The 113,059-nt window shown below is 69.6% G+C and carries 106 protein-coding genes, 1 tRNA gene and 1 pseudogene (1 of these 108 cut by a window edge); 49 read left to right on the top strand and 59 right to left on the bottom strand.

All coding sequences use genetic code 11. The annotated features are described in order from the left end of the window. The 3 genes from AB0B64_RS28310 to AB0B64_RS28300 form a co-directional block, all read left to right on the top strand. Positions 1-1,039, top strand: the final stretch of a protein-coding gene (locus AB0B64_RS28310; RefSeq protein WP_358180846.1) for a polymorphic toxin-type HINT domain-containing protein. The gene continues 5,909 nt to the left of window position 1, outside the view; the window shows 1,039 of its 6,948 coding nt (coding positions 5,910-6,948); its start codon lies beyond the left edge, outside the window; it ends in the stop codon at positions 1,037-1,039. 33 nt (positions 1,040-1,072) lie between these two features. Next, entirely contained in the window at positions 1,073-1,366 is a 294-nt protein-coding gene (locus tag AB0B64_RS28305) for a hypothetical protein (RefSeq protein ID WP_357945804.1), read from the top strand. A 217-nt stretch (positions 1,367-1,583) separates the two neighbouring features. Further along, positions 1,584-2,099, top strand: a complete 516-nt coding sequence (locus AB0B64_RS28300) for an RICIN domain-containing protein (protein ID WP_357945807.1) — start codon at positions 1,584-1,586, stop codon at positions 2,097-2,099. Positions 2,100-2,312: 213 nt separating this feature from the next. Here AB0B64_RS28300 and AB0B64_RS28295 read toward each other — a convergent pair whose 3' ends face one another. The 3 genes from AB0B64_RS28295 to AB0B64_RS28285 all read right to left on the bottom strand — a co-directional run bounded on the left by AB0B64_RS28295 (position 2,313) and on the right by AB0B64_RS28285 (position 7,040). Next, positions 2,313-4,211: a BTAD domain-containing putative transcriptional regulator gene (locus AB0B64_RS28295; protein WP_358180843.1), complete on the bottom strand. Its 1,899-nt coding sequence runs from the start codon at positions 4,209-4,211 to the stop codon at positions 2,313-2,315. Between the two features lie 237 nt (positions 4,212-4,448). Continuing rightward, positions 4,449-6,122, bottom strand: a complete 1,674-nt coding sequence (gene pruA, locus AB0B64_RS28290; protein WP_357945813.1) for an L-glutamate gamma-semialdehyde dehydrogenase — start codon at positions 6,120-6,122, stop codon at positions 4,449-4,451. Then, complete coding sequence (locus tag AB0B64_RS28285) at positions 6,123-7,040, bottom strand: proline dehydrogenase family protein (protein WP_357945815.1); 918 nt, start codon at positions 7,038-7,040, stop codon at positions 6,123-6,125. A gap of 76 nt (positions 7,041-7,116) precedes the next feature. Between AB0B64_RS28285 and AB0B64_RS28280 the strand changes: the two genes are divergently transcribed. After that, positions 7,117-8,175: a helix-turn-helix domain-containing protein gene (locus AB0B64_RS28280; protein WP_357945817.1), complete on the top strand. Its 1,059-nt coding sequence runs from the start codon at positions 7,117-7,119 to the stop codon at positions 8,173-8,175. 10 nt (positions 8,176-8,185) lie between these two features. Here AB0B64_RS28280 and AB0B64_RS28275 read toward each other — a convergent pair whose 3' ends face one another. The 3 genes from AB0B64_RS28275 to AB0B64_RS28265 form a co-directional block, all read right to left on the bottom strand. Further along, complete coding sequence (locus tag AB0B64_RS28275) at positions 8,186-8,776, bottom strand: FMN-binding negative transcriptional regulator (protein WP_357945820.1); 591 nt, start codon at positions 8,774-8,776, stop codon at positions 8,186-8,188. Between the two features lie 10 nt (positions 8,777-8,786). Then, a complete protein-coding gene (locus tag AB0B64_RS28270) occupies positions 8,787-9,890 on the bottom strand; it encodes a glycosyltransferase (protein WP_357945823.1) in 1,104 nt (367 codons plus the stop codon). 117 nt (positions 9,891-10,007) lie between these two features. Then, complete coding sequence (locus AB0B64_RS28265) at positions 10,008-11,840, bottom strand: SpoIIE family protein phosphatase (protein WP_357945825.1); 1,833 nt, start codon at positions 11,838-11,840, stop codon at positions 10,008-10,010. 73 nt (positions 11,841-11,913) lie between these two features. Between AB0B64_RS28265 and AB0B64_RS28260 the strand changes: the two genes are divergently transcribed. Further along, the gene (locus AB0B64_RS28260; protein WP_357945827.1) at positions 11,914-12,615 is read left to right on the top strand and encodes a GAF and ANTAR domain-containing protein; all 702 of its coding nucleotides are present in this window, start codon (positions 11,914-11,916) and stop codon (positions 12,613-12,615) included. Between the two features lie 19 nt (positions 12,616-12,634). On the opposite strand, the gene AB0B64_RS28255 is transcribed toward AB0B64_RS28260, so the two are convergent. Further along, complete coding sequence (locus tag AB0B64_RS28255; RefSeq protein WP_357946367.1) at positions 12,635-12,991, bottom strand: STAS domain-containing protein; 357 nt, start codon at positions 12,989-12,991, stop codon at positions 12,635-12,637. 176 nt (positions 12,992-13,167) lie between these two features. Between AB0B64_RS28255 and AB0B64_RS28250 the strand changes: the two genes are divergently transcribed. Together AB0B64_RS28250 and AB0B64_RS28245 are read left to right on the top strand one after the other, a co-directional pair. Beyond that, the gene (locus tag AB0B64_RS28250; RefSeq protein WP_358180840.1) at positions 13,168-13,938 is read left to right on the top strand and encodes a SigB/SigF/SigG family RNA polymerase sigma factor; all 771 of its coding nucleotides are present in this window, start codon (positions 13,168-13,170) and stop codon (positions 13,936-13,938) included. A gap of 16 nt (positions 13,939-13,954) precedes the next feature. Next, complete coding sequence (locus AB0B64_RS28245) at positions 13,955-14,368, top strand: ATP-binding protein (protein WP_357945833.1); 414 nt, start codon at positions 13,955-13,957, stop codon at positions 14,366-14,368. Between the two features lie 103 nt (positions 14,369-14,471). Here the strand turns inward: AB0B64_RS28245 and AB0B64_RS28240 are convergent, their stop codons facing one another. The 4 genes from AB0B64_RS28240 to AB0B64_RS28225 form a co-directional block, all read right to left on the bottom strand. Continuing rightward, positions 14,472-14,666 (bottom strand): hypothetical protein, encoded by a 195-nt coding sequence (locus AB0B64_RS28240; protein ID WP_219538302.1) that lies wholly within the window; start codon positions 14,664-14,666, stop codon positions 14,472-14,474. 6 nt (positions 14,667-14,672) lie between these two features. Further along, entirely contained in the window at positions 14,673-15,380 is a 708-nt protein-coding gene (locus AB0B64_RS28235; protein ID WP_358180837.1) for a hypothetical protein, read from the bottom strand. A gap of 5 nt (positions 15,381-15,385) precedes the next feature. Further along, positions 15,386-15,931, bottom strand: a complete 546-nt coding sequence (locus AB0B64_RS28230; protein ID WP_357945838.1) for a hypothetical protein — start codon at positions 15,929-15,931, stop codon at positions 15,386-15,388. A gap of 69 nt (positions 15,932-16,000) precedes the next feature. Next, positions 16,001-16,426 carry a hypothetical protein gene (locus tag AB0B64_RS28225; RefSeq protein WP_358180834.1) on the bottom strand — a complete coding sequence of 142 codons (426 nt, stop codon included), beginning with the start codon at positions 16,424-16,426 and terminating at the stop codon, positions 16,001-16,003. Between the two features lie 84 nt (positions 16,427-16,510). Here AB0B64_RS28225 and AB0B64_RS28220 point away from each other — a divergent pair. After that, a tRNA-Pro gene (locus AB0B64_RS28220) sits at positions 16,511-16,587 on the top strand. 1,233 nt (positions 16,588-17,820) lie between these two features. Here the strand turns inward: AB0B64_RS28220 and AB0B64_RS28215 are convergent. Next, positions 17,821-18,147, bottom strand: coding sequence for a hypothetical protein (locus AB0B64_RS28215; RefSeq protein ID WP_357945844.1), 327 nt, complete (start codon positions 18,145-18,147; stop codon positions 17,821-17,823). A 248-nt stretch (positions 18,148-18,395) separates the two neighbouring features. On the opposite strand from AB0B64_RS28215, the gene AB0B64_RS28210 reads away from it, so the two are divergent. After that, complete coding sequence (locus AB0B64_RS28210) at positions 18,396-19,202, top strand: UTRA domain-containing protein (RefSeq protein ID WP_357945846.1); 807 nt, start codon at positions 18,396-18,398, stop codon at positions 19,200-19,202. A 55-nt stretch (positions 19,203-19,257) separates the two neighbouring features. Here AB0B64_RS28210 and AB0B64_RS28205 read toward each other — a convergent pair whose 3' ends face one another. The 6 genes from AB0B64_RS28205 to AB0B64_RS28180 form a co-directional block, all read right to left on the bottom strand. Next, positions 19,258-19,680 (bottom strand): tyrosine-type recombinase/integrase, encoded by a 423-nt coding sequence (locus AB0B64_RS28205; RefSeq protein ID WP_357945849.1) that lies wholly within the window; start codon positions 19,678-19,680, stop codon positions 19,258-19,260. A gap of 72 nt (positions 19,681-19,752) precedes the next feature. Further along, a complete protein-coding gene (locus tag AB0B64_RS28200) occupies positions 19,753-21,135 on the bottom strand; it encodes a GH1 family beta-glucosidase (RefSeq protein ID WP_358180831.1) in 1,383 nt (460 codons plus the stop codon). A gap of 33 nt (positions 21,136-21,168) precedes the next feature. Beyond that, entirely contained in the window at positions 21,169-22,632 is a 1,464-nt protein-coding gene (locus AB0B64_RS28195) for a family 43 glycosylhydrolase (RefSeq protein WP_357945853.1), read from the bottom strand. Between the two features lie 41 nt (positions 22,633-22,673). Next, positions 22,674-23,501, bottom strand: a complete 828-nt coding sequence (locus AB0B64_RS28190; protein WP_357945856.1) for a carbohydrate ABC transporter permease — start codon at positions 23,499-23,501, stop codon at positions 22,674-22,676. Beyond that, complete coding sequence (locus tag AB0B64_RS28185) at positions 23,498-24,439, bottom strand: sugar ABC transporter permease (protein WP_357945858.1); 942 nt, start codon at positions 24,437-24,439, stop codon at positions 23,498-23,500. The genes AB0B64_RS28190 and AB0B64_RS28185 overlap by 4 nt, the downstream gene beginning before the upstream one ends. 8 nt (positions 24,440-24,447) lie before the next feature. Further along, positions 24,448-25,716, bottom strand: coding sequence for a sugar ABC transporter substrate-binding protein (locus AB0B64_RS28180; RefSeq protein ID WP_357945860.1), 1,269 nt, complete (start codon positions 25,714-25,716; stop codon positions 24,448-24,450). A gap of 499 nt (positions 25,717-26,215) precedes the next feature. Between AB0B64_RS28180 and AB0B64_RS28175 the strand changes: the two genes are divergently transcribed. Continuing rightward, positions 26,216-27,286 carry a LacI family DNA-binding transcriptional regulator gene (locus tag AB0B64_RS28175; protein ID WP_358180828.1) on the top strand — a complete coding sequence of 357 codons (1,071 nt, stop codon included), beginning with the start codon at positions 26,216-26,218 and terminating at the stop codon, positions 27,284-27,286. Positions 27,287-27,669: 383 nt separating this feature from the next. Here AB0B64_RS28175 and mca read toward each other — a convergent pair whose 3' ends face one another. Together mca and AB0B64_RS28165 are read right to left on the bottom strand one after the other, a co-directional pair. Beyond that, positions 27,670-28,587, bottom strand: coding sequence for a mycothiol conjugate amidase Mca (gene mca / locus AB0B64_RS28170; protein ID WP_358180825.1), 918 nt, complete (start codon positions 28,585-28,587; stop codon positions 27,670-27,672). Positions 28,588-28,622: 35 nt separating this feature from the next. Beyond that, positions 28,623-29,492: an alpha/beta fold hydrolase gene (locus AB0B64_RS28165; RefSeq protein WP_358180822.1), complete on the bottom strand. Its 870-nt coding sequence runs from the start codon at positions 29,490-29,492 to the stop codon at positions 28,623-28,625. A gap of 101 nt (positions 29,493-29,593) precedes the next feature. Between AB0B64_RS28165 and AB0B64_RS28160 the strand changes: the two genes are divergently transcribed. Continuing rightward, on the top strand, positions 29,594-30,220 hold the full coding sequence (locus AB0B64_RS28160) for a TetR family transcriptional regulator (protein WP_358180819.1): 627 nt from the start codon (positions 29,594-29,596) through the stop codon (positions 30,218-30,220). A gap of 105 nt (positions 30,221-30,325) precedes the next feature. On the opposite strand, the gene AB0B64_RS28155 is transcribed toward AB0B64_RS28160, so the two are convergent. Beyond that, positions 30,326-31,300, bottom strand: a complete 975-nt coding sequence (locus AB0B64_RS28155; protein WP_358180816.1) for an NlpC/P60 family protein — start codon at positions 31,298-31,300, stop codon at positions 30,326-30,328. Positions 31,301-31,535: 235 nt separating this feature from the next. After that, positions 31,536-32,954, bottom strand: a complete 1,419-nt coding sequence (locus AB0B64_RS28150) for an MFS transporter (RefSeq protein ID WP_358180813.1) — start codon at positions 32,952-32,954, stop codon at positions 31,536-31,538. Between the two features lie 268 nt (positions 32,955-33,222). Here AB0B64_RS28150 and AB0B64_RS28145 point away from each other — a divergent pair, with 268 nt between their 5' ends. The 3 genes from AB0B64_RS28145 (at position 33,223) to AB0B64_RS28135 (ending at position 35,142) form a co-directional block, all read left to right on the top strand. Continuing rightward, entirely contained in the window at positions 33,223-33,663 is a 441-nt protein-coding gene (locus AB0B64_RS28145) for a hypothetical protein (protein WP_358180810.1), read from the top strand. A gap of 77 nt (positions 33,664-33,740) precedes the next feature. Next, positions 33,741-34,385, top strand: coding sequence for a DUF305 domain-containing protein (locus AB0B64_RS28140; protein ID WP_358180807.1), 645 nt, complete (start codon positions 33,741-33,743; stop codon positions 34,383-34,385). Positions 34,386-34,524: 139 nt separating this feature from the next. Further along, complete coding sequence (locus AB0B64_RS28135; protein WP_358180804.1) at positions 34,525-35,142, top strand: DUF305 domain-containing protein; 618 nt, start codon at positions 34,525-34,527, stop codon at positions 35,140-35,142. Between the two features lie 135 nt (positions 35,143-35,277). Here the strand turns inward: AB0B64_RS28135 and AB0B64_RS28130 are convergent, their stop codons facing one another. Beyond that, a complete protein-coding gene (locus AB0B64_RS28130; protein WP_357945886.1) occupies positions 35,278-35,859 on the bottom strand; it encodes a TetR family transcriptional regulator in 582 nt (193 codons plus the stop codon). Positions 35,860-35,937: 78 nt separating this feature from the next. Here AB0B64_RS28130 and AB0B64_RS28125 point away from each other — a divergent pair, with 78 nt between their 5' ends. Next, positions 35,938-37,335: an MFS transporter gene (locus tag AB0B64_RS28125; protein ID WP_357945889.1), complete on the top strand. Its 1,398-nt coding sequence runs from the start codon at positions 35,938-35,940 to the stop codon at positions 37,333-37,335. Positions 37,336-37,349: 14 nt separating this feature from the next. Here the strand turns inward: AB0B64_RS28125 and AB0B64_RS28120 are convergent, their stop codons facing one another. The 4 genes from AB0B64_RS28120 to AB0B64_RS28105 all read right to left on the bottom strand — a co-directional run bounded on the left by AB0B64_RS28120 (position 37,350) and on the right by AB0B64_RS28105 (position 39,972). Further along, complete coding sequence (locus AB0B64_RS28120) at positions 37,350-37,865, bottom strand: DUF4396 domain-containing protein (protein WP_357945892.1); 516 nt, start codon at positions 37,863-37,865, stop codon at positions 37,350-37,352. 67 nt (positions 37,866-37,932) lie between these two features. After that, the gene (locus tag AB0B64_RS28115; RefSeq protein ID WP_357945895.1) at positions 37,933-38,883 is read right to left on the bottom strand and encodes a M56 family metallopeptidase; all 951 of its coding nucleotides are present in this window, start codon (positions 38,881-38,883) and stop codon (positions 37,933-37,935) included. Beyond that, on the bottom strand, positions 38,880-39,254 hold the full coding sequence (locus AB0B64_RS28110) for a BlaI/MecI/CopY family transcriptional regulator (RefSeq protein WP_357945898.1): 375 nt from the start codon (positions 39,252-39,254) through the stop codon (positions 38,880-38,882). The genes AB0B64_RS28115 and AB0B64_RS28110 overlap by 4 nt, the downstream gene beginning before the upstream one ends. 43 nt (positions 39,255-39,297) lie before the next feature. Then, the gene (locus AB0B64_RS28105) at positions 39,298-39,972 is read right to left on the bottom strand and encodes a GNAT family N-acetyltransferase (RefSeq protein WP_357945901.1); all 675 of its coding nucleotides are present in this window, start codon (positions 39,970-39,972) and stop codon (positions 39,298-39,300) included. A 57-nt stretch (positions 39,973-40,029) separates the two neighbouring features. Between AB0B64_RS28105 and AB0B64_RS28100 the strand changes: the two genes are divergently transcribed. Both AB0B64_RS28100 and AB0B64_RS28095 read left to right on the top strand, forming a co-directional pair. Continuing rightward, positions 40,030-40,557: a carboxymuconolactone decarboxylase family protein gene (locus AB0B64_RS28100; RefSeq protein ID WP_358180802.1), complete on the top strand. Its 528-nt coding sequence runs from the start codon at positions 40,030-40,032 to the stop codon at positions 40,555-40,557. Positions 40,558-40,628: 71 nt separating this feature from the next. Beyond that, entirely contained in the window at positions 40,629-43,319 is a 2,691-nt protein-coding gene (locus AB0B64_RS28095; protein WP_358180799.1) for a LuxR C-terminal-related transcriptional regulator, read from the top strand. A gap of 20 nt (positions 43,320-43,339) precedes the next feature. On the opposite strand, the gene AB0B64_RS28090 is transcribed toward AB0B64_RS28095, so the two are convergent. From AB0B64_RS28090 to AB0B64_RS28075, 4 genes are all read right to left on the bottom strand, one after another. Next, positions 43,340-43,795, bottom strand: coding sequence for a nuclear transport factor 2 family protein (locus tag AB0B64_RS28090; RefSeq protein ID WP_358180796.1), 456 nt, complete (start codon positions 43,793-43,795; stop codon positions 43,340-43,342). A gap of 69 nt (positions 43,796-43,864) precedes the next feature. Further along, positions 43,865-44,056, bottom strand: coding sequence for a ferredoxin (locus AB0B64_RS28085; protein WP_357945912.1), 192 nt, complete (start codon positions 44,054-44,056; stop codon positions 43,865-43,867). A 24-nt stretch (positions 44,057-44,080) separates the two neighbouring features. Further along, the gene (locus AB0B64_RS28080; RefSeq protein ID WP_358180793.1) at positions 44,081-44,965 is read right to left on the bottom strand and encodes a pyridoxamine 5'-phosphate oxidase family protein; all 885 of its coding nucleotides are present in this window, start codon (positions 44,963-44,965) and stop codon (positions 44,081-44,083) included. A 31-nt stretch (positions 44,966-44,996) separates the two neighbouring features. Then, positions 44,997-45,449 (bottom strand): VOC family protein, encoded by a 453-nt coding sequence (locus AB0B64_RS28075; protein ID WP_358180790.1) that lies wholly within the window; start codon positions 45,447-45,449, stop codon positions 44,997-44,999. A 109-nt stretch (positions 45,450-45,558) separates the two neighbouring features. Between AB0B64_RS28075 and AB0B64_RS28070 the strand changes: the two genes are divergently transcribed. Next, positions 45,559-46,161 carry a CGNR zinc finger domain-containing protein gene (locus AB0B64_RS28070; RefSeq protein WP_358180787.1) on the top strand — a complete coding sequence of 201 codons (603 nt, stop codon included), beginning with the start codon at positions 45,559-45,561 and terminating at the stop codon, positions 46,159-46,161. 170 nt (positions 46,162-46,331) lie between these two features. After that, positions 46,332-47,177, top strand: a complete 846-nt coding sequence (locus tag AB0B64_RS28065) for an alpha/beta hydrolase (protein WP_358180784.1) — start codon at positions 46,332-46,334, stop codon at positions 47,175-47,177. A gap of 39 nt (positions 47,178-47,216) precedes the next feature. Here the strand turns inward: AB0B64_RS28065 and AB0B64_RS28060 are convergent, their stop codons facing one another. After that, positions 47,217-47,432 carry a hypothetical protein gene (locus tag AB0B64_RS28060; protein WP_358180781.1) on the bottom strand — a complete coding sequence of 72 codons (216 nt, stop codon included), beginning with the start codon at positions 47,430-47,432 and terminating at the stop codon, positions 47,217-47,219. Between the two features lie 112 nt (positions 47,433-47,544). Between AB0B64_RS28060 and AB0B64_RS28055 the strand changes: the two genes are divergently transcribed. Beyond that, on the top strand, positions 47,545-48,321 hold the full coding sequence (locus tag AB0B64_RS28055; RefSeq protein ID WP_358180778.1) for a hypothetical protein: 777 nt from the start codon (positions 47,545-47,547) through the stop codon (positions 48,319-48,321). A gap of 68 nt (positions 48,322-48,389) precedes the next feature. On the opposite strand, the gene AB0B64_RS28050 is transcribed toward AB0B64_RS28055, so the two are convergent. Continuing rightward, entirely contained in the window at positions 48,390-49,316 is a 927-nt protein-coding gene (locus tag AB0B64_RS28050; protein ID WP_357945933.1) for a helix-turn-helix transcriptional regulator, read from the bottom strand. 240 nt (positions 49,317-49,556) lie between these two features. Here AB0B64_RS28050 and AB0B64_RS28045 point away from each other — a divergent pair, with 240 nt between their 5' ends. From AB0B64_RS28045 to AB0B64_RS28035, 3 genes are all read left to right on the top strand, one after another. Beyond that, positions 49,557-49,790, top strand: a complete 234-nt coding sequence (locus tag AB0B64_RS28045) for a cation transporter (protein WP_357945936.1) — start codon at positions 49,557-49,559, stop codon at positions 49,788-49,790. Positions 49,791-49,819: 29 nt separating this feature from the next. After that, positions 49,820-49,999: a hypothetical protein gene (locus AB0B64_RS28040; RefSeq protein ID WP_357945939.1), complete on the top strand. Its 180-nt coding sequence runs from the start codon at positions 49,820-49,822 to the stop codon at positions 49,997-49,999. 93 nt (positions 50,000-50,092) lie between these two features. Continuing rightward, on the top strand, positions 50,093-50,248 hold the full coding sequence (locus tag AB0B64_RS28035; protein WP_357945941.1) for a hypothetical protein: 156 nt from the start codon (positions 50,093-50,095) through the stop codon (positions 50,246-50,248). Here AB0B64_RS28035 and AB0B64_RS28030 read toward each other — a convergent pair. The 6 genes and pseudogenes from AB0B64_RS28030 to AB0B64_RS28005 form a co-directional block, all read right to left on the bottom strand. Continuing rightward, positions 50,194-50,808: pseudogene (locus tag AB0B64_RS28030) on the bottom strand (zinc-binding dehydrogenase); the annotation flags it as partial. The gene AB0B64_RS28035 and the pseudogene AB0B64_RS28030 sit on opposite strands and share 55 nt — an antisense overlap. Positions 50,809-50,914: 106 nt before the next feature. Then, the gene (locus AB0B64_RS28025; RefSeq protein WP_357945944.1) at positions 50,915-52,357 is read right to left on the bottom strand and encodes a GH1 family beta-glucosidase; all 1,443 of its coding nucleotides are present in this window, start codon (positions 52,355-52,357) and stop codon (positions 50,915-50,917) included. 25 nt (positions 52,358-52,382) lie between these two features. Further along, positions 52,383-54,614, bottom strand: a complete 2,232-nt coding sequence (yicI, locus tag AB0B64_RS28020; protein ID WP_358180775.1) for an alpha-xylosidase — start codon at positions 54,612-54,614, stop codon at positions 52,383-52,385. Positions 54,615-54,621: 7 nt separating this feature from the next. Next, positions 54,622-55,512 carry a carbohydrate ABC transporter permease gene (locus AB0B64_RS28015; protein WP_358180772.1) on the bottom strand — a complete coding sequence of 297 codons (891 nt, stop codon included), beginning with the start codon at positions 55,510-55,512 and terminating at the stop codon, positions 54,622-54,624. Continuing rightward, on the bottom strand, positions 55,509-56,441 hold the full coding sequence (locus tag AB0B64_RS28010; RefSeq protein ID WP_357945952.1) for a sugar ABC transporter permease: 933 nt from the start codon (positions 56,439-56,441) through the stop codon (positions 55,509-55,511). Before AB0B64_RS28010 ends, AB0B64_RS28015 begins: the two co-directional genes overlap by 4 nt. A 51-nt stretch (positions 56,442-56,492) precedes the next feature. Then, positions 56,493-57,842, bottom strand: coding sequence for an extracellular solute-binding protein (locus AB0B64_RS28005; protein WP_358180769.1), 1,350 nt, complete (start codon positions 57,840-57,842; stop codon positions 56,493-56,495). Positions 57,843-57,978: 136 nt separating this feature from the next. Between AB0B64_RS28005 and AB0B64_RS28000 the strand changes: the two genes are divergently transcribed. Further along, on the top strand, positions 57,979-59,622 hold the full coding sequence (locus AB0B64_RS28000; protein WP_358180766.1) for a glycoside hydrolase family 43 protein: 1,644 nt from the start codon (positions 57,979-57,981) through the stop codon (positions 59,620-59,622). On the opposite strand, the gene AB0B64_RS27995 is transcribed toward AB0B64_RS28000, so the two are convergent. Next, the gene (locus tag AB0B64_RS27995) at positions 59,623-60,642 is read right to left on the bottom strand and encodes a LacI family DNA-binding transcriptional regulator (RefSeq protein WP_357945959.1); all 1,020 of its coding nucleotides are present in this window, start codon (positions 60,640-60,642) and stop codon (positions 59,623-59,625) included. Positions 60,643-60,918: 276 nt separating this feature from the next. Continuing rightward, positions 60,919-61,824, bottom strand: a complete 906-nt coding sequence (locus AB0B64_RS27990) for a helix-turn-helix transcriptional regulator (RefSeq protein WP_357945962.1) — start codon at positions 61,822-61,824, stop codon at positions 60,919-60,921. Between the two features lie 287 nt (positions 61,825-62,111). On the opposite strand from AB0B64_RS27990, the gene AB0B64_RS27985 reads away from it, so the two are divergent. Together AB0B64_RS27985 and AB0B64_RS27980 are read left to right on the top strand one after the other, a co-directional pair. After that, complete coding sequence (locus AB0B64_RS27985) at positions 62,112-62,936, top strand: SAM-dependent methyltransferase (RefSeq protein WP_357945965.1); 825 nt, start codon at positions 62,112-62,114, stop codon at positions 62,934-62,936. Positions 62,937-63,051: 115 nt separating this feature from the next. Further along, complete coding sequence (locus AB0B64_RS27980) at positions 63,052-64,299, top strand: MFS transporter (protein ID WP_357945968.1); 1,248 nt, start codon at positions 63,052-63,054, stop codon at positions 64,297-64,299. Positions 64,300-64,303: 4 nt separating this feature from the next. Here AB0B64_RS27980 and AB0B64_RS27975 read toward each other — a convergent pair whose 3' ends face one another. Together AB0B64_RS27975 and AB0B64_RS27970 are read right to left on the bottom strand one after the other, a co-directional pair. Beyond that, on the bottom strand, positions 64,304-65,530 hold the full coding sequence (locus tag AB0B64_RS27975) for an MFS transporter (protein ID WP_357945971.1): 1,227 nt from the start codon (positions 65,528-65,530) through the stop codon (positions 64,304-64,306). Between the two features lie 70 nt (positions 65,531-65,600). Further along, on the bottom strand, positions 65,601-66,764 hold the full coding sequence (locus tag AB0B64_RS27970; RefSeq protein ID WP_357945974.1) for a YncE family protein: 1,164 nt from the start codon (positions 66,762-66,764) through the stop codon (positions 65,601-65,603). 105 nt (positions 66,765-66,869) lie between these two features. On the opposite strand from AB0B64_RS27970, the gene AB0B64_RS27965 reads away from it, so the two are divergent. Next, positions 66,870-67,295: a nucleoside deaminase gene (locus AB0B64_RS27965; protein ID WP_357945977.1), complete on the top strand. Its 426-nt coding sequence runs from the start codon at positions 66,870-66,872 to the stop codon at positions 67,293-67,295. A 39-nt stretch (positions 67,296-67,334) separates the two neighbouring features. Then, complete coding sequence (locus AB0B64_RS27960; protein ID WP_357945980.1) at positions 67,335-67,874, top strand: hypothetical protein; 540 nt, start codon at positions 67,335-67,337, stop codon at positions 67,872-67,874. 68 nt (positions 67,875-67,942) lie between these two features. On the opposite strand, the gene AB0B64_RS27955 is transcribed toward AB0B64_RS27960, so the two are convergent. Further along, positions 67,943-68,968 (bottom strand): SDR family oxidoreductase, encoded by a 1,026-nt coding sequence (locus tag AB0B64_RS27955; RefSeq protein WP_358180763.1) that lies wholly within the window; start codon positions 68,966-68,968, stop codon positions 67,943-67,945. Between the two features lie 195 nt (positions 68,969-69,163). Between AB0B64_RS27955 and AB0B64_RS27950 the strand changes: the two genes are divergently transcribed. The 4 genes from AB0B64_RS27950 to AB0B64_RS27935 all read left to right on the top strand — a co-directional run bounded on the left by AB0B64_RS27950 (position 69,164) and on the right by AB0B64_RS27935 (position 73,023). Next, positions 69,164-70,327 (top strand): FAD-binding oxidoreductase, encoded by a 1,164-nt coding sequence (locus AB0B64_RS27950; RefSeq protein WP_357945986.1) that lies wholly within the window; start codon positions 69,164-69,166, stop codon positions 70,325-70,327. Between the two features lie 67 nt (positions 70,328-70,394). Continuing rightward, positions 70,395-71,255: an NAD(+)/NADH kinase gene (locus AB0B64_RS27945; RefSeq protein ID WP_357945988.1), complete on the top strand. Its 861-nt coding sequence runs from the start codon at positions 70,395-70,397 to the stop codon at positions 71,253-71,255. Between the two features lie 86 nt (positions 71,256-71,341). Beyond that, complete coding sequence (locus tag AB0B64_RS27940) at positions 71,342-72,055, top strand: DUF72 domain-containing protein (protein WP_357945991.1); 714 nt, start codon at positions 71,342-71,344, stop codon at positions 72,053-72,055. Continuing rightward, entirely contained in the window at positions 72,055-73,023 is a 969-nt protein-coding gene (locus AB0B64_RS27935; RefSeq protein WP_357945994.1) for a magnesium transporter CorA family protein, read from the top strand. Before AB0B64_RS27940 ends, AB0B64_RS27935 begins: the two co-directional genes overlap by 1 nt. On the opposite strand, the gene AB0B64_RS27930 is transcribed toward AB0B64_RS27935, so the two are convergent. From AB0B64_RS27930 to AB0B64_RS27920, 3 genes are read right to left on the bottom strand one after another with little or no spacing between them, the layout of a single operon-like run. Then, the gene (locus AB0B64_RS27930) at positions 72,933-73,445 is read right to left on the bottom strand and encodes a DUF1850 domain-containing protein (protein WP_357945997.1); all 513 of its coding nucleotides are present in this window, start codon (positions 73,443-73,445) and stop codon (positions 72,933-72,935) included. The two genes, AB0B64_RS27935 and AB0B64_RS27930, sit on opposite strands and share 91 nt — an antisense overlap. Before the next feature lie 20 nt (positions 73,446-73,465). Further along, a complete protein-coding gene (locus tag AB0B64_RS27925) occupies positions 73,466-74,413 on the bottom strand; it encodes a TAXI family TRAP transporter solute-binding subunit (protein ID WP_358180760.1) in 948 nt (315 codons plus the stop codon). After that, positions 74,410-76,392 (bottom strand): TRAP transporter fused permease subunit, encoded by a 1,983-nt coding sequence (locus AB0B64_RS27920; RefSeq protein ID WP_358180757.1) that lies wholly within the window; start codon positions 76,390-76,392, stop codon positions 74,410-74,412. Before AB0B64_RS27920 ends, AB0B64_RS27925 begins: the two co-directional genes overlap by 4 nt. Before the next feature lie 228 nt (positions 76,393-76,620). Between AB0B64_RS27920 and AB0B64_RS27915 the strand changes: the two genes are divergently transcribed. Further along, positions 76,621-77,598 carry a LuxR C-terminal-related transcriptional regulator gene (locus AB0B64_RS27915; protein ID WP_357946004.1) on the top strand — a complete coding sequence of 326 codons (978 nt, stop codon included), beginning with the start codon at positions 76,621-76,623 and terminating at the stop codon, positions 77,596-77,598. 4 nt (positions 77,599-77,602) lie between these two features. Here AB0B64_RS27915 and bla read toward each other — a convergent pair whose 3' ends face one another. Together bla and AB0B64_RS27905 are read right to left on the bottom strand one after the other, a co-directional pair. Continuing rightward, on the bottom strand, positions 77,603-78,544 hold the full coding sequence (gene bla, locus AB0B64_RS27910) for a class A beta-lactamase (RefSeq protein ID WP_358180754.1): 942 nt from the start codon (positions 78,542-78,544) through the stop codon (positions 77,603-77,605). A 112-nt stretch (positions 78,545-78,656) separates the two neighbouring features. Next, entirely contained in the window at positions 78,657-79,121 is a 465-nt protein-coding gene (locus AB0B64_RS27905; protein WP_357946008.1) for an ATP-binding protein, read from the bottom strand. Positions 79,122-79,280: 159 nt separating this feature from the next. Between AB0B64_RS27905 and AB0B64_RS27900 the strand changes: the two genes are divergently transcribed. The 5 genes from AB0B64_RS27900 to AB0B64_RS27880 all read left to right on the top strand — a co-directional run bounded on the left by AB0B64_RS27900 (position 79,281) and on the right by AB0B64_RS27880 (position 83,918). Further along, positions 79,281-79,748, top strand: coding sequence for an adenylyltransferase/cytidyltransferase family protein (locus AB0B64_RS27900; protein WP_357946010.1), 468 nt, complete (start codon positions 79,281-79,283; stop codon positions 79,746-79,748). 79 nt (positions 79,749-79,827) lie between these two features. Further along, positions 79,828-80,415, top strand: coding sequence for a hypothetical protein (locus AB0B64_RS27895; protein WP_358180751.1), 588 nt, complete (start codon positions 79,828-79,830; stop codon positions 80,413-80,415). A gap of 49 nt (positions 80,416-80,464) precedes the next feature. After that, the gene (locus tag AB0B64_RS27890; protein ID WP_358180748.1) at positions 80,465-81,208 is read left to right on the top strand and encodes a DUF427 domain-containing protein; all 744 of its coding nucleotides are present in this window, start codon (positions 80,465-80,467) and stop codon (positions 81,206-81,208) included. Between the two features lie 206 nt (positions 81,209-81,414). Continuing rightward, complete coding sequence (locus tag AB0B64_RS27885) at positions 81,415-82,320, top strand: ABC transporter ATP-binding protein (RefSeq protein WP_358181209.1); 906 nt, start codon at positions 81,415-81,417, stop codon at positions 82,318-82,320. Beyond that, positions 82,317-83,918 (top strand): polyketide antibiotic transporter, encoded by a 1,602-nt coding sequence (locus AB0B64_RS27880; RefSeq protein ID WP_357946018.1) that lies wholly within the window; start codon positions 82,317-82,319, stop codon positions 83,916-83,918. Before AB0B64_RS27885 ends, AB0B64_RS27880 begins: the two co-directional genes overlap by 4 nt. 27 nt (positions 83,919-83,945) lie before the next feature. Here AB0B64_RS27880 and AB0B64_RS27875 read toward each other — a convergent pair whose 3' ends face one another. Next, complete coding sequence (locus AB0B64_RS27875; protein ID WP_358180745.1) at positions 83,946-84,542, bottom strand: TIGR03086 family metal-binding protein; 597 nt, start codon at positions 84,540-84,542, stop codon at positions 83,946-83,948. Positions 84,543-84,582: 40 nt separating this feature from the next. Then, on the bottom strand, positions 84,583-85,233 hold the full coding sequence (locus AB0B64_RS27870; RefSeq protein ID WP_357946022.1) for a TetR/AcrR family transcriptional regulator C-terminal domain-containing protein: 651 nt from the start codon (positions 85,231-85,233) through the stop codon (positions 84,583-84,585). A gap of 95 nt (positions 85,234-85,328) precedes the next feature. Here AB0B64_RS27870 and AB0B64_RS27865 point away from each other — a divergent pair, with 95 nt between their 5' ends. Next, positions 85,329-86,831, top strand: a complete 1,503-nt coding sequence (locus AB0B64_RS27865) for an FAD-dependent monooxygenase (RefSeq protein ID WP_358180742.1) — start codon at positions 85,329-85,331, stop codon at positions 86,829-86,831. Here the strand turns inward: AB0B64_RS27865 and AB0B64_RS27860 are convergent. Genes AB0B64_RS27860 through AB0B64_RS27850 form a run of 3 tightly spaced genes read right to left on the bottom strand, consistent with a single transcriptional unit; the run spans position 86,828 to position 91,041 of the window. Continuing rightward, complete coding sequence (locus AB0B64_RS27860) at positions 86,828-88,090, bottom strand: M20/M25/M40 family metallo-hydrolase (protein ID WP_358180739.1); 1,263 nt, start codon at positions 88,088-88,090, stop codon at positions 86,828-86,830. The genes AB0B64_RS27865 and AB0B64_RS27860 overlap by 4 nt on opposite strands. Next, positions 88,087-89,985: a prolyl oligopeptidase family serine peptidase gene (locus tag AB0B64_RS27855; RefSeq protein ID WP_358180736.1), complete on the bottom strand. Its 1,899-nt coding sequence runs from the start codon at positions 89,983-89,985 to the stop codon at positions 88,087-88,089. The genes AB0B64_RS27860 and AB0B64_RS27855 overlap by 4 nt, the downstream gene beginning before the upstream one ends. Before the next feature lie 3 nt (positions 89,986-89,988). Beyond that, positions 89,989-91,041, bottom strand: a complete 1,053-nt coding sequence (locus tag AB0B64_RS27850) for a C39 family peptidase (RefSeq protein WP_358180733.1) — start codon at positions 91,039-91,041, stop codon at positions 89,989-89,991. A gap of 235 nt (positions 91,042-91,276) precedes the next feature. Here AB0B64_RS27850 and AB0B64_RS27845 point away from each other — a divergent pair, with 235 nt between their 5' ends. Further along, complete coding sequence (locus tag AB0B64_RS27845; protein WP_358180730.1) at positions 91,277-93,409, top strand: DUF6493 family protein; 2,133 nt, start codon at positions 91,277-91,279, stop codon at positions 93,407-93,409. A gap of 114 nt (positions 93,410-93,523) precedes the next feature. On the opposite strand, the gene AB0B64_RS27840 is transcribed toward AB0B64_RS27845, so the two are convergent. After that, on the bottom strand, positions 93,524-94,633 hold the full coding sequence (locus AB0B64_RS27840; RefSeq protein WP_357946036.1) for a DUF5925 domain-containing protein: 1,110 nt from the start codon (positions 94,631-94,633) through the stop codon (positions 93,524-93,526). An 80-nt stretch (positions 94,634-94,713) separates the two neighbouring features. Beyond that, positions 94,714-96,225 carry a serine/threonine-protein kinase gene (locus AB0B64_RS27835; protein WP_358180727.1) on the bottom strand — a complete coding sequence of 504 codons (1,512 nt, stop codon included), beginning with the start codon at positions 96,223-96,225 and terminating at the stop codon, positions 94,714-94,716. 108 nt (positions 96,226-96,333) lie between these two features. Between AB0B64_RS27835 and AB0B64_RS27830 the strand changes: the two genes are divergently transcribed. The 5 genes from AB0B64_RS27830 (at position 96,334) to scpA (ending at position 104,004) form a co-directional block, all read left to right on the top strand. Then, entirely contained in the window at positions 96,334-98,199 is a 1,866-nt protein-coding gene (locus AB0B64_RS27830) for a potassium transporter TrkA (protein ID WP_358180724.1), read from the top strand. 45 nt (positions 98,200-98,244) lie between these two features. After that, positions 98,245-99,183: an S-methyl-5-thioribose-1-phosphate isomerase gene (mtnA, locus tag AB0B64_RS27825; RefSeq protein ID WP_358180721.1), complete on the top strand. Its 939-nt coding sequence runs from the start codon at positions 98,245-98,247 to the stop codon at positions 99,181-99,183. Between the two features lie 88 nt (positions 99,184-99,271). Continuing rightward, positions 99,272-100,045, top strand: coding sequence for an N-acetylmuramoyl-L-alanine amidase (locus tag AB0B64_RS27820; RefSeq protein ID WP_357946048.1), 774 nt, complete (start codon positions 99,272-99,274; stop codon positions 100,043-100,045). Between the two features lie 66 nt (positions 100,046-100,111). Next, complete coding sequence (locus AB0B64_RS27815) at positions 100,112-101,839, top strand: methylmalonyl-CoA mutase subunit beta (protein WP_357946051.1); 1,728 nt, start codon at positions 100,112-100,114, stop codon at positions 101,837-101,839. Then, positions 101,836-104,004: a methylmalonyl-CoA mutase gene (gene scpA, locus AB0B64_RS27810; protein WP_358180718.1), complete on the top strand. Its 2,169-nt coding sequence runs from the start codon at positions 101,836-101,838 to the stop codon at positions 104,002-104,004. Before AB0B64_RS27815 ends, scpA begins: the two co-directional genes overlap by 4 nt. Positions 104,005-104,011: 7 nt before the next feature. On the opposite strand, the gene AB0B64_RS27805 is transcribed toward scpA, so the two are convergent. Genes AB0B64_RS27805 through AB0B64_RS27795 form a run of 3 tightly spaced genes read right to left on the bottom strand, consistent with a single transcriptional unit; the run spans position 104,012 to position 107,282 of the window. After that, positions 104,012-104,152 carry a hypothetical protein gene (locus AB0B64_RS27805; RefSeq protein WP_357946057.1) on the bottom strand — a complete coding sequence of 47 codons (141 nt, stop codon included), beginning with the start codon at positions 104,150-104,152 and terminating at the stop codon, positions 104,012-104,014. Then, on the bottom strand, positions 104,152-105,759 hold the full coding sequence (locus AB0B64_RS27800) for a protein kinase (RefSeq protein ID WP_357946060.1): 1,608 nt from the start codon (positions 105,757-105,759) through the stop codon (positions 104,152-104,154). Before AB0B64_RS27800 ends, AB0B64_RS27805 begins: the two co-directional genes overlap by 1 nt. A 2-nt stretch (positions 105,760-105,761) precedes the next feature. Next, a complete protein-coding gene (locus AB0B64_RS27795) occupies positions 105,762-107,282 on the bottom strand; it encodes a protein kinase (RefSeq protein ID WP_358180715.1) in 1,521 nt (506 codons plus the stop codon). Between the two features lie 107 nt (positions 107,283-107,389). Between AB0B64_RS27795 and meaB the strand changes: the two genes are divergently transcribed. The 4 genes from meaB to AB0B64_RS27775 form a co-directional block, all read left to right on the top strand. Next, positions 107,390-108,355 carry a methylmalonyl Co-A mutase-associated GTPase MeaB gene (meaB, locus tag AB0B64_RS27790; protein WP_357946064.1) on the top strand — a complete coding sequence of 322 codons (966 nt, stop codon included), beginning with the start codon at positions 107,390-107,392 and terminating at the stop codon, positions 108,353-108,355. A 135-nt stretch (positions 108,356-108,490) separates the two neighbouring features. Beyond that, positions 108,491-110,749, top strand: a complete 2,259-nt coding sequence (locus tag AB0B64_RS27785; protein ID WP_358180712.1) for a CehA/McbA family metallohydrolase — start codon at positions 108,491-108,493, stop codon at positions 110,747-110,749. Positions 110,750-110,754: 5 nt separating this feature from the next. Continuing rightward, positions 110,755-111,243 carry an acyltransferase domain-containing protein gene (locus AB0B64_RS27780; RefSeq protein ID WP_358180709.1) on the top strand — a complete coding sequence of 163 codons (489 nt, stop codon included), beginning with the start codon at positions 110,755-110,757 and terminating at the stop codon, positions 111,241-111,243. A 267-nt stretch (positions 111,244-111,510) separates the two neighbouring features. Continuing rightward, positions 111,511-113,059, top strand: a 1,549-nt coding sequence (locus tag AB0B64_RS27775; protein ID WP_358180706.1) for a zinc ribbon domain-containing protein, incomplete at its 3' end; no start/stop codon positions are given.

Genomic DNA, 113,059 nt, shown 5'->3' with positions numbered 1-113,059 from the left:
CTGGTACAAGGCCGGCAAACTTGCGCCAGACATCGCCCTTGCCGTGATCAGCGTCGCAAGCCTGGCCAAATCCGCGATAAAGCTCGGGCTTGCCGGGCTGACCAGATACGCCGCGGCGAGGGCAGCGGGCATGGCGGGCCGCGAGATCGCCGGGGAGGTCCTCCGGAAAGGGGCGACCTCCGCCGCTCGCGGCGCGGGCAGGATCCGATCGGGCATAAAAGCCGCCGCCAGGGCGATCGGCCGAGGCTGTAAAGGCAACAGCTTCGTCCCCGGCACGAAGGTATTGATGGCGGACGGATCCGCCAAGCCGATCGAGCGTGTCGAGGTCGGCGATTGGGTCCTCGCCACTGACCCGGGCACCGGCGGTACACAAGCGAAACAGGTCACCGCTTTGATCGTCGGTGAGGGCGTCAAGCACCTCGTCAAGATCACCGTGGACATCGACGGCGACCGAGGCGATCGCACCGGTAGCGTCACCGCGACCGAAGGCCATCCGTTCTGGCTGGACGACCTGCGCGAGTGGCGTGACGCGGACCAGCTGCGGCCGGGCATGTGGCTCCGCACCAGTGCCGGCACCCACGTCCAGATCACCGCCGTCCAGAAGTGGACCGCCACCGAACGCGTTCACAACCTCACCGTCAACGACGCCCACACGTACCATGTGGTAGCTCGGAACACCCCGGTACTGGTACACAATGCGAACGGCTGGGAGGTACCAGACGATTACGTCATCGTTCGTGGCGGACAAAGCCCGATGCCAGGAACGGGAGAAGTGTTCTCAGGTTCGATGGGACAGTCGGTCGAAGAAGCAGGTGCCGGCGTTCCTCATGGAAGCCTTAGGGCAACCACCGCCGGCGACATCCGCGCCGCTGGAGGTACGGTCACCTACGCTCCCGAGCCGACCGCCAGCGGTGCGACGAACTACAATCACGTGAATGTCACGGTCGGTGAGGGAAATCCGTTCGGCGATGTGCAGCAAAATCCGGTTCCCAAGAAGGGCCGCTTGGCTCCTGAGGCCCTTGGGAAGCCTCGTTGCTGAAGGGCGCGGGTGCGATCGGCAACGGTATCCCTCATGACTGAAGGACTTTCCTGGGGGGCGGATGATCTTGTCGGCGGTCCCGTCGACAAGATTTTCGCCGCCCTCAGGAAAGCGTTCGCGGATATCGAGGTTGAGCGGATATCGAAAACCCATGCGGCCGACGACGACAACGTGTGGTTCATCAGGCGACGATCCGGGGCCATCGAACTGCAGCTCGATTCAATGCCTAATGGCGATCCCCCGTTCCTGCTGGAATCCGATTCCGGGCGAGCCGGCACGAGCAGCGTAGAAGAGGCGATCACGCTCTTGATCTCCTGGCTGTGGTAGGTGGTGCGATGAGCGCTAGCTCGAGCTTTCAAGGGCAAGATCTCGTTCGTATGAGGCAATGTGGATAAAGGCCTGTTCCTTCCCGGGGCGACGCCGGAAAATGTCCCGAGGTACGGCGAACCTTTCACCTCGATCAAGGGTCGAACATGATATGACTACCAGGAAGCAAGAAAAGAGCAGGAATCGCACACACGTCCGGCGAGTGCGACCTTCGGTGATGGGCGCCGTCGCCGCAAGAGTCGCGCTGACCGGCGTCGCCGCTATATTAGTGGCGGTCCTTACGTCGTTCTCGGCAACCGCCAGCGCGTCGTCCTCCGGAACAGCCAGTGCTTCCGGCAGCTCCATCAAAAACCGCTTCAGCGCCCTGTGCGTCGGCGTCGGCAGCAAGACCAAGAATTCAACTCCGGTGATCCAGTGGCGCTGTAACAAAGCGTCGGATGAGCTCTGGGACTGGGTATCGACCACGGATAGCCACGGACGCCGGGCGTTCTTCCTGCGGAACAACTACTCGAAGAAATGCATAGGCGTGGCGTCCAGCCTCAAAGACGGTGCCGGCGCCATCCAGTACACCTGCAACGGCGCCGTCGATGAGAAGTGGTGGTACAAAGACGGCGCCATAGTCAACGTCTACTCCGGTAAATGCCTCGGTGTGGCCTCGAGCCGCAACGCCGGCCAGCAGCTCATTCAGTGGCCCTGCTACCGAGACGCCCGCGACGAAAAATGGCGCCGTTGATGGGAAGTGGTGGTACAAAGACGGCGCCATGATCAACCTCTACTCCGGCAAACGCCTCTAGCAGCATTGCCTGCTAGCGACAGCATCCCCGCTAGCAGGCAAAAACCGGCCCTGACCAGGCTGATAGCAGGCAGATCGGAGAAGGGGCGGAAACCCGTTCAGGGGGCGGGTTCGATGCCGCCGACCGGCGGCGAACTGACCGCGCGTCGCGAGTCAGATTCCGCTCACCCGGGAGATGTGGCGGAGAGCCTGCTCCTCGGCGAACAGGCGCAGGAGATCGGGCATCTGGTAGCGACCCGGTTCGGGGGACTCCAGGAGGCGGGCGTCGAGGAGCCTGTCGAGTAGCTTCTCGGCCTGGTCGGGCGCTGTGCCCGAGATCGTGGCGGCGAGGGGGATCGTCACCTGGGGCGGACGGCAAAGGGCGAGGCGGCGGAGCAGACGGGTCAGTTCCTGCCCGCCGGGATCGCCCTCCAGGTCGCGCAGGCTGACGGCGAAGGCGGAGCGAAGGGACAGGTCGTCTATTTGCAGTTCGTCCAGGCGGTGCTGTTCGTTCTCCAGCTTGTCCGCCAGCCAGCCCAGAGGCCAGTGCGGGCGGGACGTCAGGCGGGCGGCGGCGATGCGCACGGCGAGGGGGAGGCCTTGGCAGGAGCCGACGATTCGCCGGGCCCCGTCGGTGTCGGCTCTGACGCGTTCCTCGCCCGCGAGGCTGCCGAGCATGGCCAGTGACTCCTGCTCAGACAGGGCGTTCAGGTGGTGGACGGCGCAGCCCAGGGTCGTCAGGGAGCGGCGGCCGGTCATGAGGACGCCGCAGCGCTCGCCGGGGAGCAGGGGTTCGACCTGGGCCGTGTCCACCGCGTTGTCGAGAAGCACCAGCAGGTCGCGGCCCGACGTGAGCGAACGGAACCGGGTCGCCGCCTCCGCCGGTTCCGCCGGCACATCCGCCGGCGCGACGCCGAGGGCCCGCAACATCCGGGCCAGGGCTTCGGTGGGCTGGAGGGGCGTCGCTTCTTCGCGGGATCCTTGCACGTCGACGTAGAGTTGTCCGCCGGGGAAGTGGTCGCGTAAGCGATGGGCCAGATGAATCGCCAGTGCCGACTTGCCCATGCCGCCGCCCCCGGTGATCACGACGGCACTCGACCCGCCGGGGTCGGTCATGAGTCGTTGCAAAGACGCCAGGTCCTGCTGCCGTCCGGCGAACGCCGGGACGTCCCGGGGCAGTTCCAGGGGCGGTTTCAGGGGCGGTGACGCCGAAGCTGGGCCGTCCTGGGTGGCGCTGGAAATGGCTGCGGGGCGGGCGGAGGCGCTCGCGCCGGGTAAGGATCTGCCCTCAAGGATGGCTTGGTGCAGTTCACGCAGTTCAGGGCCGGGCTCCAGGCCGAGTTCCGTCACGAGCGTCTGGCGTGCTCGGCGGTAGGAGTCCAGCGCGTCGGCGCGCCGGTCAGCCGCGTACAGAGCCCGCACGAGCTGTGCCCACAGGCCCTCCCGCAGCGGATGCTCCCTCGTCAAGCACTGGAGCTCGTGGATGAGCTCGGGCCCCCGGCCCTGCAGCAGGCCGGCCTCGATGCGGGCCTCGGCGGCGGTGAGCCGGCGTTCGCCCAGCCTGCTCACCTCGGCGGTCACCGCAGAGGTGGGCAGGGTGTCGGAGTACGGCTCGCCGCGCCACAGGGCGAGTGCCTGGGAGAGAAGCCGGTGGGCCTCCCCGGCGGCGCCCTTGACCAGCGCGGTGCGCCCCTGCGCGGTCAGGGCGTCGAAGCGGGCGACGTCGGTCTCGTCGGCGGCGCGGCGGATCTCGTAGCCGGAGGCCCGGGTGATGATCGTCTCGCCGCCGTCGTCGCCGAGTGCGCGCCGCAGTTGCAGGATGTAGCCCCGGAGCAGAGTGGCCGCCGTCGGCGGCGGCTTGGCCGGCCAGAGCTCGGCGATCATGCGTTCTGTGGTGATCGGCCGCCCCGCGCCGATCGTCAGCAGGGCCAGCAGGGTTCGGGGGCGCGGGCTGGGGATCGGCGCCCAGTCGCAACCGGTCCAGAACCGCATCGGCCCGAGCACCTGTAATCGCATATGGACCCCCGTCGCCTCCCCGATGCGGGCCCCCGCCGACACCAGGACGATCTCCACCTGCGGAGCGGAACGTGCCCCACACCGTCGTCGAGTTCGTGAAGGACGAACGCTGTCCCCGGTGCCTGGCCAGGTTGCCGCAATACGTCGGCACCATCCAGAGGTTTCCGCCTGAGTGCAAAACTCCAGCTCAAGGGGCCAAGCGACCGGACGTCCCAGGTGCGGGCGGGTGACGGGGCGGCCATAGGTGAGAGGCACCCCGAGTCCGGGGTGCCTCACCTGTTCAGCCGCTGGACCTCAGTAACCCAGCCGCTTCAGGTCGGGCTGCTCGAACGCCATCTGCGGAATGTCACCCCGGTAAGGACCCGTGATGACCGGCGGGACGAAGGTCTCCTTGATCGTACGGGCGTTCACCCAGCGGATCAGGTTGAAGATCGAGCCCGCCTTGTCGTTGGTGCCCGAGGCGCGGGCGCCGCCGAACGGCTGCTGGCCCACGACCGCGCCCGTCGGCTTGTCGTTGATGTAGAAGTTGCCCGCCGCGAAGCGCAGCCGCTCCGAGGCCGAGGCGATCGCGTAGCGGTCCTGGGCGATGATCGACCCGGTCAGCGCGTACGGCGAGACGCTCTCCATCTGGTCGAGCACCGCGTCGAAGTCGCCGTCCTCATACACGTGTACGCCCAGGATCGGCCCGAAGTACTCCTTGACGAAGATCTCGTCCGTGGGGTCGGCGCACTCGAGGATCGTCGGCTTGACGAAATAGCCGGTGGAGTCGTCGTACGAGCCGGTGAGCAGGTCGATGTTCGAGGCGCCGCGCGCTCGGTCGATGGCCGCCTTGTGCTTGGCGAAGGCCCGGTCGTCGATGACCGCGCCCATGAACGTCGACAGGTCGCCCGCCACGTCGCCCACGGTCAGCGACTCGGCCGCGGAGACGAAGTCGTCACGCATGCGCGACCAGACCGAGCGCGGCACGTACGCCCGCGACGCCGCCGAGCACTTCTGGCCCTGGTACTCGAAGGCCCCCCTGACCAGCGCGGTGGCGAGCACGGCCGGGTCGGCCGACGGGTGGGCCAGGACGAAGTCCTTGCCGCCGGTCTCGCCGACGAGACGCGGGTAGCCGCGGTAGGAGGCGATGTTCGCGCCGACGGTGCCCCACAGGTGCTGGAAGGTCGCCGTCGAGCCGGTGAAGTGGATGCCCGCCAGCTGCGGGTGCGTGAGCGCCACCTCGGAGACCGCCTGGCCGTTGCCGGTGACCATGTTGATCACGCCCGGCGGCAGGCCCGCCTCCTCCAGTAGGCGCATCGTGAAGTGCGCCGCGAACTGCTGCGTGGGCGAAGGCTTCCAGACGACGACATTTCCCATCAAAGCCGCCGACGTCGGCAAATTTCCGGCGATGGCGGTGAAGTTGAAGGGAGTGATCGCCAGCACGAAGCCCTCGAGCGCCCGGTACTCCATCCGGTTCCACACCCCGGGCGACGACGCCGGCTGGTCGGCGTACAGCTGCCGCGCGTAGGCCACGTTGAACCGGAGGAAGTCGATCAGCTCACAGGCCGAGTCGATCTCCGCCTGCTGCGCCGACTTCGACTGCCCGAGCATGGTCGCGGCGTTCAGCGTCGCCCGCCACGGCCCGGCCAGCAGGTCGGCCGCCTTGAGGAAGACCGCCGCCCGCTCGTCGAACGACAGCGCCCGCCAGGCCGGAGCCGCGCGCAGCGCGCTGTCGACGGCGTCCTGTACGTCCTGAGCCGTGGCGTCCTGAATGCGGCCGAGGACGGAGGCCTTGTTGTGCGGCTGCACCACGTCGATCGGCGCGCCGCCGCCCAGCCGCCGCTCGCCGTCGATCGTCATGGTCAGGTCGATCGAGGACCCGGACAGCTCCTTGATCCGGTTCTCCAGCGTCGTACGCTCCGGGCTGCCCGGCGCGTAGCCGTACACCCGCTCGTTGGCGGGAACGGGCACGTTGCTGATGGCGTCCATTTACTTACCCCCAAGGGCACGAAGGAAGAAGGCGATGTTGGCGGGCCGCTCGGCCAGGCGGCGCATGAAGTAGCCGTACCAGTCGTCGCCGTAGGGAACGTAGACGCGCACGGTGTGACCGGCCCCGGCGAGGTCCTCCTGCCGGTCGGTGCGGATTCCGTACAGCATCTGATACTCATAGGACCCGAGCCGGCGGCCGAAGCGGTCGGCGAGCAGCTCGGTGATCGAAATGATCCGGTCGTCGTGCGTCGCCACCATGGGGTACCCCTGCCCCGCCATGAGGGTTCGCAGGCATCGCACGTACGCCTTGTCGACCTCGCTTTTGCCCTGGTACGCGACCGAGGCGGGCTCCCGGTAGGCGCCCTTGACCAGGCGTACCCGCGAACCCTCGACCGCCAGCGCGCGGCAGTCGTCCGCGCTGCGGAACAGGTAGGCCTGGATCGCCACGCCGGTCGACGGGAAGTCCGCGCGCAGCTTGCGCAGGATCGCGAGCGTCGAGTCGACGGTCGTGTGATCCTCCATGTCGAGCGTCACGGTCGAGCCGTTGGCGTCGGCCGCGGCGCAGATCTCGCGGGCGTGCTCCAGCGCCATCGCGTCGTCGAGCCGCTGCCCGACGGCCGACAGCTTCACCGACACCTCGCCCCGGGGGCCGAGATCGAGCGGGCGCAGCGCGTCGAGCAGCGTGATGTACGCCTTCGCGGTGGCCGCCGCCGCGCTCGCGTCGCGGGTCTCCTCGCCGAGATGGTCGACGGTGACGGCGAGTTTGGCGTCGCGCAGCCGTTCGATGGCGGTCCGGGCCTCCTGAACGCTCTCACCGGCGACGAACCTGTCGACGACCTTGCGGGTGAGGGGGAAGCCGGATACCGAGCGGCGTACCAGCGCGCTCCGGGAGGTGGCGAGTAGCAGTTGACCCAGCATGTTCTCAGCCTAAAACCGCAGCTCACAACCGGGCCATCGACGCGCGTAACGCCACTTGTGGCAGGCTGTCATACAAATGCACAACTCGGCAGATCTACAGGAGACCGTCGACGAGCTCGCCCGCCTGCTGGGGGCGTCCGCGACGCTGGAGGACCGCTCGTTCCGCCTGCTGGCATATGGTGCGCAGCACGGCGACATCGACACCGTCCGCCAGGAATCGATCCTGCGCAGGCGCGCCACCGGCGAGGTCCGCGACTACTTCGAACGCTACGGCATCGCCCGCGCCCACGGCCCGGTCAGGATCCCCGCGGACGCCGACCTCAAGGTCCTGGCCAGGGTCTGCTGGCCGCTGCGCCACGGCGAGGTCACCTACGGCTACCTGTGGCTGCTCGACTCCGGCAGCCTCACCGAGGCGGCGCTGAGCCGGGCGGCCCCGCTCGTGGCCAGGGCCGCCGCCGCGCTCGCCCAGGAGGCCAGGAGCCGTCACGACCTCGGCCGCGGCCTGCGCGCGCTGCTCTCGGCCGACCCTGAGGAGCGGGCCGGCGCCTCCATCGAGGTACTCGGGCCCGTCACCGCGATCGCCGTGCGCGAGTCGGAGGAGCGTGTCGCCGCCCTCTGGACGCTGCCGCGCGGGGTGCTGGCCCGCGCCGGCTCGCCCGTCGCGCTGCTCGCCCCCGCGCACCTGGCCGCCGAGGTCGCCCAGACCCTGCAGAACGCGTACGGCACGGCGGCCGGCACCGGCGCCCCCCGGGCGGACCCGGCGGACGCCTGGCAGAGCTGGCGTGAGGCGCGGCAGGCGTTGCGCGTCGCCGAGCACTTCCCCCGCTTCGCGCCCGTCGCCCGGTGGGAGGACCTGGGCGTGCACCGGCTGCTGGCCCGGCTCGGCCAGAGCGACCTGCGCGAGCTGGCGGCCGAGACGGCGGCGCTGGACGCCGAGCTGGCGCACACCGTGGAGGTCTACCTGGACCACGGCGGCCACGCCCAGAAGACGGCCGCCGAGCTGGGCATCCACCGCCAGACGCTCTACTACCGGCTGGGCAAGGCCGAGCGGACGCTGCACCGGGACCTGTCGGAGGGAGACGACCGGCTGACCATCCACCTGGGCCTCAAGGCGGCCCGCCTCCTGGCGCCTTAGTCGGCGGGTCTTACAGGTGGCTGAGGGCGGAGGTGTCGCCGGGCCCGCCGCGTTCGGTCAGCCCCTTGGCGACCCGCTGCCGGTGAGCGTCGTCCTTGTGCCCGTCGTACTTGAACTTGCCGCGGATCTCCTCGATCGCTAGCCGGATCCCCTGGATGCCCGACAGCAGCCGCGGCATCCGGGCCGGATCGCCCTGCCCGGGTTCGAGGTCGGCGAGCTGCTCGCGCAGGATCTCCAGCTTGCCCTCGGCCTCCTTGACGATCTCGGCCCGGCAGATCAGCTGGACGGAGGAGTAGAACGTGGTCGGCACGCCCAGCTCCGGCTCGACACCGGGCTCGGCCCGCCACCGGCCCGGGATGTAGGCCCAGGGGCCCGCCACCGACATGACCACCTTGGGGTTCTCGTCGATCGCCGCCCAGATCGGATTCGGCCGGGCCAGGTGGAGGACGATCGTCCGCTCGTCCACGAGCAGGAACTGCGTCGGCACCACGACGGGCACCTCACGGCCGCGGCCCGCGGCTATCAGGTGCCCGAACTGGTTGTCCTTCACGTACGCCAGGGACTGCTCGTCGGTGCCCGCGTCCCAAGGGTGAATCAGCATAAAAGGAACTTTAAGCGCAGGCGAGTTCGTACACCCGCACCAGCTCCTGGCTGACCCGCTCCCACGAGTAACGCGAACGGGCGCGGTCGGCGCCCGCGTAGCCGAGCGCGGTGCGCAGCGTCGGGTCCGTCAGCAGCTCGCGGGCCAGGCGCGCGGTCCGCGCGGGGCGGTCCGGCGGCACCAGCAGGCCGGTGACGCCGTCGATGATCGAGTCGAGGTGCGCGCCCACGGCCGAGGCGATCACGGGTACACCGCAGGCCATGGCCTCCAGCGCGACGATCCCCGTCGTGGCCTCGCGTGGCACCGACACCACGGCGTCGGCACTGCGCATGAGCTTGGGTACCGCGGTCCGCTTGACCTGCCCGAGCAGGGTCACCCGGTCGGCCACGCCGAGCTGCTGGGCCAGGGCGCGCAGGCGGCGTACCTCCCGGTCGCCGTCGAGCAGGTCCGGCTCGGGGCCGCCCGCGAGCACCAGCTCGACGTCCTGGAGGCCCTGCAGCGCGCGGATGATCGTGGGGGCGCCGCGTTCGGGGGTGAGCGGGCCGAGGTGCAGCAGGCGCTTGCGGCTGCCGCGCGTGGCGACCGGGCCCTGGCGGTGGAAGCGCTCGGTGTCGACGCCGTACGGCACGATGGCGATGTTGTGGCGCGGCACGCCGAGCCGGATCAGCGCAGACTCCTCGTCACCGGAGCCGGCGATGACCGCTCTGGCGCTGCGGCCGAGCGCGCGCTCCAGCTTCAGGTGGGCCGCGTCGACGGTGTGGAAGGTCTGGGTGACCGGCACCCCCAGGCCGTTGGCGCCCGTGACGGCGGCGAGGCCGCCGGTCCAGGAGTGGGCGTGGATCACGTCCGGGCGTTCCTGGCTCCAGCGCCGGCTCAGATATTGGCCGACGTCCTTGAGGTACGGCATGACGTCGGCGGGGGCGAGATCGCGGGCCGGGCCCACCTCGATGTGCTCCATCATCACACCCGGGGCCACCCGCGTCCTGGCCTTGCCCTCGGCACTGTCACGACGGGAGTAGATGGTGACGTGGTGCTCGCGTCCCAGTTCACGCGCTACGGAGAGAATGTGGTGACGCTTGTTACCGGTAGCGGAAGCGACGATCGCGATATTCATGGCACACCTCAGCGTGAAAACAGCTTTCAAGGTGTGCCTGCGTCTTAGGCACGTCGTTCTTCCCCCGACCTTACCCAAAGATGGCTCAACCGCAAACCCCCGCAGAGCCGACACCACTTAGACGCCGCGCAGAGCCAGCACCACGATCTCGTCCCAAACCTGTCCGCCGGAGAACGCGTGCCGGTCCGCCTCGACCGCCTTCACGATGGTCGTAGGCGCCTGACCGGCGCATCTGCCCAGCACGTCGGCCAGCCGCTCCTCGCCGTACGGCTCGCCGACCTCGTTCCTGGAGGAGATCAGCCCCTCGGAGTAGAGCAGCAGCGTCTCACCCACCGCGACGGTCAGCTCCTCGGACTCGGTCTCGGCCTCCGGCGAGATGCCCAGCGGCACGCCGCCACCCGAGGCGAACCGGACGCTCCCGTCGGGCAGCAGCAGCGCGGCCGGATGATGCCCCGCGGACGACAGGCGGATCCTGCGGCCCCGTACGAACCCGGCCACGACCATCACGAACATGCCGGTCCCCTGCGTCACCAGGGCCTCGTTCACCTTGCGCAGCACCACGTCGGGATCGGACTCCCAGACGCTGAGCACCCGGACCCCGCCCCTGACCATCGCGCTGACCGACGCCGCCTCCTCGCCCTTGCCCGCGGCGCCGCCGAGGGCGAACGCCCAGCCGTCCGCGACGGGGAAGACGTCGTAGAACTCGGCGCCGACCGACGCGCCGGGATTGTAGATCGCGGCGGCCTCGTACCCGGGCACGTCCGGCAGGTTGCGCGGCGCGACGGTGGCCGACAGCGCGTCGGCGGCCCGCGAACGGCGCTGGAAGCTGCTCTGCGCGCGCACCGCCAGCCCGAGCTGGAGCCCGACCTCCTGCATGACCCCCAGGTCGGCCAGCGTGAACGGCGGCCGGTCGTGCGACCTGACCAGCGTGAGCACGCCGTCGCCCGGGCCGATGGGCACGCACAGCATCGAGCCGGCGCCCATCGCCGTCAGCAGCGGCCCGTCGGAGCAGAAGCCCAGCAGGGTTTCGTCGTCGACCATCTCGTGCACCACACCGGAACCGCGCTCCAGCACCTGGGTCACCACGTGGCTCGCGGCCGGCGGGGCGGACTCGATCTGGCGTACCAGGTCGCCCAGCGGGTGGTCCTTGGGCGCCACGACGGCCGCGCGGCGGGCCAGACCGTCGCGTACCACGTCCGCGATCACCCAGTCGGCCCAGCCGGCCGCCAGCAGCCGCGTCGCCCTGGGCAGCGCCACAGGCTGCCGCAGCGCCTCCTCGTCCAGCAGCAGCGTGGTCATCGTGGCCAGCAGGTCCTGGCGCTTGGCCGCCGCCAGCAGCAGCGCGCCGTCGGACTGCTCGGGCCGCCGCGCGCCCGGCTCGGGCAGCTGTACCTCGGTCGGCAGCGCCACGGCCGCCACCATCTGCTGCGGCTCGCCGGGCATCGTCAGCCTGGTCAGAGCCACCTGGACGGTATGGGTCCGGCCCTGGTGCGCCAGCCGCGACTCGAACGCGGCCGGCTGCCCGGTCTGCAGCACCGACATCAGGTGCGAACGGAACGCCGCCCGCCGCGACACGTCCACCAGCAGCGGGAACGACCGGCCGACCAGATAGCCGTCGGGGCTGCCCAGCATCCGCGAGGTCTCGGGGTTGATCCGCCGGACCACCCCGCCGCCGTCCAGCACGATCACCGGCACGGGGAAGGCCCGGTAGACCTGGCGCAGCAGCTTCAGCTCCCGCTGGCCCCCGTCCTTCTTGCCGCCCTGCCGCTTGGGCGCGTTGCGCAGCGCTTCACGCGCCTCGGCCAGCAACTCGGCGGCGGTGTCGAGCTCGGCGAGTGCCGCGTCTAGAGTCGGCGCAAGGTCGGAGGGGTAGGCCGCCCGCGCCTCGCGCAGGGAGGAAACACGTCCGGACAGAGCGTCCAGGGCGTGTTCGAGGCCGGGCATGGTCATTCTCTGACGCTACGCCACGCTGGATAATGCTAGCTATAAGGGGTAGGGCTTGCTTGCTATGAAATCAACGGCGATGATCACCCCCGGACTTGCCCGTGACCTGGCGACTCTCGGGCGGCTGGGCGAAGACAACTCAACGGAAAGTGTGCTGCGCGGTCTGACCACCGCGCTGGCCGACGGAGTCCCCGGTTGCTCGGGCGGTTCCGCCGAGCACTGGCGGGACCAGCGGGTGCTGGTGTCGGGCTCGCACAGCGAGCTCATCATGCTGGTCGAAGGCGAACGCGACATCGGCGAGGGCCCGTCGACCGACGCCAGGCTGGCCGGCGGCCGGGTGGTCGTGACGGACGTGCTCAGCGACTCGCGCTGGCCGCGCTACGCCCCGCTCGCCGCCCGCTGGGGGGTGCGCTCGGTGCTCACCGTGCCCATCCGGCTCGACCCTGTCCTGCTGGTCATCGGCCTCTATTCGGTACGGCCGGCCGCCTTCTCCCCGCAGGCCGCCCAGGCGCTGGCCGACATGCTGACCGAGCAGGTGGGCGTGGCCATGGCCAACCTGTGGGACTTCGAGGAAGCACGTACGGACGCCGCCCAGCTCCAGGAGGCCCTGGCCGGCCGCTCGGTGATCGACCAGGCCAAGGGCATCATCATGAAGACCAGCGGGTGCTCGTCCGAGGCGGCCTTCGAGGAACTGCGCCGGATCTCACAGCACCACCAGGTCAAGGTGGCGGACCTGGCCAGGCTCCTGGTCGACGAGCACCAGAAAAAGTCCCGCCGCTAGTGGCCCTAGGGGAATGTGCTCAGCCAATGGCGGCCAAGGCGTCGTCGAGCGTGTCGTACAGCGGCAGCCGCTGCGCGAGCCCGGTGATCCACATGACCTTTGACTTTGAATATTCCACGCCGACCAGGGCAAACCTGGCACCCGACGCCAAGCTGGTCTGCCAATGGTGGACGATCAGGCCGAGCGCGCGCGAGTCCATGAACGTCACTCCGGCCAGGTCCAGGATCAGCTCGGAACCCGCCAGAGAGAGGTAGTCGGCGAACTGCTCGCGCGTCGTGGCGTCGAGCACGCCATCGACCTTGATCACCGTGATCTCGTCCACGGTCGACGACGTAAGGCTCAGGGCCGTCACCGCCCCTTCGCCGTTCTCCGGCATTGTCACGGGGCAACCCTACTGTCACCGCACGAAGGAGGAATACTTCTGCGGTGAGGGGGGACACTGGATCCGAAGTCCAGCAGAGGGCTTCCGTCTCGGATGTAGAGCGAGGCATGCCTCTGCATGGGCTTTTTTCGCAGGTGGAGGCGGCCCTGCGATCCATATGAGGAGCAGCCATGGCTGTGCGGGAATTCGTCCTCGAGGAGTTGACCGCCGAAGAGTTGCTGGCCGAAATGGCCGGCGAAGCCACTACCGACAGTCACCGCGAACGCCTGAGGGAGCGCATCGTCGAGATGCACCGCTCGCTCGCCATGGAGATCGCCAGACGCTACCGCTACCGCGGCGAGCCTCTGGAGGATCTTCTGCAGGCCGCGTACGTCGGCCTCATGAAGGCCGTCAACGGCTTCGACCCCACTCTCGGCCATGCCTTCAGGGGCTACGCCGTCGTCACGATGACCGGCGAGGTCAAGCGCCACTTCCGCGACCGTACCTGGGCCATCCGGGTGCCGCGGCTCTACCAGGAACGCCGCTCCGAGCTGAACCGGCTCGTCGCCGACCTCAGCCAGGACCTGGGACGCTCCCCGACCGTGGCCGAACTGGCCGCGAAGATGAACATCAGCGAGGAGGACGTCCTGCTCACGCTCGACGCCTCGGCCGCCTACAGCACGCTGTCGCTCGACGCGCCGCTCGGAACCGAGGACGACGCCGCCTCTCTCGGCGACATCATCCCGGAGGACGACGATACGTTGGGCAAGATGGTCGACCGGCAGGCCGTCAAGCCGCTGATCGACGCACTGCCGTCGCGTGAGAAGCACATCCTGCTGCTTCGCTTCTTTGGGAACATGACTCAAGCCGAAATAGCGGCAGAGTTCGGCATCTCGCAGATGCATGTATCGCGAATCCTCCGTAAAGTGCTGGACCAGCTACGTAGTGAGCTAGTCAGCTGATTAAGGCGGTTACCGGGTGAACGAGGATGTCGATCCTCAGGCGGGCTCCATCAGCCCGCCACCGGGCGCGCCGGTGAAAAAGCTGAGCTTCCGGTTGCCGGACCTCCCGCGGGTGCGCCAGTTCGCCGCGTCCGAGGCCCGCGAGGTGGGCATGGCGGAGGAGGCGGTGGGCGATTTCGTCATCGCCGTCAACGAGGTGGCCACCAACGCCGTCACCCACGGCACGGTCGACGCCCAGCTCCGCACCTGGGTCCACGACGGCGAACTGGTGGTCGAGGTACACGACGAGGGCACCTGGAAGCCCGGCCCGATGCCCGGCTCGGTCGGCGGGATGGGTCTCTGGGTGGCCCGCCTGCTCTCCTCGGACCTGTCGCTGCGGGTGGGCGGCGAGGGCAGCACGGTCACCATGCGCTTCCCCAGCAAGACCTGATTTCACCAGACATGAATCGACATGTGCGCGCGACGCCTCGTGATCATCTCGTGATCATCGAGTGCGCCGCGCGCTGTCGTGCTGTGTCCGCTGTCGGCGTTTGTTATCGGCGGGTACGGCCTCGCCAGCCGCCGTAGCTCTTGACGCTGGCCGTGCCGATGCCCGCCTGGTGCAGCGCCAGCAGGGTGAGGCCGAGCAGCATGAACGTCGTGCCGGAGATCCCTGACCCGATGCTCACATTCAGCAGGTCGAGCAGGAAGCCCAGGCCGAAAATGATCGCCGCGACTATCGCCAGCATGTCCCGTTACCTCGTTCCGTAGGCCGTATCGGTTGCGTGGCTCGTCTCATGGCCGGTTGCGGGACCGGTCGCGTGGCCTGCTTCGTGGCCTGCTTCGTGGCCTGAAAGGGTGAGCAGCCGCTCCAGCACGACCCGGTAGTCGCGCAGGGCCAGCCGCAGCTGCTCGGTGTCGTCAGCGCCCTTCCAGCGGTCGCGCAGCTCGCCCGTACGAGCCGTAAGACCGCTGGTGATCGCCTCGACGACCTCTTCGACCAGTCCTTCGGCCCGCTGGACGGCGTCACTGGGGTCGTCCACGAACGAGGTCTGCAGCTCGCGCCAGCGACCCTGCACTTCGGCCGGGTCCTGGTCGAACAGGACGACGGACTGAGGGGCGGCGTGGGCCGGCGCGCTCTCCACCACCATGGGCTCGCCGGGCACGTCGTCGGTGTACTCGGGCTCGTCGCGCACCGGGTCCGGGCTCAGACCCGGCTCGGGCTCGGCCAGCATGTCGCCGCCCATCGGGGCGTACGGCTCGTGATGGCGAGCCCCATTCCCCTCGTCGTTCTCTTCGTTCTCTTCGTTGACGATCGCCCGCGACCGCTCGTCACGGACGCCGTCTTCCTTGCTGAGGTCGGTAGTGGGGGTGTCGTTCGCGCGGAAGTCGTCCCTGGGGGCGTCATCGTCATCGGTCTGGTCCGCCCGTTGCGACGGCACTTTCAGCTCGTCGCTCGTCATATCGGTCACCGTCCTCGCGTGGTCTCTTGTAGGAGCTCTTCGAAGAGCGCGCGGTAGTGCACCATCGCCTGACGGAGATCCTCGGTAGAGGCCTCCTTCCTGGCGGCGCGCCCGCTGATCTCGTGGGCCGCCCGGTAGTGGTCCAGGGTGGCACCGTGCCCGACGGACAGATCGGACACCCGCTGCTCGAAGTCATCCGTGGGGTAGCCTCGCTCCGCCATGACCGCCGCCACCAGCTGGTCGGCCTCGGATACCGCGAACCCGGGGGCGTCGACGAAGCGCTCCTGCACCTCGTTCCACCGGGTGGCGTAGCTGTCACGTGACTCCTCCGGCAGGGGCCGGATGTCCAGCTCGGAGTGGCGCTGCTCACGGGCGAGCAACTCCTGCTCCGCGTCGCGTCTGCTGTCGTGCTCCGCCATCAGGCGTTCGTACTCGGGGCCGAAACGTGCGCGGAGGCGGCTGCGGCGCTGCTGCTGCAACACCACGTAGCCGACTGCGGCGAGGGCCACCACCGCGACCACGACGACGACCACCCAGATCAAGGTGGACATAATGTTCGCCTCCGGTCTCTAACGTCGAGACCAGCGACTGCCCCCGTAGGAGCGCCCGAAACGCCGGTGTCAGCGGCCTTCCAGAGCTTTCCTGGCCGCTTCCAGCACTGTCGCGACGTGTGAGTCACAAGGGGCGGCGGGGACCTCCCTGAACCCGCTCACGCTGTCGTAGCCGACGTCGAGCCCGGCATCGACAAGCCGCTGCGCCCACCGCAAGGCGGTGTTCAACCGCTCGGCCGCCGGCGGCTTCCCCTGCGCGGCGGCGGACAGGTTCCGCAGGTTCGTGGCGGGCCCGGACTGCGCGTGCTTCCGCTCCAGCTTCCACGGTACGGCCCGGCTGTGATCGAGCATCGGCTTGGCCAGGCCCGCGGCCCGCTTGGCCTGCAGCACCCCGGACTCACTGACTCCGAAGTGCGCGGCCAACTCCTGCACGTTCATTCCCTCGGCGACGAGCCTGGCCAGCTCACTCCGATCGACGGTCGGCCTGCGCCCCACGAGCCCCTCCTGCTGAGTACACGTGCGGTTCTGATGTGCGCTAAGGTTATGACGTCTCGCCCCGCAGGGGGTGATCGACACAACCGGGACGTAGCGCAGCTTGGTAGCGCACTTGACTGGGGGTCAAGGGGTCGCAGGTTCAAATCCTGTCGTCCCGACCAGGTTTTCTACTGGTCGAGCAGGGTGTCACTCTTTAGGGTGGCACCCTTTCGCATTGTTGAGTGACCAACTGAGTGACCAACGGGCGAAGAGATCGTCCATCGCCGCAGCTCCTTGCAGGAGTACGGGGCGGATCTGCTTGCGGTAGACGGCTTCCGTCACAGCCGTGCCGCTGTGGCCGACCAGGCGGGCGATGTCGTCCAGGGGACACCGGAGTCGGAGAGCAGTGAGACGAGGCTGTGGCGCATCTCGCGGCGCGTCCAGTAGTACGCGGGCATCCCGGCGTCCTTGACGATCTTCCGGAACGCTCTGCGTACGTTGTGGGCGTCGAGGGATGTGCCAGCGAAGACGAGACCATGATCCTTCTACTTCTCGACTGCCTCCCTCATGTCCCTGCGCTGCTGCTCCCGGCGAGCCTTTAGCGCTTCCACGCAGTGCTTGGGCAGCGCTAGTGATCTCCGTGAGCCGCCTGGTCTTGGTGTCGCCTCCTTCGCGTACGGACCGCCACATGGCGATCCACGGGGGGTCTTCTGTGGCATCGACTGGTCCAAGGTCGCCAAGCTACGCATCGGCAACACCCCACCCCTTCGGCTTGGCCGTCACCGCGCTGCTACAGACCATCACGGCCATGACCACCGCCATCGCCGGCCTGCAAGCCGAGATGGAACAGGCTCTGGACCATCATCCCGACGCGCCCATCTACCGCAGCCAACCCGGGCTTGACACCATCCTGGCCACCCGCATCCTGGCGGAGTTCGGCGACGATCTGTCAATCCCCTCAAATTCAAATCGTGGAGACGGCCCTATGACGCCTCCACTGCCAAGCGGACACAGGCGGGGCAGGCTTGGGCTGCCCTTGGCGAGAATGGCAACGACCATCCGCAGATCGGCAGCGGATGTGCTGGCTCACCGCAGAGGCTCCTTCCGCTGTCACCTTGTACGGCAGGCTGAACGGCGCCTCGTTCAAGGCCGGATAGCCCGAGCCGGTAGCCCTCTTCGATGTTCACCGGCTCGGACCACGGTGTAAACCAGCAGGTCATCCCAGTGGATGGGCCAGCGTCGTGCTCCGCCGGGCTCGCCGTCGAGCTCCACGAGTGCCAGCGTGCCATTACGTAGGATGCCCACCACCGTGGCACGATGTCCAAGGAGCCATGATGCGAACGCTCGTGTCCTGGCTGGGCTGTGGAGCATGTCCACGATCTTGACTCGGCTGCCGATGGTGCTCCCAGCCGTCGTCATGGCGCGTTCTCTTCCAGGGTGGCGCTGGCGGCGTGTCCCAGGTCGCCGATCGCCTGGGAGAGCGGGTGGTCGGCGCGTAGATCGGCGTACCGGAAGGCGATGCGGCGGGCGGCTCGTCCAGGTTCGATGGCCGGGTGCCAGGCGTAGACGGGGCGCTTGCGTTCGGGATCCCAGCCGGTGCGCCACCAGAACCGGTGACCGTCGCACCACACCACCAGCCCCACCCAGACCGACACCAGGGCGAGGTCGTATCCCACGTGGATGTCTGCTTGTATGCCGTGCTCGGTCTGGAGGGTCTGGCGCAGGAGATCTGCGGACAGCATGGCTTGCGTTTTCTTGCCGTTCCCAGGCCCGGCGATAATCTGGTCCTGCATCGTTGACGCCCCAAGCTCTCGATGCTTTGGACCCCCGTCTGCGGGTGGTGTTGCAGCACCGTTCGTCCCGCAGGCGGGGGTCTATTCAAGGGCCCCGCTTTAGGGGGGCTAAAGTTGAGAGTAGAGCCCTGGCCATGCCCTCGCAATAGGGGGGCTAAAGTGCGCCGAATGTCGGTCGCTGAGGAGGCAACGCCCGGATGGACTTGAAGACGCTGAGAGAAGTCGCGCAGGTCAACGATCCCGTGGAACGAGCCCGCATGCTCAGCCGACTCATGACCGAGGAGCAGGGGTTGGTCACCGAGGCGGCCAAGATGCGGCGGCAGGCCATCGCGGAGGCACGGGAGTCCGGGATGAGCCTGGAGGAGATCGCCGGGCGGCTGGGGGTCTCCCCTGGACGCATCTCGCAGATGAGAAAGGGGCCGACCGCTCGTGCGCCGGAAGGCCCTGCCACGTCGGCCCCTCGGGTGCTGGTGCAGCGGGCGTTGCCGACCGAGCCCGCCGTCAGGGGGTCCAAGTCCCTGTTCCTGGCGGAAGCGGAACGGCAAGGGCTCAAAGCTGATCGCCGGATGCTCTATGTCGGGCTGGAACCCGCCAGTGATCACGTTGCGGCCTGCCTGCGTGTCGAGCCCGGTACGGACATCGTGGCCCGGCGCAAGATGATGACGGCGAACGACGTGCCGGTACGCATCGCGACGAGCTACTTCCGCGCTGACCTGTTCGGCGACACCAGGATCGCCGAGCCGGAGTTCGTCAAGCCGTCGCTTCAGTCCGCGTTGACCGCGCTCGGCTACTCGTTCGGTCACGCGGAGGAGAACCTGACCGCTCGGCCGCCGACCACCTTCGAGCGTGAGACGCTGGAACTCGAGCCCGGAGAGTGGATCGTCCAGGTGCTCCGCGCGAGCTACTCCACTGAGGACACGCCCATCCACGTCTTGGAGACGATCTGCGCCGCCAACCGGCACATCTTCTCCATCGGCCAGGTCTCCGGGTACGACGAATTCTGAGTGACAATCGCGCCGGACGACCTTGGACGCTGAAGGACCGGCAAGGACTATAACCTCAGGTGGGGGCGGGTATCGGCCGTGATCTCGCCCCCTCGTGATGTGCCTGGGGGTCAAGGGGTCGCAGGTTCAAATCCTGTCGTCCCGACCAGGCGAGGTCCTCCAAGGGGACACCGGAGTCGGTGAGCAGCGAGACGAAGCTGTGGCGCATCTCGCGGGGCGTCCAGTAGTAGGCGGGCATCCCGGCGTCCTTGACGATCTTCCGGAACGCTCGTCTGACGTTGTGGGCATCGAGCGGTGTGCCAACGAGCGAGGCGAAGACAAGCCCGTGATCCTGCGGTCTTGGTGTCGCCTCCTTCCCATGCGGAGTGCCACACGGCGATCCACGGCGGAATGTCCCGGTCCGGATCGCCGACGCGATCGACCTCCTGGCCGAGTACGAGCAGGACTGTGCAGCGTGTCCACGATCTCGGCCCGGCATGGTCCGGCGGGATTGGCCCGGCGGCAGCTTCAACGGTCTATCCGGAGTGGAGGGCCATGCGGCTGAGCATGGTCATGAGAGCTCGCGTGAGCGGATGACGTTGGCGTACCAGCGGGCGCTGTCCTTCAGCGTGCGGGCCTGGGTGTCGTAGTCCACGCGGATGATCCCGAAGCGTTTCGAGTATCCGTACGCCCACTCGAAGTTGTCCATGAGCGACCACAAGAAGTAGCCGCGCACATCGACGCCTTTCTCGATGACGTCGAATACTGCCTGAAGGTGCCGCCGGACGTAGTCGATCCGATCCTCGTCGTGAATCATCCCGTTGTCGACGGTGTCCGGGAAGGCGGCGCCGTTCTCGGTGATCATGAGGGGTTGGTTCGGATATCGCTCATGAAGGTCGGTGAGGAGGTCACGGAGGCCGTCTGGATCGATGTTCCAGCCCATCTCGGTCAGCGGACCCCGCTGGTTGAGGAACTCGACGTCTTCGGCGCCGGGCCAAGGAGAAGCGGTCGAGCGGCCATGTCCGTCAGACCGCTCCTGGTCGTCTGACCCGTCCGACATCCGCACCCGGTTGGTGTTGTAGTAGTTGACGCCCAGGACGTCGATGGGCTGGTGAATGGTTTCCAGGTCCCCATCCTGGACGAAGGACCAGTCGGTGATGCCGGCCGTCGTTTCCAGGAGACGGTCGGTGTAACGACCCTCCAGCATCGGCCCCAGGAACGCGTCGTTCGACAGCGCCTCCACTTTTGAGCGCGCGATCTCGCCACTCGGGCCGTCCGGGCGGAACACGTGCAGGTTGAGCGTGACGGAGAACTTCGCGTCGGATTTGACCTCCGAACGCATCGCCTGGATGGCCAGGCCATGCGCGCGATTGAGATGGTGCACGGCCAGCAGCGGCTCCAGCCTGCTCGTGTGTCCGGGCGCGTGCACGCCGCTGCCGTAGCCGAGGTACGCCGAGCACCAGGGTTCGTTGAGCGTGGTCCAGGTGTCGACACGGTCCCCGAGCGCGGCGCTGATGACCCGCGCATACTCGGCGAACGTGTCGGCGGTGGCTCTGCTGGTCCACCCTCCCTCATCCTCCAGGGGTTGGGGGAGGTCCCAGTGATACAACGTCGCCACCGGGCGGATGCCGCGTTCGAGAAGTCCGTCGACCAGGCGCGAATAGAAATCGACGCCCTTGTGGTTGGTCGGGCCCACGCCGGTGGGAATGACCCGCGGCCAGGCGATGGAGAACCGGTAGGCCTCGAGTCCGAGCTCGGCCATCAGGTCGAGGTCGGACTCGAGACGGTGGTAGTGATCGTCGGCGACGTCTCCGGTGTCGCCGTTGAGCGTCCGGCCGGGCGTGTGGCTGAATGTGTCCCAGATCGACGGGCCGCGCCCGTCCTCGGTGGCGGCGCCTTCGATCTGGTACGCGGCTGTCGCGGACCCGAAGACGAACTCGTGGGGAAACCTCACTGGAGCTCCTCGCGAAAGGTTTGAGTCATGGAGTCATGGCCGGGGATCGAGGTAGGCGTCATCCGCCTCGTACCGCACAGAGGCGACTTCCACCGTGCCGCTGATGGCGCGGACGCCGGCGACCCGGCCGGTGAATCCGCCGGCGACCTCGGTGGAGAGGTATCGGCCGTCGAAGCGCGCGAGCATCACGCTGTGGCCGTCACGGATCACCGACAATACGATGTCATCCGGGCCGTCGTGGGTGGCGGGCAGTGACTCGATCCGCACCGTTGGCGTCGGCCCGAGGCCGGTCGTGACCTCGCCGATGGGGGATTCGAGCGGACCGACGCGCAGGACCGCGTGCGCGGAGCCGTCGTTCACCCGCAACTCGCACCAGTGGCGGTCATCGAGTCGGAGCAGGACGCCCGCCGCGCCGTCGGCCGTCCGTAGCGCGACGTCGAAGCGCCAGCGCTCGTCGGTCACCCGGGTCATGAGGGCGCTGACGTTCCCGCTGGCGGAGGCGGCCGGGATCAACGCAATGCCGGGTTCGGCGGGTGAGACGAATTCGCCGAGAGGAGCGCCGGGGGAGACCCAGCGAGGATGGAGTGAGGGGTCGGCGAATCGATCCAGGAAGGAGCGGTCGGGGATCTCGTACACGAAGCGACCCTCGTCGAACTGCGGCCACCCGTCGATCCAGTCGATGCCGGCGAGGAATGTCTCGCGGCCGTTGACGTGGAACATCGGGGTCATCCCGCGCGGGCGGACGCCGAGATACACGGCCGCCCACCGTCCGTCGGGGGCTTCGACGAGGTCCGCGTGCCCCGTGTTCTGCACCGGATGCGTGGTGCTGCGATGCGAGAAGACGGGATTGCCGGGGGCGGGCTCAAAGGGGCCGTCGGGGTTTCGGGATCGGGCGATGGTGATGGCGTGGCCGCGTTCCGTGCCGCCTTCGGCGATCATCAGGTACCACCACCCGTCGCGGCGGTAGAGATGTGGAGCCTCGGGGAAGGCCAGTCCGGTCCCCTGCCAGACGGGCCTTGGCTCCTCCAGCGCCACCCCCTTTTCGAGATCGACTCGGGCTTGGGCGATGCCCTCCAGGCCGGGGCGTGTCGAGCAGTACGTGACGTAGCAGGTGCCATCGTCATCCCAGGCCAGGTCGGGATCGATGCCCGCCAGGCCGTCGATCACCACGGCCGGAGCCCACGGGCCGGCCGGGTCCGTCGTCGACGTCAGCAGTTGGCCGCCGCTGGTGGAGACGTTCGTCGTGATCAGCCAGAAGCGGCCCGCGTGATGGCGGAGTGTCGGAGCGTAGATTCCCTTGCTGGCGCCGGCTTCTCCCGCCTGGAACCCATCGGTGCCGGTCAGGGCGTTGCCGATCTGGGTCCAATGGGTGAGGTCGGTGCTGTGCCAGACCGGGACGCCTGGGGAGTATTCGAAGGAGGAGTTGACCAGGTAGTAGTCGGCGCCGGCGCGGCAGACGCTCGGGTCGGGGTAGAAGCCGCCGATGATGGGATGCACGCCGGCCGCCTCGCGGCGCCTGCCTTTTCGTGTTTCGAAGGTCATTTGATTCCGGTCGCCGTGATTCCTTGAATGAAGTAGCGCTGCAGGGCCACGAAGAGCAGCAGCACGGGGGTGATGACCAGCACGGAGCCGGCCAGCAGGACTCCGTAGTTGGTCGCGTTCTGCCCCACCGAGTACAGGGAGAGCGCGACGGGGAGGGTGTACATGTCCTCGGTCTGCGCGACCACGAGCGGCCACAGGAAGTTGTTCCACGATCCGAGGAAGGTGAGGATGGCGAGTGTCGCCAATGCCGGCCCGCAGAGCGGCAGGATGATGCGCGTGAAGATGCGCACCTCGCCCGCGCCGTCGATGCGGGCGGCTTCGATGAGCGCGTCGGGGATCTCACTGATGAACTGGCGCATGAGGAAGACGCCCATCGGCCCTGCGAGGAACGGAATGATCAGCGCAGGGTAGGTGCTGACCATCCCGAGTTTGCTCACCACGACGAACAGCGGGATGAACGTGACGACGCCGGGAACCATGAGCGTGACCAGCACGAGCAGGAAGAGGGCCCGCTTGCCGGCGAAGTCGAGTTTCGCGAGCGCGTAGCCGACCATGGAGCAGAACAACAGCGTTCCGAGGACCGTGAAGACGGCCACGATGACGCTGTTGAGAAAGAACGTCTGGAAATTCAGCCGGCCGAACCACGTGGCGAAGTTCTCGGACGTGAAGGTCTCGGGCCACCATGTGGGCGGCCGCCTCAGCAGTTCCGACTGGGTCTTCGCCGAACCGAGGTACATCCAGACGAACGGGATGAGCGTGGCCGCAACGGCGATGACGAGCACGATGTACACCAGGGCCCGGCCCGGGATGGTGGGCTTCCTCATGGCGCTTCCTTGGGGCGGAAGGCTCGGAACTGCACGATGCTGAGCAGCGCGATGGCGATGAAGAGCACGTAGCTCGCCGCCGACGCGGTGCCGTAGTTGCCGAAACCGAACTGGTTGTAGGTGAAATAGCTGATCGAGAGCGTGGAGTCCAGCGGGCCGCCCTTCGTCATGACGAACGGTTCCTCGAAGAACTGCAGATAGCCGACCGAGAGGAGCACGGCGCCGAGGAGCAGCGTGGGGCGGAGCATCGGAAGGGTCACCCGGACGAATCGCTGCCAGGCGGTGGCGCCGTCGACGGCGGCCGCTTCCAGCACGCTCGCGGGGATGTTCTGCAGCCCGGCAAGGAAGATGATCATGAGGGTGCCCATGTTGCGCCAGATGGCCATGAGGATCATGGCAGGCATCGACCAGAGCGGGTCATTGAGCCAGTCCGGGCCCTGGATGCCGACGGCGTCGAGCGCGGTGTTCAGCAGGCCGTCCGGTTGGAGGATGAACCGCCACACCACCGCGACCGCCACGATGCTCGTGATCACGGGGGCATAGAAACCGACGCGAAATGCCGTGCGAAATCGCGTGATCCCGTTGTTGAGCGCCACGGCGAGGGCGAGAGCCGCGACCATCGTGAGCGGGATGCCCACCGCGACGAAGTACACGGTGTTCAGCAGCGACCGCACGAACTGCTGGTTCTCGAACAGCCGGAGGTACTGGTCCAGCGCCACGAACTTGACGGCCAGCGGGCTCTCGATGTCGCTGTTCCTGAAGTCGGTGAAGGACATCAGGAACGACGAGACGAGCGGGAACACCATGAAGACGGCGAAGCTCAGGATGAACGGCAGAGCGAAGAGGTAGGCCACCACCGTCATCCGGCGACGACGCGCCCTGGTGGTGCCGTCGCCGCCGGAGCGCGACAACGCTCCGGCGCCGGCGACTCGGGTCACGGCCATGCCTATTCGCCGGTTCCCAGCGAATCGGCGGTCGACTGCAGCTGCTTGACCGCGTCCTGCGGGCTCTTGCCGCCACGGGCGATCCGCTCGATCTCCGTGTCGGCGGCCGCCGACACCTGCGTCCACGAGGTGAGGGCGGGCGCCGTCTTGACGCTCTTGAGCTGCTCACCGAACACCGACACCTTCGGGTCGCTCGTCAGCGCGGTGTCCTTCCACGCTGTCTGCCGCGAGGGAAGGTCGTTGACCGCCTTGAACCACGCGACCTGGACCTCGGGCTGCGTGAGCCACTGGATCAGCTTCCATGCCGCGTCCGGGTTCTTGGAGTTCTTGAACACGGCGAGGTTGGCGCCGGCCGCGAACGAGGTGGACGTCCCGCCCGGCGGGGCCGGGATCGGCGCCACCGCGAACTTTTCCTCGAAACCGGCGCCGCCCGCGGTCTTCAGCCCCGGGATGTCCCACGGGCCGCTGATGAACATCGGGACGGTACCGTCAACGAAGGCCGAGGCCGTGGACGCCGACTCGGAATCGGGATTCTTGTTGGCGATGCCTTCTTTGAAGAAGCTGTTGACGTATTCGAGGGACTCGACCATCTTCGGGGTGTCGAACGTCCACTTCGTCTGGTCGGAGTTCATGACGTCGGCTCCGTTCGACCAGGCGAACGGCAGACTGTTCAAGAAACCGTTCCATCCGCCGGACGGAAGCACGACGCCGTATTTCGCGCCGGCCTTGTCCTGGTACGCCGTGGCGAGCGCCTTGAATCCCGCCCAGTCTTTGGGGAAGCTGTCGAACCCCGCCTTCTTCATCAGGTCGGTACGGTAGTAGATCACTCGAGTTTCGACGTACCACGGCACACCCAGCTGCGCGCCGCCGATGTTCGTCGTCTGCCGCGAAACCGGGAAAATGTCGCTCGTGTCGATCTCGGCGGGCGTCGGACGGAGCGCCGAGGCGAATGTCGGCATCCAGTCGGTCCCCAGCATGCCGACGTCTGGAGTCGTTCCGCCGGCGATCGCCGTCTGATATTTGTTCTGCGCCGAGTCCCACGGGATCGGGGTCACCTTGACCTCGATGCCGGGGTTCTTCTCTTTGAAGGGCTTGAGGAAATCGGCGAGCGCTTCACCCTCTGTGCCCTGCGCCCAGATAGTGACGGTGCCAGTGGCCGGGCCATTCGTCAGGCGACTTGCCGGCACGTCGTTCTGTGGGCGGTCGTTCGAACGCCCACAACCGCTGAGCATGAGTGCAAGCGTCGCGGTGACGGCCGTGGCCGCCGCCATATTCCGTCGGATCATCATCGTTCCCCTTCGTGCATGGGGGGTTGCGGGGTGCGCGAACGGTGCTCCACTGCGAGCACAGGTCGTGCCGGATCGACTCCGTTCCGGCATCTAAGCGCATAACATGGGGTGGCGCAACCATGCTCACTGCTGAACTCTTCGCACGGTGATGCGCGCGCCGCACGCCCGACGCGGATCGCCGTTCTTGATCCATGCGGCGATAAGTCCTGGTAGAAGGGATGGATCTCAAGATCGACGCGGTCTGCTCGCCATCCCGGGCGCGCGGCTTCCGTACGGCGGCCGCGTTTCCCAGGGGCGGCTCTCCTCGTGCGGGACATGATCGTGATGAGCGTCCCGGCTGACCGTGTCCACCGCGCGGTCGCGTGCCAAGGCTGAGCCTTTCCGGTCACCGGGCGACAATCGAAGGGAGCGCCTTGGAGCGCCGTCGAACCGGTACTGTACGAGTGCTCTTGATGGGTTCCTGACGTGAATTGGGGCGGACGTGACGAGGCGACCGACGGTATACGATGTCGCGCAACTTGCCGGAGTGTCGATCGCAACGGTTTCCTTTGCGTTCACCAAGCCGGAGCGGGTGAAGGCGGACACTTTGCAAGCGGTTCTGCGCGCTGCCGACTCCATCGGCTATGTGCCCAGTGCGAATGCCCGTGGACTTGCCAAAGGAAAGACCGGAGCGCTGGGCCTGTATGCGTTCGACTATCTACTCGAGCCGGCCGCGGATTCCCCGGATTCCGCTCCGCTTGATTCGACTCGCGTTCCTGACGGACGGCTTTTCCCGTTGTATTCGGACGAGGTCCAGCGGGGCGTCCAGTTGGAGTGCCGGCGGCACGGTTACGCGCTGATGCTCGGTTCCGGCCATAATCCTGGACATTTGCCGAGCGTGATCGATGTCGCGGGGCGCGTGGACGGCCTCATAGCGTTCGCCGGTGCCGCATCGGGCGCTCTTTTGGAACAGATCTCAGCCCGTATACCCGTCGTCGAACTCGGCGGGGAAATCCGGCGAGAGGGGATGCACACCGTCTTCGTCGACAACCGCGCCGCCATGGCCCGTCTTACCGAGCACTTGCTGATCGATCACGGTTATCGCGACTTCGCCTACCTCGGCGAGTTGGGCACCCCGGAGTTCGTGGCGCGCTATGAGGGCTTCTCCGAAGTCCTGCGGCAGGCGCGCATCGCCCCTCCGCCCCCGGTGAGAAGCCATCCCGGCGACGATCAGTCGACGATCGACGCCGTCCGCGGCCTTCTCGATCGGCCTTCCTTTCCGCAGGCTCTCGTGTGCGCGACCGATCAGGAGGCCATCGTCGCGATCGACGCGCTTCGGGGACAGGGCATGGACGTGCCGGCCCAGGTGGCGGTGACCGGCTTCGACGGAATACTGGCGGGACGGCTGATCACCCCACACTTGACGACGGTGCGACAGCCAATGGAGGACGTCGGGCGGGTCGCGGTGCGGATCCTCCTCGAAGCCCTCGAGGGTAACGAAGACGCGAGCCGTCATGAAACTCTCGCGTGTGTGGTGTGGCGTGGCGAAACCTGCGGTTGCTCCAACGACTGACAGAAACCTGCTGCCGGCTGTTGCGAGATCGAGCGACACGACCTCGAGCCAATGGCGATTCACCCCCCGACGTAGAGACCAGTTCAAGCCGCATAAGGGTCCGGTTGTTTATGGGAATGGGATGGTCTGGAAGTCCTGTCGCGCCAGGGTTTACCGTTCGGCAAGGGATACTCGCAGCTACCCAGGGCTACGAACCCTGCATCCGACATCGCTGAGGTCAGCGTCTCGGGGTCGATGTCCGATGACACCGAGGCGAGGGCGTCGAACGACGATCAGACGAGGTGGTCCCAAATCGCGCGGTGGCGAGCGCGTCCGGTTCCTGCGCGTTGCAGCTCAAGCGGGTTCATAGGGCGGGTGCTCCTCGGTGGGCGGGGACAGCCGGGTCACGTCCTCGTCGGCGCGGGCCAGAATCTTTGGTCTTCGAGGTCCTTCAGCGCGCCGTTCGCCGCGGCGATGGTGAGCGGGGTGTCACTCGCGGCCGGGCGCAGGCCGGCGAACAGGTCGTCTTCGGGAACGGTGCCGTCGACGTGGGACCGAGCGAGGTGATAGTCCTCGACGGGCCATACCTCCCGCTCCACATCACGATCGTGGAGCATGAACCCGGTAGTGGGGTCGATCTGCGTGGCGTGGGCGAGCAATGCCCGGTCCCGGACCTCGAAGTACTCCGCGCAGGCAATGCGGGTAGTGATCTCCAGGGTGGGGGCGTCGTCCGGGAGCTCTGCCAGCACGGCCTCCATTCCCGAGTCGATCCCGCGCGCTGTCAGGGCATCGTGCATGGCTTGGAACCAGGCTCGCGACAGGGTGCCCAGATAGTAGAGCTTGAGCGGCTGCCAGTGTTCGCCGTTTCCCGGATGACGAGTGGCGTCGAAGGCCGCCACGGTCACCTGGTGCGTCTTGATGTGGTCGGGGTGTGGGTATCCGCCGGTCTCGTCGTAGGTCACGATCACGTGCGGGCGGAATTCGCGGATCAACGCCACCAGGCGCCCGGCCGCCTCTTCCAGCGGCTGGACCGCGAAGCAGTCGTCCGGCAGCGGCTCGCCGGCCGTGGGCAGGCCCGAATCGATGAAGCCCAGGAAGTGCTGCCGGACGCCCAGGATCTCCCTGGCCGCCGCCATCTCGGCCCGCCGGATCTCGGTGAGGTTCTCCCGTACGCCGGGCCGGTCCATCGCGGGGTTCAGCACGTCGCCGCGCTCCCCGCCCGTACAGGTGACCACCAGGACGTCCACCCCCTCCGCGGCGTACTTGGCGAGTGTCGCCGCGCCCTTGCTCGACTCGTCGTCAGGGTGGGCGTGCACGCTCATCAGGCGGAGGGGCTCTCCTGGGGTGATCCGCGGACTCATCGCTGCCTTTCTTCGGTCCACTCCGCCAGGCGGCGGAGGAACGTGGTCGTGGTGGGGAGGGGTACGCCCGGCAACATCGCCAGGTGGAAGACATGGGGCATGCCCTCGTAGACATCGAGGGTGACCTCCGTTCCCGCTGCCGAGGCCGCTGCCGCGAAGCGCCGGGCATCGTCGAGCAGCACCTCCGCGGAACCGGCTATCAGCAGAAGGGCCGGCAGACCACGAAGATCGCCGTACAGGGGGGACTGAGGCGCCAGATCCGGTCGCGCTCCTGCCAGGTATTGGGTGGTGACGCCCTTCAGTACCGCCCGATTGATCATGTCTCGTTCGTCGTTGATGTCCAGCGACGGGCTGGACAGGGTCAGATCGGTCAAGGGGGACACCGCGATCACCCCGGCCGGCATTGGGGCCGCGATCTCCTTGAGTGCCAGCAGCGCCGACAGGGCGAGGGTGCCACCTGCCGACTCACCGAACAGGACGATCCGGGACTCCGGTACGCCCTGATCGAGCAGCCTGCTGTAGACGGCTGTCACGTCATCGAGCGCCGCCGGGTAGGGGTGGGCAGGGGCGAGCCGGTAGTCCACCGCGAAGACCGGCCGAGCTGTCGCCTTGGACAGGTGACAGGCCATGAGTCGTTCCATCCGGGGTTCGGTGTGCGCGAAGCCGCCGCCGTGGATGTACAGCGTGATACCGGCCTCCGCCGCCGAACGCCCAGAGGTGTTGACCCACTGCCCGGCGGCCCCCTCCATGCGGGGAAGCGCCGCCGTGAAATCGGCGTCCGCGGGCGGCTCCGGCGTCCCTGCTGCCGGCGCACGCATCTGCGCCATGACCGCTGCGGTCTCGTCGGGACCGGCGGGGATGTTCAAGGGTTCTCTCCCGTATCGCTTGGGTGAGACATAAATTTAGGATGGACATAAAAATGTGTCAAGCATCGATTTATGATCGGCCTATGAGAGGATGTGGTGTCATGGCCACGGGACTTCGCGAGCTCAAGAAGCAGCAGACGAGGCAGGCGATCTCCAACGCCGCGACGAGACTGTTCATCGAGCGCGGCTTCGAGGCGGTGACCATCACCGAGATCGCGGCCGCCGCCCAGGTGGCCAAGATGACCGTCACCAACTACTTCCCCCGCAAGGAAGACCTCGCCCTCGACTATCACGAGACGTTCGCCGCCAGTCTGGCCCGCACCGTCGCCGACCGGCCGGCGGGCGAATCCGCGCTGGCCGCCCTGCGTCGCGAGTTCCTGGCCGGGGTGGAGCGGCACGACGCCGTCATCGGCTTCTCCAGTCAGGGCTTCGCCCGCATGATCAGCGACAGCCCCACCCTTACCGCCCGGCTGCGCGACCTGCACGACCAGCGCGAAGAGGCTCTCGCCCAAGTCCTTGCCACCGATACCGCGTCCGCCCCCGGCGACCTCACGGCCCGCGCGGCGGCCGCCCTGCTCGGTGCCGCCCACCGCACCCTGTTCGAGCACATCATGGATCTCACGAGACAGGGGCAGAGCAACCGCCAGATCGCCGCCACCGTGACCCGCTCGGCCCACCAGGTCTTCGGCCTGCTGGAAGTCTCCCTGGCCGACTATGCGACGCGGTGACAGCACGATCAGAGGCGATCTGTGGGAGCACCACGTCTACCTGCCGACCTTCTCGTACGGAGGTGCCGGGTCTTGTGGGAGTCGATGCCCGTGAGCTGGGCTCTGTCAGGGACGGACTGCTCCGAGCAGGCGGTTGCGCCAGTAGTCGTCGAGATCGACCACCTTGACGACGTCGCCCGTCTGAGGTGCGTGGACCATCTTCCCGTCGCCCGCGTACATGCCCATGTGCCCCAGCCCTTTGCTGAAGAGCAAGTCGCCGGGCTGCAACGCGTCGAGGGGGACGTGGCGGTTGGCGCCCCAGCTCCATTGGGTGTACGTGGTGCGCGGGATCTCGACTCCCGCGCTACGCCAGGCGGCCTGGGTGAGGCTGGAGCAGTCGTAGGAGCCCGGCCCTACCGCGCCGTACTGGTAGGGCTTGCCGATCTGGGCGAAGGCGAACTGGAGCGCCAGGCGGGCGTTGCCGGAGGCCGGTCCGGTGTACGGGATGCCTGTGCTGTTGGGGTCGCCGGTCTTGAAGGCGCCCAGTCGGCGCAGCAGCTTGGTCTGCTCCTTGACGAGCTTTTCCACCTTCTCCTTCTCGCCGCGTACCTTGTCGCGCGCCGCGTCGGCATCAGCCAGGACGCGTTTTGCCGCGGCGCGGCTGTCGCGCAGGTCCTTGGTGGTCGCCTCGAAGGCGAGGACCTTCGCGGCCCTGTCCTGCGCGATCTGGTCCAGAGAGGCCATGCTGCTCAGAGTCGTTTCCGGGCTGTTCTGGAAGGCGAATCGTTGCCAGGTCAACGGGCCGGTCTGGTAGTCGCCGACGGCCGCCGTGACGAGGTCTCTGCGCAGTGTGGCGACTCGATCATCCTTGCGGCCGATTTCGGTGTTGAGGGCGTCGTACTTCTTCTTGGCCGACTTGTACGCCTCCGTGGCCTGGTTGTGCCGCTCGACCAGGTCGTCCGCCTGCTCGTTCAGCTTCACCAGCTTGGCCCTGGCCTTGGCGGGCGACGGAGGCGTGGCGGCGGCACCGCCGGGGTTGGAGAGCAATACGGCCGAGGCCAGTGCCGCCGCCATAGCTGTCTGCCCAAGCCTTGTCGGCACGGCCACTACGATGCCTCCTCGTAAACTCCAAACCTGGGGCGCAATAGTACAGAAGGTGGAGGGCCGGTTGGCCTGTTCGCAGTGATTGCTCTCGCTGGCGGAACATACTATCTCGCCTAGCGGATGTCATCTCATAAGAGATAAGCGTGCTGTCCAGGGACAAGAAGACGCCCGGCTCCCAGAGCATGGGAGCCGGGCGCGGTGTTGGGTGTCACTCTCCTTTGTTCGCGGTAGGTCACCGGCGGGTGGTGGCGGGCTCGGCGTGTACGGACGTACGGGTGCGCAGTGTCAGTGCGGCGAGCAGGGTGCCCGCGGCGGCGATGCCGGCGGCGCCGATGAAGGCGGAGGAGAAGCCGTTGGTCAGGGCGGGCAGGTTGCCGAGTTGTCCGGCGCCGTTGGCGGCGGCGACGGCGGTCATGGCGGCCAGGCCGAGCGCGGAGCCGACCTGGTAGCTGGTGTTGACGATGCCGGAGGCGAGGCCGCCTTCCTCGGGGCGGGCGGAGGAGATGGCGGTGCCGAGTGAGGGGATGAAGGCCAGGGACATGCCGAGGGCGGCGACGAGGCTGGCGGGCAGGACGTCTCCGGCGAAGGTACCGTTCGGGCTGATCAGGGACAGCCAGCCCATGCCGGCGGTGAGCAGGGCCAGGCCGGTGATGGTCGTGGCCTTGGGGCCGAACCGGTTGATGATCCGCGGTGCGAGCACGATCATGCCGATCATGATGAGTACGGTCATCGGGAGCAGGGCGGCGCCGCTGGGGAAGGCGCTGTAGCCGAGGACCTGCTGCAGATAGAGGTTGAGGAAGAACCACATCGGGATCCACGCCCCGCCGAGCAGCAGTTGGGTGAGGTTGGCGGCGGCGAGGTTCGGGGTGCGGAAGATCGACAGCCGCATGAGCGGTTCGCGACGGCGGGCCTGGATGACGACGAACGCGGCCAGCAGAGCCACCGCACCGGCCAGCACGAGCCAGGTCTGCGCGGAACCCCAGCCGATCTCGGGCGCCCGGACGATGGCGTAGACCGCGGCGCCGAGACCGGCGGTGACAGTGAGCGCGCCGGTCACGTCGATGGAGCCGCGCTGGGCCTGGGCGGCGGGCATCAGTGGGCCGGTGGCCAGCAGTGCGACGATCGCGATGGGGATGTTGATGTAGAAGACCCAGGGCCAGCTCAGGTATTCGGTGATGAGGCCGCCGAGGAACACTCCCGCGGTGCCGCCCGCCGGGGCCGCGGCGCCGTACAGGGCCAGGGCCTTGGTGAGCTCCTTGGGGTCTCGGCCGAAGAGCATCATGAGCAGGGTGAGCGCGGAGGGGGCGATCAATGCCGCGCCGATTCCCTGGACGGCGCGGCCGGTCAGCTCGACCCACACCTCGGGGGCGATGCCGGCGACCAGGGAGCCGGCGAGCAGGATCAGCCAGCCGGCGGCGAAGAGCCGGCGGGCGCCGAACAGGTCGGACAGTCGGCCGCCGAGCAGGAGCAGCCCGCCGAAGGCGACGACGTAGGCGTTGAAGACCCAGGACAGGCTCTCCTGGGAGAAGCCGAGGCTTTCCTGGATGCGGGGAAGGGCCACGCCGATGATCGACGTGTCCATGATGACGATGAACTGGGCCATGGCGATCAGGGCCAAGGCGGTCCAGCGCCTGGGGGATGGTGCGGACATGTGCACTCTCCAGACATTCTCTACCGGGGTGGGGTATGTCGCCAGCAGATTTATACCCCCTGGGGGTATGTGTCAAGTGTGGTGCCGTAGCCGCATCGCCGTGGTGGCGGCGTGAAGAGCGGTGCGCTGTCGGCTCGAACGGGAGTACAAGGCATGGGCCTTCCGCTGTCCGGAAGCGCAGTACTATGAGTGATAGTTGCAGCGAGCCGACGCGTGAGCGCACGCTCGGGTCTCAAGTGCTGAGCAGCGTGCGGGGGAGGAGTGGCGCATGGGCGAACCGGCCCGCTGGTCGTCCCTTCCCTGCCTGCGATGGCTGTTGCCGGTGATGCTTGTACTGGGCATCTGGGGCATGCACACGCTCGGGCATCTGGCCTCGCATCACGGTGCGGCCTCCACGCCCCTCAGCTCGTACGCTCCGGCGCACATGGAGCCTTCTGAGAAGGCGATGCCGGAGGGCGGGACCGAGCTCGTCGGTATGCTCAGCGGGCCCTTGGTGGGCTCCGGGAGCTCGGTCTGGCTGGATCCGACCGATGTGTGCCTGGCCGTGCTGCCCTTGATCGCCGCGCTGCTGATCGCCGCGATCTGGGCCAGCATGCGGCCGTGGCCAGGAGCGATGGCCGCCGGGAGGCTATGGGTGGGCGGAGTGGCCAGGTCGCCGCCACGCCGCTTGGCCCCTACCCTGGCCGGGCTCTCAGTGATGCGTACATAGGCCGATCCATCTGCGGACGATCCTCAGGGTCGTCCGGGAGGTGTCAGCCATGCACGTCAATCTTCAGAGAGGCCACCATGTTCATGAATATCGGGAAATTCTCCGCCGTCGTCGCCACCTCGGGTGCCGCGCTGATCCTGCTGACCGCGTGCGGCGGTACGGACAGTGCCTCGATGGACGGGAAGGACATGTCCACCATGTCCAGCGCTCCGGCCGCCACGTCGGCGAGTGCTCAGGCGACTTCTCAGGCGGCGGCGACGTTCAACGACGCGGACGTGATGTTCGCGCAGATGATGATCCCGCACCACCAGCAGGCGGTGGAGATGGCCGAGTTGGCCGAGACGCGGGCCTCCGACAAGGAGGTCAAGGAGCTGGCGGCGAAGATCAAGGCGGCTCAGGATCCGGAGATCCAGACCATGAAGGGCTGGCTCACCGGCTGGGGCAAGCCGCTGCCGTCCGGCGGCATGGACCAGGGGATGGGGCATGACATGCCCGGGATGATGTCCGCGGCGGACATGAAGAAGCTGGAAGACGCCAAGGGGACCGCGTTCGACAAGGGGTTCGCCGAGCTGATGATCGCCCACCACAACGGCGCGATCGACATGGCACGCACCGAGCAGTCCCAGGGTTCCAACCCTGAGGCGAAGGAGCTGGCCAAGGCCATCGAGAACGCCCAGCAGACCGAAGTCGAACAGATGAAGAAGATCCTCGACCGGCTCTAGCGGCGAGTGCCGGCTGCCCGGTCGCCGGGCAGTCGGCCAGGCTTGTCGCCGGGGTGAAACGCCCTGGTGAGAGCCCTTCTGGGCAGGGTAGGAGCCCTCCTCACAGGTTGATGTCCTGCGATCGGGGGGTTCAGCAGTGATGATCACCAAACCAGCCGGCGTTTCCTTGGTGACGGGAGCGCTACTGCTCGCTGCCTGCGGCAGCATGACGGCGGGCCGGAGTGCGTCCGCCCTTCCCAACATCGTGCCGGCGGTCGCGACGCCGACGACGAGCGCACAGCCGGGAGCCGCATTCAACGACACGGACGTGATGTTCGCGCAGATGATGATCCCGCACCACCAGCAGGCGGTGGAGATGGCCGAGTTGGCCGAGACGCGGGCCTCCGACAAGGAGGTCAAGGAGCTGGCGGCGAAGATCAAGGCGGCTCAGGATCCGGAGATCCAGACCATGAAGGGCTGGCTCACCGGCTGGGGCAAGCCGCTGCCGTCCGGCGGCATGGACCAGGGGATGGGGCATGACATGCCCGGGATGATGTCCGCGGCGGACATGAAGAAGCTGGAAGACGCCAAGGGCTCGGCCTTCGACAAGGCATTCCTCCAGATGATGATCGCTCACCACAAGGGTGCGATCACCATGGCCCGCACCGAGCGGGAGCGCGGGAAGAATCAGGAGGCGAAGCAACTCGCCGACACGATCGAGACCGGGCAGCAGGCCGAAGTGGAACAGATGCAGAAGATCCTCGCTCGGCTCCAGTAGCGCGACGGGCCACTGGGTTGCAGCAGGGTGAGGAGCGTGAGACTCCGATAGTGCGACGGGGGCTTCGTCGGGGGAGGAGCGCGTCCGTCAGGCGTGGGTTTTGTCGGGGAGGGGCGCGTCCGTCACGCGTGGGCGTCAGCGGGTGAGGAGGGCGTCCGCCACGCGGCGTATGCGCTCGCGCAGGTCCGGCGCGTCCGGGCCGCGCGTCAGCAGGAGTTGATGCGCCGCCCCGACCAGGGCGAGCGCGATCGAGGCGGTGTCGGCGCCGGCGGGGATGCGGCCGAGTCGTTGCTCGGCCTCCAGGTAGTCGGCGATCACGCGCTCGTTCGCATCCAGCTCCAGCGCGCCCTCGCCGTGCGTGCCCAGCTTGCTCACTATGGACGGCCTGGCCAAGGCGAGCCCGCCCAGCGCGAGCAGGTTGCCGGCGAGCAGCGGCTCGATGGTCGCCATCACGTTGTCCACCACGGTCCCCGATCCGGCGTGGGCGGCCAGTTCTCGGAGGCGTACGTTCGCCGCCTGCGCCCGGTCGACGAAGAGCGCGGCCAGGAAGCTGTCCAGGTCGCCGAAGTGGTTGTGGAGCAGCCCGGCGGCGACCCCGGCCTCCAGGGTGATCGCCCGGCTGGTCATCCCGGAGGGTCCCTCGCGCAGCAGGACCTGCTCGGCGGCGTCGAAGAGCTGCTGCCGTACTTCGGGGATGGTGACGCCGCGCGGTGACATGGCTCCGGAGTTTACCGGCCTTGCCAGAATGAACGCTCGCTCATACTGTATGAGCGAGTGTTCATTCTGGGGAGGGATATGGAGACGCGGGAGTTCGTGTGGACGCGGGGGCATGTGGTGGCCTTGGTCGCGTTGTGCTTGGCACAAGTGCTGGACGCCGTCGACAGCACGGTGGTGAACGTGGCGTTACCCGCCATCAAGGATGAGCTGGCCTTCTCGGCGGCTGATCTGTCCTGGGTGGTGAACGCGTACATGGTGCCTTTTGGAGGTTTTCTGTTGCTCGGCGGGAGGCTGGGCGATCTGCTCGGCCACCGGCGGGTCCTGGTGGGCGGCATCACGCTGTTCACCGGGGCGTCGCTGGTGGCCGGACTGGCGCCGAGCGCCGGCGTGCTGGTCGGGGGCCGGGCCGTTCAGGGGCTGGCGGCCGCGCTGGTCGCGCCGATGACCCTGGCCATGATCACCTTGATCTTCCCCGAGGGGCGGCCGCGCAGCCGCGCCCTGGCGGTGTGGGGGACGGCCACGGCGGTGAGCAGCGCGCTGGGGCTGGTCGCGGGCGGGCTGCTCGCCGACGGGCCGGGCTGGCGGTGGATCTTCTTCATCAACGTGCCGATCGGCGTGCTGCTGGTGGTGGTGGCGGGCCGTGTTCTGCCCACGCGTCGCGAGCCGCAGCCGGGGCGGGGGTTCGATGCCGTGGGGGCGGTGACCGTCACCGTGGGGGTCGGGCTACTGATCTACGCGGTGCTGCGCGCGGAATGGGGGCTCCTGCTCGTCGGGGCGGCGCTGCTGGGCTACTTCGCCGTCCACGAGAACGCCGTCGCGCGGCGGCCGCTCGTCGATTTCGGGTTGTTCCGTATCCGCTCCGTGGCAGGGGCCAACCTGATCCAAGTGGTACGGGCCAGTGCGTTGTTCGGCCTGTTCTACCTGGCCACCTTGTTCATGCAGGAGGTGCTCGGCTTTTCGGCGCTGGTGACGGGTCTGGCGTACGTGCCGCTGACCGTCGTCATGGTCGGTGCCTCGTGGCTCGGCCCGTTGCTGGTCCGTCGCCTGGGCGCGCGGCCGGTCCTGGCGTTCGGCGCGCTGGTCGTCGCCGCTGGCCTGCTGCCGCTGGCCTGGATCTCGCCGGATGCCGGGCTGCTCGTGAGCCTGATCGTGCCCATGGTGGTCGTGGGCGCCGGACACGGGATCATGGTCGTGCCGCTCACCGATGCCGCGCTGTCCGGCGTGCCGTCGTCCGCGAGCGGTGTGGCCGCCGCGGTGCTCAACGTCAGTGCTCAGCTCGGCGGCGCGCTCGGGCTGGCGGTCCTGGCGACCGCGGCCGCCGCCCGTACCGATGATCGGCTCGAGGCGGGTACGCCGCTGAGCACGGCGCTCACCGACGGGTACGGCCTCGCCTTCGTCATGTCCGCTGTCCTGATGGCGCTGTGTGCCGCCCTCGCGATCACGTTCTTCCACGGCGGAAAGGATCCAGCGGTATGAAAGGGGCCGAGCGTTCAGTGGCCGTGGTGGTACTGGTGCATCACCGCATGGCCCTTGCCCCGGCCGATCAGCCACTTGTTCACCGGCGTCGTCAGCAGGAAGGCCACCAGCAATGATCCGGCCAGCGCCACCCAGAACAGCCAATTGGCCAGGCCCGCGTCCATGGCGCCGGGCACGATCAGCATCACCGCGTTGTCCAGGACCTCCATCACCGCGATGGAGACGGTGTCGGCGGCCAGCGCGACCTTCAGCGCCGTTCGGAAGTCGACTCCGGCACGCAGCACGCCGCGCATGGTCAGCGCGTAGCCGAACACGAACGCCAGCGCCACGGACAGCACCACTGTGGTGAGGTTGGACAGGCCGGCGGCGGTGCCGATGACCATGCCCAGCACCTCGCCGATCGCGCAGCCCGTCAGGCAGTGCAGGGTCGCCTGCGCGGCCATGCCCCAAGTGGCGGCGGGCGGGGTGGACGGCTGGTGCTCAGTGTGGGTCTGTTCGGGGCTCTCGTGGTGGTGACTGCTGTGGCTCATGATGATCCTCCGTAGTGGCAACGCGCATTCCTCGCACGGCACAGAGTCTACTAGGGGAGATCGTAGATCAAAGAATGAAGAGCGAATGGCAGTGATGGGCGAGGAAGGAGCTGACGCCGGGCACCAGTGCCACCATCGCGGGCCCGCCCAGCAGTACGGCGACCGCCGCCAGCCCGGCCAGGCGTTCTCGGCGGCGGAGCGGCGCCTCGGGGTTGAGCATGCGGCGTACCCGGGTGAGTGCCGTCTCGCCGCCCGCGCCCAGCGTGAAGGCGGGCGCTCGGCCGGTGGCCAGGCGGACCAGCGCGGCGGCGATCTGCGCGCGGGGGTGGCGGCGGGCGGCGACGTCGTCGGCCAGTAGCTCGATCAGCCGGGTGATCTCCGTCCTGGCCCGCTCGAACAGCGGGACGCCGGGAAACGCCCTGGCCAGGGCTTCGGCGGCGGCCAGCACGAGGTGATGGCGGCCGCGGAGATGCGCACGCTCGTGCTCCAGGACCGCGGTGACCTGCTCGGGCGCCAGGGTGTGCAGCGCACCCGTGGTGATGACCATCTTGGCGCGCCTGCCGGGCACGCAGTACGCCAGTCGCTCGTCGTAGTCGATCACCACCGCGCCCAGGTCATTGTCATGCCGGCCCAGGAGGTCGAGCATGGCCGCGTGCTCACGACGTTCGACATGGGCTCTGAGCAGCACCGCCGCGCCACAGTAGGCGGCCCTGGCCAGGAGCAGGGCGGCCGCCGACAGCCCCACGGCGCTCGTCCACGTCAGGCCGGAACCGTCGCTCAGCATGTCGGCGCAGATCGCGAACAGCTCCGCCAAGCCGTGCCCGACGACGTCCGCGGGCACGGCGAAGGCCAGCGCGGCCAGCACCGCCGAGGCGACCACCGACACGCCGGCCGCCTGCCACAACACGATCGCCAGCCGCGGCGCCCGCTCGGCCCAGCGCGCCGCCCGCCGCCCCAGCTCGGGCAGCCAGATGGCGGCGACGATCGTGTAGAGCACCAGGACGATGGCGGCGATCATGCCGGCCTTCCGCGGGGCGGGAACACCTGCAACGCCGCCTCCAGCGCCGCGGCCTCCTCTGGCGTGAGCTGCTCCAGGAAGTGCACGAGCGTGGCGGCCTGGTTGCCGCTGCCCGCCAGCGCGCTGCGCATCAGGCCGGCGGTATAGGCCTCCTTCGACGCCACCGTCTCGTAGACGTAGGCCCGGCCGACGGGCCGGCGCTTGAGCAGGCCCTTGGTGTGCAGGTTGTCCATCACGGTCATCACCGTGGTGTACGCGATCACCCGCTCCTGACGCAGACCCTCCAGCACGTCGCGTACGGAAGCCGGTCGGCGCCGCGCCCACAACCAATCCATGATCGTGGATTCGAGCTCACCCAGGCCTCGTATCATGCACTGATCCTACCGGCGATCGTAGTCATACCGCTCGCCGGCGCTAGCGAGTCTCGGTCGCGCCGAAGGCGAGCCACCCCAGGTCGCCGAAGCCCGCCGCCTCGGCGACCGCGGCGGAGGCGTGGTTCGCGGGATCATGCATGTAGGTGGGGACCGCGCCTTCGTCCAGCACCCGCCGGGCTGCCTGGGCGACGAGCCTGCGCGCCAGGCCACGGCCGCGTGCTTGGGGGGCGGTCACGACGGCGAGTTCGTGCCCGTGGGCGTCGTGTCGTTTGATCCCCACCCCCGCCAGGTGTTCTCCGGTTGCCGGATCGGTGGCGATCAGGACGTCCCCGCCAAAAGGCCGCAGCCAGTCGGGGGTCTCCGGGGAATCTGCGGGCACCCAGACGCCTGCGTCAGGGAAAGGCGGTGGGTGTGTGGTCCACCGATAGACGGCGGTGAACCAGCCGCGCTCGGGAAAGCCGACCAGGCCGGGGATCCGTGGTCCCAATGCGGTGAGGTCCTTGTCGTCCTTGGCGTACTGCTCGGCCACGGTCGCGGCGTGCTCGGCCGGGACCGACAACACGCCGCCCTCCGGGCTTGCGACTCCCATGACCGGGTGGATCTTGCCGTCCCATCCTGGGCTGGTGCGCTTGGGCGTGCCGATGATGTCCAGCCCGCTCGTGGCAGGCCGGCCGCCAAGCCAGCAGGACAGGTGCTCCATGAGCCGTCGTTCCATCGCCTTCCCCTTCATACATTAGGGGGGTAGGGTATCCGAGAATCTTTAGGAGGACATATGCGACGGTTGGCCCCCCTCGATCCCGCTGAGGCGCCGGAAAAATCCAGAGAGCTGCTGAACGACATCATCAGCAGGAGGGGCGGCGTGGGCGACATGGTCGCCACCATGGCCCACTCACCCGCGCTGCTGCAGGGATACCTGGACCTCTCGCGAGCCATGAAGCGCGTCAAGCTGCCGCGCGCGCTCAGCGAGAAGATCTCGCTCGCCGTACAGGAATGGATCGGCTGCGGCCACTGCCTTCAGGCGCATGCCGAGGGCGGGCGTGCGGCGGGGCTCAGCGAGAGCGACATCGCGCTGGCCCGGCAGGGCACGTCCACCGACGCCAGGGAGGCGGCGCTCATCGCCCTGGCCGTACGCGTGCTGGCCGAGCCGTCGGCCATCACGGATGAGGACGTCGCGGAGGTGCGGGCGCATGGCTGGAGCGATCGGATCGTGGCGGAGATCGTGGGCGTCGTCGCCCTCAATCTCCTGACCGGCGCTTTCAACCTCCTGGTGGGCTTGGAGCCGGCAGAAGAGACCGCGTAGCTCGCCTGACGGTGAGGCCGGGCTCGCAGCCGCTTGGCGGACCGGGGCGGCATGGCGGCCTCCTACAGTGGGTGTTTGTGCTTTATGGAAGATCTGTGGAGATCAGCGCACTCGACGAGGTGATCGCGCGGGCCCGTGATGGCGTCGGGAGTGCGGTGGTGTTGCGCGGCAAGGCGGGGGCGGGCAAGACCGCCCTGCTTGACGCGGCGGCCGCGCGCGGTGGCGGGATGCGGGTGTTGCGGACCACTGGCGTTGAGTCGGAGTCCGACCTCGCGTTCGCGGCGCTGCACCAGGTTCTGTGGCCGGTGACCGGCTCGCTGGACGCGCTGCCCGAGCCGCAGCGCGTGGCTGTGAGCGCGGCTCTGGGGCTTGCCGCGGGCAGTGTCGGCGATCGGTTCCTGGTGGGGGCCGGCGTGCTCTCGCTGCTGGCCGAGGCCGCCGAGCCGGACGGGCTGATCTGCGTGGTCGACGACTTCCAGTGGGTGGACCGGGCGTCGGCCGACGCGCTGCTGTTCGCCGCCAGGCGGTTGGGGACGGAACGGATCGCGATGTTGTTCGCCGTGCGCGGGGACGCCGCTGTCAAGGGTGTGCCGCTGACGATGGACGTGCGCGGCCTGTCCGAGTCCGCCGCGGCCGAGTTGCTGGAGTCCCGCTGTGGTGTGCTGCCCGCCCAGGTGGCACGCGAGCTTGTCACGTTGACCCGCGCGAACCCGCTCGCCCTGGGCGAGGTCGCCGCTCGCCTGACGCGCGCGCAGCTCGCCGGGCGCGAACCGCTGCCCGACCCGCTGCCCGGTGGTGCCCGCCTTTTCGGTGATCAGGTGGCCGCGCTGTCCGCCCCCGCCCGGCTGGTCGCCCTGGCCGCCGCCGTCGAGGCCGACCTCGACCTGGTCCTGCGCGCCACCGACCGGCTGTTCGCCGAGCAGGCGATACGGCCCGGTACGAGCACGCGGGTGGCGTTGGCCGAGCTGGAGGAGTCCGGACTGGCCGGGGTGTCGGGCACGAGCGTGCGTTTCCGTCATCCGCTCATCCGATCCGCCGTGTACGAGGCGGCCGCCCCCGCCGACGTCCGCCGCGTGCACGCCGTTCTCGCGGAGCTGGCCTCGGATGACCGCCGCGCCTGGCACCTGGCCGAAGCGGCCCTGGGCCAGGACGAGCAGGTCGCCGCCGCGCTGGTGGCCGCCGCGGAGCGGGCGCGTGACCGTGGCGGGTACGGCGCCGCCGCCACCGCCCTGGCCAGGGCCGCCGAGTTGACCCCCGAGCCGCGCGCCCGTGCCGTCCGCCTGAAGGACGCCGCCGTCGCGGCCTGGCTCGGCGGCCGCCCGGGACAGGCGGAGTCGCTGCTGGCCGAGGCGCGCGAACGGGCCGACGGGGACGCCATGCTCGCCATGGAGATCGCCCAGCTCCGGGGCCGGTTCGAGCTGAACTCGGGCAACGCCGCCGAAGCCGTACGGATCCTGGCGGCGGGTGAGAGCCTGGACATGCTGGCCGATGCCGTGGAGGCGGCCTCGTACGTCGGCGACACGGCGGCCATCGCCGAGCTCGGCCGGCGGGCCGCGGCGCATCCTGAGGGCTTCCTGCGGGACACGGTGGCCGGGATCGGCCTGACGCTGGACGGCGACGCCGCCGGGCCGGGCCTGCTGCGGCGGGCGCTGGCCCGGGTCGGTGAGCTGGAGGACGCGGCGGAGTACCTGTGGGCGGCGGCCGCGGCCAGCTACCTGGGCGAGGGAGACCTGGCCGCCGAGATGGCCGGTCGGGCCGGGCGGGTGGCCAGAGTGTCGGGGATGAGCGGCCAGCTGCCGGTCGTGCTGGAGTTCGTGGCGACGGCCGAGCGGATCGCGGGGCGGCTGGCGCGCAGCCAGGCCGTCTCCGAGGAGGGCCTGGAGCTGGCTCGTGAGGCCGGGTACGAGAACACGGTGGCCGCGCACCTGGCCAACCTGGCGGTGGTGGCGGCGCTGCGGGGCGAGGAGGAGCCCTGCGAGCGGCAGGCCCGCGAGGCGCTGGCCATCGCTGTTCCGCACCGGGTCGGGTTGCGCGCGGGCGTCGCGTCGTACGCGCTGGCGCTGCTCGACCTGTGCCTGGGCCGGTTCGCGGCGGCGCACGACCGGTTCGCGGCCATCACCGCGGCAGGGCCGGGCGCCGGGCATCCGACCGTGGTGTGGCGGACGGCCCCGGACCGCGTCGAGGCCGCCGTGGGCGCGGGCGACGAGGCGCGCGCCCGGGCGGTGCTGGCCGCGTACGAGCAGTGGTCGACACACGCCGCTACGGCCGAGTCGCACGCCCTGCTGGCCCGTTGCCGGGGCCTGGTCGAGTCGTCCGAGGACGCCTTCGGCGAGGCGCTGCGGCTGCACACCAACCCGTTCGAGGCGGCCAGGACTGCTCTGCTGCTGGGTGAGCGCCTGCGCCGGACGCAGCGGCCGGGCGAGGCGCGGGCGCATCTGCGGACGGCGTGGGAGACCTTCGAACGGGCGGGCGCCCGGCCGTGGGCGCGGCGCGCGCAGGAGGAGTTGCGGGCGGCGGGGGAGAGCGGGCAGGCCCCGCCCGCGGCCGTGTTCGACGCGCTGACCCCGCAGGAGCTGCGTATCGCGGGCCTGGTCGCCGATGGGTTGTCGAGCAAGCAGATCGCCGCCCAGCTCTTCCTGAGCCCGCGCACGGTCGAGTATCACCTGTACAAGATCTATCCGAAGCTGGGCATCGGCTCCCGTACGGATCTGGCGCGGCTGGTAGTTCTGCAGAAGGCGCCCGTAGGCGGCGGCATGCAGTGAGGCAGGCGGCAGTCCTGGGCCTATGCCAGCGGAATGGACCTCCCCTGATCACCGGCCTGGCGTGGGCCGAAGATGCGGCGCTCCTCGGCGGTGATCCGGAGGTCGTTGATGCTCGCCTCGCGCCGTCGCATCAGCCCATCGGCGTCGAACTCCCAGAGCTCGTTGCCATAGCTGCGCCACCATCGCCCGTCGACGTCGTGGCACTCGTACTGGAAACGGACGGCGATCCGGTCGCCGGTGAACGCCCAGAGGTCCTTGCGGAGCGCGTAGTCGAGTTCCTTGGCCCACTTGCGGGTCAGGAACGCGATGATCTCCGCTCGGCCGGTGACGAACTCGTCGCGATTGCGCCAGGTCGAGTCCGGCGTGTAGGCGAGTGCCACGCGCTCCGGATCGCGGGTGTTCCAGGCGTCCTCAGCGGCCTGCACCTTGGCGTGCGCGGTCTCGGCGGTGAAGGGCGGGAAGGGTGGACGGGTCATTTGTGCTCCTTGGTCAGCAGGTCACGGTAGGTGGGTGTTCCAGTGCCCTACCCCGATCAGCTACCCGAGTCAGTTCCCGTCCAGGTAGATCGCCTGTACGGGGCAGGCGCGGGCCGCCTCCTCGATGGCGGGCCCATGGGCGTCGGCGGGCATGGCGTCGTACACCAGCTCGTCATCGTTGCTGAGGGCGAAGACCTCCGGGGCGGCGAACACGCACTGGGCGTGGGTCTGGCACAGGGCCATGTCGACACGGACGCGCATGGGTCTCTTTCAGATGCGGGACGTTCAGGCGGGATTGAACCTGGAGTACTTGTCGAAGGACCATCGCTGGGGGAGGCCCCCGGCGATCTGGATGACTCTTTCGACGTCGAAGTCGATCAGCCGTTGCGCGCCGGGCACCGCGGCCGCCCGCTCCTGGTCCCAGTCGACGCGGGCGCGGCCGGTCAGGTGCAGGGTGTGACCGTTCTCCCAGTCCAGGAACAGCAGCCCGCAGCGCGGCTCGAGCTCAAGGTTGCCCAACGTCATGTACATCGAGTTGCCGACGTAGTCGGGCCAGGTCAGCCGGCGGCTTCCGGTCACTGCGACGAAGCCGGGGTTGCCGCCGCGGTGTGAGGCGTCGGCCCCGAGCCCCGCCGCATAAGTGCCGATGAAGAACGTGTCGGCCGCGGCGATCCACTGCTGTTGACCGGTGGTGAGCTCGCCGGTGACGAATGCTGTCCTGCGTGCGGAGGGTGAGTCGTCGATGTAGGCGCGGGTTTGAAGGTATTTCGGGCAGTTGGAGTACACCTGTTCGGTGCGTACCAGGAGCTGATCTCCGTGCCGGCGGGCGCGGCCGTTGACCCGCATCCGTCTTCGGGTGGCCGGCTCGATCATGAGCATGCCCACCGGCCGCTCGGTGTCGAAGAGGTCCGCCAGCGGATCGCCGGTGCCGGGAAGCCGGTCGGCGATGACGGTACGGTCGTCGGGGGCGGTGGCGAAGCCGGGCGGGCCGGTGAGCACGCCGGCCCAGGCCGCGCCGGTGTCGTCGGCGGCCGCGAGCACCATCAGGCGCTGCCGGCTGAGGAACTCCGCCGCCACTGACGGGATGGTCGCCCGCACGCCGGCTGATCCCAAGCCGTCGGTGCTCAGACCGGCGCGGCGCTGTACTGCGTGTTCGCCTTGGTGAAGCATGAGGGATCCCTTTCCGGCGCGGGCGCCTCTGTTAGAAGAAGCCGCAGGTCGGTGCGCCCGGCGTGGGCGCGGGCGCGGTGTCGGCGCCGCTCAGCGCATAGATCTCCAGGCGGATGCCGTCCGGGTCGGCGAAGAAGACACCTCCGGACGACGAGCCCTCGCCGTGCGGGACGATCCCGTCATAGGCCGGCTGTACGCCGAGCTCCCGCAAGGTGGCCTCGGCGCGACGAACCGCCTCGATGTCGGGCGCCTGGAACGACAGGTGGTGCAGGCCGGGCTGGTCGGTGGCGAACGTACCGCCGCTCTGCTGCCACAACGTGACCAGCAGGGTGCCGTCGCGGCCGAGGAGGGCGAATCTGCGGTCGCCGTCGGTCCGCTCGCTCATGACCTCGAAGTCGAAGACCTGGCGGTAGAAGGCGATGGAACGCGGCAAGTCGGTCACGTTCAGGCCGACGTGCCCGGTTTGCAGGGCCAGTGTGCTCATACGGGATCTCCAGTGTGAAGGTGTCGTTCTCACGGTTCACCGCTCGGCGAACCATTAGAATATGGCGCGTGGTTTGTAACGGTGTCAAGCTGGAGATAGCGTTAGAAGAGTGGAAGTGGCACACCTCGCGGATGGCGGCGCTCCGTTTCTCGGTGGACCGCCGTCCATCGAACTCGGCAACACCACGTACGCGGTGAGAGGCCGCCGCAAGGATGGCCTGCGGAGCGTCGAGCATCTGGCGGCCTGGCTGCGCGACATGCGCCCACGCCTCGCGGTCGCACTCACCGATGCCGACATTCAGGGTGTCACCGACGGTGATCTGCGCCTCGCCAGAGAGCTCCGAGACGCTGTCCGAGCCCTCGCCGCCGCGGCCGTGAACGACCGTGAACCCGAGCCGGACGTCGTCGCGACCCTCAATCGTCACGCGGGGCTGACCCCGCGCTGGCGCGAGTTGCGCACCACCCCTGAGCCGCACACGACGGTGCGCGCCGCGGGCCGTCCCGTAGCGGCTGCCCTCGCCGCACTGGCCGAAGACGCCATCGACCTGTTCGCCGGGCCACTGCGTGAGCAGTTGTCCGCCTGTCATGGTCCGGGCTGCGTGCTGTACTTCGTCCGCGACACCGCACGGCGTGAGTGGTGCTCACCCGGTTGTGGCAACCGGGCGCGAGCCGCCCGTCACTACGCCAAGGTGCGGCAGGGGGCCGAGGGCTGAGGGCTGAGGGTCATGACCCTGGGCGCATAGTCGGCCTGGCGTCGATCGAGAAGCCCAACCCGCCACCTGCCTCGACGTCCCGCCCGTTCTGCGATTAACTTGAACACCGATGTTCGAGTTAGTGGTTTACTGGAGGGGCCGTGTCCGTTGCCGAAAGCAGTGGTCGATCCATGCCGGACGGTGCGGCCGGAGTGGTCGTGGAGACGGCCTTGGCCCGCTTTCACTACGCGCGAGCCGGAAACGGTCCGCCTGTCCTCCTGCTGCCGGGAGCCGGCGGCTGGCGGTTCACCTTCCAGGACCTGATCCCGGTCCTCTCCCAGCGCCACACCGTCTATGCCCTGGACCCGCCCGGGCAGGGCGCCACAGAGATCCTCGACCGCGGTCTCTCCCTGGGGGTGGATGGAGTGGTGCGCCTCATCGGGGACTTTCTCGATGCGGTCGGCCTCGGGCGTACGGCGATCGTCGGTCATTCCTGGGGCGGCGGCTTCGCCCTGCGCTTCGCCGAACTCCACCCGGACACCGTGACCCGCCTGGCCCTGATCGCTCCCGGCGGCCTGGACGTCAAGGACGCGTGGGAATTCCGCCTCGCCCGGCTCCCGGTCGTCGGCGAACTGGTCCTTCGCCGGTTGCTGCGGCCCTCGATCCGGCACATGCTGATCAAATCCTTCGCCCATCGAGACCGTGTTCCCGAAGACCGGATCGACGACCTCGTACGCACGATGCGATCGTCCCGGCTCGACGACGTCCTGCGGGTGGAACGCTCGGTGAGCTGGGCGGCCACCGAAAGGGACCTCCACCTGGTACGAGCTCCCGTCCTGCTGCTGTGGGGCGACCGGGACCGCTACTTCCCGGCGAGCCTTGCCAGGCGGTTCGTCACACGCCTGCCCCAGGCCGAAGTCCGCACCGTGCCGGGCGGCGGACACTCACTCCACGACGACTGCCCCGAGGAGACCCGCGGACTGCTCGTCCGATTCCTGGCGGGTACGACCGCAGACGCCGCTGGGCCGGGCCGTTGAGGTGCTCGTGACGTAGGGAGTGTTCGACGTAGAGAGTGCTCACAGTGCTTGTTCTACGGCGTCCTGCCCCCTCAACTGCTCGGCGAGTTGGGCGATGTCGTCGGCATCGACCGTCTGGTAGAGGCCGTGATCCACCTCGTACGGCGATAGGTGTCGGCCGTTTCGAGTTGCCCAGAGGCGTCCTGCGGAACTGCGCCAAATGCGCCAACCAGGAAAAGTCTCCTGGAGGTCTTCGAGAATTACCGGCGTGAACATGTGGTCAGCGTGCTTACTGAAGAGCGACGAACCAACCGCGTTATTTAGACGTCCAGGACGTTATGGCGTTACGCTCAAAACGTCCCTGGCGTCCTCCACCCCAAGGTGTCCCGTGGCTAACGTCGCCCTACACAGCGCCATGCTGAACGCCCAGGTCACGAACCAGAATTTGGCCGACCGGTGTGGCGTGGACGTCAAGACGGTGGAACGCTGGCTGCAGGACGAGACTCGTGTCCCGCACCTGCGGCACCAGTGGGCCGCCGCAGAGGCACTAGGAGTTGAGACAGCCGTGCTATGGCCAGACGCAATTCGCAATGCGGTTAAAATGGGGCCGGACAAGGAAGTCTTGACCACTTATCCGTATCGTTCGGCATGCCCGACATCAATTTGGCGCGACCTCATCAACTCTGCGCGAAATGAGATCGTGTTCGCCGGTTACACGAACTACTTCCTCTGGCTGGAACACCCGAACCTGGCAAAGGTCCTCAAACGGAAGGCTCAGCAGGGCTGCAAGATCCGGTTTCTCGTCGGCGACCCGGAGAGCGACGTCACGCGCAGCCGTGAGGAAGTGGAGAACGTCCCGTTGACCGTCTCCACGCGTATCCGGATCACGCTGTCGGAGATCAAGCAGCTGCGCGACGTTCCCGGGATCGAGGCGCGGTACGGGGACGCGCACATCGCCATGAGCGTGTTCCGGTTCGACTCGGACATGCTCGTCACGCCTCATCTGGCCAAGCTGGTCGGGCATGACTCGCCCATGCTGCACCTGAGGCGGTGCCAGGACGACGGCCTGTTCGACCGGTTCGCCTACCATGCCGCCGAGCTGTGGAGCAACGGCCGTGACATGTGGCAGCAGCCCCAGCCCACGGCCCAGATTCTGGGCGACTGACGGAGTGACGATCGGCCCGGACGGTGCCTCGCCGCTCCCGTACGGGGCCGCAGGTCGTCGGCGTGCGGTCAGTGGGTGTCGAGCCAGCCGAGCCGGGCCGCTCGGACGCCTGCTTGGAAGCGGCTGCCCGCGCCCAGCAGCACCGTCAGCTCGCCCACCACGCGGGTGACGGTACGGGTGGAGACGCCCATGCTGCGGGCGATGGCGGAGTCCTTCACGCCGGCGGCCAGCATGCGCAGCACCGCCTGCTGCTGTTCGGTGAGTGAGGAGCCGTCGGCGGAGCGGGGCACGTCCTCGGGCTCGGAGGCGGTCGTCCAGCAGTAGTCGTAGATCGCCGCGAGGGATTTCACCACGCCGGCGCCTCGGATCAGGACAGTGCCGGCGTTCAGGTCTGCAGGGTCGGTCTGGACGACGGCGGTCGTACGGTCGTAGATGACCATGCGTGTGGGGATCACCGGGGTGACCCGTATCTCAATGCCCAGCTCCCGCCACCGCACCGTGTACTCGCGGATCAGCGGGTTCGACATGGCGATCTGGGCGTGCAGACTCCGCACCCGTACGCCGTTGCGGATGTTCGCCTCGCTGCGCGCCAGGCCCGCGTCGAGAGATTCACGCGTCCAGACAGCGATCGGGTGCATGCCGAGCACCTCGTGTTCGGCCAGTTCGGACAGCTCGCTGAGCCGGTCGTGGAGTTGCCGGCGGTGGTCGGGCCATGGGAAATACTCAATGTTGGCGTGGTTGTCCGTCCGCTCGGGCAGGCCGAGGTAGTGCTTGGCCAGTTTGGCGATCTTGACGTGCTGCTCGACGAGGTCGTCGAGCATGCGATGGCTGCCTTGCAGGCTGCGATTGAGCGCGGCGGTCAGGTCGGCGGCGGCCTGTGTCTCCGGGTTCAGCAGGTGGAGCCGGGTGAGCTCGTCGCGGGCCCGGTCGATGTCCGCCGCTGTCAGGCTCAGCTTCGCCGCGGCCTCGGAAAGCGACTCGCCTCCCTGGCGCATGCGGGCGTACAGAGAGCGCGCAACGTCGTCGTCCCCGGAAAATGCCCCGCTGCCCACCCGGCTCCCTCCGTGTTGGATCAATCCTGCACATTGGCATATCAGCCCCTTTGTCGGCAAAGAGTTTCTTATTTCCGCCATGTCCTACTTCGGAATCTCTCGCACCCTCCACAAGCACCCTGGTCTGCAGCACGATCGGGGAGTGAGGCGAAACATCATCGCCGCGAACGAGGAGGAATCCCATTGATCACCGTTGCGTACAGCCTTGTCGCCTATCGTGTCGCCGGCCTGACGCCGGAGACGTGCGCGCACTGCCTTGGCGCCGTCAAGGCGGAGCTCATCCAGGTGCCGGGAGTTGTGGGGGTGGACGTCGATCCGGCGCAATCTCGGGTGAGCATCCTGACCGACGGTCCCGTGAACGAGCTGGAGGTGCGGGCCGCCATGGAAGCGGCCGGTTGCGACGTCGTGGCAACGTGATGTGCTGCGTGGATTGTCACCACGCAGACGTGTGGCGGCTCGAGGCCATGCTGCGCGACGCGCTCGCCGCCGCCGGCCGGGCCGGTCAGGTTCGCGACGACGTGCCGACGGACGAGCTGGTCATGTTCTGCCTGTATGCGCTGGAGGCGGCGACCGAACTGCCCTCGGAGGTTGCCGCCCAGCGGCCTTTCGAGATCGGATCCTGGTGAGCGACCGCTCTGTCGCTCCAAGTGGACAAGGTGAATCTGGTATATGCACTATGTATCGCAAAACGCGCAGAGCTGATGAGGAGTCCACAGCGCATGAGCACTCTCGAAGTCCCAGGGGGCCGCCTCTACTACGAGACCCATGGCAGCGGCCCCGTGATGGTCCTGATCACGGGAGCGCCCGGAGTGGCCGACGTCTACCGGGCGTGCAGGAGGACCTTGATGGCGCGGCGTTCGTCCATGGCCTGGTAAGCCTCGGCGGCCTGTTCGAGCGGTAGTTCGAGGTCGAAGACCTTGCCGGGGTCGATCTGGCGGTCCAAGATCAGGTCGACGAACTCGGGCAGATACTGACGGACCGGGGCCGGCCCGCCGTGCAGGTGCACATGGGAGAAGAACAGCTCCTCTCCGGGCAGCGCGACGTCGTGGGCGACGCCCACGTAGCCGACGTGGCCGCCGGGGCGGGTGGAGCGGATGGCCTGCATCATCGACTCCTGGGTGCCGACGGCCTCGATGACCGAGTGGGCGCCGAGGCCGCCGGTGAGTTCCTTGATCATCGCTACGCCCTCGTCGCCGTGTTCGGTGACGATGTCCGTCGCGCCGAAGTCGCGGGCGAGCCGCTGGCGGGACTCGTGGCGGCTCATCGCGATGATCCGCTCCGCGCCGAGCTGCTTGGCGGCCAGCACCGCGAGCAGTCCGACCGCGCCGTCGCCGACGACCACGACCGTCTTGCCAGGGGCGGCCTGCGCGGCGATCGCGCCGAACCAGCCGGTGCCCAGCACATCGGACGCGGCCAGGAGGCTGGCGCTGCGCCTGCTCGCGTCCTGGGCGGCCGCGCAGGAGACGGATTCCCGCCCACGAGCTCTCTCGACCGATTGAACCGGTCGAGCCGATGCCCTCTCGCGGGGGACGGCGGCGAAGTCACGGCAGCGCCGGGATGGTGCGGTCGGTGATGAGGTCGCGGTACCAGTGCGCGCTGTCCTTCGGGGTACGCCGGAGCGTGTCGTAGTCGACGTGCACGATGCCGAACCGCTTGGAGTAGCCGTACCCCCACTCGAAGTTGTCCATGAGGGACCACACGAAATACCCGCGCAGATCGACGCCGCCCTGGAGGGCGCGGTGGGCGGCCACGAAGTGGCGCCGGAGATAATCGGTGCGCAGAGCGTCGTGCACGGCCCGCGTCCCGTCGGCCTCGACGGTGAGCTCGTCCGGGAAGGCCGCGCCGTTCTCGGTGATGATGAGGGCCTGGCCGGGGAATTCGGCGTGCAGGTGGAGAAGGAGCTCCTCCAGGCCGCCCGGATCGATGTTCCAGCCCATGTCGGTGTACGGTCCGGCCTGCGCGACGAACTCCACCTGGTCGGCCCCCGGCCAGGGCGAGCCGCCCATGTCCTTGTGGCCGTCGTTGCTCTGCCGCGGGCTGACGCCGTCCCAGAGACGTACGGTCGTGGTCGAGTAGTAGTTGACGCCGAGCAGGTCGAGCGGCTGGTGGATGACCGCGAGGTCACCCTCGTGGACGAACGACCAGTCGGTGACGCCGGCGGTGTCCTTGAGCAGGTCGGCCGGGTATTCACCGCGTAGCAGCGGCCCGGTGAAGGCGCGGTTGGCCAGGGCGTCGATGCGGCGCACGGCCTCCTCGCCGTCGTCACCCTCGCCCCGCAGGACGTGGAAATTGAGGGTGATCGCGTATTGGGGCGCGTTGGTGACCACCTGCCGCAGCTCCTGGACGGCCAGGCCGTGCGCCAGGTTGAGGTGGTGCACCGCCGCGAGGGCCGCGGCGCCGTCGGTACGGCCAGGGGCGTGCGCGCCCGAGCCGTAGCCGAGGTAGGCCGAGCACCAGGGCTCGTTGAGGGTCGTCCACACGGCGACGCGGTCGCCCAGGGCCTCGCCGACGATACGGGCGTAGTCGGCGAAGGCGTACGCAGTCCGGCGGTCGGTCCAGCCGCCCTCGTCCTCGAGCGCCTGGGGCAGGTCCCAGTGGTAGAGGGTGGCGACGGGGGTGATCCCGCGGGCGAGGAGGCCGTCGACGAGGCGGCTGTAGAAGTCCAGCCCCTTCGGGTTGGCCGGGCCGCGGCCGGTGGGCTGGATGCGCGGCCAGGCGATCGAGAAGCGGTAGGCCTCCAGCCCGAGCTCGCTCATGAGGTCGAGATCCTCTTCGAGGCGGTGGTAGTGGTCGTCGGCCACGTCTCCCGTGTCGCCGTTCCACACCTTGCCGGGCGTGCGGGAGAAGGTGTCCCAGATGGACGGCCCGCGCCCGTCCTCGTCGGCCGCGCCTTCGATCTGGTACGCGGCGGTGGCGGAGCCGAAGAGGAAGCCGGCGGGGAAGGTCAGGCCGGATTCGCGGTAGTCGTCGCGGTTGGGCGTCATGAAGAATCCTCGTTTCGTGGCGCCGTCAGGCGAGTTCGTAGGTCCAGCCGGAGGCGAGGGAAGAAGAGATGGAAACCTGGCCACCGGAGCGGGTGATGGTGAACACCTGGTCGGTGACCGTGAGGGTGGTCTCGCCGTCCGGTCCCGGGTACACGCGGAGGGTCAGGCCGTCGAGGTAGTCGTAGTCCGGCCGGTCGTCCCTGGCCCCGATGGGCAGGACGGCGCCTTCGCGTACGTAGATCGGCATCGAGGTGAAGCCGTGCGTCTCGGTGCGCCAGCGTCCGCCCTCGACGCGCTCGCCCGTCAGATGGTTCGTCCACGTGCCGTCCGGTAGGTAGACCTCGACCGTACCGTCTGGGCTGAAGACCGGCGCGATGAGCAGGTCGGGGCCCAGCATGTACTGGGTGTCGAGGTGGGTGACGTTGCGGTCCTCGGGGAACTCCATCGCCATCGGCCGCATGACGGGCGTCCCGCTCTCGTGGGCCTGGAGGCCCACCTGGAACAGGTACGGCATCAGGCGGAGCTTGAGTTTCGTGAACAGCCGGGTCACCTCGACCGCCTCCTCGTCGAAGGCCCAGGGCACGCGGTAGGAGGAGGAGCCGTGGAGCCGCGAGTGGGAGGACATCAGCCCGAAGGCTACCCAGCGCTTGAAGACGCCGGGATCCGGGGTGCCCTCGAAGCCGCCGATGTCGTGGCTCCAGAAGGAGAAGCCGGAGAAGGCGAGCGACAGGCCGCCGCGCAGGGTCTCCGCCATGGACTCATAGCTCGACCCCGTGTCGCCGCCCCAGTGGACCGGCAGCCGCTGGCCGCCGGCGGTCGCCGATCGCGCGAACAGCACCGCCTCGCCCCGGCCGCGCTGTTCCTCCAGCACCTCGAACACGGCCGTGTTGTAGAGGTGGGTGTAGAGGTTGTGCATCCGTTCGGGCGTGGACCCGTCGAAATAGGCGACGTCGAGCGGGATGCGCTCTCCGAAGTCGGTTTTGAAAGCGTCGACTCCCTGCTTTTGAAGTGCGCGCAGCTTGGACTGGAACCACCGGGTCGCGTCGGGATTGGTGAAGTCGACCAGCCCCATGCCGGGCTGCCACAGGTCCCACTGCCAGACCGACCCGTCGGGACGCTTCAGCAGGAAGCCCCGCTCGGCGGCCTCGGCGAACAGCGGCGAGCGCTGGGCGATGTAGGGGTTGATCCACACGCAGACGCGCAGGTCCTTCGCGCGCAGGCGGGCGAGCATGCCCTCGGGGTCGGGGAAGACGCGCGGATCCCACGCGAAGTCGCACCAGTTGAACTCGCGCATCCAGAAGCAGTCGAAGTGGAAGACCGACAGCGGCAGGTCGCGCTCGGCCATGCCGTCGATGAAGGACGTCACCGTCCGCTCGTCATAGTCGGTGGTGAACGAGGTCGACAGCCACAGGCCGTAGGACCACGCGGGCAGGTGGGCCGGACGGCCGGTGAGCGCGGTGTAGCGTTCGAGGATCCGCTTGGGCGTCGGCCCGTAGATCACGAAATACTCGAGGCTCTCTCCCGCGACCGAGAACTGCGCGCGCTGCACCGCCTCCGACCCGATCTCGTACGAGACATGCCCGGGATGGTTGACGAAGACGCCGTATCCGCGGTTGGTCAGGTAGAACGGCACGTTCTTGTACGCCTGCTCGGAGGAGGTCCCGCCGTCGGCGTTCCAGATCTCCACGGTCTGGCCGTTCTTGACCAGCGGCCCGAAGCGTTCGCCCAGCCCGTACACCACCTCGCCCACGCCGAGCGAGAGCTGCTGGGCGAGGTGGACGGAGGAGCGGGCGGCGCCGACCGGCGCCGAATCGACGTGCGCGTCCTCGGTGAGCCGGAAGTAGCCGATGGACTTGTGGCCGCTGGCGGTCAGCGGGCGGCCGTCACCGTGGAAGGACAGGTTCCACGGGGCTCCGGGCGCGATGGTCGCGCTCAGTGCCCCACTGGTGAGCGTCGCCCCGTTCGTGTCGTCCGCTTTGACGACGCCGTGGCCGTCCTCGGCGCCGGGCAGCTCGAAGCCGCGTTCCTCGCCGCCTCCCACGTGGTGGTCGACGCGTACGCGGATCACGTCCGGCAGCGGTGACGACAGGGTCAGCGAGAGCACCGGCCGGTTGAGCGTGTCGCCCCTGCGGTGGATGACGGTGGTGGGCGCGGTCACCGTGACCGTCCCGTCCTCCGCCCAGATGTCGTGAGCCTCGGCGGCGTACAGCGCGGTGACGCCGGGACGCAACTGCCAGAGACCGTCGGTGAACTTCATTAGTGGATCATCCCTTCAATCCGCCGGCCAGCAGGTCGGCGCGCCAGAAGCGCTGCAGGACCAGGACCAGAACGATCAGCGGGATGACGGACACGGCCGAGCCCATGATGACCAGCGAGTACAGGTCGCCGTCGCCCGCGCCCTTGCCCATGAACGTGTACAGGCCGAGGGTGATGGGGTATTTGTCCTGGTCGGAGAGCATGATGAAGGGCAGCAGGAAGTTGTTCCAGATGCCGACGAACTGCAGCAGGAACACCGTCACCAGCCCCTGCGTCATCATGGGCAGCACGATGCCGCCGAAGATACGGAACTCGCCGGCGCCGTCCAGACGGGCCGCTTCCAGCGTGCTCTGGGGGACCGCCGCGTTGGCGAAGACCCGGCACAGGAAGATGCCGAACGGGTTGATGATCACCGGCAGGAGTACGGACCAGTAGGTCCCGGCCAGGCCGACGGCCGCCATGAGCAGATACTGCGGAACGGCCAGCACGATGCCGGGCACCAGCACACCGGCGAGGATCACCGAGAACAGGACCTGGCTGCCCCGGAAGCGGAACTTGGCCAGGGCATAACCGGCCATGGCCGACACCAGCGTGGACAGGACCGCGCCGAGCCCGGCGTACAGCAGGGAGTTGAGCCCCCACTGCCAGAACTGGCCGCCCCCGTAGGCGCTCAGGTTGGCGAGGTTGTCGAAGAACCCGCTGCCGGGGGCGAAGGAGAAGGTGGTGAACAACTCGCGCGAGGTCTTCGAGGCGGCGGCGACCACCCAGACCACGGGGGCCAGACAGTAGAGCGCGCCGAGCAGCAGCACGATCAGCGCCAGCCGTGGCCGCCGCGCCGCACCCGCGCGGCGCCTGCGGAACTGGCGATCACCGGTGCGGCTCTGGAGGGCGGCGCTCATGCGTTGTCCCCGAAGGTACGGCGCTGGAAGAAGCGCAGCAGCAACATGGACAGGACCAGGATGCCCACGGCCAGGACGACGGAGGCGGCGGCGGCCCCGCCGAGATTGTCGTTCATGAACGCCTCTTGATAGATCTTCATCAGCGGCACCCAGGTGGAGCTGATGGTGGTCGACATCGGCCGCAGCGTGGCCGGCTCGCTGTACAACTGCAGGGTGCCGATCACGGAGAACAGGCCGGTGAGCACGAGCGCGGGCGCCACCAGGGGGATCTTGATGCGCCAGGCGATCTGCAGCTCGCCGGCCCCGTCGATGCGGGCCGCCTCGTAGATGGAGGTGGGGATGGCGCGCAGCGACGTGAAGATGATGATCATGTTGAAGCCGACGCCGGACCACAGCGCGATGTTGGCCAGGGAGAAGTACAAGGTGGGAAAGCTGAAGAAGTCCAGCGGCCCGGCGTGCAGCTGCTTGGCGAGGTAGTTGAGCGGGCTGGTGCTGGGCAGGTAGAGGAAGCCCCACAGGAGGCTGGCGATGACGCCGGGCACCGCGTACGGAAGGAAGATCGCGGTACGCGTGAAGCCGCGCGCCCGCACCCTGGGGGTGTCCAGCAGCAGCGCGAACAGCAGCGCCAGGCCCAGCACGCTGGGAATGGAGATGAGGCCGTAGAGCAGCACCCGGCCGAGCCCGGCGACGTATTCGGGATCGGTGAGCGCGGCGAGATAGTTGTCGAAGCCGACGAAAGTCTGCACCCGCCGCCCGAACGCGCCGCCGCCGTCGATGCGGAAGCCGCGGAAGCTCAGGTAGATCGCGTAACCGATCGGGATGATCAGAAACAGGGTGAACAACACGATCGCGGGCGTGGCGAACAGCCACGGGGTGGCGGCGCCGCGGAAGCGGAGGCGCGAGCGCCGGCCAGCGGGGTTGGCGGGCATGAGACATCCAGGATGGGGTCGGACCGAGGGCCCCGACGGGCCCTCGGCGTCTTACTTGGTGACGGTGTAGCCGGACTTCTCCAGGTCGGCGACGACTGCCTGCTGCGTGGCCTTGTATACCTCGCGGAAGGAGCTCTTGTTGAGCGCGGCCTTGTTGAGCGCGTCTCCGAACGCGGTCTGCGACACGTTCACGTTGGGTCCCCAGGTCACCGGGATGGTGGTGTTCTTGATCACCTGGTCGGCGACCTGGTAGAAGTCCTTCTGCTGCGGCATCAGCTTGGGCGGCTCGTGGCTCAGGGTCGCCTGGCGGCCGGCGTTGCCGCCGGGGTAGATGTCGAGGGAGAGCTGCAGCTTGGAGCCCTCGTCGGAGGCGCCGAGCCAGGCGGCGAAGGCCGCGGCCTCCTTGGCGTGCTTGGACTTCGCCGGCACCAGGAAGGCGGAGCCGCCCAGGAACGGGACGGCGGGGTCGCCGGCCGTCCACTGCGGCAGCGGCGCGGACTCCCACTTGCCGGCGGTGTCGGGCGCCACCGAGTGGATCACGTTGGGGGCCCAGGCGGCGGCGGCCCAGCTCAGCAGCTTGCCGTCGTTGACCTGAGCGTTCCATTCCGGCGTGAGCAGCGGCTCGACCTTGACCAGGTCCCGCTTCACGAGGTCCTCCCAGAAGTCGGCGGTCTTCAGCGACGGCTCGCTGTCGATGCCGACCTTCCACGCCTTGCCGTCGTTGCTCCACCATTGGGCGCCGGCCTGGGCGGCCTGCGCGGCGAAGAACTCCAGCTGGGCGGCGGAGAAGCTGGCGATGTAGGCCTCGGGGTTCTTCTTGTGGATCTGCTCGGCCGCCTTGGCGTACTCGGCCCAGGTGGTGGGGACCTTGGCGCCGTACTTGTCGAACAGGTCCTTGCGGTAGGTGAACATCATCGGCCCGATGTCCTGGGGCACGCCGTAGACCTGGTTGTTGAAGGTGGTCAGGGCCCAGATGTTGGGCTCGATGCCGGACTTGACGCCGGCCACGTCGGCGGTGACGTCCTTGACGGCCCCGGCCACCACCAGGGCGGGCAGGCCGCGGTACTCCACCTGCACCACGTCGGGGGTGTCGCCGGCCTGGTCGGCGGCCAGCAGCTTGGAGGCGGTGTCGGCGGTTCCGCCTACCTCTGACAGCTTGACGGTGACGTTCGGGTTCTCCTGGTGGTACTTGTCGATGATCGCCTTGGCCCGCGGATCGTTGCCCTTGAGGTTCCAGGTCCAGACCTGGAGCGTGACCGGGCCCTTGGCGGCCTCGGTGCCCGAGGTGCCCGAGGAGGGCGTGTCGCCGGACGAGCAGGCGGCCACGGTCGCCGTCAGGGCGACCGCGAGCGCGGCGGCCATCGTCCAGCGACGGCGCGGTCGGGGGGTCGGTGGGGTCATCACGGTCTCCTCGGACGGGTGGTGCACCACGGCGGAATGCCGGGTCGTGCGTTGGGAACTAACCTGATGTTAACGTTGTCATCCTGTCAAGCCCCCTGCTCGTAACAGAGCCGACACAGCTTCGGAGTCCACCCCCGTGCCCACCTTCCGCAACCCGGTTCTGCCCGGCTGCTATCCGGACCCGTCGATCTGCCGGGCCGGTGAGGACTTCTACCTGGTCACCTCATCATTCGCCTACTTCCCGGGCATTCCCCTGTTCCACAGCCGGGACCTGGTGAGCTGGCGGCAGCTCACGCACGTGCTCGACCGGCCGAGCCCGCTGTCGCTGGAGGGCCTGGACGTCTCCGACGGGATCTGGGCGCCGACCATCCGCCACCACGACGGCACCTTCTACGTGGTCTCCACCCTGGCCAGAAACCGGCAGGGCAGCGTCACCTTCGTCGTCACCGCCGACGACCCGGCCGGGCCGTGGTCGGACCCGGTGCCGCTGGAGGCCGAGGGCATCGATCCGTCGCTGTTCTTCGACGACGACGGCCGGTGCTGGTTCACCGCCTGCCGGGACGCCCGCCAGCCGACCGGCGGCGGCCCCGGCGAGCTGTGGATGCGCGAGCTCGACCTCGACCGGCTCAAGCTCGTCGGCCCGACCCACGTGCTGTGGCACGGCGCGGTACGCGGGGCGTGGGTGGAGGCACCCCACCTGTACAAGCGTGACGGCGTGTACTACCTGATCGCCGCCGAAGGCGGGACCGAGAGCAACCACAGCGTCACCGCGGCCCGCTCGAGTGCCATCACCGGCCCGTACGTCACCGATCCGCGCAGCCCGTTGCTGACCCACCGGCACCGCGGCTCGGCCGAGCCCGTCCAGAACGTCGGCCACGTCGACCTGGTGGACACCCCCGACGGCGAGACCTGGGCCGTGGCGCTCGGGGTCCGGCCGATCGAGGGGACGCACACGCTGGGCCGCGAGGTGTTCCTGGTGCCCGTCGCCTGGGGTGCTCATGGGCCGGTCTTCGCGCCGGAGGCGGGGGGCGTGCGGCTGTCGGAACGGCTGCCGTCGATCGCCACCGCAGGGCTGGGCGATGGTGCCTCTGCGGGATCGGGCGATGGCGCTTCTGCCGGGCTGGGCGATTGTGCCGCTGTGGTGGCGGGCCGGGTGCGTTTCGACGCGCCGGTGCTGGGCTTGGAGTGGAACAGCCTCCGGGGACCCGTCGACGACCGCGTCAGACCCTCGGCCGACGGGGGCGGTCTCGGCCTCGTCCTCGCCGCCGAGTCGCTCGCCTCCACCGGCGTGCCCACCTTCCTGGGGCGGCGCCAGCAGCATGTCCGCTTCGACGCGCGGACACACATCAGCTTCTCCGCGGCGCATCCGGCGGAAGAGGCCGGACTCGCCGTCTTCCAGAACCAGGACCACCACGCCACACTCGCCCTCACCGTGGACGATGGCGGGCGGTCTCAGGTGGTGCTGACCGTACGCCAGGCCGGTACGAGCACCCGCCTGGCGTCCCTACCGTTGGCGACGGGCGACGTGGTGCTGGCGGTCGAGGGAGACGAGGCCCGCTACGCCTTTCGCCTCAGGGAACCTGACACCGGGCAGTGGATCAGCCTGGGCGACGTCGAGCGATCCTGCTTGAGCACCGAGCGGGCGGGCGGGTTCGTCGGGGTGTACCTCGGCCTGTACGCGACCAGCAACGGCCGCTCCGCCAGCGGACGGGCGTACGCCCACTGGTTCGACTACCAGCCCCACGCCGAGCAGACCAGCGTGCCCCGGACGACGGGTTAGTCAGCGCGGCGGCCGGGGCGGCGCTGTGCTGCGCCGGACCACCAGCTCGGGGGCGATCCGCTCGGAGGAGGCCGGCTCGCCCTTCATCATGCGCAGCACCTGCTGGATGGACCGCTCGCCGAGACCGACGAAATCCTGGCGGACCGTGGTGAGCGCGGGCACCAGGTACGCCGCGCCGGCGATGTCGTCGAATCCGACGAGCGAGATGTCGTCGGGCACCTTGACGCCGAGTTCGGCGAAGGCGGCCAGCACCCCCATGGCCACCTGGTCGTTGCCGGCGAAGATCGCCGTCGGTAGCTCGCCCGTACTGCGGGTGACGAGGTAGTGGGCCAGCCGGTAGCCGCTGTTGCCGGTGAAGTCGCCCTCGAGCAGCTCGCCGTGCGCGTCCGGCGTCTCGGCCAGCGCGGCCCGCCAGCCCTCGACGCGTTCGCGGGCGTCGAAGGTGCGCAGCGCGCCGGTCAGATGAACGATGCGGCGATGCCCGAGCTCCAGCAGGTGGCGTACGGCGAGCCGCGCGCCGAGCTCCTGGTCGAGCTCGACGAAGCCGACATCCGGGTTGGGCACGTTGCCGGACATGATCACCGACATGGGCACGCCGGTGACGATGTCGGCCAGGGCGTCCATCACCATGGGCCGGTCGGCGATGACCGCGATGGCCTCCACCGCCTGGTCGGTGAGCCGCTGCAGCGTCTCGGTCAGGTCCTTGGTGGTGCCGCCCTGCCAGGCGGCCAGGTTGAGCCAGTATCCGGCCCGCTGCGCCGCGGCCTGTACGCCACGCAGGACGCGGGGCAGCTCGTACAGCTCGGCCCCGGCGAGGACCACGCCGATCGTCGAGGACCGGCGGCTCTTGAGCGCGCGGGCCACACTGTTACGGCGATAGCCGAGCTTCTCGATGGCGGCCTCGACCCGGGCCCGGGTCTCCGGCCGGACCGACGGGTGATCGTTCAGGACACGGGACACGGTGACGTGCGACACGCCGGCTTCGCGTGCCACATCCACCATGCCTGGTGCCCGGTTCATGTCCCTCACTCAGCTTCCACCACGACGCCCTGGCCTGCCCGGTGTCAGGTCGATCGTGTCACACCCGCCGCGCACTCCGGCCGGGCGAACGCGCACGCGAAGGTCGATGGTGTCACACCCGCCCCGTACTCCGGCCGGAGAAGGAATGGCGACCACGCGAAGCCGGGCTTGACGCTGCGTCCCCGGCCCGCCGTATCAAGGCGCGTAGACCGCGTCAGCCCTGACCGCCGCGCGCGGTTACGGCGCCGACCACAGCGTGCTGAGGCTCTCCGGGGGCTACGACGCCGACCACAGTGTGCCGATGATCTGCTGGAGGATCTCCGGGGTCGCTCCGGCCGGCTGCGCGTAGACGCTCAGCTGGTTCAGCAGATGGCGGTACGGCCGGACGTCGGCGTCCCTGGTGAGGTACTGGGTGTCGGCGGTCTGTTCCAGATGGACCACGTCAGGCAGGTCCGCCTCGGCGAAGCGCAGGACGGTGAAGGGTTCCACCCCCTTGCCGTGCACGAAGGGCAGCACCTGGAGGGTGACGTGCGGCAGCTTGACCATCTCGTGGAGATGCTCCATCTGGGCGCGCATCGTCACGCTGTCGCCGACCTGACGGCGCAGCACCGACTCATCCATGACGACCCATAACGTACGGGGCGTGGGTGGCAGCAGAAGTCGCTGGCGGTGCATCCGCAGGGCGACCCGGCGCTCGATCAGCTCGGCGTCGCCGCCTTCGTGGCTCTGCGCGATGACGGCTCGGGCATAGTCCTTGGTCTGGAGCAGGGCCGGGACGTGCTGGTCCTCGTAGGTGCGGATGATCGTGGCGTCCTGCTCCAGCCCGAGAAACGCCTCGAACTCGTCGGGAATCACGTCTCGGTAGTCCTGCCACCGGCCAGGAGCATTGGCCTGTACGGCCAGCGCCAGCACGATCTGGCGTTCGTCCTCGTCGACGCCGTAGAGGCTGAGCAGGTCGGCCACATCGCCGAGCGGGAGACCGATCCGTCCGCCTTCCAAGTTGGTGATCTTGGACGCTGGGCAGCCGATGGCGGACCCCGCCTCACTGCGGGTGATTCCGCGGGACTCGCGCAGCCGCCGCAGACGTACGCCGACCAGCATCCGCAAGGCCGTCGGCCCGGAACGCTGCCCTGCGTCGCCTGAGATTTCCGTCGAGTCGCCACTGCCCCGAGGAGTCGGCATTTATGCTCCCAATTCGGCAAATCGCCACGCCGCGATCGTCATCATCTTGTCACATGAGACAGCTGAGACACCATATTTCCTGTCGGTCCCATCCGGCTGCTCCTTCTTCACCGTGCACTTGTTCGGTTCCATCATCGCTGAGGGTGGCCGACCTCGCCCGGACTTGGGGAACTGCCCCGCCACTTCATGCGGAAATATCCAACTTTATCGTCCTTCGCGGTATAGCGCGGGTAAAGCGCGGCCACTAGGTTTCAGTAACCACGGAGGCGACATTAGAGGAGGGTTTCGTGACGGACGAATCGCCTGTAGGGGGCTCGCCGATTCACCGGCATATCGACACATCTGTCCCGCACGCTGCGCGGATGTGGAACTATTGGCTCGGCGGCAAGGACCACTATCCGGTCGACCGCCAGGCCGGTGATGCGTTCAGCAAAGAGTTCCCGGAAATCGTGAGGATCGCTCAACTGTCTCGGCATCTGCTGGCCCGCATCGTCCGCTATCTGGTCCAGGAGCAGGGGATACGTCAGTTTCTCGATATCGGCACCGGGCTGCCCACCGTGGATAACACCCACGAACTCGCCCAGCAGGCCGACCCGACCAGCCGCGTGGTTTATGTGGACAACGATCCGCTCGTGCTGGTGCACGCCCAGGCCCTGCTCGTGGGCACTCGCGAAGGCGCCACCGACTACATCGAAGCGGACTTACGCGACCCGGACGCGATCTTGGCTGGTGCCTCCAGGACCCTGGACTTCAGCCGGCCGGTCGCGCTCATGCTGATGGGCATCATGGGCTATGTACGTGACGACGAGGGACCGACGGAGATCGTGACGAGGCTGATGGAGCGCCTGGCCCCCGGCAGCTACCTGGCGTTGTGGGACGGCGTCAACCTCGTCACCGGCCAGGCGTTGGACCAGGCCCAGGAGAACTACAACGAGGGCGGCGGCGTGCCCTACAACCTGCGCGACGAAGGGCAGATCACCGCCTTCTTCGACGGCATGGACCTCGTGGCGCCCGGCGTGGTGTCGTTGCCGCAGTGGCGTCCCGACCCCGACCCGTTCCAGGACTCCACGGAGCGGGTGGACGCGTTGTGCGGGGTGGCGCGCAAGCGATAAGCCCGCCGATGACGCCCGCACGAGACCCTCGCCTGAGCCCGCCTATGACGCGCGCACGAGACCCTCGCCTGATCCCGCCGATGACGCGCGCACGAGACCCTCGTCAAGCCCGCCTATGACACCCGCGCAAGCCCCTCGTCGGCCGAACATCAACCTCGCGGTCCTGCGGAATCCCGCCTTCCGGCTGCTCGCCTCGGCGCAGCTCGGCTTCGTGCTGGGCGAGCAGGTTCTGGCGATCGCCGTCACCGTCTCCGTGCTCAATGCCGGGGGTGACGCGTCCGCGGTCGGCTCCGTGCTCGCCGCCAAGGGCATCGCGTCATTGTGCCTGCTCCTGGTGGGCGGCGTCTGGTCCGATCGCCTCCCCCGGCGGCGGATTCTGATGATCATGCTCGCCGTGGACGCCGTCGCGGCGCTCGTCCCGGTCTTCGTCCTCGGCCAGCGTCTGTCCGCCTGGTTACTGGCCGCCGTTCTCTTCGCCGTCGGCGCGGCGGAGTCGTTCATCCGGCCCGCCTTCAACGCGATGCTGGCGGGCACGCTGACGGAAGACCAGCGCGTGTCCGGCCGCGCCCTCGTCAACATCTGTACGCGCCTGGGCGTCATCGCCGGGCCCGTGGTCGGCACCCAACTGGCGAGCGGTGGCGAGGCGCTCCCGTTCGTGCTGGCCGGGGTCGTCTTCGCGGGCGGGGCGGCCGTGTTCCGCCGGGTGCCGGAACCACCGTGGACGCCGGTGCCACGCCGCTCGCTGCTGGGTGAGGCGCTGCTGGGGTTCGCCGAGGCGGGGCGCCGGCCGTGGTTGTCGGCCCTGCTCCTGTTCTCGCCCGTCAGCCTGATGTTCGTGATCGCCCCGAGCCAGGTGCTCCTGCCGCTGATGAGCCGGGAGACCTTCGGGTCGTACGCGGCGTACGGCACGGCGCTCGCCTTCTACGGTGCCGGCGGTCTGATCAGCAGCGTCACGATGATGGCCTGGGAACCGCGGCGGCCGGGCGTCGTGGCCATGTGGTCGATGTCCCTGTACGCGCTGGTCCCGCTGGCGCTCCTCTTCGCCCCCTCCGCCTGGGTGCTCTTCTTCTGCTACCTCGTGGCCGGCTTCGGTGTCGAGACGTACGCCCTCACCTGGGACGTCGCGATGTACCGGGAGGTGCCCGACCAGCTGATCGGGCGGATCACCTCGCTGGCGTGGCTCAGCACGTTCGGCCTCATGCCCTTCGGCCAGGCGCTGACCGGGCCGCTGACGAACCTCATGGGCGACCACGCCGTCCTCTTGGGCGCTGCTGGGTTGGTGCTGGTGATACCGCCATGCCTGCTCCTCGTCCGGGGGATGGCCGAGATGGGCGGCACCCGTACGCCGACGAAGGACGGATGAGCGCTCAGAGGGCCTCCGCCGCGGGATCGGTCCGGTACGCGCACCAAAGCGTGATGTCATAGCCGATGCCCAGCACGGCGCCGACGATGAGGGGCGCGCCCAGCGCCACCAGGGTGCCCGTGAGCAGGGCCGTGGCGGCGAGCGGGCTGACGGACACGGCGATGCTCCGCGCCAGGCTGGTCATGCTGGCCGCGGTCGTCCGATAGGCAGGGGGTACGACGGCGGCGGTGAAGGCCTGCCTGGCCGGTACGTCGATCTTGGAGACCGTCTGGCGGAGCAGCAGCAGCGCGACCGCGCCACCCAGGGTCGGGGCGAACGGGATGCCGGCCAGCAGCAGGTTGGCGGCCAGGTGGGGGAGCAGCATGGCGGTCAGCAGCCCGCGCCGGGCGGCCAGCAGGGGCGCGGTGAGCTGGGCGAGGGCCGGGAGCAGGTTGGCGGCGAAGCACACCAGGCCGAGCTGCGCGGTGGTGGCCCCGTAGCGGTGGGCGAACCACCAGGCCAGGACGGCCTGGACGGCCATCCCGCCGGAGAAGGCGTCGAGGGCGAACAGCGCGGCCAGGCGGCGGACCGGTCCGGGCACTCGTAGCCGGGGCCCGGTCTGGCACTTCTCAATAGACGCGGCCTCGGCGTCCGGTGTGAGGTGCCAGAACAGCAGTACGGTGCCGCCCGCGAGCAGCGCGTACACCGCGAAGGCGGCGTCGGCGGCCGACACCCACGGCTGGAACGACAGCGCGGCGGCGGCCAGCCCGCCCAGGGCGCCGGCCGCCATGGCGGTGACGTTGTAGCAGGTGAAGACGAGGGTGTGCCGGACCGGGGCGCAGGTCTGGGCGAGGATGGACTGCTCCACCCCGGAGAACGGGGTGTTGTCGTTGGTGGACGGCGAGATCGTGCCGATGAAGGCGGCGGCGAGCAGGACGGGATAGGACTCACTGACCGCGAACGCCAGACCGGCGACGGCCATCAGGCAGCCGCAGGCGATCAGCGTGCGCCGGCGTCCCCAGCGGTCGGCGAACAGGCCGAGCACCAGGCTGGCCAGCACCGAGCCGGCGGCGGCCACGGTCAGGAGCAGGCCGGTCTGCCAGGGTTCGGCGCCGTCCTGGGCGAGCAGTTCGGCCAGGAGCACGCTGGTACATCCGTAGCCGAACGTTCGCAGCGCTCGGGCGGCCATGACGAGCCGCCCGTTGCGCCCTACTTCGACCAGAAAAGGGGTCCTGACCTGCTTGTTCGTCATGCGGCATCATCGCGCGGGCGGCCGTGCGGACGCGCGGCAACGCCTATAGATCTTCCTGCGCCGGGGCCGATCATCGGAACACGCCGGTGTGGCCGAGGGAGTGGCGTCCGGGCTGGGGGTAGATGCACAGCCCGTGCGGGCCCCGGCCGACCTTGATCTTGTGGAGCAGCTTTCCGGTCCTGGTGGACAGGACGTAGACGACGCCGTCGTACCTTCCGGACAGCCAGAGCTGCTTGCCGTCCGCCGACACCCCGCCCATGTCGGGCGAGCCGCCGCCTGGGATCCGCCACCGTTCGACCACCTCACGGGTGGCGAACGAGACGACGGAGACCGTCCCCTCGCCCCTGTTGGAGACGTAGAGCCGCCGCGAGTCCCTGCTGACGTACAGGCCGTGCGCCCCCGCGCCGGTGCGCAGGAAGCCCACCCGCCGGAACGTGGTGGCGTTGATGATCCACACACCGCCCGCCATCATGTCGGCGACGTAGAAGAGCCGGCCGTCGGAGGACAGCTTGACGTCCTGCGGCATGTTCGCCGACCCCACACCGATCACCTTCTTCACACGGGGGCGCTCCCAGTCGATGGCGACGATCTGGCCGGAGAACTCGCAGCTGGCCAGGAAGGCCGATCCGTCGGCGGTGAAGTCGCCGTGGTTGATGCCCCTGCAGGGCATGTCGAGGGAACGGATCAGGCGCATCGTGTGCGGGTCGCGGAAGTCGAGGCGGTTGTTGCGTTCGGCCATGACCAGCGCGTACGAGCCGTCGGGGGTGAAGTACAGGTTGTACGGATCGTCCACGGGCACCGGCTTGCCGGGGCGGCCCGTGACCGGGTTGATGGGGACGAGCCGGTTGCCCTGATTCTCGTTGATCCACAGCGTCTTCAGGTCCCAGGAGGGCACGACGTGCTGCGGCAGGGCGCCGACCCGGAAGCGGCGCACGACCCGGTAGGTCCGCGGATCGATGACGTCCACCGTGTCCGACTCGCTGTTGGGGACGTACACGCGAGGGGTCATCTTCTCCACCCGCGGGCTCAGCATCCCCGGCCGGTCGTGGGCGTAGACGTCGGTCACGCGTGCGGCTACCGGCGCGTGCCGGTGCGGTCGCGGCTTCAGCGGCTTCAGCTGCTTCGGTAGTGGCGCGGCGGCGTGGTCCGCAACCATGGGAGCGGGGGGCGAACCGCAGGAAGCGGCGGCGACGGCGACCGCTCCCAGCATGATCGTCATCCTCGGCAGTCGCATGCGCCACAGCCTAGGAAGGCGTTCGGCAGCGCCTGTCGACGTCCGGGTCAGGGTTGCGTCAGGAAATCACGGTGGCCATTACCCGCCTGTGGGGATAGGCAGAACATGCTGGAAGTAGCGCTCGAAGAGGCAAGGAAGGGATTCGCCGAGGGCGGCGTACCGGTGGGGGCGGCGCTGTTCGCGGCGGACGGCACGCTGCTCGGCCGGGGCCGCAACCGCAGGGTCCAGGACGGCGACCCGTCGGTGCACGGCGAGACCGCCGCGTTCCGCGACGCCGGGCGGCAGCCCACCTACCGGGGCACGACCATGGTGACCACGCTGTCGCCCTGCTGGTACTGCAGTGGCCTGATCCGCCAGTTCGGCATCCCGCGGCTCGTCGTGGGGGAGTGCCGGACCTTCATGGGCCAGCACGAATGGCTCGCCCGGCACGGCGTGGAGGTGGTGGTGCTCGACTCCCAGGAATGCGTCGACCTCATGACCGCCTTCATCGCCGCCAACCCCGAGCTGTGGAATGAGGACATCGGGAAATGAGCCCCGCCCTCGGCCGTCGAGCCTGGCAGGCTGGCGGCCATGGGATTCGGGGTTCGTCAGTTCGAGCTGACCTTGATGCATCGGATGCGTGATCTCAACGCCGAACGGGTGGAGGACGCGCTCATGGACATGGGCGCGTCCCGGGCCGAGCTTCGCGCCGCGCACACGCAATGGACGAGGATGGCCCACTCCGTCCGTAGCAGGAAGGGCCTGGGCGCGTTGCGGACGATGCTCGGTCCGCCGTCGTACGAGGGCACGACCCCGGTCGGGAGCCTGACCTGCCGGGTGGCTCGGTGGGCGCTGCCGTCCTGGCCGGACCTGGAGTTCGAGGCGCTGATCGGGCCTGACGGCGCGATATGGAACCAGTGGTTCGTCCGTCCCCACGGCGACAAGGCGCTGGCCTTCGTGGACCTGGTCCCGTGGGGGTGCGTCGTCGGCGACGTCGTGACGAGTTTTCCGGGGGCCGCCCAGGGCGAGGGCTCGGCGCCGCAGCATTGGGTGGTCGACTTCGCCCATGAGGGCACGGACTACCGGGCCCGGTTCGTGTACGGCCTGTTCCAGCGGCTCGACCGGGCCTGACCGGGGCGCGGCGGCCGAGGCATCAGGGAGGCTTACGTCGGCGGCCATCTGACCAGGGGCCACGTGTCTCAACCGGGGAGCGTCTCGCCGCCGATCGGGGCCAGGATCTCGCCGGTGTAGTACGACGACAGCCGTTCGGCCGCGAAGAAGACGTACGAGGGCGCGATCTCGTCCGGATCGGCGGCCCGCTTCATCGGTACCTGCTTGCCGAACTGCTCGACCTTCTCCTTCGGCATCGTCGCGGGGATCAGCGGGGTCCAGACGGGGCCCGGCGCCACGGCATTGATCCGGATGCCCCGATCGACGAGGCTCTGCGCCATCGAGTAGGTGAAGGCGTTGATCGCGCCCTTGGTCGTGGCGTAGTCGATGAGCGACTTGTTGCCGCGCAGACCGTTGATCGACGAGGTGTTGATGATCGCGGAGCCGCTGCGGAGGTGGGGTAGCGCCGCCTTGGTGACGTGGTAGTAGCTGTGGATGTTGACCGCGAAGGTGTGCTCCCACTGCTCCTCGGTGAGCTCCTCCAGCGAGTCGACCGGCGCCTGGTAGGCCACGTTGTTGACCACGATGTCCAGCCCGCCCAGCTCGGTCACCGTCTGCGCGACGACGGACGCGCAGTGTTCGCGCTCGGCCAGATTGCCGGGGAGCAGCACGCAGCGCTGCCCCGTCTCCTCCACCAGCTTCCTGGTGTGGGCGGCGTCCTCGTGCTCACTCAGGTAGGCGATGGCGACGTCGGCCCCCTCCTTCGCGAAGGCGACGGCCACCGCGCGGCCGATGCCCGAGTCGCCACCGGTGATCAGCGCGCGCTTGCCTTTCAGCAGCTCAGTGCCGGTGTAGTCGCGCATCTCATCGCGCGGCTCGGGGGCCATCTCCCCGGTATGTCCGGGATAGGGCTGGTTCTGGGCAGGTGGCGTGCTGTCTGGTTGCTCGGGCATGGCCCCCGAATGCCCCCGCTCGGGTACGGATAACGTCTGCCGGTCGTATATTTCCGCCCTCGCGGGTCTGTGGTGTCCCGCGCGGGCCAGATTGGCGCACATGGGCAGACCCATCCGGCCCACGCCAATGAATCCGATCTTCGGCAGTCGCGAATCGAGCATGCGGACTTCCTGTCCGCCTCGCTCACGAATCAACATGCGTAAGAACCTCTTCGGCTACGCCCACAGATGGCCGTGCTCGACCGCTTCCTCCGGATCCGGACATTCGGCGATCCTGGACCCGTGTGGACAGCGACCGCCGAGAGGCGTGAGCGATGATGTCTGCGCAAACATGAGTGAGTGGGGAAGGAGGTGGCCGTGAGCGAAACCGGACGCCGGCTGCCCGCGCGGGCCTCAGCGGTCGTCATCGGGGGTGGCGCCATGGGCGTCAGCTCGGCCTACGCGCTGGCCGCGGCCGGGGTCAGCGACGTGGTCCTCATCGACAAGGGGCCGCTGGGCTCGGGTTCGACCTCGAAGGCCGCCGGGGGAGTGCGGGCGCAGTTCTCCGACCGGGTCAACGTCCAGCTCGCCGTACGCAGCCTGGAGACCTTCGACACCTTCGCCGCCCGCTTCGGGCAGGAGATCGACCTGCACAAGGTGGGCTACCTGTTCCTGCTCGACTCGCCCGAGTCCGTGGCGGAGTTCGAGAAGAACGTCGCGATCCAGAACGACCTCGGCGTGCCCAGCAGGATGATCTCGGTGCGCGAGGCCGCGGAGCTGTCGCCGCTGATCGACACCGACGGCCTGCTCGCCGCCGCCTACTCGCCCACCGACGGCCACTGCACGCCCGAGTCCGTGGTGCTCGGCTACGCGGGCGCGGCCCGCCGGCTCGGCGCGCGGCTGCTGCCCAACTGCGCCGCGACCGGCATCGAGACGGTGGACGGCCGCATCGTCGCCGTCCAGACCGAGGGCGGCCGCATCGAGACCGACACCGTGATCTGCGCGGCCGGCGCCTGGTCACGTCCCATAGGCGACTGGGTGGGCGTCGACCTGCCGGTGAGCCCGCTGCGCAGGCAGATCCTGATCACCGAGCCGATCCCCGCTCTGCCGCCCACGACGTTCACCATCGACTTCGGCACCACGTTCTACTTCCACCGCGAAGGTCCCGGCCTGCTGCTGGGCATGTCCGATCCCGACGAGACGCCGGGGTTCAAGTTCGACCGGTCCGACGCCTGGCTGCCGAGGCTGGGCGAGGCCATGGCCCGCCGTGCCCCGGCCCTGCTGGAGACCGGCATCGCCACCGGATGGGCCGGCCTGTACGAGGTGACGCCGGACCACAACGCGCTCATCGGGACCGCCCCGGACGTCGACAGGTTCATCTACGCCACCGGTTTCTCCGGCCACGGCTTCCTGATGAGCCCGGCCGTCGGCGAGGTGGTCCGCGACCTCTACCTGGACCGGACGCCGTTCGTGGACGTCAGCGGCTTCGACGCGAGTCGCTTCGCCCTGGCCGGGGCCAGACCGGAGCTCAACATCGTCTGAACGGCGGCACACCGGACGGGCGGGCGGCGGACGTCGGGCCCTGTGACCGGGCCCCTAAGCTGGCCACATGGGTATGGTCGGGACGGTCGGGCTGGTCTTGCATCCACGGCGCGACTCCAAAGAGGCGATCGACACCATTTTGAGCTGGGCCGCCGCCAGGGGTGTCACCGTCATGGGGCTCCCGGAGGAGGTCGGCCGCATCGACTGCAGCGCCGTGCCGGTCGACGTCGACCTGCTGACCGAGCGGGCCGACCTGCTGGTGAGCCTCGGCGGTGACGGGACGATGCTGCGCACCATGCGGCTCATCGCCGGGCGGAAGACGCCGGTGCTGGGGGTGAACCTGGGACGGCTGGGGTTCCTGGCCGAGATCGACATCGCGGAGTTGCCCGCCACGCTGTCCGCCATCGACGGGCACCGCTACACGATCGAGCCGCGCATGGCCGTGCGGACCAAGCTCGACGGGGCCGAGGAGCTGATCGCGTTCAACGACATCGCTCTGGTGCGCATCCCGGGCGACGGCATGGCCGCCGTCTCCGTCATGCCGGGTGACGATCCGTTCGTGCGCTACGCGGCCGACGCCGTGATCGTGGCCACGACCACCGGGTCCACCGCCTACAGCTTCGCCGCGGGCGGCCCGATCGTGTCGCCGCGGGTGGCGGCGCTGCTGGTCGTGCCCGCCGCCGCCCACTCATCGTTCAACCGGGCGCTGGTCCTGCCCGCCGACGAGGAGGTGACGCTGGAGCTGCTGCCCACGAGCGGGCGGCTGGCGGTGGAGGTGGACGGGGCGGTGCTGGGGCATCTGTGCCCCGGTGACCGTGTCACGGTGGCCGCCATGCCGGCCGCGGCCAACGTGGTGCGCATGGGGACCACGTTCTACGAGCGGGCCCGGCGCAAGCTGCGGGTGGACGGCAGCGCCGAGGTCGACTGAGCATGGATTCGGTGCGCATTCCGCTGGCCGGCGCCGAAGTCGATCGACCGTGGATAGGGTGCCTTCCGCCGGGTAGGCGCCGGGGTATGGCGACGCTGGTGGGCACGTCCGGGTGGCAGTACAAAGACTGGCGCGGCATCCTCTATCCGCAGGAGGTCCCGCAGCGCCTCTGGCTGGAGACGTACGGCGAGACGTTCCCCACCGTCGAGAGCAACAACGCCTTCTACCGCCTGCCCTCACCCGAGTCCTTCGCCGGCTGGCGGGACCGCACACCCGACGGGTTCGTGATGGCCGTCAAGGCCAGCAGGTTCCTCACCCACATCAAGCGGCTGGCCGATCCGGAGGAGCCGGTGGAGCGGCTGATGAACGCCGCCTCGGCGCTCAAGGACAAGCTCGGCCCGATCCTCCTGCAGCTCCCGCCGACCCTGAAGGCCGATCCGGACCGGCTCGCCCGCTGCCTGGACTGCTTCCCGAAGCACGTGCGCGTCGCGGTCGAGCCCAGGCACCCGTCGTGGTGGACGGACGAGGTCCGCGAGATCCTGGCGGCCCGTGACGCCGCCCTGTGCTGGGCCGACCGGCTCGGCAGGCCGGTGAGCCCGTTGTGGCGCACCGCCGGCTGGGGATACGTGCGGCTGCACGAAGGGCGGGCCACCCCTTGGCCGTCGTACGGGGACACGGCGCTGAAGACCTGGGCCGGGCGGGTCAAGGAAGCCGGTTGGCCCGACGTCTACGTCTACTTCAACAACGATCCGGGGGGAGCGGCCGTGCGGAACGCGATTCGCTTTGCCAAACTCGTCTAGTGCATACCCGCCTTTATCGAAACGGTGTCCTGGAGAAAGAGGGCTTCCCGGTCGAGGAAGTCTCGGACTATGTGGGCGACGAGGCCAACACCGTCTGGTTCGACCTGTGCGCGCCGACGCCGGAGGACCTCGCCGTGGTCGGCGAGGAGCTCGGCCTGCACGAGCTCGCCGTCGAGGACGTGCTGTCCGACCACCAACGCCCCAAGGTGGACATCTACCAGAACCACCTGTTCATCACCGTCTACGGGGTGCACTTCGACGACGGGCGGCTCGATCCGGTCGAGGTCAACGCCTTCGTGACGAAGAACGCGCTGGTCACCGTCCGCGAGAGCGACCACTTCGACATCGGCGAGGTGGTCAAGCGCTGGGACGCCGACAAGCGGCTGGCCGGCCACGGGGTGGCGTTCCTGCTGCACGGCCTGCTGGACTACGTGGTCGACGGGCAGTTCGACCTCGTCCAGGAATTCGACTCCAGAGTGGAGAACCTGGAGGAGCTGCTGTTCGAGGAGGCGCCGATCGACGGCAGGCAGCTGCAGCGGACCATGTACGACCTGCGCAAGAACATGGCCGGCTTCCGCAAGATCACCATGCCGATGCGCGAGGTCATCGGCACCCTGCTCCGCCGCGACCAGGAGCTGGTCGCCGACCCGGTCATGGCCCCCTACTACGAGGACGTCTACGACCACGTGGTACGTGTCACGGAGTGGACCGAGTCGCTGCGCGATCTGCTGGCCAACATGCGGGAGACCCGCCTGGCCCAGCAGGGTTTCCGGCTGAACGAGATCATGAAGCGGGTCACCAGCTGGGCGGCGATCATCGCGGTGCCGACCGCGATCACCGGCTTCTACGGCATGAACGTGCCCTACCCGGGTTCGGGTCAGCCCTGGGGCGTCTGGGTGGCGTCGGCGCTGGTGGTCGTGGCCTCGGTGGCGCTGTACGCGATCTTCAAGAAGAAGGACTGGCTGTAGGCGCGGGGGCAGGGGCCGCCCCGGCCGTCGAGCGCGAGCCGCACCGTCAGCCGTACCTGCGCGGCTCCCGAGGCGGGGTAGAGGGGCAGGCAGCGGCCGCCCGCGATCAGCGTCCTGCGTCCGATCGGGGTGGCGATCAGCGGCAGCTCGTCGTAGGTCGCGGGGACGGCCAGGCGGAGCGTCCAGAGGCCCGCCGCGTGGCCGCGTTCGCCCTCCAGCGCGTAGTAGTCGAGCACGCCGCCGCTGGTCGAGACCACGGCCCGCATGGTGAAACGGCGCCCTTGGACGGTGAACACCTCCGCCGACGGGGCGTGGTAGATCGAATGGATGTAGCCGATCGCGAACACGCCGGACGGCGGCAGGAGCAGCCCGTCCACGGCCGGGCGTCCCGCGCCGGAGGCACCGGCCGTCAGCAAAATCACCAGCGCGAGGGCGAGGCGGATCAGCCCTTCTCCTTGTAGTAGCGGGCCGCGCCCGGGTGCAGCGCGACCGGCTCCACCTGCTGGCCGATCTTGACATCGAGCTTGGCCGCCTCGGGGTGAACGGCCGCGAGCTGGGCCTTCTTCTCGAACAGCGTCTTGGTGATGTCGTACGCGAGCTGTTCGTCCATCTTGTCGGGCACGAGCAGGACATTGGCCACCCCGACCGTCTTGACGGTGCCCGGCAGCTTGTAGAGGGACATGTCGATGTCGAGCCCGATGTACTCCTTGCCGTACTTGGCCTGCATCGGCGCGAGCAGGTCGGCGGTGTCGAGCAGCTTCATGTCCGGCTTGCTGGTGGCCAGGTCCACGATGCCGCCCGTGGGCAGCCCGCCGACCCAGACGAACGCGTCGATCGTGCCGTCCTTGACGGCCTGGACCGACTCGTTGATGGACAGTTGCTGCTTGGAGATGTCGGAGTCGGGGTTCAGGCCGGCCGCCTCCAGCAGGCGCCTGGCCAGGACCTGGGTGCCGGAGTTGGGCGGGCCGATCGAGACCCGCTTGCCCTTCAGGTCGGCGACCTTGCTCGCGGCGAGGCCGGGGGCGACGACGACGTGGGCGTAGTTGTCGTAGATGCGGGCGATGGCCTTGATCGGCTGCTTGGCGGTGAAGGACCCGGTCCCGTTGACGGCGTCGGCGGCCGTGTCGCTCTGCGAGAAGGCGATGTCGGCCTTGCCGGTGGCCAGCAGCTTGATGTTCTCGACGGAGGCGGAGGTGACGGACGCGGTGGCCTGGGTGTTGGCGATGTTGTCGGTCAGCTGCTTGGCCAGGCCCCCGCCGTACACGTAGTAGACGCCGGTCGTGCCGCCCGTCGCGATCGACAACCGGTGGCCCGAGCCGCTCACGTCGCCGCAGGCCGCCGCCCCGGCGGCCAGTGCCGTGGCGGCGAGTACCGCAAGGATCCGCTTCACGCTGGGACTCTCCTTCTCCTGATGAGGTGCACGGCCGCCGCGACGGCCAGGACGGCCAGGCCCGCGACGATGGGGACGGGTTCGAGGAACAGCAGCAACACGGCCGCCACGGTGGCCAGCAGCCGCTCGGGCCACCCGGTCACCCCGCCGGTCGCCATGGCCAGGGCCGCCACAGCGACGGCCGAGACGGCGGTCATCAGCAGCACCGTGCCGATCGGTCCCTGCCCGAGCAGCGCCTGGCCGTTCGGCGTGAGCACGAACGCGAACGGCACCAGGAACGCGGGCAGCGTGTAGCGCCAGGTCATCATCATCGTCTTGTAGGTGTTGCCGCCGGTGATCGCCGCCGCCGCGACGGCCGACAGCGCGGTCGGCGGGCTCACCTCGGACAACACCGCGTAGTAAAAAACAAACATGTACGCCTCGGCGGACGTGACGCCGAGCGTGGTGAGCGCCGGCGCGATGATCACCGCCGCGATGATGAAGCTCGCGGTCACCGGTACGGCCAGGCCCAGCAGCATGACCGCGACCCCGGACATGAACGTCGTCAGGATGAGGTTGCCCGCGGCGACGTCCACGATGATCGCGCTGAGGTTGAGCCCGAGCCCGGTCTGGGTGATGACGCCGACGATGATGCCCGCCGCCGCGCACACCGCCGTCACGGGCAGCACCTCCAGCGTGCCCTTGGCCAGCGCCTGCGCGGTCCGCTTCGGGCCCATCCGGTGCTCAGGATCGAGGAAGGACAGCGCGAACGCGATGGCGGTGGCGATCACGACCGACTGGAACGCCGACCGGTCCAGCGCCATCAGCACGATGATGAGGATCAGCGAGCTGAAGTGGTAGCCGAAGCGCAGCAGCAGCCGGCCCGCCTTCGGCGCGTCCACCGGGACGGCGTGGGTGCCGAAGCGGCGCGAGTCGATCTCGATGGCCAGGAAGATGCCCAGGTAGTACAGGATCGTGGGGATCGTCGCGTAGACGAGCACCTCGAGGTAGCTGACCTTGAGATACTCGGCGATGATGAACGCCGCCGCGCCAAGCGTGGGCGGGGAGAGGATCGCCCCGATGCCGCCCGAGGCGAGGATGCCGCCCGCCGCCTCCTTGGGGTAGCCGGCCCGCCGGAGCACCGGCCAGGCCACGCTGCCGAGGCTGACCGTGGTGGCCACGCCGGAGCCGGAGACGGTGCCGAGCAGGAAGCCGGCGGTGGTGACCGTACGGCCGGGGGCGGCGCGGGATTTGCGGAAGGCGGCGAAGCTCAGGTCGATGAAGAACTTGCTCGCGCCCGAATAATCCAGCACGGCGCCATAAATTGTGAAAAGGATGATGTAGCTGGCCGCGACCTGCATGGGGACGCCGAAGAAGCCCTCGGTGCCCGTGTAGAGCTGCGACACGATCTGCGCGAGGTCGAAGCCGCGATGGCCTATCGTCCACCCAATCGGCAAATATGCTCCGAAATAGGCATAAGCCAGGAAAATTAGGCAGATGATGGTGAGTGACCAGCCAACCGTGCGGCGGACCGCTTCCAGCAGCAGCACGGTCAGCACCAGGCCGGCCGCGATGTCGAGCCCGGTCAGCGCCGCGCCCGAGCCCCGGTCACGGAACGCGTCGATGTCGAGCAGCGGGTAGACGAGCACCGCGAGCGCGGCCGCCGCCAGCAGCCAGTCACCCACCCCGGGCCGATCGACCACGTCACGGCGCGCCTCCTCGGACGGCTGCGCGGGCGGTGCCGCGCCGCGTACCCGCCGGAGCGCCGACGAGATCCCCGAGCGATAGCAGAGGAACACCAGCGGCAGCGCCACCGCCAGGAACGTCAGCCGATGCTCCAGCGCCTCGACCGGCCTGAACACCACCACCAGTGAGTACGCGGACAGCAGCCCGCCGACGATCCATACGCCGAGCCGCAGCGTCCCGGTCAACCGCCGGGCCGGACGCTCCTGCTCGTGGGCCGACACCAGCTCCGCGTCGCGGTCGCTCAGCTCGGTCAAGTGTCCTCCCTGACAGGGCGTTTGAAGGGACTTTACGAGTCCTTTACGCAATGAGGAAGGCCCAGTTCGGTACAGGAATCTGGACGGCGGCGATCGGCGGGCAATTCGGCCGCGACGCTTGGCCGGTGTTCCGGAATGGCAGGCCGCAGCCGGAAACCGCAGTGTGTGCGTGCACACACTGCGGCCGGAGACCTCGGTGCGTGCACGCACGCACTGATATAAAGAACCGTGGCCGAGATCACCCTGAACGTCCGCCAGCTGCAGGCGTTCGCCGAAATCGGCTACCAGGCGGCGGGCGGCGGGGGTGGTGGCGCGCGCGGTGCGATGGCCGCGCTGCGCCGGGTGGTCCCGGTCGACGCCTACGAGTTCGTCGCGTTCGACCCGGCCAGCGGGCGGCATCACAGCGTCGTCTCCGACGGCCACCGGCGCATCGACGGCGACGCCGCAGAGGAATACATCGGGCTGGAGGCCTACCGCACGGCGATGGCCACGCGGGCGCCGGTGCCGATGCCCGAGCCGGGCACCGAGCGCTATTTCCGCCGCCATCTCGCCCCTTACGGGTGGCGCGCCGGGCTGACCGCGCCGCTGTTCCTGGCCGAGGGCCGCTACACGGGCCTGCTGCACCTGGCGGCCAGAGAGGCCTTCCCCGAGCTCACCGGCTCGCTGGTCGCGGCCGTGGCGCCCATGCTGGCGCATGTCACGGACCTGACCCGATGCGTGATCGACCCTGTGGGCTTACCGGCCGGGTTTCTCGCGGCCGCCTTCGACCGGCTGGGCGTCCGCCGTGAGGTCCCCGGCGTCGCCAGATCCGCGGCCTTGTGGGACGAACCGGCCATCGCGGGGCTCGCCCGCGCCTTCATCGACTCGCGCGAGCTGAGCCGCCGCGGTCTGTGGCTCGACCGCGACGGCCGCTGGCACGAGGTGCGGGTGCTGCGGGCCGGCGTCGGGTTCCAGGGCTCGCTCCAGGGCGCGGTGGTGGCCGAACGCCCGTGCTCCCTGCCGTACGAGCTGACCGGCAGGGAGGTGGACGTGCTCACCCGGGTGGCCGCCGGCGACTCCAACCCGCAGATCGCCGCCGCCCTGGTGCTCAGCGTCCGCACCGTGACGACCCACCTTGAGCACATCTTCGCCAAGCTGGGCTGCGACAGCCGCACCCGCCTCACCACCAAGGCGCTCGCCGAGGGGCTATGCCGCCTCGACGTCTAGCCTGCTAGGAGATCTTGCCCAAACCGCGGGCGAGGACGGTGGCGGTGTCGGCGATGACCTTCTCGTCGTTGGCGGCATCGGCGGCCGGGCGGTTGGTGTAGATCGCCAGGATGATGGGGGCGGCACCCTTCTTGGGCCAGGCGATGGCGATGTCATTGGCCGTTCCGTACGACGGGCCGGTGCCGGTCTTGTCACCGACCGTCCAGGTCTTGGGCAGGCCGGCGCGGATGCGGGCGTCGCCGGTCGTGTTGGCGATCAGCCAGCCGTTGAGCGTCTCCCGGTCCTTGGCGGTGAGCGCGTCGCCGGTCGTGACCTTCCCGAGGTCGCGGGCCACTGAGGCGGGCGTGGTGGTGTCCCGCTTGTCCTTGGGAGTCCAGTCGTTGAGCTCGGTCTCCCAGCGGTCCAGGCGGGAGATCGGGTCCTTCAGCGTACGGAAGTAGCGGGTCAGGCCCGCCGGTCCGCCGATCTGCTTCAGCACCATGTTGCCGGCGGTGTTGTCGCTGTAGGTGATCGCCGCCTTGCACAGCTCGGCGACGGTCAGCCCGTCCTTGACATGCTTCTCGGTGACCGGCGAGTTCGGCTTCAGGTCGTCGGCCGTCCAGTGGACGACCCGCTCCATCAGTCCCGGGTCGGAGGTGCGGGCCTTGTGCAGCGCGGCGGCGGAGACCATCGCCTTGAAGGTGGACAGCAGCGGGAAACGCTCGCCCGCCCGGTAGGCGATCGTCTTCCCCGTGGCCGTGTCCAGGGCGTACGCGCCGATGCGGCCCTTGTAGGACGCCTCCAGCGCGCGCAACTCCTTCTTCGCGGCTGCCTGACCGTCGCTCACCACCTGAGACGGTGCGGTCGCGGCCGAGGCGGTGCCCGCTCCGTAGGCGCCGCCCGCCAGGAGGGAGACCGTCAGCGCGGTCGCTTGCAGTGCGGCCGTGAGGCGGCGAGGGTGTCGCATGCCATGTCCTTGCTCTCGTCCGTCAGAGGAGAGGAGCACAGCAGATCGGATCAGATGGTGTCCAATATCGATATGGAGAAGGGATCTATATCGGCTGACAAATGATCGCAGGTCAGACGGCCTCCGCCGACCGCTGCGCGGGGATCATCACCTGCCGCAACTCGAACCACACCGACGTCGCGCCGTTCTCGCGGACGAACCCCCACCGGTGGCTGAGCGTCTCGATCAACGGCAGGCCGCGTCCGCTGGTCGCCTGCGTCTCGGTACGGCACGCGCACGGCGGCCCGCTCGAACCCCCGTCCCTGACGAGCACCCGCACCAGGGACCCCGCGGCGAGCACCGACACCGTGAACGACCCGCCCTCACCCGAGCGGGAGTGCAGGATCGCGTTCGTGGCCAGCTCGCTGGTGAGCAGCACGCAGTCGTCGTACAGCGGATGATCACGCCCGAGCGCCGCCGTCACCAGCCCCCTGGCCCTGGCCACCTGGGACGGAGTCCCCGGGAACCGTACGACGAGAGCATCGTTGCCGGGCTCCTCGCCCCCTTGCTCCAACTGGTGAAAGTCCGGCGGTGCCACGGCGACCTCCCCGATTACGGCGACGTCATGAGACGCGTCAGAGGGGTGCGGGAGATTATCGCTAAAAGGTAGGAATGCCCTTTCCCATGGCCGCCCGCGCGATCGTCCGGGCGGACCGAGTACGCTGCGATCGACGAGTCGACTAGGAGGGGTGCCTGCGTGAGCAGCCTGGAGGCCGTCTGGGTGCAGCCGTACGATCACCCGGGGGCAGTGTTCGTGACCGGAGTCTTCGACATCCTGCACGTCGGACACGTGCGTTACCTGGGTGCCGTCGCCGGGCGCGGGCTGCCGCTGGTCGTCGGTGTGGAGGACGACCCGCGCGTGCGCGCGTGGAAGGGGCCGACGCGCCCGTTCAACCCGGCGGCGGAGCGCGCCGAGGTGCTGGCCGCGCTCCGCTTCGTGAGTGGGGTGTTCATCGTGACCGGGCCCTCGGCGGCGCACGGCCCGGAGGACTACATCGATCTGCTCGCCCCCATGCGGCCCGGCGCGCTGGCGCACACCGCGGGCGACCCGCACGCGGGCGGCCGATGCGCCGCGGCCGCGCTGCTGGGCGCCGAATGCTGGGAGCTGGAGGCCATCCCCAACCGCTCGACCACCAGGATCGTCAACGCGGCGGGCAAGGGCTGACCCCTTTGGCGGGCCGGTCTTTTCAAGATCGGGTAGTCATGGATGGCCGCCCTTTCAAGATCGCGTAGGCTTTGCTGGCATGACGGTCGATCTGGTAGCCAAGCGGGTGACGGACCTGCTGGCCCCGCAGGTGCTGGTGATCACCATGCCACCGGCCGTGGGGCTGATCGCCCACGGCTGGAGCGGCGCCGCGTGGGGCCTGGCGGCCTCGGCGCTGTGCGGCGGTGTGCCCGCCGGGGTGATCGCGCTGGGCGTCCGCTCGGGGCGGCTGGACTCCCACCACATCGTCGACCGGACCCGCCGCACCGGGCCCCTGCTGGCCGCCGTCGCCGCCGTACTGGTCGCCCTGGTGCTCCTCGTCGCGCTGGGCGCGCCGACGCTGCTGGTGGCCACGGTGACCGCGATGCTCGTCGCGCTGGCCGTCACCGTGCCGGTCACGATGCGCTGGAAGATCTCCTTCCACGCCGCCGTCTGCGCGGGCACCGTGGTGGTGCTCGCCCACGTCCTGCCCGCCGTGCCGACCGGCCTGGTGGGGGCGGCCGTGGTGGCGCTGGTGTGCTGGGCCCGGGTACGGCTGGCGCACCACACGTGGGCGCAGGTGGTGGCCGGTGCGCTGGTGGGCGTGGCGGCGACGTGGACGACCCTGGCGGCCTTCGGCATCCGGTAGAGCCGGATTTGTGGGGAATAGTGGTGACTCCACGGGGGTTGCCGCGAGCATGGAAGCCACGAACCGCGGCCGGGTGCGTGTCGAGCACTCCGCCAAGCGCGTCAGGACCTACCTCGGCGGCCGGGCGGTGGCCGACACCAGCCACGCCCTCCTGGTGTGGGAAGCGCCCTACTACCCGACGTACTACTTCCCGCTCGCGGACGTCGACGAGTCGGCGCTCAAGCAGACGGGCGCGACGAAGCACTCGCCCAGCAGGGGAGAGGGCGTCGTCTACACCGTCACCTCGGGAAGCGCGGAGGCCCCGGAGGCGGGGCTGGCCTACCCGGAGTCTCCGCTGGCCGACATCCGCGGGCACATCCGCTTCGAGTGGGACGCCATGGACGCCTGGTTCGAGGAGGACGAGGAGGTCTTCTTCCACCCGCGCGACCCGTACACCAGGGTCGACATCCTGCCGAGCTCGCGGCACGTACGCGTCGAGGTCGACGGTGTGACGGTGGCCGACTCGCACAGCCCCCGCATCCTGTTCGAGACGGGGCTGCCCGCCCGCTACTACCTGCCCAAGACGGATGTACGGCTCGACCTGCTCGAACACACCGACACCGCTACCAACTGCCCGTACAAGGGGACGGCGGAGTACTGGACGGTCAACGGCGTCAAGGACCTCGCCTGGTCGTACCGGACGCCGCTGCCGGAGAGCCAGCGGGTCGCGGGGCTGATCGCGTTCTACAACGAGAAGCTCGACATCTATCTCGACGGCGAGCTCCAGGAGCGGCCGAAGAGCAAGTTCGCCTGACGCGCCGGGGATCGGCATTTGTCACCAAGCCTGCCAGGAGGGCTGTCTGAGCGACTACACGTGCGTGTAGTAGGCTTTCTCATCGCGTAGTCATATATACGCGCGGATAGGCGTCGGAGCTCGGTCTTCTTGATCGGGCCGCAGACGCTCGGATCCGGGACGCGGCGCCGCGAACAAAGGGTCGGCGCCCACGAGAAAGGCTCATGATGACTGCCCCCATCTCAGTGAGCGGTCTGGTCAAGACGTTCGGCCGCACCAGGGCGCTGGACGGGCTCGACCTGACCGTGAACACCGGCGAGGTGCACGGTTTTCTCGGACCGAACGGTGCCGGCAAGAGCACCACGATCCGGATCCTGCTCGGCTTACTGCGCGCCGACGCGGGCACCGCCCGGCTGCTCGGCGGTGACCCGTGGGACGACGCGACCGGACTGCATTCCCGGCTGGCCTACGTGCCCGGAGACGTCACGCTCTGGCCTGGCCTGTCCGGCGGCGAGGTCATCGACCTGCTCATGCAGTCGCGTGGCGGCGCCGACCGTGCCCGGCGCCAAGAGCTGATCGAACGCTTCGACCTGGACCCCGGGGTGAAGGCCCGCGCCTACTCCAAGGGCAACCGGCAGAAGGTGGCGCTGATCGCCGCGCTCGCCTCCGACGTCGAGCTGCTGATCCTCGATGAGCCCACCGCGGGCCTGGACCCGTTGATGGAGGAGGTGTTCCGCGACGTCATTCGCGAGACGCGGCAGCGCGGCGACCGTACCGTACTGCTGTCCAGCCACATCCTCACCGAGGTCGAGGAGCTGTGTGACCGGGTCACCATCATCCGCGACGGCCGGACGATCGACACCGGCAGCCTGCCCGACCTGCGGCACCTGACCCGCACCTCCATCCAGGCCGAGCTCTCCGCCTCTCCCGGTGAGCTCGCCGAGCTGCCCGGAGTGCACGACCTGCGGACGGAGAACGGTCTGGTGCGCTTCGACGTCGAAGCCGACGCGCTCGGCCCGGTGCTGCGGTGCCTCGCCTCGCTCGGCGTCCGTGGTCTCGTCAGCCAACCGCCCACGCTCGAGCAGATGTTCCTGCGGTACTACGACAGGACGCGCGCGGAGGCGGGCCGATGAACGCGCTCACCGGGACGGCTCGGTCGGCACGGCTGGCGCTGCGCCGCGAAAGACGCATCGCGCCGTGGTGGATCATTCTGCTCGTCGCCTTGGCCCTGGCACTGGTCTCCTACATCAACCGGAACATGCCCACCCCCGAGGTGATGGCGACCTACACCACGATGATCAACCGCAACAGCTTCTTCCGGGCGCTCGGCGGCGGCTTCGTCGTGCCTGACCTGGGCTATATGCAGGCCTGGCGCAGCGGCGGGTTCCTCTACGTGCTGAACGGGCTGGCCGCCCTGATGGCCGTCGTCCGCTACACCCGCGCCGACGAGGAGGCCGGCCGGATCGAGCTGCTGCGCGCGGGTGTGCTCGGCCGCAAGGCTCCCCTGACCGGGGCCCTGCTGGTGGCGGGCGGGGTCAGCTTCGCCGGTGGCGCGGTGACCACGATCGCGCTGATCGGGATCGGGCTGGATCCGGCCGGGTCGATCGACTACGGCGCGGCCATCACCATGGCCGGGTGGGTGTTCGGCGCCATCGCCGCCGTGGCCGCCCAGCTCGCGCAGACCGCCCGTATGGCCAGAGCCATCGCCCTGTCGGTGCTCGGCATCGCCTACATCCTGCGCTACGCCGGCGACGCCTCCGGGCAGTACTGGATGAAGTACATCTCCCCGATCGGCTGGAGCCATCTGGTCGAGCCGTACTGGAGTAATCGGTGGTGGCTGCTGGCGATTCCGGCGGCGGTGACCGCGGCCCTGACGGCCATCGCCTACCGTCTGGCCGGCCGTCGTGACCTCGGCGCCGGAGTGATCCAGGAGCGTCGCGGGCCCGTGACCGCCCCCGGCCTGCGTGGCCCGATCAGCCTGTCCTGGCGGCTCCACCGCGGTCTGCTGATCAGCTGGGCCGCCGGAATCGCGTCCTTCGCGGCGGCGGCCGGGGGCGTCAGCACCCTGGCGTACCAGTTCACCGAGGCGCCCGGCGTCACCGTCGACAACCTGCTGAAGGCTTTCGGCGGCAGTTCGGGGGGCGGGGCGGTCGACTTCGCGCTGTGGGCCATCATCCTGATCTTCGCCCACGTCATCGCGCTCTACCCGGTCCTCATGGTCCAGCGGCTGCGCGCCGACGAGACCACCGGGCGCGCGGAAGCCGTACAGGCCACCCCGATGACCCGGCTGCGCTGGGCCGCCGGGCAACTGGTGGTGGCCGGTCTTGGCACGGCGGCCCTGCTCGCCGTCGCCGGAGTCGTCTTCGGTACGTTCTACGCCTTCCTTGTCGGCGATCCCGCCTCGGACATCGTCCGCATCCTCACCGGCACCCTGGGCACCATTCCCGGCGCCTGGCTGGTCGGGGCGGTCTGCATGCTCGCCTACGGCCTGGTCCCGAGAGCCTCCGTGACGATCGGCTGGATCACCTGGGTCGCGGTGGCGGTCATGGGACGGGCCGCCGGCCCACTGTACGGACTCTGGGGCGGGACCCCCTTCGAGCCGTTCCACTACATCCCCAACACCGTCGCCGGAGCCCCCTTCGACCCGGTGCCCGCCCTCACCATGGTCGCGCTGTCGGCGCTGCTGCTCGGTGGCGGCCTATTCGCCCTCCGCCACCGCGACTTCGGCTGAGCCCGCTCCGGACTTCGGGCCGGTCGCTCAGGCGGTCCAGGCCGGGTTGCGGCCCAGGTAGCGGAGGAGATCCGCGACCTGGTCGTCGCCCGGCTCGGCGGGCACCACCGCGGCGTAGGCGCCCCACTGGCGCAGCGGCTCGACGATGGCCTTCGCCACCGGCAGCAGCTCCCCGGCCAGCTCCGGGGTCAGCGGCGAGGACTGTCCGGTGGCCACGGCGATGTCCCAGGCGTGCACCGCCGCGTCGAGCGCGCAGGCGCCCGCGCCGAGCGCCGGTGCCATCGTGTTCGGCGGCACCGGGACGGGCACCTGCTCGGCGTTCTTGTCGACACCGGCCCAGGCCCTGGCCGAGCGCTCCATCGCGGCCTCCGCGTACGTCCGGGGGTCCTCGGCCAGCTCGCCCGTCGGCTCGAACGGGTTCTCGGCGGGACCCGGCTCGCCGGTCAGGAAGGCGGCGAAGCCCACCTGGTCGCCCGCGGCGTGCTGGAGCACCTGAGTGACGTTCCACTTCGCGCAGGGGGTGGGGAGTTTCCAGCCGTCGGCGGGGACGCCGGCCACGGCCTGGCGGAGCGCCTGGTGCGCGTCGTCGAGTACGTCCCAGCCGGTCGGCATGTTGTCGCTCATGGGGGGTTCCTTCCGTTCGTTCCGCTGTGTCTCCACACTATCAGAACGGAATGCTTTGTTCCAGTCCGAGGATGAGCATATCCAGCGCGCGCTCGAAGTCGGTGGCGGGGTCGGTCGGCGGGATGTTCCGTAGCAGCCTGCTGAAATGCGGGAGCTGGGCCGGGTCCATCTCCTGGATGTAGACGCCGACCTGCTTTCGTCCCGCGTGCTCGCCGGTGTCGACGTTGAACCCTCCGGTGGACAGCAGCAGTGACCCGAAGATCAGGCTGTTCACCGCGCCGAGCGCGCGCCACACGGCCGCGTCGTCGAAGCCGGCCTCGTACAGGGCGCCGACCACGCTGTCGATCGGAGCCAGCGCCCGCACGGAGGTCGGGTTGGACTGGTCGGTCAGCAATGCCATCGGCACCACCGGAGAGCGGGCGAACACCTCGTACATGCTCAGCGCCACCGCCCGGAGCCGTTGCGGCCAGGGCAGCGCCGGGTCGGGTAGCTCGACCTGGTCGAAGGCCCGCTCCGCCAGGCCGTCCAGGATGTCGGCCTTGTTGGAGACATGGTTGTAGAGCGACATCGCCTCGACGCCGAGCGACTTCGCCAGCCGCCGCATGGACAGCCCTTCGAGGCCCTCTTCCATGGCCAATTCCAGGGCCGCGTCCAGAACCTTCTCCCTGTTCAGCGGCTCGCGCCGGGCCATTCGCCACTCCTCCTGCCGTAGAACTCCGGTTGACAGAGCTTACGGTGTATGTATGTACTTACGGCGTAAGCATACACCGTAAGTAGGGAGATTCCGTGAACGCGGACGTACTGATCGTCGGTGGCGGGCCGGTCGGCCTGCTGCTGGCCTGCGAGCTGAAGCTGGCGGGGGTGGACCCGCTGGTGCTGGAGGCGGCCACCGGCCAGGAACGGATCACGCGCAGCCTCGGGATGCGCTCGCTCAACGCGCGCACCCTCCACACGCTGGGCCTGCGCGGGCTGGTGGAGCCGCTGGCCGAGGCGCAGTGGGCGCTGTTCGACGAACTGAGAGCCGGTCGCGAGCCCGCCGAGGGGGACATCGTCGACGGGCTGGTGTACATGCTCAGGGAGGGCATGAGCGGCGGCCACTTCAGCGGCCTGCCGCTGATCGGCGAGGCCGGTAACCGGGTTCCCGAGATGCTCATGCTCAAGCAGCACCAGTTGGAGCGGGTTCTGGCCGAGCACGCGGCCGGGCTCGGCGTCGAGGTCCGGTCCGGGTGCCGGGTCACCGAGATCGCCGACGAGGGCGACGGCGTGGTCGCCACACTCGCGGACGGCCGGGTCGTACGGGCCGGGTACCTGGTGGGGTGTGACGGCGGCCGGAGCCTCGTGCGCAAGCAGTCCGGCATCCCGTTCACCGGCACGTCCGCGACCATGACGGGGCGCACCGCCGTGGCCGAGCTGGCCGACCCCGGCGCGCTCACCTCGTCCCTGCGCGCCCCCGGCGGCCTGGTGAACCTGTCGCTGGTGCCGGGGGAGGTCGCCACCATCGAGTTCGACGGCGGTCCCACCGAGCGGGACGCGCCGGTCACCGCCGAGGAGATGCAGGCGAGCATCCGGCGGGCGAGCGGCACCGACGCGGTCGTCCTCAGCCTGGAGGCCGGCATCCGCTACAGCGACAACACCCGCCACGCCGCGACATACCGCCAGGGGCGCATCCTGCTCGCCGGGGACGCGGCGCACGTCCACTCGCCGATCGGCGGCCAGGGGCTCAACCTCGGCCTCCAGGACGCGGCCAACCTGGGCTGGAAGCTCGCCCTGGTGGTCCGCGGACAGGCGCCCGAACGGCTCCTGGACACCTACACCGCCGAGCGGCACCCGGTGGCGGCCCGCGTCCTGCGCAACACCAGGGCCCAGGTCGCGCTGATGCGTCCGGGACCGCAGGTCGACGCGCTGCGCGAGGTGATCTCCGAGGCGCTGGAGCTCCCCGAGACCAGGGGGCACTTCATCGCCATGGCCAACGGTACGGACATCGACTACGCGCCGGACGCGTCGCGGTCGCTGGTCGGGCGGTTCGTACCGGATTGGGAGATCGAGGGCGTGGGGTGGGTCAGGGAGTCGCTGGGGGACGGCCGCGGCCTGCTGCTGGACCTGGCGGGCGCACCGGAGACCCGCGCGGCCGCGAAAGGCCGCGACGACCGCGTCCGCGTGGTGGGCGGAACCGTGGATCAAGCCGACGCGGCCGCCGTGCTGGTACGCCCTGACGGTTATGTCGCCTGGGCCGGTTCCGGCGAAGCCGGTCTCGCCGAGGCCCTCGACGCCTGGTTCGGGGTCGGTTAGGTCAGCAGCCGGGTCAGCACACGGGTGCCGAACTCCAGCCCCTCCACCGGCACCCGCTCGTCCTTCCCGTGGAACATCCCGAAGTAGTCCAGATCGGGCCGCAGCATGAGCGGCGCGAAACCGTACCCCTTGATGCCGATCGTGGCGAACGACTTGGCGTCGGTGCCGCCGCTCATCACGTACGGCACCGGCCGGGCGAGCGGGTCCTCGGCCACGAGCGAGCCCGCGAGCGAGTCGAAGAACGACGAGGGGTACGGCGCGTCCGGCGCGTCCTCCAGATTGACGAACTCCCTGGTGATCTTCGGCCCGAGCAGGTCGTCCATGGTCGCCAGGAACTCCTCCTGGAGGCCGGGCAGGTAGCGGCCGTCCACGTGCGCGTGGGCCGTGGACGGCACGACGTTCACCTTGTAGCCCGCGTCGAGCATCGTCGGGTTGGCCGAGTTGCGGATCTGTGCCCTGAACAGGTGGCCGAGCGCGCCCAGCCGGGTCGCCTCCTCGTCGAGGCGGTCGAGGTCGATCGGCTGGCCGGTGATCTCCGACAGGCTCTGGAGCAGCGCCGAGACCGACGGCGTCAGGCGTACCGGCCACTGGTGGGCGGCCACCCGCGACAGGGCGTGCACCAGCGTCGCGACCGGGTTGTCCACCGCGGGCCGGGAGCCGTGGCCGGCCACGCCGTGGGCGGTGAGCTTCATCCAGGCGGTGCCGCGCTCGCCTACGGCGATCGGGTAGACGCGGTGGTCGCCGGCGGCGACGCTGAAGCCGCCGGACTCGCTGATCGCCTCCGTCACGCCGTCGAACAGCTCCCGGTGCTCGGTGAAGGCGTGCCGCGAGCCGTAGTCGCCCGTCGCCTCCTCGTCGGCCAGGAACGCCAGCACCAGGTCGCGCTTGGGACGCAGGCCGCGCGCCGCCATACCGAGCACGGCCGAGAGCGTCATCGCGCATGACCCCTTCATGTCGACCGCGCCCCTGCCGTAGACGCAGCCGTCGACGATCTCGCCCGAGAACGGGTGCATCCGCCACTCGGCCGGGTCGGCGGGCACCACGTCGAGGTGGCCGTGGACGAGCAGCGCGTCGCGAGAGTCGCCGTCGATCCTGGCGACCACGGTCGTCCGCTTCGGCGCCGACTCGAACACCACCGGCTCCAGCCCGGCGTCGGCCAGCAGCGTGGCCACGTACTCGGCCGCCGGGCGTTCGCCCGACCCCGGGTTGGAGGTGTCGAACCTGATCAGGTCCGAGCAGATCTCGCCGACGCTCTTCACGACCGTCCCTTCAGCTTGAGCGGTGCCACCTCGGGCGTCTCGAACCCGAAGATCAGTCCATAGAAGGCCAGTTCGGCCTCCAGCACCGCGACGATGGTCTCCTCCCGGCGCCAGCCGTGCTGCTCGCCGGCGAAGGTGAGCAGGGCCCACTGTTTGCCATGCCGGTCCAGCTCGGCGACGAACCGCTCGGCCTGGCCCACGTCCACGATCGCGTCCTCCAGGCCGTGCAGCATCAGGCACGGTCCGGACGCCCGCGCGGCATGCAGCAGCGGCGAGCGGTCGGTGTAGCGCTGGCGGGTCTCGGGCAGCGGCCCGATCAGGCCGTCGAGGTAGCGCGACTCGAAGTCGTGTGTCTCGGCCGCCCAGCTCTCCGGGTCGGTGATCGCGTAGTGCGCGACGCCGCCCGCGAACACGTCACTGTGCACCAGTGCAGCGACCGTGGTCCAGCCACCGGCGCTGCCGCCGCGAATCGCGATCTTGGCGGCGTCGGCCCGGCCCAGCTCGACCAGCCCGCGCGCCACCTTCGCGCAGTCGGCCACGTCGACCACGCCCCACTGGTGCCGCAGCCGCTCGCGGTAGGCCCGGCCGTAGCCGGTGGAGCCGCCGTAGTTCACCTCGGCGACGCCGAGGCCCCGGCTGGTGAAGTAGGAGACCTCCAGGTCGAGGGTCATCGTGAAGTTGCCGGTGGGCCCGCCGTGCGCGAAGACGACGTACGGCGCGGGACCCTGAACCCCGGTCGGGTGGTACAGGTGCGCGTGCACGCCCTCGATCGTCACCGTCTCGGGCGTCGGCAGCAGCGCCCGGTCGGGCAGCGGCTTCGGCGCCGACACCGCCTCGTGCGCGCCGCCGTCGAGGTCGACCACGGTCACGCGGGTGGGCGTGTACGGAGTGGCGGACACCGCCACCGCCTTGCCCTCTGCCGCCGAGATCGTCGGCGCCCAGTACGTCGCCGCGCCGCCGATCTCGCGCAGGTCGCCGCTCTCCAGATCCAGGACGCTCAGCAGGCGGCGGTCGGGGGTGCCGTGCACGAGCACCAGGCAGTTGCCGGCGATCGCGAAGTAGGTGCTGCCCGGCTTCCAGGGCGCGATGCCGACCTCGGAGGCCATCGGGGTGAGGTTGCGGGCGCCGGAGCCGTCGCGGGCGACGAGGTGGATGTTCCACCAGCCGGTCGGGTCGGCGACCGCGTACAGGGTGCGCTCGTCGCGCCACTCCGCCTGGATCACGGACTCCGCCGGGCCGCCCGCGATCACCTGGTACGGCCCGGCGGTTCCGTCCTCGTCGAGGGGGGCTACGCAGAGCTCGGTGCCGTCCCAGGGCATGTTCGGGTGGTCCCAGCCGATCCAGGTGACATATCCGCCGCCGGGGGAAATACGGGGGTTCATCAGGAAATGTTGTGCTTTAGTGATCACTCTGAGCGGGCCGCCGCCGAGTGGCACCGCGACCAGGTCGCGCACATTGTCCTGCTCGCGTACGGCCCACACCTCGTCCCGGCCGGGCGGCAGGTAGAGGTCGGCGTAGCGCGCCGTCCCCTCAGGCGTGAGCGCCACGGGCTCCCCGACTACGGGCTCCCCGGCCGCGGGTTCGCCGGTCGTTGGTGGGCCGTCCAGGCGGTAGACGCACTGGTCGGACCAGTTGGTGAAGACCAGGCCGCCGCCGGGCAGCGGGCGCCAGGATCGCCCGCCGTACTCGACCACGCGGTTGCGCGCGTTCCACCCCTCGGGCAGAGCGTCGACCAGGGAGCCGTCCGGCAGGCGGCGCACCACGCAGCGCCGGCCGCCCTCGTGCGGGCGTGGCTCGTCCCACCAGACCTCCAGTCCGGCGGGCGTGGCGACGGCCTCCACCCACTGGGGGCCGCCGTCGGTACGGGCCACGTCGATCGGTCGAATGCTGCTCATATCTCACCAATTGCCATCGGAAGGGGGCAAGGAACGCTCGGGCGGGTGGAGGACGTACACGATGCCGCCGCTACCCGAGCTCCGGAGCCAGACGTTCTCGAACGCGGCCCGCGGATAGACCCGGCGCACGTCGGCGTCGCTCGGCGCGGCCGGGTCGTTGACGACGACGTCGCCCTCGGCGGTGAAACCGGTGACGACCATGATGTGCCCGCCCGAGGAGTAGCCGGACCCCGGCAGCTCGTGCGCCTTGAACGACAGCGACACGATCACCGGGATCCCCGCCCGCACGAACAGGTCCAGCTCGGCGGCCGACCGCAGACGGGTCACGAACCCGGCCAGCCCGAAGCGGCCCGCGTAGGCCACGTTGAACGGCCAGTTGCCGGTCCCCTGGTAACTGTGGTCGAACGTGCCGCGCGCCGCGTGATCGACCACGGGACTCGGGTCGCCGGCCACCACCCAGGCCAGCTCCTCGGGACCGGGACCGCGACCCCAGAACCCGAGGACCATCGCCACCGAGGCGGGGCTGCACCAGTTGGCGCCGCCGCCGTCCAGCTCCGGATGGTGACCGGTGTGCGTGTACTGAGAGTGCCGGGGCACCACCAGCTCGACGGCTCCGGCCGTACCCGGAAGGCTCGGGACAGGGGGACCCTGGGGGAGCGCGGAGGCCATCACGCCCAGGCAGTCCACACGCGCGCCCGCGCCGTGCGGCGTGACCCGCACCCGGTAGGCCGTGACCGGCCGGCGCGCCACGAACGTGTCGACGGCCACGTCGCCGTCCTCGTCACCCTGACCGGGAAAGGAGGTGCGGATCTCGTCGTGCTCGGCCCAGTGGCCCATGACGTACCACTTCGACTGCTCGCCCGTCGCGAGCCTGACCTGCAGCTCCACCTCGATCCACGTGCCCGGCGGGGTCCGCGCGGTCCACGAGGGGACGAGCTGGGTCGCGATGAAGCCGATCGGGTGTTCCGGGCTGGTCCACGAGGTCAACGGGGTGGCGGGCACGGCGAAGCGGGCGAAGGCGACGCGGGCCGGGTCCACGGTGAGCACCGGACCCATTGTGGTTTCGCACCGGTTGTCGCGCATCGGAAGGTTTACGTACTGCGGTGATCTTGTCGGTGGTGATCTCTAATGTTCCGGCCATGACTCAAGCAGTGCAGGCGTATTCCTACGCCGGACCCTCCCTGCTCACCGATGGCAGACCCGCTCTCTCGACCTCCGGTGGGACGGCGTTATCCGGCTCCCGGACCGATCCCGGAATCTTCAGCGGCCGGCTCAGGTTCGAGGACAGGGCGTGAGCGGTTGGGAGGTCGTCGAGGAGGCCATCGCCACCCGTGACGCGGTCAAGATCGCGGAGATCGCGGAGACCGTGCGCGCGGGCGTGATCGACCGGGAGCTGCTGCTCGACGGCTGCGTCCGCCGCTTCCTGCGTGGCGGCCAGGCCGCTGACCTGCGCTTCTTCGCCCGGCTGCACGAGCTCGTCGAGCCCGCCCCCGCCGAGGTCGCGGCGCGGGCACACGACTACCTGCGGTTGCTGCCCGCCGCGCCACCTGTGGTCGCGGAGCTGGCGCTGCGGCACCTGCGCCGCCTCGACACGCTCGACCCCGCCGACGTGGCCGAGGCCCTGCAGGCGCTGCTGTTCAGGCCCGAGCGCAAGCTGGTGTCGATCGGGCTGAGCTGGCTCGACCAGGCCGCCCGCGACGCCGCTGACGATGCCGACGACTACGCGCCGGCCCTGGCGTACGCCTTCGCGTGCGACGCCCCCGACCTCCAGGAGCGGGCCGTACGGCTGGCGCTCAAGCACGCCGCCCGCTTCACCTCCGCGGGCGCCGAGGTGATCCGTGACGCGCTCGGGCTGCTGCCGCCGGACCTCGGCGAACAACTCGTGACGGTGTTCGGCGGTGAGGTGGCGGCCGACGAGGACGACGCCTGCTTCATGCCCGTACCGCTGCCCGCGTCTCCCCAGGAGGACGCCCGTTTCCCGCTGATCGGTGACATCCGGGAACTGGGCGCCTTCCCCGAGCGCGAGGACTGGCAGGGCGCCGAGCGGTGGCTGGAGGGGTTCGTCCGGTTCTGCACTGACGACCGTGACCTGCTCCGCTCGGTCCTGGCCCGCTGGACGAGCTGGCCGACGCGCCTGGACGTGCAGCCGGAGTGGCGCTACCTGGACCAGTGGTCCGAGGCGATGGCCAGGCAGATCGTCACGCCCGAGACCTGGCTCGGCCGGTCGTCGTCGCTGCTGCCGTCGCCCGTACGGGTGTCGCCGCCGCACCTGTTCCTGCTGCGGCGCTGGGCCGAGGTCCACGCGGCGCTGCGGGCGGGTGCGCTGCCGCCGTACCTGCTGGCGACCCCCACGAGCGGCACCGGGCACCTGGATCCCGGCGTGCTGGTCGACCGGCTGGAAGGCTACGAACGTACTGGTGCCAAGGTCATGGACGCCGACCTGTGGCAGGCGCTCCTGCGGCTGCCCCGCTCGGTCGCGCCCGAGGTGGCGGCGCGGGCGGGCGGGCTGACGTCCGCGGTGGGCGTCACGGCCGCACGCTGGATGAGCGGCGGCCGGCCCGTGCCGGTGACCGCCGTCGAGTGGACCCGCGGCTCCACCACCTACACGGGCGACCACGAGCCCGCCGGCGGGAAGCATCCCGACCTCGTGCCCAGGATCGCCCTCCCGTGCGGCGAGTCGGGGCCGCTTGGTCTCTCACGTGGTGAGTCGGGTCTGCCCGGTCTCGCGCACGGCGAGTCCGGTCCGCTCCCTTCCTCGTACGGCGGGTTCGGGCCGCTCCGTGATCTGTTCGACGATCCGGACGCGTCGCGCCGGGACGGTCACGGCGTCTACCTGTCGTGGTGGCCCGCCGTTCTGCCGTCGGACCGGGAGGCGGTGGCGGTGCACTGCCTGCCGTTCCTGCTCTACCACTGGAACGCGCCCGGGGTGGAGCCCGACATGCTGTGGGCGCTGGCCCGAGCTGGTGGGCCGGCGGGTGAGGGGGTCGCGCTGCTCCTGGCGTACTTCCTGGTCGAACGGGACTCCTGGGCGGGCGGGAAGCAGCCCAATGAGGGGGTCCGGGTGCTGGTCGAGATGGCCGGACGAGGGGATCTTCCCGCCGCCGAGGTGGGGCGGCAGCTCGCGCTGCTGTTGCGCAGGGCCTGGTACAAGCTGAGCGCGGTGGTCGAGTCGCTGGAGAGCGCGGCTCGGTATGGGGCGCATCGGGAGGTCTGGGAGGTGGTGGCCGCGTTTCTGACGGTCTATCTGCCCGGGCCCGGGGAGCGGGCGCGCACCGCCCACACGCAGGCGCTCGGCTTCGCCGTACGGGCCGCGTCGTGGGCGGGGGCGCGGGGTGAGCTGCCGTGTGTCGCGGATATCGCCCGACGCAAGGGGAGCAGCGGCTTCGTCCGCGAAGCACGCCGCCTCCACGCCCGGCTCACCTGAACCGGCTCACCTGAACCGGCTCGCCAGAATCGGCTCGACGTCGGGCTCGCCTGATCCGGCCGCCCGCCTGACCGGCCGGGGCATGTCGCCTCGGCCGGTGGCGCGGGTGGGTGGTCAGAGGTACAGACCGGTGGATTCGCCCTCGGTGGGTGGGGAGATCGCGCGGCCCGAGCGGAGCGCGTACAGCTCCGCCAGCGTCGCGCCCGACGGGCCGACGCCCTCGGACGAGCCGAGCCAGCCGACCGCCTCGTTCCTGGTCAGCGGGCCGATCTCGATCTGGGCCAGGCACCGGCCCGGACGTACGACGGCGGGGTGCAGCCGGGTCAGGTCCTCGTTCGTGGTGATCGCCACCAGCACGTCACGGCCCTGTCCCAGCAGGCCGTCGGTGAGGTTCAGCAGCCGCGACAGCCCCTGGCCCGTCTGGGCCTTGGCGGAGGAGCTGATCAGCTCGTCGCAGTCCTCCAGCACGAGCAGCCGCCACCGCTGCGCCTCCTCGTCGGTGTCGTAGCCGACCGCCACCTCCATCAGGTAGCCCGGCTCGTTGAACAGGCGCTCCGGATCGAGTACGCAGTCCACCTGGCACCAGTCCTGCCACTGCTTGGCCAGCGAGCGCAGCAGCGTGGTCTTGCCCGTGCCCGGCGGCCCGTGCAGCAGGACGAGGCGGCCGCCGATGTCGGCCGGGGTGACCGCCATCAGGCCGTCGAGCGAGCCGCGTACGCGGGCGGAGTAGTTGCCGCTGATCTCGTCCCAGGGCGAAGCGGTGATCGGCTTCTCGGAGCGGGTGCCGCCGTGCGCGCCACGCCACCAGAAGCCCATCTCGACGTGGTCGGTGTCGGGCTCCGGCTCCTCGGCGCCCTCGGTGCACTCCTTCAGCACGGAGCGGGCCAGCTCATCGCTGACCGCCGTGACGCTGACGGTCGCGGTGCGGTTGCGGTGCCGGATGACCCGTAGGGTCCAGCCGTCGCCGCAGATCAGGCTCGACACGGAGCCGTCCTGTACCTGCGCGGTGCGTACGGTCCTGCCCTGCTCGGGGCGGAGCGCGGCGTCGGGGCGTACGCGCTCCAGGTTGGCCAGGCGGGACCAGGGCTGGACGCCGGTCGCGAACGGCGACAGGGCCAGAGCGTCGATGACGTCGATGGCGGAGTCGGCGTCGTCGATCCAGATGTTCATCGGGAGCTCAGGGGAGTCCGGGCTGGGGAACGGCACCTCCTTAATCACAGACATAACAGTAATGATCCAGGTTCGCGGCCCGGTCTGTCGACGGCATTTGCGCAATTCCAGAGGTATTGCTGGCGTTCCGGGTGTCAGCCCTTGCTCAGGTCCCCGGTCTCCTCGACGATGCCGGGCCCCGGTACGTCGCGCCACATGTAGGTGAGCTTGCCGCCGTCGAGCGTGAGCCAGACCGTGCCGGCGATGCAGTCGATGGTGTCGGGCTGGAGGGAGAAGGTGAGCTTCGTCCCGGCTGTCTGCGTCAGGGTGATCTTGCCGGTGCAGCTGGTGGCGCTGTCCTTCTCGGCCCACCCGGCGGTGGACTGCCCGGTCTTCAGGTCGATCGTGACGGTGGCGCCGTCGGAGTCGATCGGGTTCGTGGAGGTGGTGCGGCCGGACCACTTGCCGGCGAATGCGGCGGGGATCTTCGGCGAGCCGCTTTGAGGTTTCGTTTCGGTGGTGGTCTTCTCGGTAGCGGTGCTCGTGGGTTCCTGGGTGGTGCTGCTCTGGCTTGGTGCGGGGGTCGAGGACGTCCGGGCCGTGGTGCCGGTCGGGGCGCGGTTGATCCACAGGAGGGTGCCGCCCGCCGCTCCCAGGGCGAGCACGGCCGCCACCGCGCCGATCAGCAGGCCACGCGAACGGTTCCGCTTGGAGACGTCTGTGGTGAGCGCCGCGGCTTCCGGTCCTGTACGTTCCCCAGCGCCGGTATCGGGAGGTCCGGCGGGGATGCCCGGTCTCCCGGCGACCTGACCCTGAAATCCCGTGGCGGCGACACCCGACCTATCGGGGACGCCCGGCGCGGGGGCGAGTGGGGTCGATGCGGGGCTGACCAGAGAGACCATCAGGTCGCGGGCCGTGGGCCGGTGCGCAGGGTCCTTCGCCAGGCACGACGCCATCAGCCCGCGCAGCCGGGGCGGCAACTCCGACAGGTCCGGGTCGGCGTGCAGGACCCGGTGCAGCACCGCGGGCACCGTGTCCGCGCCGAACGGGCTGCGACCGGTCGCCGCGAACACCATCGTCGCCGCCCACGCGAACACGTCCGACGCCGGGGAGGCGGGCGAGCCGGCGATCTGCTCGGGCGACAGGTAGGCGGGCGTCCCGATCAGTCCCGAGGTCAGCGTCGCCGCGCCCTCCGCCCTGGCGATGCCGAAGTCCACCACGCGGGGCCCGTCCGGGCCGAGCAGGACGTTGGCCGGCTTGAAGTCGCGGTGCACGATGCCCGCCGCGTGGATGGCGGCCAGGGCCGTGGCCGTGCCGACCACCAGGCGTTCCAGCTCGCCGCCGCGCAGCGGGCCGCGTTCGCGGGCGCGCTCGGCCAGCGACAACCCCTCCACGAATTCGCTCACGACGTAGGGCCGCGGCCCGTCGATCGAGGCGTCCAGCACGCGCGCCGTGCAGAAGGAGGCGATGCTCTCCAGCGCGTCGAGTTCCCGCGCCAGCCGCGCGCGGGTCTCCTCGTCGCCGGTGCTGAGCAGCTTGATCGCGACCGCCTCGCCGTCGCGGGAGTGCGCCAGGTAGACGACGCCCTGCCCGCCCTTGCCGAGCCGCCCGGCCAGCCGGTACGCGCCCAGCGACGCCGGGTCGTCCGGGGTCAGGGGGGTCGCCATGGCGGATACGTTACCGCTCGCCATGCATCCGTAGAGATAGCCCGGTACCTTGTGTCCTCGATCGAAAGTGTCCTTGATCGAATCACTGCGTACGTGGGGGTTTCTGGGGTGGCGAGGGTGACGTTCCGCGAGCGGGCGCGGTACTGGTTCGACAACACCATGTCGAAGGGCACGGCCTCACTGATCGGCTGGCTGGCCGTGGTGTCGGTCGGGCTCATCGTGGTGGTCGCCGGGCTCACTCTCTGGCTGGCTCCAGAGGAGCCCGAGGGCGTCGGCGGCGCCGGCCACGTGATGTGGATCGCGCTCATGCACGCGCTCACCCCGAGCAAGGTCGCCAGCGACAAGGGGTCGGTCGCCTATATGGCGGTGATGTTCGCCGGGTCGCTCGGCGGCATCTTCGTCGTCAGCATGCTCGTCGGCCTGCTGTCCAACGGCCTCAAGCAGAAGGTCGACCGGCTGCGCAGGGGCCGCTCCCGCATCGTCGAGTCCGGGCACACGGTGGTGCTCGGCTGGTCGGACCAGGTGTTCACGATCGTCGCCGAGCTGGCCAAGGCGCATGCCAGCCAGCCGGGCTCGGTCATCGCCGTACTGGCCGAACGCGACAAGCTGGCCATGGAGGAGGACATCCGCGAGAACATCGGCGACCTGGGCAGGACCCGCCTGGTCTGCCGTACGGGACGGCCCACCGAGTCGCGTGACCTCAACCTGATGAACCTGGCCGCCGCCCGGTCCGTCGTCGTGCTCTCACCCGACGGCGAGGACCCCGACGCGCATGTCATCAAGATCCTGCTCGCCCTGGCCAAGCGCCAGGGCACCCGCCCGCCGGTGGTCGCCGCCATCGCCGCCAGCCGCAACATCGCCGCGGCCCGCCTGGCCGGCGGCAAGGACGTGCACCTGGTCGACTCCGACGACACCGCCGCCCGGCTCATCGTCCAGTCCTCGCGGCAGTCGGGCATGTCCGTCGTCTGCATGGACCTGCTGAACTTCGACGGCGGCGAGATCTACCTGCGCGCCGGGACGGAGCTGGCGGGCAGCACGTACGGCGACGCGCTGCACGCCTACGAGACGGCCACGGTCATCGGCCTGCGCCGACCTGCCGGAGTCATCCTGAACCCGCCCATGGACACCGTCATCGAGGCCGCCGACCAGATCATCGTCATCGCCCACGACGACTCCGCCATCCGGCTCGCCACCGGTGAGCCCACCCTCGACGAGAGCGCGATCGCCGTCGCCGGCGGCTCCCCGCTCGAACCCGAACGCACGCTCCTGCTCAACTGGAACGGCCGGGCCGACCAGATCGTCCACTACCTCGACGCCTACGTCGCCCCCGGCTCCGTCCTGGAGATCGCCGCCGACCACCCCAAGGCCGGGACCGGCCTGGCGGACCTGGTCAACCTCACCGTGAACGTCAAGGAATGCGACACCACGGACCGGTACGCGCTCGAATCCCTCGGCGTCGGCCTCTTCCAGCACGTCATCGTCCTGTCGGACGACCGCTTCAAGCCGCACCACGCCGACACCCGCACGCTCATGACGCTGCTGCAGCTGCGCGACATGCAGAGCGCGATGGGCGAGCACTACTCGATCGTCAGCGAGATGCACGACGAGAACAACCGCGCGCTCGCGGAGGTGACCGAGGCCGACGACATCGTGATCAGCGACACGGTGATCGGCCTCCTGCTGGCCCAGCTGGCGGAGAACCGCCACCTGGCGGACGTGTTCGGCTACCTGTTCGACTCGCGCGGTTCGGAGATCTACCCGCGCCCCGCCGGCTCGTACGTGGCCTCAGGTACGCAGTTCACCTTCTCGACGGTCATAGAGGCGGCGCGCCGCAGAGGCGAGACGGCCATCGGCTACCGCGACAGCTCGGCGCTCAACGTCCCGCCGCACTACGGCATCGTCCTCAACCCACCGAAGTCCCAGCCCATCGTGCTGAACCGGCAGGACGCGGTGATCGTCCTGGCCGAGCGCTGAACCCGGGTGACGGCGCGGACTTGCCCGGAAGGCTACGGTTTGGGCGTGAGGACGATTGACTGGGTAGACGGCGCGGTCGAGCTGGTGGATCAGACGCGCCTGCCGGACGAGTGCGTCATGGTGCGGATCGAGACCGTCGCGGACCTGATCGACGCCATCCGGCGGCTGGCCGTACGCGGGGCGCCCGCGCTCGGCGTGGCCGGGGCGCTCGGCGTCGTGCTGGCGGCCGGCGACCAGGACGCCATAGCCAGGCTGCGCGCGGCCCGGCCCACCGCCGTGAACCTCGCCTGGGGCGTCGACCAGGCCGCCACGCACCTGCCCAAGGGGCCGCAGGCCGTGCTCAAGGCCGCGCTGCGGATCCGCGACGACGACATCGCCGCGTGCGAGGCGATGGGCCGGCGCGGTGCCGACCTGCTCGAAGGCGACCGGCTGCGCATCATGACCGTGTGCAACACCGGCGGTCTGGCGGCCGTCGAACGGGGCACCGCGCTCGGCGTCGTCCAGACGCTGCACGAGCGCGGCCGGCTGGCCGAAGTGCTCGCCCTGGAGACCCGTCCGCTGCTGCAGGGGGCCCGGCTCACCACGTGGGAGCTCGGCAGGATGGGCGCGCCGCACCGGCTCGTCGCCGACTCCGCCGGGCCGTACCTGCTGGCCAAGGGGGACATCGACGCGGTGCTCATCGGCGCCGACCGCATCGCCGCCAACGGCGACACCGCCAACAAGATCGGCTCGTACGCGCTGGCGCTCGGCGCGGAACGGGCCGGGGTGCCGTTCATCGTCGTCGCGCCCGAGACCACCATCGACCAGGCCACCCCCTCGGGCCGGCAGATCGAGATCGAGGACAGAGGCGCCGACGAGATCGTCTCCATCAGGGGCATGCGGGTGGCGCCCGAGGGCACGCGGGCGCTGAACCCGGCGTTCGACGTGACCCCGCACGACCTCATCACCGCGATCGTCACCGACAAAAGGGTGATCAGACCGTAAGAACCATAAAAAATCCAGATCTACCGACCTTTCCGCGCACTCCGGGCTACGCTCAGTGGTCACATTCCCCTACCCCCGGAGACACAAGGTGGCCATCGACCTCGTGTTACGGCGTGACTGGCACGCCCGTGCCCCGCACGGTGACTACACACAGCTCGACTCCACCAAAGGAGTAAAGGTCCACTACACGGGCGGCCGGGTCGAACCGGGCATCCTCGCCGACCACGCGGGCTGTGTGTCGCTGGTGCAGTCCGTTCAGGGCTACCACATGGACGGCAACGGCTGGATCGACATCGGTTATTCGTTCGTCGCCTGTCCGCATCGGAAGGTGTTCGAGGGGCGAGGGCTGCACCACTTACCGGCGGCCAACGGGGCCGGGCTCAACTCGGGCCATTACGCCATACTCGGCCTGGTCGGCAACGCCGGGCTGGTGGAGCCGCCCGACGGACTGCTCAACGGCATCCTGGACGCGGTCGAGTACGTCCGGGAACGCGGCAAGGCGGGCAAGGAGATCAAGGGGCACCGGGACGGCTACTCGACCGACTGCCCGGGCGAGCCCCTCTACGCGTGGGTCAAGCGCGGCGCGCCCCGGCCGGGTGGCGGCGGCGGTGGGCCCGAGGTGCCGACGGCGCCGCCGTTCCCCGGGCGGCTGCTCAAGTACCCGCCCGTGATGCAGGGCGAGGACGTGCGTACGTGGCAGCAGCAGATGAAGGTACGCGGCTGGGAGATCGAGGTCGACGGCGCCTACGGCAGCGGCTCGCGCGACGTGTGCCGTCGTTTCCAGCGCAGCGTGAGCATCGAGGACGACGGCATCGTCGGTCCGACCACCTGGCGGCTGAGCTGGGAGGCACCGCTGCCCTGACAGTGGGGTCGGTCAGGGGCGAACCCGGGGTTCCTCGCCTAACAGGGCAACGCCTACTATCCGAACATGCATCTGGTAGCGGGTTTTCCCCCCACCAATCGGGATGACTGGCGGGCGCTGGCGCTTGAGGTCCTGCGTAAGACGGGTGTCGAAGCGGAGTCGCCCGAAGAGGCGCTGTCCAGCATCACGTACGACGGGGTGACGCTCGCGCCGCTCTACGACGCCGCCGATCTCCCCAAGACCCTGAGGAAGGGCGCCCCTGGGGCGCGCGCCGGGTGGGATGTGCGGCAGCGGCACGCCGTGGCCGACGCGGAGGCCGTACTGGCCGATCTGGAGCACGGTGTCACCTCGCTCTGGCTGGTCCTGGGTGCCGGCGCGATCCCGGTCGAGCGGCTCGCCGACCTGCTGCGGGAGGTCCTTCTGGACCTCGCGCCGATCGTCCTGGAGGCCGGGCCCGAGGTACGGGAGGCCGCCGAGACCCTGTTCGGGCTGGCGGCGGAGCGCGGCGTCTCGCCGACGGGCAACCTGGGCGCCTCGATCGGTACGGCCGGCCGGGACACGACGGCCGAGCTGGCGGCGCGGTGCGCGGAAGGCTTCCCGGGGATGCGGGCCGTCCTGCTGGACGCCACGCCGTACCACGAGGCGGGCGGGAGCGACGCCGACGAGCTCGGCTGCTCGATCGCGCTGGGCGTCGAGCACCTGCGTGCGCTCACCGGTGCGGGGCTCACGGTCGAGCAGGCGTTCGGGCAGCTGGAGTTCCGTTACGCCGTCACCGACGACCAGTTCGCCGCCGTCGCCAAGCTACGGGCCGCCCGTACGCTCTGGGCGCGGGTGGCCGAGGTGTGCGGGGCGCCGGACGGCGGGCAGCTGCAGCACGCGGTGACGAGTTCCGCCATGATGACCGCCCGCGACCCCTGGGTGAACCTGCTCCGCACCACCATCGCCTGCTTCGCCGCCGGAGTGGGGGGCGCGGACGCGGTGACCGTGCAGCCGTTCGACGCGTGCCTGGGGGTGCCGGACGCGTTCGCCCGGCGGATGGCGCGCAACACGCAGGCGCTGCTGCTGGAGGAGGCCGGGGCCGGCCGGGTGGCCGACCCGGCGGCCGGCTCCTGGTACGTCGAGCGCCGCACCGCCGACCTGGCCGACCGCGCCTGGGCCTGGTTCCAGGAGATCGAGGCCGCAGGGGGGATCACGGCGGCCTCCGGCCTGGTCGCCGAGCGGATCGCGGAGACCAGGGAACGCCGTGCCGACGACATCGCCCACCGGCGCTTCCCGATCACCGGCGTGAGCGAATTCCCCCACCTCGACGAGAAACCGGTCCGCCGGAGCCCCGGTGACGGGGGCGCACTCGCGGGGGAGGGGTTGCCGCGGATCCGGTACGCGCGGGAGTTCGAGGAGCTGCGGGATCTCGCCGACGCGCAGCCGGAGCGGCCCGTGGTGTTCCTGGCCACCTTCGGACCCGTCGCCGCCCACACGGCCCGCGCCGCGTTCGCCGCGAACCTGTTCCAGGCGGGCGGCCTGGCCACCCAGACCGCCGGGCCGGGGACCGACCCCGACCAGATCGCCACCGCCTTCGCCGTCAGCGGCAGCGACGTGGCCTGCCTGTGCTCCAGCGACAAGATGTACGGCCTGCACGCCGAGGCGGTCGCCGCCGCGCTGAGACGGGCGGGCGCGAAAAAGATCTGGCTGGCGGGGAAGGGGAGCTACGAAGGCGTCGACGGCCGCCTCTACGCCGGGTGCGACGCGCTCGCCGTGCTCCGCACGACCTTCGACGACCTGGAGGTGACGCGATGATCCCGGACTTCTCGGCCATCCCACTGACCGACCCGACCCCCACCGAGCCCGCTCAGCCCGCCGTAGATGCCGCCGTAGATGCCGCCGAGGTCTGGGATACGCCCGAGGGGATCGGGGTCAAGCCGGTCTACACGGCCGACGACCTCGACGGGCTCGACTTCCTGCGGACCTATCCGGGTGCCGCGCCGTACCTGCGCGGCCCCTATCCGACCATGTACGTCAACCAGCCCTGGACGATCCGCCAGTACGCGGGCTTCTCAACGGCCGAGGACTCCAACGCCTTCTACCGCCGCAACCTGGCCGCCGGGCAGAAGGGTCTGTCGGTGGCGTTCGACCTGGCCACGCACCGGGGCTACGACTCCGACCATCCGCGGGTGGCCGGTGACGTGGGCATGGCCGGGGTGGCGATCGACTCGATCTATGACATGCGGCAGTTGTTCGACGGGATCCCGCTCGACCGGATGTCGGTGTCGATGACCATGAACGGCGCGGTCCTGCCCGTACTGGCGCTCTACATCGTGGCGGCCGAGGAGCAGGGGGTGGCGCCCGAGCAGCTGGCCGGGACCATCCAGAACGACATCCTCAAAGAGTTCATGGTCCGCAACACCTACATTTATCCCCCAGGCCCATCGATGCGCATAATTTCGGATATTTTCGCGTTTACCAGTGAAAAGATGCCGAAGTTTAATTCCATCAGTATCTCCGGCTATCACATCCAGGAGGCCGGGGCCACCTGTGACCTCGAACTCGCCTACACGCTGGCCGACGGGGTCGAATACCTGCGGGCAGGCGTCGCCGCCGGGATGGACGTCGACAGGTTCGCGCCCAGGCTGTCGTTCTTCTGGTGCATCGGCATGAACTTCTTCATGGAGGTCGCCAAACTCCGGGCCGCCCGCCTCCTGTGGGCGAACCTCGTTTCCGGATTTAATGCGAAAAATCCGAAATCGCTGAGCCTCCGTACCCACTCCCAGACCTCCGGCTGGTCCCTCACCGCGCAGGACCCGTTCAACAACGTCGCCCGTACGTGCGTCGAGGCCATGGCCGCCACCCAGGGCCACACCCAGTCCCTGCACACCAACGCCCTCGACGAGGCGCTCGCGCTGCCCACCGACTTCTCCGCCCGCATCGCCCGCAACACCCAGCTCCTCCTCCAGCAGGAGTCGGGCACCACCAAGGTGATCGACCCGTGGGGCGGCTCCTACTACGTCGAACGCCTCACCCACGATCTCGCCGAACGCGCCTGGGCCCACATCCAGGAGGTCGAGGCCGCCGGCGGCATGGCCCGCGCCATCGAGGCCGGGCTGCCCAAGCTCCGCATCGAGGAGGCCGCGGCCCGCGCCCAGGCCCGCATCGACTCGGGCCGCCAGCCCGTGATCGGCGTGAACAAGTACCGCACCGACGCCGACGAACCGATCGAGGTGCTCAAGGTCGACAACAGCGCCGTGCGGGCGCAGCAGCTCGACAAGCTGCGCAGGTTGCGGGCCGAACGCGACGGCGGCGCCGTGGCCCGCGCGCTCGACGCCCTGACGAAGGCCGCCGGCGAGCCCACCCCCGGTCTCGAGCACAACCTGCTCAAACTGGCGGTCGACGCCGCCCGCGCCAAGGCGACCGTGGGCGAGATCTCCGACGCGCTGGAGCGGGTCTTCGGGCGCCACGCGGAGCAGGTCCGTACCATCTCCGGCGTGTATCGCGACGAGGCGGGCCCGGCCGCCAACATCGAGCGGGTACGCCGGGCGAGCGCCGACTTCGAGCGCGCCGAAGGCCGTCGCCCGCGCATCCTGGTGGCCAAGATGGGCCAGGACGGCCACGACCGCGGCCAGAAGGTGATCGCCACCGCGTTCGCCGACCTGGGGTTCGACGTGGACGTCGGCCCGCTGTTCCAGACGCCGGAGGAGGTGGCGCGGCAGGCCGTCGAGGCGGACGTGCACATCGTCGGCGTGTCCTCGCTGGCGGCCGGGCACCTGACCCTGGTGCCCGCGCTCAGGCAGGCACTGGCGGCGCTGGGCGCGGACGACGTGATGATCGTGGTCGGCGGCGTCGTCCCGCCGGGCGACTTCGACGAACTGCGCGCGGCCGGCGCCTCGGCGATCTTCCCTCCCGGTACGGTGATCGCCGACGCCGCCCTGGACCTGCTGGAGGAGCTCGCGTCCCGCCTGGGGCACTGACCCGGGCTCAGTCCAGCCGGTCCAGCACCTTGACGGCGACCTGCGTGCCGTCCGGGGCGTACCCCAGGTAGACCACGCCCTGACCGCCCGCGCCCAGCCGCCTGGTCAGCCGGTACGGGCCGATCTCGGTAGGGTCCCGCTCCGTCATCAGTCTTCGATGGAGCAGACGGAGAACGTCGTGGATCTGCTCTTGACGACCGGCGAGGTCAACTTGAACGTGACCGTGTGCGTGCCTTCCTTCACCATGTAGCCCAGCGACCCTTCCCAGCCGGTGTACTCCCCATGGCCGATCAGGCCCCCGCGCCGCATGACGGTCTTGCCGTCGATGAGCCAGGCGAAGTTGTACTTCAGCACGTCGTACTCGCCCGGCGGGGTCTTGTCCGTCTCCACGTTGGTGTCGAAGTTGACCGGCGGCATGAGGCAGCCGTTCGTGGGGTGGGCGCCCATGGCGCGGATGGCGAGGATCGAGAGGTTGCCCTTGGTGACGGCGGGCTTCTTCGTGGTGCGGGTGGGGGCGGGCGTCGAGCGCTCGGGGGAGGACGCGGGCTTGGTCGTGGGCTCCGTGGTGAGCTTGGTCGTGGGTTTCACGGTGGGGCCCACGCTGGGTTTTCGCGTGGGCTTGCGGGTGGTGGTCTTGCGCGGCCGGGGACTCTTCGACGGGGTGGTGTCCGCGGTTTGGACGCCTGTCTTGGGCGAGGAGGCGGCCGCGGGCGGCTGGGTCTCCGTGCCCGGCGGGAACGCGAGCGTCACGGCGGTGGCGATGGACGCCATGATCGCCACACTCCCGCCCCCGGCTAACAGCGGGATGAGCACCCGCCCACGCCCCGCCGCCTGCCCCTGCTCCATGCCTTGGCCGGGCCCGATCGGTCCCGTGGGCTGCGGGCCGTGCCCGGCGCCCATCGAGCCGTGCGCGCCGGGCACGGTCCCGTGGGCCCCCATCGCTGGGAAGCCGGGCCCGGCGACCGGCGTACCGGACGACTGGCCGCCGAGGAGCCGCAGCAGGACGTCCTGCATGGTCGGGCGGCGGGCCGGGTCCTTGGACAGGCACGCGTACACGATCGCCTGCAGCGACCGCGGCAGGTCCCCCAGCTGGGGTTCGTTGTTGAGGATGCGGCTGATGACGGCGGGCAGCGAGTCCTGCCCGAACGGCGGCTCCCCGCCGGCCGCGTACACGATCACCGACCCCCACGCGAACACGTCCGCCGCCGGCCCGGCGGGCGCCCCGGCCAGCTGTTCCGGCGCCATGTAGGCGGGCGTGCCGACGATGCCGCTGGTGACCGTGAGCGCGGAGTCCGTCGCGCGGGCGATGCCGAAGTCGATGACGCGCGGGCCGTCCCGTCCGAGCAGCACGTTCGCCGGTTTGAAGTCGCGGTGCACGATGCCGGCCGCGTGGATGGCCGCCAGCGCCGTGGCGGTCGCCACGGCCAGTCGCTGCAGGTCGCCACCGCTGTGCCGGCCCGCCTGCTGGAGCGAGGGGCCCTCGACGTACTCGGTCACGATGTACGGCCGGGCGCCCAGCGAGGCGTCCAGCACCTGCGCGATGCAGAACGGCTCCACCCGCCGCGCCGCCGCGACCTCCTTGGCGAAGCGGTCGTCCCCGACCAGCCCGTCCAGCAGCACCTTGACCGCGACCGGCCCACCGTTCGGCGCCTGCGCCAGGTAGACCACGCCCTGGCCGCCCTCGCCCAGCCGCCCGACCAGCCGGTACGGACCGACAGCGCCGGGGTCCTCCGGCAGGAGCGGTTCCGCGGCCATCGTCAGTTCGTCTCACCCGGGCACAGCGTGACGGAGACGCTCCGCTGCCTGGCCACGGGCGAGGTGATCCGCAGGGTCGCGAGGTGGGTGCTTCCGGCGCCTCTGATGTTGCGGGGCGAAGTCAGGTACAGCTCGCCGTCCTGCGGGATGGTGGCCGTCGACCGCGACACCGTCCTGCCGTCGATGACCCAGGCGAAGCTGAAGTTCAGCGGATTACCCTGGCGCTGGACCAGCCCCCTGAGCGTCACCTGGCCACCGGAGTAGCACCCGTTGTCGAGCGCGCCGCCGGCGCGGACGTACCGGACCTTGAGCTGCCCGCCCGCGACCGAAGTGGCCGTCGGGTCCGTGCTGGGGGTGCCGTTCTGGCTCGCGGGGTCCGGGGTCGGCTGGGACGTGCGGGTCTTCTTCGGGCGGGGTGTACGCGTGGGGGAGGCCGATGGGGTCGGCGTGGAGATGCCGGACAGGTTCTTGGTCTTCGGTTGCGGTGTCGAAGGGGTCAGCCACACGATCGCCGCGCCCAGCGCCAGCACCGAGATGCCGGAAGCGCCCGCGATGGCGACGGTCTTCACACGCCGCCGCCGGGGCCGCGCCTTGCCGTCGCCCCCGGCCGCCTGCGGGCTCACCTGAGTGGCGTCCTGATCGGGCGCGAGACCATATCCGCCCTGATCCGGCACGGCGTCATACCCGGCCTGGTCCGGCGCGGGAGCGTATCCAGGTTGTTCCGGCGGCGTCGGAGGCCGGGACTGTCCGCCGAGCAGGTGCAGCAGCACGTCCTGCATGGACGGGCGGCGGGCCGGATCCTTGGCCAGGCAGCTCAGCACCACCGAACGCAGCGGCTCCGGCAGCTCACCCACCTGCGGTTCGCTGTGCACGATGCGGTTGATCACCGCGGGCAGCGAATCGTCGCCGAACGGCGGCACCCCCGACGCCGCGTACACGATCACCGACGCCCACGCGAACACGTCCACCTGAGCCCCCACCACCTGCCCCGCCAGCTGCTCCGGAGCCATGTAGGCGGGCGTGCCGACGATGCTGCTCGTCGAGGTCACCCCGGAGACCAGCGCGCGGGCGATGCCGAAGTCGATGACGCGCGGGCCGTCCCGCCCGAGCAGGACGTTCGACGGCGTGAAGTCGCGGTGCACGACGCCCGCCTGGTGGATGGCGGCCAGCGCGGTCGCCGTCGCGACCGCGAGCCGTTGCAGCCGCGCCCCGCTGTGCCGGCCCGCGTTCTGGAGGGACGGGCCGTCCACGTACTCGGTCACGATGTACGGCCGGCCAGAGGTCGACGCGTCGAGCACCTGCGCGATGCAGAACGGCTCCACCCGCCGCGCGGCGGCGATCTCCTTGGCGAAGCGGTCGTCGCCCGCGATGTCCTCGCGGAGCACTTTGATCGCGACCGGCGCCCCGTTGCGCGCCTGGCCGAGGTAGACCACGCCCTGGCCGCCCGCGCCCAGCCGTCCGACGAGCCGATAACGCCCCACCGCCGCCGGGTCGCCCGCTCGTAGGGGTTCGACATTGGGCATAAGGGGAGTGACTCCTGTGACAGCTGAGAATAGACGTCCAGCACCTTAGCGCCAAAAGTCAGGATCTGTCGGAAGTTAAGCTGACCAAGCCTGAGAAAGGAGGGCGAGTGCGCTCGCTGGAGGACTATGCCCGTGGGGTGCGCGAAGGCTCGCGTACCTGGATCGCCCGCGCGATCACGCTCGTGGAGTCGACCAGGGCGGACCACATCGCGCTCGCCCAGCGGCTGCTGGTCGAGCTCACCCCGCTGTCCGGCGGGGCCACGCGGGTGGGCGTCTCAGGGGTGCCCGGCGTGGGCAAGTCCACCTTCATCGACGCCCTCGGCACCATGCTGACCGGCCAGGGCCACAAGGTCGCCGTACTGGCCGTGGACCCCTCCTCCACCAGGACCGGCGGGAGCATCCTGGGCGACAAGACCCGCATGGCCCGCCTGTCGATGGACCCCGCCGCCTTCATCCGGCCCTCGCCCACCTCGGGCACCCTGGGCGGCGTGGCCAAGGCGACCAGGGAGGCCATGGTCGTGGTGGAGGCGGGCGGGTTCGACGTCGTGCTCGTCGAGACCGTGGGCGTCGGTCAGTCGGAGACGGCGGTGGCCGACATGGTCGACACGTTCCTGCTGCTCAGCCTGGCGCGTACCGGGGACCAGCTGCAGGGCATCAAGAAGGGCGTGCTCGAACTGGCCGACGTCATCGCGGTCAACAAGGCGGACGGCGAGCACGAGCCCGCGGCGCGCAAGGCGGCGCGGGAGCTCGCGGGGGCGCTGCGCATGCTGCGTTCCGACAGCGTGCCGCCGCCGGTCCTCACCTGCAGCGGCCTCACGGGCGCGGGGCTCGACGAGCTGTGGCGCAAGGTGCTGGCCCACCAGAAGTCGCTGGACCTGGCCGCCAAGCGCCGCCGCCAGCAGGTGCAGTGGACGTGGACGCTGGTGCGCGACCGGCTGCTGACCGAGCTCCGGGACGCGCCGGAGGTGGCGGCGATCGCGGAGGAGGTCGAGCGGGACGTCCTCGCGGGGACCCTCACCCCGGCCCTCGCCGCCGACCGTCTCCTGTCCGCTTTCGAGCGCCCACGCCGGTGATCGGCCTAGGTGAGTGCGTCTCGGGTTGAGATTCCTCCTCCGCTGGGTGGTATATCCCATCCGCTTCTACGCCCCGTAATCACTCAGTGACGTGATTCATGTCACTATTGCCCCCATCTACGCCTGGAGGGGCATATGGGTGCGGAGTCGGGGCTGCCGGAGTCGGTCACAGGGGCATTGGCGGAGTACGGGCGGCTGCTCGGCGAGCACGGCATCACCTGGGGCGAGCCGGAGATCCACTACGTCAAGCTCTTCGCCAGGCGCAGGGTCCTGCCTCCCGCCCAGATGGAGCTGTTCTGGCGGCTGGCCTACGGCCGCCTCGCCGAGCGTCACCCCGGCGAGACCCAGGACCTGCTCGCCACCCGCCTGGCGGAGCTGGACTTCGACGAGCTCCTGCGCGACGCGCTCGACGGTGAACTGCCCGCCCACCTGGCCGTCCTGCGCCTGACGGCCGGCGGCGCCGTACTGGACTGCACGCCACGCGCGCTGCTGGATCGCGTACCGCACACCGTGCCGGACCCCACGACGGGCACGCAGCGGGACCCCACGGCTGGTGCGCAGCCGGACCCCGCGACAGGCGGGCCGCCGGACCGTGCGGATCGCACCGGACCGCCGCGGTTCGCGATGCTGGTCGACTCGCGGCGCGACGTCGCCAGTGCCGTCGTCGTGGACGGCGCCGAACGGGTCGTCGCGCCGAGAGGCGCCTGGCTGGTCGAGATCGACGGCGACAGCACGGTCACCGTCGACGGAGCACCCGTGCCGATCGACGGGCTGACCAGGACGGCCCCGGCGGCCACGTTACGGCTGAGCGCCGGGTTCCCGTGCCGGTGGAGCGTCGCCGGCGCCGACGGACAGGGCTGGTTCCCCGAGGCGACCCCGCACCGCCACGACTTCCACGGCCGCCCGTACTTCCACGGCGACGACCTCGTCCTGCGCGTCCCGGCCGAACCGCTGACGCTCACGGTGACCAGGGGCATGGAGTACGGCGCGGCGACCGCGGAGATCACTCCGGAGCCGGGCGAGGAGCACCTGGTACGGCTGGCCCCGCGCAGGATCTACGACGCCGCGGCCCTCGGCTGGTACGGCGGCGACATGCACGTACACCTCAACTGGGCCGGTGACGTGGTCGGCCTGCCGGCCGACGCGGCGGCGGCGCAGCACGGCGAGGACCTGCACGTGCTCAACCTGGTGGCCGGCAACGTCTCGGGCAGCCGCGTCTACGACCGGGCGGCGCTCGACCACTGGAGCGGCGCCGACCTGCCCTGGTCCGACGCGACCCACCTGGCCAGGATGGGCGCCGAATACCGCAACGATCTGCTCGGCCACGTCTACGCCTTCGCGCCGCGGGCGGCGCCGGAGCGCTTCCACACCGGGTTCGACGGGGACGCCGACTGGCCGCCCAACGCCGAGGGCCTGCGCGAGCTGCGCGGCCTGGGGGCGCTCGTCGGCTACAGCCACCCGTTCCACCAGCCGATCGGTGACTGCGACTCGCCCAAGTCCATCGTCTGGCCCGCGCCGCGCAACTGCGCCGCCAGGGAGCTGGTCGCCGACGCCGCGCTCGGGCTCGTCGACAGCCTCGACGTGCTGACCCACTCGTCGATCACGGCGAGCGCGGCCGTGTACCGGCGGCTGATCGGGGCGGGCAACCGGCTGGCCGTCACGGCGGGCACCGACTCGATGTTCTCCTTCACCCGGGCCGGCAACCAGTCGAACCCGCCGGGCTGGGCCCGCGTCTACGCCCAGGTGGAGGGCGCGCTGACCGCCGCGTCGTTCGCCGAGGCGGTACGGGCCGGCCGTACGTTCGCCACCACCGGACCCTGGCTGGAGCTCTCGGTCGACGGGTACGGGCCGGGCGACACGATCGACACGTGCCGCGGCGACCGGCTGACGGTCACCGCCACCGCCATCGGCCCGGAGGTCACGGCGGTCCGCGTCCGTACGGCGGAGGGCGTCCGCGCCGGGGCGGAGCGCCTGCCGGCCGGCGAGCGGTGGGGTGGCGAGGTACGCGGCCTGGAGCCCGCGACCAGCCCCAGCGAGTGGGCCGAGGCCGGTGGGCGCCCGCCCGCGGTCCACTGGCGCGGCGAGGAGGAGGTGCTGAGCGTGACGGTCGAGCTGGAGACCGACCGCCCCACGTACGTGATCGCCGAGGCCCTGTGCGACCCGCACCCGCGCACGCTCAACCACACCGGCTACGCCCTGACCAGCCCCGTGTACGTGGACGTCGACGGCAGGCCGGTGGCCACGCCCGCCGACGTGCGGTGGTGCCTCGACTGGCTCGACCTGCTGGAGGACCTCATCAAACAGCACGCCAGGCTGGCCGACCGCGACCAGCTCGTCGACCACCTGGCCGTGCTGCGACAGGCCAGAGCGGTTTACCAGTCGCGTCTACGCTGAAGGCGATGGACATCGAGACGCTGCTCCGCGGCCACCCCGACTGGTTCGGCCACCTCGAATCCGGCGGTCCCGCCAAGATCGCCTTCCCCGACGACCTCGCGGACGAGCTGGTCAGGCTCGCCGTGCCGCACGAGGACATCGGCGCCGTCCTGGCCACGCTGCCGGAGCCGGGCAGCCCGCTGTGGTGGCTGGCCGAACGGTGTGTCGGCTCGCTGGTGACGGCCATGGGCAGCCTCGACCCGCCCCCTGCCTTTCCCGACCTGCCCGAGCTGGGCCCGTACTTTTTCGTGCACGTGTTCGTCGCCGCCCTGCCGTACACCAGGCGGTATCACCGCGAACACGGCGTCCCGGACGCGGTCTCCCGGGCCACGCTCGCCGACCTGGGCCGCAACATGGCCGTGCACCGCAAGCGGCACGGCACCGCCGGCCTGCAGTACCCCAGGTGGTTCATGCGGCACGCTCGCGGCATCCTGTACGAGCTGGGCAGGGTATGAACCGTTCTTCATATTCGCTATGAAGACCTGGGTTTCTGCGCTGGGCTCGTAGTCGGTGCTGTGCTGGTGGAACGTGATCCCGCGGGATGGGTCGGTATCCGGCGGACGTGTATCGCTCACGTGTTCTACCCAAAGACGTCAACTCTTGGTAGCGTTGCGGTCGCACATCGTGGTGGCGGGGGGTGAGCGGGGTGCAGGTTGGGCTCCAGGTCGTGCGGTGCACGTGTCGATGTCGCCTGGTCACCCCTGACCTGAGGGGGGCGGTGGGTGGGTAGGCTCACCGCGACAGCCTCCTGCACCGCTTACGCGGCGGTGGTGGAGGCGAGCGGTGAGGTCGTCGCGCAGGCGCTGCTGGTGCGGCGGGTGGCCTGGCTGACCGCTCTGGCACGCGATGTGACCGCCCGTCTGGTGGTGGCCCGGTGGAATGCGGCTGATCTGGACGCTTTGGGGTCCGGGGTGGGGCTGGACGGGCGGGTGTTGCCGTCGAAGGGCTGGATGGCGCTGCGCCGGCTCGGCTGGGGTGTGAGCCCGCCCTTGGGCGTGTACGTCTGTGATCGGGTGATGCGGTGCGCCCAAGAGCAGGCCGCCCGCCTGTTGCGGCTGGCGCTGCACCGGCGCCGTCTGGTGGCGGCGATCGTGGCCACCTGGCCGCAGAATACGGGTGCACGTACCGGCGCCGAGTGGCAGGCGCTGCGCGCGTTGCTGCCGGACGGGGTGACGGCGGCCGACATCCGGAACCGGACCCGGCAGATCCGCGCCTATCGCGACGAGCATGGCGCGTTCCCGGCCGATCTGACCGACCTGGAGGAGCCGCCGAAGGTTGCGGCGCAGGTGGTGCTGGCGGCGGCCGACCGGCAACTGCTCACCCTGGAGCGCACCGGCGATGACGGCGCCCGGCTGCGGGTGCGGCTTCCGCTGGTCGAATCGCCCGCGTCCGCCAGTGACTGGGCCTGGCATGTGCTGCCTGTCGTCTTGCCGCCGACCGTGCCGCCGGAGGCGGCGTTGTGCGCCCCTACCGTGCGGGTGGTCAAGGGGCGGGTGCGGGTCGATCTGCCGTTTCAGATCCCGGTCGGCTTCGCGCCCGCTACCGGTCATCGGGTCGGGTGCGGGTTCGACTGGGGCCTCAACGGGCTACTGACCGGCGTGGCAGCGGAGTTGGCCGATGACCGGGTGATCAGTGATGGGCGGCCGTTCGTCTACGACGCGAGCGGTGTGTCGGCCAAGCTGCACCGGCTGCGGGCCGAGCGTGAACACCTGGCCGCCAAGATAAAGCATCAACAACGACTCCTGGCCTGGATGACCGTCGCCGATCCCCGCCGCGCCACGTTGAGCGCGGCCTGCCGGGCTCTCGGGGTCGAGCATGAGCGGCTGTGCGCCCGTATCCGCAACCTGAACAAGGCACTGACCTGGTCGGCGGCGCGGTGGGCGGTCGACCAGGCCGCCGCCGCAGGGGCGACGGTCATCTATGTGGAGGACCTGGCCACCTTGGAGGCGCGCGGGCGCCGGGCCAGGGTGAACGCGCGCCTGTCGGGGCAGGTGCGCGGGCGGATCGTCGAGGCGATCCGGCATCTGGCCGCCAAGTACGCCATCGCGGTGGTCACGGTTCCGGCGCGTGGCACTTCCCGGTACTGCCCCCGGTGCGGGGACGGTACGTCGGTGCTCCAGCATTGCCCGGCCCCGGACCGGCTCGCCGAGCGGGGCTGGAGGTGGGCTTACTGCCCGGCCTGCGGCCTGTCCTGTGATCGGGACTGGGCAGCGGCCGAGCGGATCGTCTCCCGCGGCCTGCTCGGCCAACACGCCACCCGCACCCACCGTT

The sequence above is a fragment of the Nonomuraea sp. NPDC049129 genome, from assembly GCF_040648495.1.
In the GTDB taxonomy this organism is placed as follows: domain Bacteria; phylum Actinomycetota; class Actinomycetes; order Streptosporangiales; family Streptosporangiaceae; genus Nonomuraea.
This window is presented reverse-complemented; position numbering and strand designations above follow the sequence as displayed.

Coding starts and splice junctions, on each gene's coding strand:
- AB0B64_RS28150 (WP_358180813.1), bottom strand. CDS start 32,954: ATGTCCGCACCATCCCCCAGGCGCTGGACCGCCTTGGCCCTGATCGCC.
- AB0B64_RS27885 (WP_358181209.1), top strand. CDS start 81,415: ATGACTGCCCCCATCTCAGTGAGCGGTCTGGTCAAGACGTTCGGCCGC.
- AB0B64_RS28235 (WP_358180837.1), bottom strand. CDS start 15,380: ATGACGAGCGACGAGCTGAAAGTGCCGTCGCAACGGGCGGACCAGACC.
- AB0B64_RS27780 (WP_358180709.1), top strand. CDS start 110,755: ATGGACATCGAGACGCTGCTCCGCGGCCACCCCGACTGGTTCGGCCAC.
- AB0B64_RS28120 (WP_357945892.1), bottom strand. CDS start 37,865: ATGAGCCACAGCAGTCACCACCACGAGAGCCCCGAACAGACCCACACT.
- AB0B64_RS28085 (WP_357945912.1), bottom strand. CDS start 44,056: ATGCGCGTCCGTGTCGACATGGCCCTGTGCCAGACCCACGCCCAGTGC.
- AB0B64_RS28280 (WP_357945817.1), top strand. CDS start 7,117: ATGCACAACTCGGCAGATCTACAGGAGACCGTCGACGAGCTCGCCCGC.
- yicI (WP_358180775.1), bottom strand. CDS start 54,614: ATGAAGTTCACCGACGGTCTCTGGCAGTTGCGTCCCGGCGTCACCGCG.
- AB0B64_RS28190 (WP_357945856.1), bottom strand. CDS start 23,501: ATGAGGAAGCCCACCATCCCGGGCCGGGCCCTGGTGTACATCGTGCTC.
- AB0B64_RS27890 (WP_358180748.1), top strand. CDS start 80,465: ATGGAAGCCACGAACCGCGGCCGGGTGCGTGTCGAGCACTCCGCCAAG.
- AB0B64_RS28050 (WP_357945933.1), bottom strand. CDS start 49,316: ATGCGCCAGGGAGGCGAGTCGCTTTCCGAGGCCGCGGCGAAGCTGAGC.
- AB0B64_RS28260 (WP_357945827.1), top strand. CDS start 11,914: ATGATCACCCCCGGACTTGCCCGTGACCTGGCGACTCTCGGGCGGCTG.
- AB0B64_RS27855 (WP_358180736.1), bottom strand. CDS start 89,985: ATGAGCAGCATTCGACCGATCGACGTGGCCCGTACCGACGGCGGCCCC.
- AB0B64_RS27840 (WP_357946036.1), bottom strand. CDS start 94,633: ATGTCTGTGATTAAGGAGGTGCCGTTCCCCAGCCCGGACTCCCCTGAG.
- AB0B64_RS28140 (WP_358180807.1), top strand. CDS start 33,741: ATGTTCATGAATATCGGGAAATTCTCCGCCGTCGTCGCCACCTCGGGT.
- AB0B64_RS28010 (WP_357945952.1), bottom strand. CDS start 56,441: ATGCCCGCCAACCCCGCTGGCCGGCGCTCGCGCCTCCGCTTCCGCGGC.
- AB0B64_RS28065 (WP_358180784.1), top strand. CDS start 46,332: ATGCCGGACGGTGCGGCCGGAGTGGTCGTGGAGACGGCCTTGGCCCGC.
- AB0B64_RS28255 (WP_357946367.1), bottom strand. CDS start 12,991: ATGCCGGAGAACGGCGAAGGGGCGGTGACGGCCCTGAGCCTTACGTCG.
- AB0B64_RS28305 (WP_357945804.1), top strand. CDS start 1,073: ATGACTGAAGGACTTTCCTGGGGGGCGGATGATCTTGTCGGCGGTCCC.
- AB0B64_RS28285 (WP_357945815.1), bottom strand. CDS start 7,040: ATGCTGGGTCAACTGCTACTCGCCACCTCCCGGAGCGCGCTGGTACGC.
- AB0B64_RS28215 (WP_357945844.1), bottom strand. CDS start 18,147: ATGCTGTCCGCAGATCTCCTGCGCCAGACCCTCCAGACCGAGCACGGC.
- AB0B64_RS28075 (WP_358180790.1), bottom strand. CDS start 45,449: ATGAGCACACTGGCCCTGCAAACCGGGCACGTCGGCCTGAACGTGACC.
- AB0B64_RS27880 (WP_357946018.1), top strand. CDS start 82,317: ATGAACGCGCTCACCGGGACGGCTCGGTCGGCACGGCTGGCGCTGCGC.
- AB0B64_RS28125 (WP_357945889.1), top strand. CDS start 35,938: ATGGAGACGCGGGAGTTCGTGTGGACGCGGGGGCATGTGGTGGCCTTG.
- AB0B64_RS27960 (WP_357945980.1), top strand. CDS start 67,335: ATGGGATTCGGGGTTCGTCAGTTCGAGCTGACCTTGATGCATCGGATG.
- mca (WP_358180825.1), bottom strand. CDS start 28,587: ATGAGCGTGCACGCCCACCCTGACGACGAGTCGAGCAAGGGCGCGGCG.
- AB0B64_RS27800 (WP_357946060.1), bottom strand. CDS start 105,759: ATGGCCGCGGAACCGCTCCTGCCGGAGGACCCCGGCGCTGTCGGTCCG.
- AB0B64_RS27945 (WP_357945988.1), top strand. CDS start 70,395: ATGGGTATGGTCGGGACGGTCGGGCTGGTCTTGCATCCACGGCGCGAC.
- AB0B64_RS27850 (WP_358180733.1), bottom strand. CDS start 91,041: ATGGGTCCGGTGCTCACCGTGGACCCGGCCCGCGTCGCCTTCGCCCGC.
- AB0B64_RS28270 (WP_357945823.1), bottom strand. CDS start 9,890: ATGAATATCGCGATCGTCGCTTCCGCTACCGGTAACAAGCGTCACCAC.
- AB0B64_RS28130 (WP_357945886.1), bottom strand. CDS start 35,859: ATGTCACCGCGCGGCGTCACCATCCCCGAAGTACGGCAGCAGCTCTTC.
- AB0B64_RS28090 (WP_358180796.1), bottom strand. CDS start 43,795: ATGACCCGTCCACCCTTCCCGCCCTTCACCGCCGAGACCGCGCACGCC.
- AB0B64_RS27875 (WP_358180745.1), bottom strand. CDS start 84,542: ATGAGCGACAACATGCCGACCGGCTGGGACGTACTCGACGACGCGCAC.
- AB0B64_RS27955 (WP_358180763.1), bottom strand. CDS start 68,968: ATGCTCGATTCGCGACTGCCGAAGATCGGATTCATTGGCGTGGGCCGG.
- pruA (WP_357945813.1), bottom strand. CDS start 6,122: ATGGACGCCATCAGCAACGTGCCCGTTCCCGCCAACGAGCGGGTGTAC.
- AB0B64_RS27815 (WP_357946051.1), top strand. CDS start 100,112: ATGCATCTGGTAGCGGGTTTTCCCCCCACCAATCGGGATGACTGGCGG.
- AB0B64_RS28265 (WP_357945825.1), bottom strand. CDS start 11,840: ATGACCATGCCCGGCCTCGAACACGCCCTGGACGCTCTGTCCGGACGT.
- AB0B64_RS27895 (WP_358180751.1), top strand. CDS start 79,828: ATGACGGTCGATCTGGTAGCCAAGCGGGTGACGGACCTGCTGGCCCCG.
- AB0B64_RS28145 (WP_358180810.1), top strand. CDS start 33,223: ATGGGCGAACCGGCCCGCTGGTCGTCCCTTCCCTGCCTGCGATGGCTG.
- AB0B64_RS27835 (WP_358180727.1), bottom strand. CDS start 96,225: ATGGCGACCCCCCTGACCCCGGACGACCCGGCGTCGCTGGGCGCGTAC.
- AB0B64_RS28135 (WP_358180804.1), top strand. CDS start 34,525: ATGATCACCAAACCAGCCGGCGTTTCCTTGGTGACGGGAGCGCTACTG.
- AB0B64_RS28210 (WP_357945846.1), top strand. CDS start 18,396: ATGGACTTGAAGACGCTGAGAGAAGTCGCGCAGGTCAACGATCCCGTG.
- AB0B64_RS27795 (WP_358180715.1), bottom strand. CDS start 107,282: ATGCCCAATGTCGAACCCCTACGAGCGGGCGACCCGGCGGCGGTGGGG.
- AB0B64_RS28205 (WP_357945849.1), bottom strand. CDS start 19,680: ATGCCGGGCCGAGATCGTGGACACGCTGCACAGTCCTGCTCGTACTCG.
- AB0B64_RS28035 (WP_357945941.1), top strand. CDS start 50,093: ATGAGCACTCTCGAAGTCCCAGGGGGCCGCCTCTACTACGAGACCCAT.
- scpA (WP_358180718.1), top strand. CDS start 101,836: ATGATCCCGGACTTCTCGGCCATCCCACTGACCGACCCGACCCCCACC.
- AB0B64_RS28025 (WP_357945944.1), bottom strand. CDS start 52,357: ATGACGCCCAACCGCGACGACTACCGCGAATCCGGCCTGACCTTCCCC.
- AB0B64_RS28110 (WP_357945898.1), bottom strand. CDS start 39,254: ATGATACGAGGCCTGGGTGAGCTCGAATCCACGATCATGGATTGGTTG.
- AB0B64_RS28060 (WP_358180781.1), bottom strand. CDS start 47,432: ATGTTCACGCCGGTAATTCTCGAAGACCTCCAGGAGACTTTTCCTGGT.
- AB0B64_RS28015 (WP_358180772.1), bottom strand. CDS start 55,512: ATGAGCGCCGCCCTCCAGAGCCGCACCGGTGATCGCCAGTTCCGCAGG.
- AB0B64_RS27870 (WP_357946022.1), bottom strand. CDS start 85,233: ATGGCCCGGCGCGAGCCGCTGAACAGGGAGAAGGTTCTGGACGCGGCC.
- AB0B64_RS28250 (WP_358180840.1), top strand. CDS start 13,168: ATGGCTGTGCGGGAATTCGTCCTCGAGGAGTTGACCGCCGAAGAGTTG.
- AB0B64_RS27805 (WP_357946057.1), bottom strand. CDS start 104,152: ATGACGGAGCGGGACCCTACCGAGATCGGCCCGTACCGGCTGACCAGG.
- AB0B64_RS28105 (WP_357945901.1), bottom strand. CDS start 39,972: ATGGAACGACGGCTCATGGAGCACCTGTCCTGCTGGCTTGGCGGCCGG.
- AB0B64_RS27970 (WP_357945974.1), bottom strand. CDS start 66,764: ATGCGACTGCCGAGGATGACGATCATGCTGGGAGCGGTCGCCGTCGCC.
- AB0B64_RS27975 (WP_357945971.1), bottom strand. CDS start 65,530: ATGACGAACAAGCAGGTCAGGACCCCTTTTCTGGTCGAAGTAGGGCGC.
- AB0B64_RS28275 (WP_357945820.1), bottom strand. CDS start 8,776: ATGCTGATTCACCCTTGGGACGCGGGCACCGACGAGCAGTCCCTGGCG.
- AB0B64_RS28100 (WP_358180802.1), top strand. CDS start 40,030: ATGCGACGGTTGGCCCCCCTCGATCCCGCTGAGGCGCCGGAAAAATCC.
- AB0B64_RS27940 (WP_357945991.1), top strand. CDS start 71,342: ATGGCGACGCTGGTGGGCACGTCCGGGTGGCAGTACAAAGACTGGCGC.
- AB0B64_RS28300 (WP_357945807.1), top strand. CDS start 1,584: ATGGGCGCCGTCGCCGCAAGAGTCGCGCTGACCGGCGTCGCCGCTATA.
- AB0B64_RS28080 (WP_358180793.1), bottom strand. CDS start 44,965: ATGCTTCACCAAGGCGAACACGCAGTACAGCGCCGCGCCGGTCTGAGC.
- AB0B64_RS27990 (WP_357945962.1), bottom strand. CDS start 61,824: ATGCCGACTCCTCGGGGCAGTGGCGACTCGACGGAAATCTCAGGCGAC.
- AB0B64_RS28005 (WP_358180769.1), bottom strand. CDS start 57,842: ATGACCCCACCGACCCCCCGACCGCGCCGTCGCTGGACGATGGCCGCC.
- AB0B64_RS27980 (WP_357945968.1), top strand. CDS start 63,052: ATGACACCCGCGCAAGCCCCTCGTCGGCCGAACATCAACCTCGCGGTC.
- AB0B64_RS28180 (WP_357945860.1), bottom strand. CDS start 25,716: ATGGCGGCGGCCACGGCCGTCACCGCGACGCTTGCACTCATGCTCAGC.
- AB0B64_RS28115 (WP_357945895.1), bottom strand. CDS start 38,883: ATGATCGCCGCCATCGTCCTGGTGCTCTACACGATCGTCGCCGCCATC.
- AB0B64_RS28240 (WP_219538302.1), bottom strand. CDS start 14,666: ATGCTGGCGATAGTCGCGGCGATCATTTTCGGCCTGGGCTTCCTGCTC.
- AB0B64_RS28230 (WP_357945838.1), bottom strand. CDS start 15,931: ATGTCCACCTTGATCTGGGTGGTCGTCGTCGTGGTCGCGGTGGTGGCC.
- AB0B64_RS27965 (WP_357945977.1), top strand. CDS start 66,870: ATGCTGGAAGTAGCGCTCGAAGAGGCAAGGAAGGGATTCGCCGAGGGC.
- bla (WP_358180754.1), bottom strand. CDS start 78,544: ATGCGACACCCTCGCCGCCTCACGGCCGCACTGCAAGCGACCGCGCTG.
- AB0B64_RS27785 (WP_358180712.1), top strand. CDS start 108,491: ATGGGTGCGGAGTCGGGGCTGCCGGAGTCGGTCACAGGGGCATTGGCG.
- AB0B64_RS27995 (WP_357945959.1), bottom strand. CDS start 60,642: ATGAACCGGGCACCAGGCATGGTGGATGTGGCACGCGAAGCCGGCGTG.
- AB0B64_RS28160 (WP_358180819.1), top strand. CDS start 29,594: ATGGCCACGGGACTTCGCGAGCTCAAGAAGCAGCAGACGAGGCAGGCG.